Below are 115,343 nucleotides of genomic sequence, written 5' to 3'. Positions count from 1 at the left end.
CAGCTTGACGCCGACGTCGGCACAACGCTTTGCTGCATATTTCAGATTGTCGACCAGCACCGTTTCCAGCGTTTGAAGGTCTGCACCCTTCGGCACCAGCCCGGAGATGACATTCACCTGCCTGCAATCGAGCGCTGCGGCATAATCGAGCGCCTGCGCGATCCCGTTGCGGAACTCCTCTACGCGGTCCGGCAGGCAGGCGATGCCACGCTCGCCGCCGGCCCAGTCGCCTGATGGCACGTTGAAGAGCGCCTGTTTCAGGCCGCTCGCCTCCAGCGCCTCGGCGACCTTCTCCTTGGGTTCGGCATAGGGGCCGAGATATTCGAGGGCGCCGAAGCCGTCCTCTGCGGCTGCCGTGAAGCGGTCGAGAAAGGGCAGGTCCTGGTAGAGGAAGGAAAGGTTGGCGGAAAATTTCGGCACGGGATCGTCCTTAAATATTGGCAGGCGCGACGAAACGATGCCGGTGCAGCATGCGCTTGTCGCGAGGGTCGGGATTGGGAACGGCGGAGATGAGGCTCTTCGTATAGGCCTCTTTGGGAGCGGTGCAGATCTGTTCGGCCTCGCCAAGTTCGACGATTTTGCCGCGATGCATGACAGCGACGCGATCGCAGAAATAACGCACGACCGAAATGTCGTGGGAGATGAAGATGAAGCTCAGGTTTAGCCGCTGACGGATATCGAGGAGCAGATCGAGGATCTGGCTGCGGATCGAGACGTCGAGTGCCGACGTTGCCTCGTCGGCGATGATGATGCGCGGATCGAGCGCAAGGGCGCGGGCGATGCCGATGCGCTGGCGCTGGCCGCCGGAGAAGGCATGCGGATAACGCTCCATGCCCATCGGGTCGAGGCCGACCAGGCGCATCAGTTCGGCGACGCGGTCCTCCAGCGCCTTGCCCTTGGCCAGCCCGTTGACAACAAGCGGATCGCCGATCACCTCCTTGACGGTCATGCGCGGATTGAGCGAGGCGAAAGGATCCTGGAAGACCAGGCGGACTTCGCGGTGGAAGGTGCGGAGTTCGCGCTTGGTGAGTTTCGTGACGTCGATCTCGCTACCGTCCTTGCCGCGATAGCTGATGCTGCCCGATGTCGGCTCGACGGTGCGCAGGATGAGCCGGCCGAGCGTCGTCTTGCCGGAGCCGCTTTCGCCGACGATGCCGAGGTTTTCGCCGGGATAAAGATCGAAGCTGGCGTCGTCGACGGCGCGCAGCGTATTGGTCTTGCCGTGCCAACCGTAGATCTTGCCGAGATTGCGGACGGACAGGATCGGCTGCGGCGCCTCCGGCGACAGCGCCACGGCGGGCAGCCTGCCTTCGACATGGTGGGTGAGCTTGACCGTCGAGGCCAGCAATTGGCGGGTATAGGGATGCTCGGCGGCGTGGTAGATCGCATCGACCGATCCGCGCTCGACGATGCGGCCGAAGCGCATGACGGCAACATCATCGGCCACTTCGGCGACGATCCCCATGTCATGGGTGATGAGCAGCATGGCCATGCCGCGTTCGACCTGCAGCCGCTTGATCAGGTCGAGGATTTCGGCCTGGGTGGTGACGTCGAGCGCCGTCGTCGGCTCGTCGGCGATGAGAATATCGGGATTGCCGGCAAGCGCCATGGCGATCATGGCGCGCTGGCGCATGCCGCCGGAGAATTCGAAGGTGTAGCGGTCGGCCATCTTGTCCGGGTTCGGGATCTCGACCTGGCGCAGCAGTTCGACGGTCCTTTCGCGGGCGGCGCGATGATCGAGATTGCTGTGCAGGCGCACCGCCTCGATGATCTGCGAACCGATGGTGTGAACCGGCGACAGCGAGCTCATCGGCTCCTGGAAGATCAGGCCGATGCGGCGGCCGCGTATGGCGCGCATCGCCCGGTCGGACGGCTTCAGGGCGGCGATATCGATGACCCCGTTATCCCCGGTGACCTCGTCGCCATTGCTGACCAGGATGCGGCCGGAAACGATGCTGCCGGGGCTGTCGACGATCTGCAGCAGCGAGCGGGCGGTGACGCTCTTGCCGGAGCCGCTTTCGCCGACGAGGCAAAGCGTCTGGCCACGCTTCAGCTCGAAGCTGACATTTTCGACGGCGTGCAGGATGTGGGTGCGCAGCCTGAAATCGATCGAGAGGTTTTCGACGGAGAGAACGACGTCGTCTGAAAGATCGGTCATGGTTTCCTCCTCAATTGTCGTAAGGGTCGGCGGCATCGCGCAGGCCGTCGCCGAAGAAATTGAAGGACAGGACGGCGACGACGACTGCGAGCGACGGCCAGATCAGGAGCCACGGCGCGGTTGCGACGGTGCGGATGTTCTGGGCGTCCTGCAGCAGCACGCCCCAGCTAACGACCGGCGGCTTGAGACCGATGCCGAGGAAGGACAGCGAGGTCTCGGCGACAATCATCGTCGGCACGGCCAGCGTCACGACCGCAAGGATATGGCTCGTCAGCGACGGCAGGATGTGGCGGAAGATCAGCCGCGCTTCGCTCGATCCGTCGAGCCGGGCGGCGACGACGAAATCCTCGCTGCGCAGTGCGAGGAACCGGCCGCGCACCTCCCGCGCCAGGCTGGTCCAGCCGAGCAGCGAGACGATGATCGTTATGACGAAATAGACATTGACCGGCGACCACGTCAGCGGGATCGCCGCCGCCAGGCCGAGCCACAGCGGGATGGTCGGCATGGCGCTGACGACCTCGATGACACGCTGGATCAGCGTATCGACCCAGCCGCCGTAGAAGCCGGAGATCGAGCCGAGCACGACACCGAGGATCAGCGACATGGCGACACCGACGAGGCCGATCGACATGGATACGCGGGTTCCGTAGACGAGCCGCGAGAAGACGTCGCGACCGAGCCGGTCGGCGCCGAGCAGGTACATCGGATCGTTCTGGTTGAGGGGGCCGATCAGGTGGCGGTTCATCGGGATCAGGCCCCAGAGATCGTAGGCCGCGCCTTTGACGAAGAAGCCGATCGGGACGACCTTGGTGTCGTCGACGACGAAGGTGCGGCGCAGCGCCACCTTGTCGATCTCGACCTTGTAGCCCTTCACGTGGAAATTGAACTCCGAGCTGCCGTCCGGTTTCTCGACGAAGAAGCTGAAGCCCTGCGGCGGGGCATAGGTATATTGCGGCCGCGAGGTCATCGGCAAAGCCGGCGCCAGGAATTCGGCGAAGAGGCCGACCAGATAGAGGAAGAGGATGATGGCGCCGGCCACCATCGCCACCTTCTGGCGAACCAGTTTGCCGGCGACCAGCCGCCAGGGGCCGATCGCGGCGGTCGAGACGGTCTTGCCCTGTTTCAGCGGGCTGATCGAGGGACCATCGGCAACGGTGTGAAGCGGACCAGCATGGGCTCCGAAGGTTTCGTGCGTGCTCATCGCATTCCCCTCAATTGAATCGGATGCGCGGATCGAGCAGCGCCAGCAGCAGATCCGACAGCAGCATGCCGACAAGGGTCAGCGCGCTCAAAAGCAGGATGAAACTGCCGGCGAGATACATGTCCTGCGAGATCAGCGCGCGGAAAAGCAGCGGACCTGCGGTCGGAAGATTCAACACGATGGCGGTGATGGTCACGCCGGAGACGAGATGCGGCAGCACCCAGCCGATCGCCGAGACGAAGGGATTGAGCGCGATTCTGACCGGATATTTGAGGATCACCTTGTATTCCGGCAGTCCCTTGGCGCGGGCGGTGACGACATAGGGCTTGTGCAGCTCGTCGGTCAGGTTGGCGCGCAGGATGCGGATCATCGCTGCCGTTCCGGATGCGCCGATGATGATGATCGGGATCCAGAGATGGGCGAGGAAATCGCCGACCTTGGCGAGGCTCCAGGGCGCCTCGGCATACTCAGGCGAGATCAGCCCGCCGACGCTCTGGCCGAGATATTTATAGGCGACGTACATCAGCGTCAGCGCCAGGATGAAGTTCGGCACGGCAAGGCCGATGAAGCCGAGAAAGGTGAAAACGTGATCGCCGATGGAGTGGCGGCGGACGGCCGAATAGATGCCGATCGGCAAAGCCACGATCCAGACGAAGAGCAGGCTCAAGAGCGAGATCACCAGCGTCGAGCCCATGCGCGCCCAGATCAGCCCGGAGACGGGCTGGCCCCACTCGAAGGAGTAGCCGAAGTCGCCGCGGCTGACGATGCCCCAGATCCATTTCAGATATTGGACATAGAAGGGGTCGTCGAAGCCGTAGATTTCCTTCAGCCGCTCGATCTGCGCGGGATCGACGGTCTGGCCGCTGTCGCTCATGGTGGCGATCATCGAGGTCAGATAGTCACCCGGCGGCAGCTGGATGATCAGGAACGAGATCAGCGACATGCCAAACAAGGTCGGGATCATGTAGAGCACGCGCTTGAAGATATAGCCAAGCATCGAAACGTTTCTCCTCCCGTCGGGAACGCTGTGACGCGCTTCCCCCGGATCTTCACCCGCCTTCGGCCCTCCAGGCCGAAAGCGCTCCTCCGTCGCATGTCATCTCATTTCCAGGTGAGATGCAGGACCTCAAGCCGATCGATACCTGGCACCTCCACCTCGGCGCGGCCATTCCCGAGGCTGAAGCTTGCGGCGCGGTCGGCAACAACGAGCCACGCCTTCGCCACCGATCGGCCCTCCGGAATCTCCACCGAAACGGTCTGCGCTGCCAGAGGGTAATTGTCGCGGATCGGGCCTTTCATCATCATCGGATTGGTGAGATTGAAGAGGCTGAGCGCCAGACCCTCACCGTTTTCGCGCAGCGCCAGATCGACGACGCCCTTGCCTTTGACGGTGACGCGCGGCGTCTTGCCGAGCGCCCAATGGACGGTGTTGGCGATGAGCCGCGCATGATCGACGGCAAAGACCTCCCAGAAGATCTCGCCGATATTCCAGGGAATATAGACCGTGCGGCCACCCTTGCCGGTCTCGCGAGCGATGACGGCAGCGCCTTTCGGGGCCTCGCGCGGATAGACCTCTTCCATCGGCAGGTCGGGAAAATCGGGGATATAGAGGAAGGGCGTCTTCGCATCGGCCGACGGTTCGGCGTGGATCAGGCGGGTGCCGCCCATGATGCGTTCGGCGCCGTCGAAACCCCGATTGATCGGGTGATTGCCGGAAAGGGCGACATAGGTGTTTTTGACGATGCCGCGCGGGCCGGAAACGTATCTGGCGCCGAGCACGTCGGCCAGACCGAATTCGTCACGCTTCTTGCCAAATTCGTCACGCAGCGACGTCTCGTAAGAGGCAATCACGCTGCCGCCGCAATCGACATATGCGCGGATCGCCGCGTTCTGCGCATCCGAAAGGCAGGAGGCGTTGGCGAGAATGATCAGCTTGAAGCGGTCGAGGGTTTCCTCGGTCAGCACCTGGTCCGAGAGCAGCTCGAAGGGCAGTCGGGCTTCGACGAGGGCGTGATAGAGACCGAGATCGTGCTTCTCGGCGGAATGCCGCTCTTCCGGCGCCCAATGGCGCAGCGTCGTCGAGGGATCGACGACAGCGATTTCGGCGGTCGGCTTCATGCTTTCCAGCACGGGCTCGACGGCTGCCTGCAGGCCGAATGCGTCGGCCACCGGCTCGACCCAGCGTTTGTCGGGCACGACACCGTTGAATTTGGTGAACCAGGCGTAGAGGCCGTGGGCAGTGCCGTCGTTGATCCAAAGCTGCATCTCCTCACCCGAGGTGACGGCATCCTTCCAGCGATATTCCTCCTCCGGGCCGATCGAGGTGATCAGCACAACCGGGCGGTCGGGGAAGGTGGCGCGGATGCGCTTGCCGTTACGGCCAGCCGACCAGCCGAGCTCCAGGCCCTTGCGGCCCTGATGGTCGACGACGAGGAAGGGGCAGTGCCTGGCGATGACCGAGAGGTCGAATTCCATCAGCGACGCGCCGCCCATGTTCGGAATGAAGCTCGCATGCGGGCGGATCGCTTTGACGGCATCGTCCCATTGCGCGATCATGTCGGTGAGCACGCGGCGGCGCCATTGCACCCAAGCCTGCCAGGCCGGATCCTCGGCATCGGGTTTTACAGGCAGGGCGTGGCCGGACATATCCTTGAAGCGGCGGGCGCTGTCTTCGCTATAATCGACGCCGTGGCCCTGCCAGCGATTGGCGAAGACCGCATCGATATCGTATTTGCGGACGATCTCCTTGACCACCTCAGGCATGAAGACGCTGTTGTAGTCGCCATAGGCATTGGTGACCCAGACATCGGGATAGGCCCAGTGGCGGCGTGGCGTGCCGTCGGCATTGATCATCACCCATTCCGGATGGGCTTTGGCGGCATCGTCATGGATCGCATGCGGGTCGACGCGGGCCATGACATGCATGTCGAGCTTGCGGGCGGCGTCGACGAGCGCGCCGAAGATATCCTTGTCGCCGAGATATTTGCTCACATAGTGGTAGGGCACTTCGCTCGGATAATAGGCGATATAGCCGCCTGCGCTGAGGCAGACCGCGTTCGATTTCGTGCGTTTGAAGACATCGATCCAGAATGCCGGGTCGTATTTCTCCGGGTCGTCTTCCACGAAGGTCAGCTGGGTCCAGCGGGTCGCGGTCTTGAACCAGTCCGGCGTCCTCAGCGTGTGGGTGTTCTGTTTTCTGGCGTCGAGCATCGTCTTCATCCAATCATTGGCAAAAGAAGGCCCCCGGCGCCGACCGGCTCGTCGGGCGCCTGGTATGGCTCATGAAGTTGAAGGCCATCAGGCCTTGTAGAACTGCTCCGGCATGGTCGGAGCGGGCGTCGGCCAGCCGAAAGAGTTCGGCATGATCTTCGTGACGTTTTTCATGTTGTTCTTGACGACGCCGTATCCGTCCGGCGGCAGCGAGATGCCGAAGACATAGAAATTGTCGGCGGCGCCTTGCAGGATCTGCTTCATGACCTCGCGCTGGCCTGATGCGTCGGAGGTCGCCTTCAGCTTGTCGTAGAGCGCAAGCTGGTTCTTCGTGCTTTCCGGCGGTTCCTCAGCATTGGCATTGGCGCGGTCGCGATACCAGAGCTGCCAAGCGGGGGCATACATGGCGTTGGCATCGGTCGGCACGTAATAGCGCGGGTCGAGCATGGCGGCGACGCCGCCGTTTGCGCCGAACTGGTGGGCAGTCGCATCGAAATCACGGCCCTGACGGACGCGGGTTTCCCAGAGCGAACGGTCCATCGAGCGCATCTGTGCATCGATGCCGACCGCCTGGAACATCGGGATCACCAGCTGGAAGAGATCGAGGAAGACGGCGCGCGCCTGGTCGATCTCGAAGATGATCGTCAGGCGGCGGCCCTTTTCGTCGAGGCGGAAGTTCTGGTCGTCGCGCTTCGGCACGATCTGGTCGAGCATGGCATTCGCCTTGTCGACGTCATAGGCCGTGAACTGCGTGGCGAGCTGCTCGTTGTAAAGCGGATCCTCCTTCTTGATCGACGGCTGGGCGGGCGCCCCCTGACCAACGAGCACGGCATCGATCAGCGACTGCCGGTCGAGTGCTGTCGAGAGTGCCGCACGGAAATCCTTGTTCCGGAAGAGCTTCCGCTTGGTCTCGTCATTGTGGTTCAGGTTGAAGATGAAATTCATCACATTGGCTTCGGTCGAGGTCAGTGTGTAGAAATCATAGCCGCCCTGCTCACGCGCATCGTAGAGAACCGACTTGTTGTTCGGTGTGGCGATATACTGGTCCATCAGGTCGACTTCGCCCTGCATGGCCTTCAGCAATAGAACCTGCGGGTCGGCGACCATCTGGTAGACGATACGGTCCATATAGGGCAGCTGGTTGCCCTCGGTGTCGACCTTCCAGTAGTAGGGATTGCGCTCGGCAACGGCGCGTTCGGTGTTTTCGCCGGGCGCTATCGTGAACATCCAGGCATGCACGCAGGGCTTCTTCGAGGAGTTGAGGAAGAAGGCATTGTCGTCCTGGAAACCGGCGGCAGCTTGGAAGGAGGCGATCCAGCTTTCGAAGCCGCGTTGCTTGGCGAGTTCATCGGCCTTCGGATTGTGGTCGATGTGGAACTGCTCCAGATAATGCTTCGGCGTGCGCGTCGTCTGGTCGTTGTTCGCCCAGGCGACCTGCAGCGGGAACAGGCCGTTCGGCTTGTCGAAGATGACCTTGAAGGTCTGTTCGTCGACGATCTCCAGCTTGGCCGGCTTGCCGCCAGACTTCCAATGATCCTGACCGACGAAGGCGACGCGCTTGTCGGTGAAAACGGTGTCGTACCAGAACTTGATGTCGGCGGTGGTGTAGGGATGGCCGTCCGACCATTTCATGCCCTTGCGCAGGCGGATCGTATAGACCTTGGAGTCGGCATCGCCCTCGAAGGACTCGGCGACGTTCAACGTCACGCCAGACCAGTCGGGCGTATAGCGCAGCAGCGGCTCGTAGGCCTGGTAGCGGAACAGCATCGACAGCGACCCGCCGCCGACCAGCGCCATGTTCCAGTCGCCGCCGTATTTGCCGACGCTTTCGACTGGTTTGACGACGAGCGGATTTTCAGGAAGCCGGTCCTTCAGACCCGGCAGGGCGCCGCTCGACACCTTCGTTTTCAGAATATCCGCTTCCTTGAAGTCAGCGGCGAAAACCGGCAGGGCCGGCAATATCAGGGCGGCCGACGTCCCGGCCAGAAACGCACGTCGTTTCAGCTTGATCATAGGGGATCTCCTCCAAAAACCGTGCCCTTATTCATTATTTTGCTATTGGGCTTGGGATGAGGGAAAGATTACATTTGGATATTGTTAGGTAAAGCGTTATGTTTTCGTTAGTGCGAAAATTTGCTTTTGGGATGCGGTTGATATAGCCAGCGTCCCATCAACCGAATGTAGGGGTGCCAGGTGGGAAGCAGAGGCCGGGTTACATTGCAGACCATCGCAAGGGAGGTCGGCCTGTCGAAATATGCGGTGTCGCGCTCGCTTGCCGGCAAGAGCGGCGTCAGCGAGGAAACGCGCGCGCTGATCCGCGAGACAGCGCAACGCCTCGGCTATACCAGGCCGTCCGGGCAGGGTGCTGGAGGCGAGGTCGCGGTTGTCTTTCACGATCTCGATGCCGTTAACAGTGAGCTCTACATGCAGGTGCAGAACGGCGTGCAGCGCGAGGCTCATCGGCTTGGCATGACGCTGCGCGTACGCTGGACCCATGATTCCAGCCAGTTGGAGGAGCTGGCGCGCACTTGCGACGGGCTGATGCTCGTCGGTCCGCATGCCCGTGAGGCAGTGGCGGCGGCGAGTGCCACCGGCGTTCCGATCGTGCGTTTCGGCTGGGTGGATGCACTCGAACAGATCGACCATGTCGGCGGCACCGACCATGAGGCGGGGCAGGCGGTGGTGGAATATCTGGTCGGGCTCGGCCATCGGTCCATTGTTTACGTCTATGGCATGCCGGGCCTGCGGGGACGCCAAGAGCGGCACTACGGCGCCCGCGAAGTCGCCGAACGTTATCCTGACGTTGCGCTTCATGTTATGCAGTTCGACGAAGAGAATGGCTTCAGAGCGGCCTTCCGAGCGCTCGTGGAAAAAGGCATCCAGCCGACGGCTTTTTTCTGCGCCCATGACGGGCTGGCACTGACCGTGGTTTCCGAGTTGCTCGGTCAGGGATACCGCATTCCCGACGATATTTCGGTCGTCGGGTTCGGCGACTACTCGCCCGCAACGCAGATCTCGCCGGCGCTGACGACGGTGAGGATGGAGGGGCAGGAATGCGGGGCGGTCGGGCTGCGGCTCTTGCTCGAGCGCATCGAGAATCCACGCCTGCCCGGAATGCCGGCGCGGCGCATCATGATTGCCTCCCGCATTATCGAGCGCCGCTCGGCCGGACCCTGCAAGGCGGCGGCGAGCGTCGATGCCGCCGAGGTTTAACCGCCGAGCGAAGCAATCGCAGCCTTGACTGCGTCCGCGCCGGACTTGGTCGGCCGGTATTCCAGACCGACGGCGCCGTCGTAACCGTTGGCAAAGATCCAGCCGAGGCGTCGGGCAAGGTCGATATCACCGGAGCCCGGTTCGTTGCGGCCGGGGTGATCGGCGACATGGACGTGGATGATACGGTCGAGACGGCCGTTCAGTACCTCCTCGGTGCGCTCGTCCATCACGGCGGAATGGTAGATGTCGTAGACGATACCGATCTCGGGGCGAACGACGTCATCGATGATGTCGAGACCTTCGCGGGTCGAATCGAGGAAATAGCCGACATGGTCGATGCGGATGTTGAGCGGCTCGACGCCGAGGCGGACACCGCTGCCTTTGAGGATATCGGCGCCGGCTCTCAGCGTTTCGGTGAGTGCCCTGCGCTGTTCTTCGCGGGTCAAGCCTGGGAGATCGTCGCCCGCCTGGGCAATCAGCACTGGCGCGCCGAGACGCTTCGCGACACTGACGGATTCGGCAAGGCCTTTCAGCCAGGCCTGCCGATTGGCGGCGTCGGTCAGCGCGATCATCGGTTCGGCGACGAGGCTGGAGACGGCAAGGCCGGTTTCCTTCAGCGCCGCCTCGATCGCATCGAGATCCTTGTCGCTCCAGCGCCAGAATTCGATCGCCGTCAGGCCGGCCGCATGGGCGCGGCGGATGCGATCGGGAAAGCTGTCGCCCTCTTCGGCAAACAGCCACTCTATGCAGGCTGAATAACGTCGCATGAAAACTCCTCCCATCCTGTTGATGCAGGCATGCGACAGATTGGAGCCTGCCGCAAGAGGAGTTCAGGCGCTTGACGCCCGGGTTCATTGGCGGAACACTCGGCAATCAGGCCGGAATCTCCGGCCGTTTGCGGAGGAAGACATGGATCTCGGATTGAAGGGAAAGATTGCCGTCATAACAGGTGCGTCGGTCGGCATCGGGCTGGCAATCGCCGAGGGGCTGGCGGCTGAGGGCGCCGACCTCGTGCTGGCAGCGCGCGGCGGTGAGCGGCTCGAGGCGGAAGCCGCCCGTATCGCCGAGACGTACGGCGTCAGCGCCACCGCTGTCGCGGCCGATGTGGCGACGGTTGCGGGAACCGAGGCGATCATTACGGCGGCGGCCGAAAAAGGCGGCGCCGATATCCTCATCAACAATGCCGGCACCGGCTCGAACGAGACGGTGATGGAGGCGCCCGACGAGAAGTGGCAGGACTATTGGGACTTGCATGTGATGGCCGCCGTGCGGCTGGCGCGCGGCATCGCGCCGCAGATGAAGCAACGCGGCGGCGGTGTGATCCTGCACAATGCCTCGATCTGCGCCGTTCAGCCGCTCTGGTACGAGCCGATCTACAATGTCAGCAAGTCGGCGCTGATGATGTTTTCGAAGACGCTCTCGACCGAGCTCATCAAGGACAATATCCGCGTCAACTGCGTCAACGCCGGCTTGATCCTGACGCCCGACTGGATCAAGACCGCCAAACAATTGACGGCCGAGACCGGCGGCAACTGGGAAGGCTACCTGCAGAGCGTCGCCAACGAGCACGCCGCCTCCAAACGCTTCGGCACACCGGAAGAGCTGGCAAACGTCTTCGTCTTCCTGAGTTCGGAGCGCGCGAGCTATTGCATCGGCTCGACCTATTTCGTCGATGGCGGCATGCTGAAGACGATCTGACCGAGACTCCCGGCAGGGCGCGCGGCGGCCGGTCTTTCTCAAGGCTGCCGGGCGTTTCTGTGGACGTTGCCGATACAAGCTATAAATAATAGCTATTTTGTTGTATGTTCACGCTTTTGACGCTATTTGCCTGCTATTGGCAGGATAAATACTGCAATTTCTACAGGGCGACGACGATGCTGACGAAAAAGGGAAAATACGGGCTGAAGGCGCTGGTCGACCTGGCGCGACTGGCGCCGGGCGAGACTGCCTTCATCAATGACATCGCGGCCCGCAACAATATCCCGAAGAAGTTTCTCGATACGATCCTGCTGGAACTGCGCAATGTCGGCATCCTGCGTTCGAAGAAGGGACCGGGCGGCGGTTATTCTCTGTCGCGGCCGGCAACCGAAATTCGCATCGGCCATGTCATCCGCACGCTCGACGGACCCTTAGCGCCGATCCGCTGCGCCAGCCGTACGGCTTACGAGGCCTGCGACGACTGTGCCGATCCGGAAACCTGTCAGGTGCGGCGCTCGATGACCGATGTTCGGGACGCGATCGCCGCCATTCTCGACAATATGACCCTCGAGCAGTTCGTCGCCGATGGCGGCAGCATCGACGGCGCGAGGGAAGAATTCCCGATCTCCGCCGCCAGCTGATTAGGCGCCGCCGACCTTCGACATATATTCGCCTGCGGTATGCACCAGCTTTTCCCGCGGCAGCGATAGCGCGTGAATGCGGGCGTTGCGCCAATGGCGGTCGAGATTGAGGCCGATGCCGGCCGATGTTTCCCCTGCAAGTTCGAATAGCGCGTTTGCGGTGTCGAGTGCCGTTTCCCCGGCAAGGATCGCGGCCGCGGAGGCGGAAAAATGCGCGTCCACCATCGCGGCCTCCACAGGATTGACCTGGGCAATGTCGAGTTTGCGGCCAGCACGTTCCAAGGCTGCCGCCGCCATTTCGATACGGATGGCGCGTTCGCCGATCCCGGGGAGGACGCTGGTGCTGCGATCGCCAATTGCGATCATCAGGTCGCTCCATGCGGCCCGCGCGATGCCCAGGCTGACGCCGGCCTTGAGCAGCAGGCCGAGCGAGATGGCGGTCGAATGTCCGGACGAGGGGGCAGGGGCAATCGCATCGGCATTGACATGAAGCGTGCCGACGATCGCCGTCGCCGAGCCATTGGTGCGCTGGCCGAAGCCGTCCCAATCGTCGACCACCTGCACGCCTTCCTCAGCGCCTGCGAGGTAGAGCGTCACCGGGCGGCTGGGCGGAGCGGTGGCGGCAGCGGCGATCCAGTCAGCGAAGAGAATACCAGGTCCCTGCCGCGTGCGCCCGCTCAGTCGGTAGCCCGGACCTTCGGCGGTCAGTTCGGCCCCGTCGATGAAGGCGGCGCCCGCGAAGCGGTCACCGAGCAGCGCGCGGGCAAACAGCGATGCCTTCAAATCCTCGGCAGCCTGAGTGCGGAGCGTTTCCAGCGCAGAAAAATGACTTTCCAGCGCCTCGCCGATCGATGCATCGCCCTCGGCGATGATCGCAACGATTTCGGCGAGCAGGGCGTTCGACACGTCGAGCCCTTCATGGTCTGGCGGAACAGCGATTGCCGTCAGCCCCGATACCGACAGCGCGTCCAGTTCGGCAAAGGGCAGGATGCGGTTGATATCACGCTCGCTCGCCTGATGCCGGAATGCAGCGGCGAGGTCGCGGGCCGTGGATATCGCCTCCTCTTCGCTTTCGATGCGATGCGCGGGAGGCCTCAGGCTCTGATGAAACTGCGATACCGTTCCCATTGGCCACTCTTTTTCGACAGATACAGGAGTGAGGGATTGCCCCTCAAATGATAAGGCCGGTTTTTCTACAAAACCAGAATGGTTTGGATTTTCTTACCAGCTTGATTGCCTTGTCCTTTACTCTACTTACGGTGACGTGGGGCTTCCTTGATCGAGAAATATGATGAGCGACTCTCGTGCTCGCAGCAGCGAGGTTTCGAAAATGGCGCGCCAGCCGAGACCGCGCCTGACGCTGGATATTGCCGCTATCCCAACCTATGCGATCGGCGATATTCACGGTCGGTACGATCTGCTTGTGAAAGCCGAAGCGGCGATCCTGCGGGATGGCGCGCGGCTGCCCGGGCGAAAGCTGATCGTCACGCTCGGCGACTATATCGACCGTGGCCCTGAATCGGCACAGGTCATCACCCATCTGATGGAGCCTCCGCCTAATGGATTCGACCGCATCTGCCTTGCCGGCAATCACGAAGTTGCCATGCTCGACTATATCGATGGCTGGATCTCTTATGACGATTGGATGCAGATGGGGTCGGCGGAGTCGCTCAAATCCTATGGCCTCGATCCGGAGCATCTACCGCTGGTCTTTCCCTCCGGCGCGAAGCTTGATGCCTTCATCCGCCAATCGCTGCCGCGTACGCATATCGATTTCATGCGGGCGATGCCTGTCCTGCTGGAGACCCCGAGCGTGATTTTCGTTCATGCCGGCATCAATCCGAAGCTGCGGCTCAGTGAGCAGACGGACGAGGATCTGGTCATCATCCGCCAGCGGTTTCTCGAAAGCCGGGTGCCGTTGCCGAAACTCTGCGTTCACGGTCATACGCCGAACGATGAACCCGACATACGGCCGAGGCGGCTCAATCTCGATACGCGCGCCTATCGCAGCGGCAAACTCACCGTCGCCCGCTTGTGGCAGGGCAAGGTGCATCTGTTTTCGACCTGACTTCCGTTTCCCCGGCCGGTGGGGTCGTGTCAGACGACCCCTTGCTCAACCGGCTCCGTCTTCGCTGGCTCTACAGTAGCCGGCCGCTTGCGGCGCCAACCGCGCAGCACGACGTAAAAGACCGGCGTCAGAAACAGGCCAAAGATCGTCACGCCGAGCATGCCCGAGAAGACGGCGGTGCCGAGCGACTGGCGCATTTCGGCGCCGGGGCCGGTGGCGATGGCGAGCGGCAGAACACCGAAGATGAAGGCGAATGCCGTCATCAGGATCGGGCGCAGGCGAAGATGGCTGGCCTCGATGGCCGCCTCTACCGGCGATTTGCCCTCGTCTTCCGCCTGCCTGGCGAACTCGACAATCAGAATGGCGTTCTTGGCCGCAAGGCCGATCAGGACGATCAGGCCGATCTGCGTCAGGACATTGTTGTCCATCCCCCTCAGCGAGACCCCGATCAGCGCCGCGAGCACCGCAAGCGGGACGATGAGAATGATCGCGAGCGGCAGAACCCAGCTTTCATATTGCGCCGCCAGCGCCAGGAAGACGAAGACGACAGACAGGGCGAAGATGTAGATGGCGGTGTTGCCGGTGTGGGTCTCCTGATAGGCGAGCTCGGTCCATTCGAAGGTGGTGCCCTGCGGCAGGATCTTCGCTGCTAAGGCCTCCATCTTGGCGATGGCATCGCCCGTCGAGGTACCCGGCGACGGATTGCCCTGAAGCGGCACCGAGACGTACATGTTGTAGCGCTGGACAAGCGCCGGGCCGCTGGCATCCTGGATGTCCATCAAGGTTCCAAGCGGAACCAGCGCCCCGGTCGCCGACCGGACCTTCAGGGCGAGGATGTCTTCCCTGTCCATGCGGTACTGCCGGTCGGCCTGGGCGCGAACCTGGTAGACGCGGCCGAACGCATTGAAATCGTTCACATAGGCGACGCCGAGATTGATGGAAAGGGCGTTGAAGATATTGGGGATCGGCACATTCAGGAAACGCGCCTTGTCGCGGTCGATCGCCAGGAAGTATTGCGGGCTGGCATCCGAAAATGTCGTAAAGACGCCGGTCAGCCCCTCGGTCGTTGCCGCCGCACCCATCATCTGTCGGGCGAGGCCGAGCACGCGAGTCATATCGGCGTTTTCGAGATCGGAAATCTGCATCTTGAAGCCGCCGGAATTGCCGACGCCACGCACGGATGGCGGTGGAATGGCGATGATGAAGGCTTCCTGGATGCTTTGCAGCTTTCCGTAAAGCTCGCCGATGATCTTGTTGGCGTTCTCGCCGCCTTCTTCACGTTCGGCAAAGGATTTGAATGGGACGAAGACGACGCCGGCATTTGAGGCATTGGTGAACGTCGCCCCGCTGAAGCCGGCAAATTGCACGGCATTGCCGACGCCGGGCACGGTGCGGGCGATATCGCCCACCTGTTTGACGACGGCGTCGGTACGCGCGAGCGAGGCTCCATCAGGAAGCTGTATGACGATGATTGCGTAACCCTGGTCCATGGTCGGAATAAAGCCCGCGGGAACTTTCGTGCCCATATACCATGTCGCTCCGAGCAGGCAGACGAACGTGACCATCGCGGCAGTCAAGCCCACCCAACTGCTGACCAGATGCCGAACGGTCCATGAATAGCCGGAGCTTAGCCGATCGAATCCATGATTGAAGCCGTCCGCAAGCCCTCTCCCCAGACGGGATGCGACATTCATGCGTTTGGTTTCGTGGTCATGGGCTTTCAGCAATATGCCTGCGAGTGCGGGCGACAGTGTGAGCGAATTCAATGCGGAAATTGCAGTGGTGACGGAGATCGTCACCGCGAACTGCCTGTAGAACTGGCCAGAGATGCCTGGAATGAAGGCTGTCGGGACGAACACGGCGATCAGCACCAGCGAGATGGCGACGACGGCGGTTCCGACTTCGTCCATCGTGACATGGGACGCCTGCTTCGGCGTCATGCCGCGCGCCAGATTGCGCTCGACGTTTTCCACCACCACGATCGCGTCATCCACGACGATCCCGATCGCTAGGACAAGGCCGAACAAAGTGAGCATGTTGAGCGAGAAGCCGAAGGCGAGCAGAACGGCGAAGGTGCCGATCAGCGATACCGGGATGGCAATGATCGGTATGATTGCGGTTCGCCAGGATTGCAGGAAGACAAGAACGACGATCGCCACCAGGAGGGCCGCTTCTGCAATGGTTCTATAGACCTCGGTGATCGAATCCGAGATGAATTCGGTCGTGTCGTAGACGATACGATATTCCAGACCCGGCGGGAAATTCTGGGATATGTCCTTCATGAGCGTCTGGACTTGATGGGCCGTGTCCAGGGCGTTGGTTCCCGGCCGGGCGAAGATGCCGAGAGCAACGGCGGGATCGTTGTTGAGATAACTGTTGGTGACGTAATCCTGTGCGCCGAGTTCTATCCGGGCGACATCCTGCAGCTGCACGAGCCGGCCCGATGTCGTCGATTTCACAATGACATATCGGAACTCGCGCACGTCGGAGAAACGGCCGTCCGTTCGCACCGTATATTCGAATGCATTCTTGCCGGTGACGGGCGGGGCCCCGATCTTGCCGCCCGACACCTGGACGTTCTGATCTCTCAACGCGGAGACGACGTCATCGGATGTCATCCCGTAAGCGGAGAGCTTTTCCGGATCCAGCCAGATTCGCATCGAATACTGGCGTTCGCCAAAAATCTGCACGTCGCCGACGCCGTCAAGGCGCACGAGAACGTCGCGGATGCGGTTGCGGGCGTAATTCGAGACGTAAAGCTGGTCATAGCGGTGCGATGGCGAAAGCAGGTGCACCACCATCATCAGATCCGGCGAGCTTTTGTCGGTGGTCACGCCAAGCCGCTGGACTTCCTCGGGAAGACGGGGAAGGGCGATGGAAACGCGGTTCTGGACGAGCACCTGGACCTTGTCGAGATCGGTGCCGAGCTTGAAGGTGATCGTCAGCGACATGGCGCCGTCGGCGCTGGAGTAAGAAGACATATAAAGCATGTCCTCGACGCCGTTGATCTGTTGTTCGAGCGGCGTCGAAACGGTGTCGGCGATCGTCTGCGGGTCGGCACCCGGATAGGAGGTGCGCACGACGATGGTCGGCGGCGCTATCTCCGGATACTGCGATACCGGCAATTGCGTGTAGGCAATGCTACCGACGACGAGAAAAAGGATCGAGATGACGGCCGCAAAGATCGGCCGGTCCACGAAAAAATGAGCAAATCTCATTGTCCGCTCTCCGCGCCGGCAGTTTCCGGCGGAGCGTCCTGCCGCTCCTGCGGCAGTTCGGTCATCTGAGGCGTGATCTTTGCGCCCGGCCGGGCGCGCATCAGGCCGTTGACGATGATCGTCTCGGTGCCATCAAGACCCTCGCGTATGACGCGGTAGCCGTAGAGGCGCGGTCCGGGCCTTACCGGCTTGGTCGAAACCGTGCCGTCTTCGGCGACGACATAAACGACGCGCTCATTCTGGTCCGAGCCGATGGCCTCGTCGGGGACGAGAATGGCCTGGTAGGTGTTGGAGGCTTCGACCTGTATGCGACCGAACAGGCCGGGCTGAAGGACGAGATCAGGGTTGGGGAAGCGGGCACGCAGACGAATGGTGCCACTCTCATTGTCGACCCGGTTCTCGGCGAAATCGAGCTTTCCCTTGAACGGTTTGGCACTGGGATCCGAGATCGTGACGGACACATCCAGTCCGCCACCGCCCTGCTGGAGATCCTTGCCCAGTTTGCGCGCCGTGTCGGCGAAATTCAGCAGCCGGCGCTCGTCGACGTCGAAATAGAAATCGATCGGATCGAGCGAAACGATCGTCGTCAGCACAGTCTGGTCGGTCTGCACGAGGTTGCCGGCCGAGATCAGCCGGCGGTCGATGCGGCCGCTGAGGGGCGCCTTGATCTCGGTATATTCCATGTCGAGAGAGGCGCGGTCGGCTGCGGCCTGTGCGCCGCGGACATTGGCCTCGGCCGAATCGAATTCGCGGCGGCGATCATCCAGCGTCTGGGCTGACTGGCTGCCGCTCGAAGTTAGCGATTGCGTGCGCTTATATTGCGCGTCGGCAAAGACCAGGGCGGATTGCGCCGATTCGAGTGTGGCCTTTGCCTGATTGAGCGCGGTTACGAACGGCCGCTGATCGATGACGAAGAGCAGGTCGCCCTGCTTGACCAATGCGCCGTCCTGGAAATGAATTTCCTGCAGGTAACCACCGACGCGCGAGCGAACCGAGACCTCGTCGACCGGCTCGAAGCGGCCGATGAACTCGTCGCTGTCGACGACATCGCGAACGACCGGCTTGGCAACGGTGACGGGCGGGGGTGGTGGGGCGCTCTGGGCCAGTGCGGGGAGAGGCATGAATGCGGCAATACAGCCAAGCACCACCATCTGTCGAAGCGCGTAAGTCATACCGGTCCTCCAATCTCGACGGCCGATTCACTGCCGCCAACCTCAAGATGAAGTGATGCTGTTCATGTCTTGCTGCTTTGAACGAGGGCCTCTGCCCCCATGATTCCCCCGGCGTTCAATCCCTTGGAAAAGGAAGGCCGGCACGCAATGCACATCCGAAAAATCGTAACCCTATGGAATTGGACTATAAACGGCAGCGGCGAAAAATTGCAAATGCCAATTGGTAACGGTTCCGGAATCCATCAAAACTTCACAGAAGGCATCAGCTCTCGACGATCTCGTCTCTGCCGGGCGGCAGGGCGGCGAGTTCGGCCCAGTCGAGCTCCTGTTCCAGCATGTGAAAGACATCGTCGTCGATCTCGTCGGCGCGGCGCATCGCCGCCAGTCTGCGGCGTTTGGCGACGATGACGTTGCGGCGCTGCTTGTCGAGCCTGCTGACCTCGCGCGGGTGTTTCCCGTCAGCGGTGATTTCGCGTTCGGAAGTGTAGACGTCGCGCAGGATGCGAGTGGATTTGTCCTCGCCGCCGGCGAGTTCGGCAAGGGCCGCATCGATCAACGTGACGCGGGCCCTGGCGAGGTCGCGATCCAGGGAGGTGTCCGGATCGAATTTCAGGAAACGGATCAGCGGCCCGAGCGTCAGGCCCTGGACAATGAGCGTGCCGAGAACGACGGCGAGCGCGCAGAGCAGGATGATGTCGCGATCGGGGAAGTCGATCGGCAAAGCGAGCGCGGTCGCCAGCGTGACGAGGCCGCGCATGCCGCACCAGCCGGCAAGCAGGCTGGTCGCGAAGGTCGGAACGGCTTGTGTCGTGCGTCCGCGCGCGGCGAGAAAGTTGATGACGCGGTTATAGAAGAGCACCCAGGCCAGGCGGACGACGATGACGGTGACGAAGACCATGGCGGCGAAAGTGATCGCGAAATTCAGACGGCCGGGATCGAGGTCGAGGACGATCTGACGGGCCTGTAGTCCCATCAGCAGGAAAGCGAGCACGTTGAGCAGAAAGACTGCGGCTTCCCAGACCGAATAGGAATGAATGCGGTGGCGGGCCGTCTGCCGCTCGGGCATGTAGCGGGCAATCACCATCGCATAGACGACGATCGCCAGAATTGCCGAAAGGTGCAGCCGCTCGGCGATGATCCAGGTGCCGAAGGTGGCGACGAATTCGAGCAGGGTGCCGCCGAGCGTGCCGGCAAGCCTCAGGCCGACGACCATGTAGAGACGGCCCATGAGATAGCCGAGGATGAGGCCGCCAGGCACGGCGAGCGCCAGCTCCGCCAGGGCGCCGGCGAAGAAGGCGGGACTTGCGGCGGCTGCCACCGCAGCGCTGAAGATCAGTAGCGCCACGGCGTCGTTCAGGAGGCTTTCACCCTTCAGGATCACATAGGTTTGGTGCGGCAGGGTGAAGCGGTCGAGCATGGCGGTCGCGGCTGCCGCATCCGGCGGCGCGACGATGGCGCCGAGTGCCACGGCTGCGGCAAGCGGCAGGCCGGCCATCGTCACGCTGACGGTGGCGACGGCTGCAGCCGTCAGGATCACGGCAATGGCGGCGAGCGAGAATAACGGCAGCCAGTTGCGCCTCAACGTCCTCGGCGGCAGATCATAGGCGGCGTCGAAGAGAACGGGCGCGATCAGCAGCGCCAGCGCCAGCTCGGGATCGATCGCGACCTCCGGCGCCCAGGGCACGGCCGCGACGATGACGCCGGCGATCGCCAGCATTGTCGGATAAGGGATCCGGAACTTCCTGGAGAATTGCAGAAAGACGATCGCCACGAGCAGCAGCGTCAGCATGCTTTCGAAGAACGCCATAGAGCTCCCCAATGCGCACCTCCGGCGGAGGCTGTTCCTGCCGCAGAATTAGGGCGGAACTCGGCTGCGGCTACTGGCTGGTGCTTGTAAACGGCGGAAGGAGAAACGGTAGGATATGCTTGGCCCGGTCTGCGGCATTTTAGCCGACATTGCTGAATCTGCCGTGCAGGCCCTTGTGCAGTGCACATGCTCAATATATCTACCGATATTATAAGGATGCTTATAAATAACGGTCATAGGTTTTCATGAACGCCACTCCGACCCTCGGTTTCCTTCTCCACGACGTCGCACGGCTGCTGCGCAAGCGGTTCGAGCAGCGCGCGAAGTGCCTTGGGCTGACCCGGTCGCAATGGCAGACGCTTGCCTATCTCTCGAACAATGAAGGCATCCATCAGGGCGGCCTTGCCGAAATCCTGGAAGTCGAGCCGATCACGCTGGTGCGCATTCTCGACAAGCTCGCCGAGCGCGGGCTGATCGAGCGCCGCCAGCACCCGACCGACCGGCGCATCTGGCTGCTCTATATGCGCGACGAGGCGCACCCGTTGCTCGCCGAAATGCGCGAGCTCGGCGACACCACCCGCGCAGAAGCGTTGCAAGGCGTTTCGGCCGAGCAGCGCGAGCTGCTTTTCCACATCCTATCCGTAATGAAGACGAACCTGGTTCAGGCATGCCGGAGCCCGGTTGACGAAAATGAGACGAACGATGGCTGATCAATCCCCCCTCCGCGTCGTTGCCGACGCCAATACCAAGACCAAGACCAAGACTCCTGTCGAAGGAAACGAAGCGAAACAGCAGGAAACGGTAGCCGAAGCGCCTTCATCCAATTCAGCGCCGGCTGCCGCCGTGGCTGCGCCTGGCGGCAACAAGGTCCGCCGCCGGCGCAGTCTCACGCGGCCGATCCTGTTTGCCCTGCTGCCGGTGGCGCTCGTCGTCGGCGGTTATTATTACGTCAATGGCGGCCAGGTGATGTCGACCGACAACGCCTATATCCAGGCCGATATGGTCGGGCTTACCACCGATGTCTCGGGCATCGTCGACCAGATCAACGTGCATGAGAACGAGGCGGTCAAGACGGGGCAGGTGCTCTTCAGCCTGCGGTCGGATTCTTTCAAGATCGCGCTCGATGGCGCCAAGGCGCAGCTCGGCGCGCAGCGCAACCAGATCATGAATCTCAAGGCCAGCTATCAGCAGTCGCTTGCCGAGATCACGCAGGCGCAAGCCGATCTGCCTTATTATCAGGATCAGTTTGACCGGCAGCAAAACCTTGTCAACAACGGCAGCGCGACGCAGTCGGCCTATGACGAAGCCAAGCACAATCTGGAAGCCGCGCAGCAGAAGGTGACCGTCGCCAAGGCGGAAGCCGCAACGACGCTCGCCCAGCTCGGCGGCAATGCCGACCAGCCGGCCGAGGAAAACCCTCTCTACCTGCAGGCCAAGTCGAATGTCGACAATGCCCAGCGCGAACTCGACCACAGCGTCGTCAAGGCGCCGTTCGACGGCATCGTCACCAATGTCAACGCGCTGCAGGTCGGCTCTTATCTGCAGGCTTCGCAGCAAGCCTTCTCGCTTGTTGCCACCGACCATCTGTGGATCGCCGCCAGCCCGAAGGAAACCGAACTCACCTATGTCAAGCCCGGCCAGACGGCCGAGATCTATATCGACACCTATCCCGGCGTGACATGGAAGGGCAAGGTCGAGAGCATCAGCCCGGCCTCCGGCTCCAGCTTCTCGCTGCTGCCGGCGCAAAACACCACGGGCAACTGGGTGAAGGTCGTGCAGCGCATTCCGATGCGCGTCAGCATCGAGGACACCGAAGGCAAGCCGCCGCTACGTGTCGGCATGAGTACGGTGGTCGATGTCGAGACCGGCCATGCCCGCGGCCTGCCTGATTTCGTCAACAAGCTTCTGGGTCGGCCTCAGGGCAAGGATCATGAGTAACGCTTCCGCTTCTCCGGTGACGCCGATTGCCAATCGCGGTGCGATCACGGCCTGCGTCATTCTCGCCGTCATCATGCAGGCGCTGGACACGACGATCGCCAACGTGGCGCTGCCCTATATCCAGGGCAGCGTGTCGGCCTCTGCCGACCAGATCAACTGGGTGCTGACTTCCTATATCGTCGCGGCGGCAATCATGACGCCGCCGTCGGGCTTTCTCGCCGCCAAGTTCGGCCGCAAACGCGTGCTGCTCGTCGCCATTGCCGGCTTCGTGGCGGCCTCCGTTCTCTGCGGCCTGGCGCAATCGCTAAACCAGATCGTCGCCTTCCGCCTGCTGCAGGGCCTGTTTGGGGCATCGCTGGTGCCGCTTTCCCAGGGCATCCTCCTCGACATCTACACGGTCGAGGAGCGCGGCTCGGCGATGGCCCTTTTCGGCGTCTCGGTCATGGTCGGGCCGGTGCTTGGGCCTGTCATCGGCGGCTGGCTGACCGACAATATCAGCTGGCGCTGGGTGTTTTATATCAACGTGCCGATCGGCGCGCTGGCCTTCATGGGCATCGTCGTCTACGTCACTGAGACCAAGAGGGATCTGCTCGCCAAACTGGACTGGTTCGGCTTCGGGATGATGAGCCTCGGCATCGCCGCGCTGCAGCTCTTCCTCGACCGCGGCGAACAGCTCGACTGGTTCTCTTCCGGTGAGATCATGCTCGAGGCGTTGATCTGCGCCTCAGCCTTCTATCTGCTGATCGTGCATACGCTGACGGCGGAGAAATCCTTCGTGAACCCGAAGCTGTTCCTCGATCAAAACTTCTCGATCAGCATGATCTTCATCTTCGTGGTCGGCATTACCTATCTCGCCTCACTGGCGCTGATGACGCCCTATCTGCAGACGCTGATGGGCTATCCCGTTATCACAGCCGGCATCGTCATGGGGCCGCGCGGGCTCGGCACCATGCTCTGCATGTTCATCGTCGGGCGGCTGGTCGGCAAGGTCGATACGCGCGCGTTGCTGGCGCTCGGCCTGGGGCTCACCGCATGGGCGATGTATGACATGACCGGCTGGACACCCGACGTCTCGCAATGGACGATCGTCTCGGTCGGCTTCATCCAGGGCGCCGGCCTCGGCTTTCTGTTCGTGCCGCTGACGACGATCGCTTTTTCCACGCTGCCCGCCCATATGCGCGGCGACGGCACCGGTCTCTACAACCTGTCGCGAAACATCGGCTCGGCGGTCGGCATCTCGATCGTCTCGGCGCTGATCGTCGAGAACACGCAGAGCAATCATGAATCGATCGCGGCCTATGTGACGCCGTTTAACCACGCCTTCAATGCGGTGGCGGCGCAGGGGCTGAGCCCGGTGACGGCGGCCGGCCGTGCTTCGCTCAACGAGATCATCACGCTGCAAGCGACGATCATCGCCTACATGGACGATTTCAAGCTGCTGATGCTGATGTCGCTTGCGGTCATTCCGCTGGTGCTGCTGCTGCGCAAGCCGAAGGCAGCACCCGCCGTCGACCACAGCGCCGTCATGGAATGAACTCCAGATTCGCGCAATTCCGGACGAAAAACCGCTTCGCACTTTTCCTGGAATTTTGTTATAAATTAAATAGTTGGAGCATGATGTCGCCCGAAAACCGCTTACACTTTTCGGCATCATGCTCTAGCGAAACGGCTTGCTGAGATAACGCGATCCCTGAACGCCGAAGCGCCATGGTGCTTCGGCATTTTTCGTGATGCCGATGCGTTTTCCCGAGACGATCGGCACCGGGGCCGACGGCGCGATCGCATAGGGCGGGCGGTCGAGCAACTGGTCATTGATCCCGATATCGATGCCGAGCGCCTGGCAGAGCTTGCCGGGGCCGCTGCAGAGCGACGTCAGCATATCAGTGCCGCGCCGCTCCATCATCCGAGGGATTCCCGTTTCCGGCTCCAGGGCGCGGATGAGTGCAGCCGAGCCCGGATGGCAGACGAAATTCAGGCACCAGTACATGCCGTAAATGCGGTAGATGTAGACATTGCCCGGCTTGCCGTACATGGCGCCATTGCGCTTGGTCGGGCCGCGGAAGCTGTGCGAGGCCTCGTCATCCGGGAAATAGGCTTCGGTCTCGGTGATGCGCCCACCGACGCCGTCCACGGTCAGCTGGCAGCCGAGCAGGTCGCGAGAGACGGTGATCGCATCGCGCTCGAAAAATTTCCGGAGGCTTTCGCCCGTAAGGGGGCCGGCGCCGACCGCGCCTGATATCGTTCCACCGTCGGTCATATCAGACGCAGATAACATTCAGCGCGCTCGCCGTCATCCCGAAACCGTTTCATGCGTTTGCGCGATAGGGATCAGCGGCCGGCATTCGGATCGCGCATCGGGATCGAGGATGATGTGACCGAGACCGGGTCGCTCGCCGGGAAGGAATCTTCCAGGCCCTCTTCCAGCTCTTCTTCGAGCAAAGCAGGATCCTTGCTGCGCGCGCCGTCGCCATGGGCAGGTTCGATCGCTGCGGCAAGCAGGGCCTTGGCACGCAAGACGGCGTTTTCCGACGTCAGCTCAGGCGTGCTGCGCAGCGTCACGGCAATGCTGTCTTCGCCTTCGCCGCCGAATTCGACGACGAAGCCGTCTTCCGTCTGGTAGACGGTGATATCGTTGAGTGCCATGGCCGTTCTCCAAGGGCGCTCATATTAGCAAGGCGCGTTTTAGTGAAGCGCGTTTTCGGAATTTTGTCGAGCGAAGACCTTCACCAGCCAGTCGATGAAGACGCGCACGCGCGGCGAAAGCTGGCGGTTGCGGGGGTAGAGCAGGGAAACCGGTGTCGGAGTCAGCGGAAAATCCTGCAATACATGGATCAGCGTTCCCTCGGCCAGGTCTTTTTCAGCGTGATAGCGCGGGATCTGAATCATGCCGAGGCCCATCCTCGCCGCTGAAATATAGCTTTCGGCGGCGTTGACCGCGACGGTAGCGGGAATGGAAACGTCACGCACCGTGCCGTCGACGATGAATTCGAGCGGCAGCAGGCTGCCCGTGCTGCTTGAACGGAAGCCGATCATACGATGGCCGGCAAGCCGGTCGGGATGCTGGGGCAGGCCACGGGTGGTGATATAATCGGGAGAGGCGAGCGTGATCTCATCAAGCATGGCGACGCGCCGGGCGACCATGTCGCTGTCTTGCGGCGTGCCGACGCGCAGCACGCAATCGATGCCTTCGCGCACGAGATCGACTAGCCGGTCGCCCTCGCTCATGTAGAATTCAATCTCAGGATAGGTCTCCAGGAAGGACGGCAGGCTCGGCAGTACGAAATGGCGAGCGAGCGTGCCGTGTACGTCGACACGCAGCATGCCCTTCGGCTTGGCGCCGGCAAAGGCGCCTTCGGCATCCTCGATATCGGCAAGGATCGACAGGCAGCGTTGGTAATAGGCCTCGCCGTCAAGCGTCGGACTGACATGGCGTGTCGTCCGCTGGAGCAGGCGCACGCCGAGGCGGGCTTCGAGCTGCTTTATCGCGTCGGTGACGGTCGAGCGCGGCAGGCCTGTGTCTTCGGCGGCAAGCGTGAAGCTGCGGCGTTCCACAACACGGCAAAACACGCGCATGGCATCAAATCTGTCCATCTGTTTGTTCGTCAATCCCGGATAGTGATGCCGAATAATGCATGATTATCCGCAGAATGAACAGGTGTATCTTCTCCTCATCGAAAACGCGCTGCGGCGCAGGATGTAGGAGAAGGACAATGGCTTCCAACGAAAACGGCAAGGTGGCACTGGTCACCGGCGCTTCCCGCGGCATTGGAGCGGCAGTCGCCCGACGCCTCGCCAATGACGGTTTCACCGTCGTCATCAACTATTCCGGCAATGCCGCTCCGGCCGAGGAACTGGTAAAGGAGATCGAGCAGGCCGGCGGCAAGGCGCTGACGGCGAAAGCCGATGTCAGCGATGCCGAGGCCGTCCGCCGCATGTTCGATGCCGCGGAAACCGCCTTCGGCGGCGTCGACGTGCTGGTCAACAATGCCGGCATCATGATGCTCTCCCCGCTCGCCGAGGCCGATGACGCCAATTTCGATCGGCAGATCGGCGTCAATCTGAAGGGCACCTTCAATACGTTGCGCGAGGCAGCCAAGCGTCTGCGCGACGGCGGCCGGGTCGTCAACTTCTCGACCTCAGTCGTCGGCCTGAAGCTCGAAACCTACGGCGTCTATGCCGCGACCAAGGCTGCCGTGGAAACGCTGACGGCGATCATGGCCAAGGAGATGCGCGGCCGCGATATCACCGTCAACGCCGTCGCGCCTGGCCCAGTCGCCACCGAGCTTTTCCTCAACGGCAAGTCGGACGAACTCATCGCCCGCACGGCGAAAATGAACCCACTGGAACGCCTCGGCACACCGGAAGACATCGCTTCTGCGGTTGCCTTCCTCGCCGGCCCTGATGGTGGCTGGATCAACGGCCAGACGCTGCGCGCCAATGGTGGCGTGATCTGACGAGACCGGCGGCTTCCGGCCGCCGCTCATTCAAATTTTCATTCCTCAATCAGCCAATCGAATCCAGAAGGAATAGGACCATGAGCAAACAAGTCATCGTCATCACCGGCGCTTCCAGCGGTTTCGGCGCGCTCACCGCCCGCGCCCTCGCCAAGGCCGGCCATACCGTCTATGCCGGCATGCGCGCCACGGAAGGCCGCAACGCTCCGGCCATCGCCGATGCGGCTGAATTTGCCAGGAACAACAACGTCGATCTGCGCTCGGTCGAACTCGATGTCGCCTCCGACGCGTCGGTTGTATCAGGTATCGCCAGGATCATCGCCGATGCGGGCCGCCTCGATGTCATCATTCACAATGCCGGCCATATGTCCTTCGGCCCGGCCGAAGCCTTCACGCCGGAACAGTTCGCTGAGCTCTTCGACATCAACGTGCTCTCCACCCAGCGCGTCAACCGCGCGGCACTTCCGCATCTGCGCAGGCAAGGCAGGGGCCTGGTGGTCTGGGTATCGTCGTCGAGCAGCCGCGGCGGCACGCCTCCCTACCTCTCGCCCTATTTTGCCGCCAAGGCGGCGATGGATTCACTTGCCGTCTCCTATGCCGGCGAGCTGACCCGCTGGGGCATCGAGACCTCGATTATCGTGCCCGGCGCCTTCACCAAGGGCACCAACCATTTCGCCCATTCCGGTTCCCCTGATGATACCGCCCGCGCCGCCGAATACAATGAAGGACCCTACAAGGGCGTGCCGGAACAGGCGCTGCAGGGCCTGGCAGCGCTCGAACCTGCCGACGCCGATGCCGGCGCGGTTGCCGCGGCCATCGTCGATGTCGTCGGCAAGCCGTTTGGCACCCGGCCATTCCGCGTCCATATCGATCCGTCCGAGGACGGCGCCGAGATCGTCAACGGCGTCGCCGATCGTGTCCGGGCGGAATTGTTCCGCCGCATCGGCCTCGACGACCTGTTGAAGCCGGCCGTCGGGAATTAAACCTGGCCCAACCGCGGCGCGCGGGAACAACCGCGCGGGGAACCTGGGGCCAAGCCATCATCGCAATTATGTGAACGTGATTGCGGAATTTTTCCTTACAATCCTGCGGGGAGTGCGTATATCTGCCTTATCGCGAGAGAGTGGAATTCCCTGCCACTCTCTTTGCGAACCTCCAGAGCCTGCCGGGCCTTTGCTACGGTGCGACAGGCTTGATGTTCAGAGTTGTAGATTGCGGCCCGTCGAAGGTTTCCCCTGCCTTCCGGGCCGTATTTGTTTTAGCGCTCAGACGTCGTTCAGTCTCGCCTCGACTAGAAGCTTCACCAGCCAGTCGACGAAGACGCGCACCTTGTTGCTGAGATGGCGGTTCGGCGGGTAGACGACGTAAAGCGGCAGCGGATCGCGACGCCAATCCGGCAGCACGCGGACGAGTTCGCCCATTGCCATCGGCTCGCGCGCCATGAAGATCGGCACCTGCGCGATGCCGAGGCCCGTCAGCGCCGCCGTTAGATAGGTGCGGCTATCGTTGACCGAGGCGATGTAACGCGGGCTGGTCTCGATCACCTCGTTGTGCCTGCGGAATTCGAAGGGCAGCGTCCGGTTGTTCTGGGCGCGGAAATAGTTGACGGTGTAATGATCCGCCTCCAGATCCTCCGGCCGTTCGGGCATGCCGAATTTCTGGATGTAGCTCGGCGAAGCACAGGTGATCATCTCGACTTCGGAGACGCGCCGCGCAATCAGCGATTGGTCGGCCGGCGTGCCGGCCCGCAGCGCGCAATCGACATTTTCCGCAAGATAATCGACCGTGCGGTCGCCGACACCGAGGTCGATACGGATATCGGGATAACGCTGATAAAAATCGCAAAGTGCCGGAACGACGATCCAATCGGCGAAAGCGCCGGCCATCTCGACACGCAGCCGTCCGCTCGGCAGGCTCTGTGAATTAGAGAGGCTGCCATCGAGCTCCTCCAGTTCCGAAATGATCTGGGCGGCGCGTTCGTAATAAAGCGCGCCGTCCGTCGTCACCATGACCCGGCGCGTGGTCCGATTCAAAAGCTTGGTGCGCAAATGCGCTTCCAGGCCCTGGATGAGATTGGTCACCGTCGCCTTGGGCATGGCGAGCATGTCGGCGGCGCGGGTAAAATTGCCTGTCTCCACGACGCGGATGAAGACGCGCATTGCCGAAAGCTGATCCATCGGTTTCAATTCCGCAGTTTGCGTTGCACCATTGTTCGGGATCTGGAACAGTGTTATCGCGATATCGCTGCTTATTCCCTGAATGGAATAACAATATCTTTTTTGTACAAAATGCAAGCGGGCTCGCTCTGTCTGCTTGACACCGAAAGCGCAAAAGAGACCAGACCCATGACGGTGGAATTGAAAGATATGATGCTGGATAAGGTGGCCATCGGCCCCGTTTCCGCACGTATCTACATGGGCGCCGATTATGGCAAGGGTCCGCCGATCGTGCTTTACCTGCATGGCGGCGCGTTTCTGGATAGCGACACACACGTCGACCGGCCGGTGGCGATGAGCCTCGCCAAGGCCGGCGCTATCGTTGTTGCCGCCGATTACAGCAGCCTTTCCGGCAATCTATTTCCAAAGGCGCTGGAAGTTGCCTTCTCCGTTTTCACCTATCTCGCCAACAAACGCGCCGGTCTCGGTGACCGCAAGTCGCTGCTCTTCGTCGCCGGGGAAGAAGCGGGCGGCAATGTCGCCGCCGGCGTGGCGCTGAAGGCGCGCGACCAGATGCCGGATGCGCTCGACGGCCAGGTCCTGATTTCGCCGCTGCTCGATCCCTTCATGGGCACGTCCTCGATCCGCAAGGCCGAAGCCATCGGCATGCGCCAGCGCTGGACGGAGGGCTGGAGCCACTATCTAAGCGGCGGCGGTTGCCACCCTTACGCGGCGCCTTGCCTCTGTTCGCGTATTTCGGGCGTTGCGCCGGCGCTGATATTCACCGCGGAGGACGATCCTCTGCACGACGAGACAATTGGTTACGGTACCCGCCTGAAGCAGGCCGGTGTCGGTGTGCGCCAGCATGTCCTTCCCGCCGGGACGGGCTGGCCCTCGATTTATGGTGGGAAATCCGACGGAGCGCCCGACTGGCAGGAAAACGTCAGCCACCATTTCGGAAGCTTCCTTCGGGACGTAAGCGTTCAACCGCAATTGCATTGAAGAAGACCTGATATTTCGGCGGCCTTGAGCCGCAAGGAGAGTACCGATGACGTCCAGAAAGAAGCGCTGGGCCCTTGTGGGCGCCGGCATAGGCCTTATTGCGTCCGTTTCCGGCGCTGCATTGTTTTTCGAACTGCCGATGAGCACGACCGCTACGGCCGCTTCCGCCCCCGCACAGGCTCCCGCTGTGCCGGTGACGGTGGCCGTCGTTGCGGCGCACGACGTGACGGCTTGGGAAAGTTTCTCCGGCCGTCTGGAAGCCGTCGACCGGGTGCAGGTGCGTTCCCGTGTTGCCGGCGCCATCCTGTCGGTGGCTTTCCGCGAAGGGGCGCTGGTCAAGCAGGGCGACCTGCTCTTCACCATCGACCCGGCCCCCTACCAGGCGAGCGTGGCGCAGGCGCAAGGCCAGGTCGCTTCGGCCGAAGCCAAGGTCAGCTTGGCGCAGACCGAACTCGACCGCGGCCGCAGGCTTTCCGACAACCGCACCATCTCCCAGAGTGATCTCGATCAGCGCCAGAGTTCGCTGGCCGAGGCTCAGGCGGGGCTGCGTTCGGCGCAGGCTGCACTGCAGTCGGCCCAGCTCGATCTCGATTATACGCAGGTGCGAGCTCCGGTTTCCGGCCGCATCGGCAAGATCGAGGTGACCGCCGGTAATCTCGTCGCCGCCGGTTCGACCTCGCCGGCGCTGACGACGCTCGTTTCCGTCGATCCGATCTATGCGAGCTTCAATGCCAGCGAAGAGATGGTGACGCGCGCGCTTGCCCAGCTTCCGCAGACGGATAGCGCCCTGCCTGCCGTCGAGCAGATCCCGGTGGAGGTCGGCACGCTGACCGACAGCGGCACGCCGATCAAGGGCAAGCTGCAACTGATCGACAACGAGGTCGATGCATCAAGCGGAACGATCGGCGTGCGCGCCGTCTTCGACAATCCGGGCGGACGTCTCATCCCCGGTCAGTTCGTGCGGGTGCGCATGGGCCAGCCGAAGGCAGAGAACAAGATCGTCATCAGTGACCGCGCCGTCGGCACGGACCAGGACAAGAAGTTCGTCTTCGTCGTCGATGCTGAGAACAAGGTCGCCTATCGGCAGGTCCAGCTCGGCACACTGGCTGACGGTCAGCGGGTGGTCGAGGGCGGCCTGAACGTCGGCGAGAAGATCGTCGTCAACGGTCTGCAGCGCATCCGTCCAGGCGCAGTCGTCGCGCCTCAGATGGAAGAGAAGGTCGCGACCGCGCAGTAATGACTCTCGCCTTCCCCTGAGGGGGAGGGCCAATACTCGAAATGATACGACCCGCCGGCGGCTCCCAAACCGCCGGAGAGGGACTTTGCATCCATGTTCACCCCGGAGAGGGCTTTGATATGAACATCTCCAGATTCTTTGTCGACCGCCCGGTCTTTGCCGGCGTTCTTTCGGTCCTCATCCTGGTTGCCGGCCTGATCGGCCTGCGCGCGCTGCCGATTTCCGAATATCCGGAGGTCGTGCCGCCGTCGATCGTCGTGCGCGCTACCTATCCTGGCGCCAACCCGTCCGTCATCGCCGAAACGGTGGCAACGCCGCTCGAAGAGCAGATCAACGGTGTCGAAGGCATGCTCTATATGGCCAGCCAGGCGACATCGGACGGTGTGCTCAACGTCACCGTTACCTTCAAGCTCGGCACCGACCCCGACAAGGCGCAGCAGCTCGTGCAGAACCGCGTTTCACAGGCCGAACCGCGCCTGCCGGCGGAAGTCCGTTCGCTCGGCATCACGACGGTCAAGAGCTCACCCAACTTCATTATGGTCGTCAACCTCGTCTCCGACGGGAACAATCACGACATCACCTATCTTCGCAATTACGCGACCCTGAACGTCAAGGATCGGCTCGCCCGCATCGCAGGCGTCGGTCAGGTACAGGTCTTCGGCGCCGGCGACTATTCCATGCGTGTCTGGATCGACCCGCAGAAGGCCGCCGAGCACAATCTTGCCGCCAGCGACATCAGCAGCGCGATCAGCTCCCAGAACATCCAGGCCGCCGCCGGTATCATCGGCGCATCGCCGAGCCAGCCCGGTGTGGACCTGCAGCTCAACGTCAATGCCCAGGGCCGCCTGCGCACGCCCGAGGAGTTCGGCAACATCATCGTCAAGACGGGCGCCAATGGCGAGATCACCCGCCTTCGCGATGTCGCCCGCATCGAGCTCGGTGCTGCGGACTACACGCTGCGTTCGCTGCTCGACGGCAAGCCGGCCGTCGCCGTCGCCGTTCTTCAGGCGCCAGGTTCGAACGCGATCGAGATCGCGGACAATGTGAACGCGACCATGGATCAGCTGCAGCTCGCCATGCCTGAGGGCGTCAAATACGAGATCGTCTATGATACGACGAAATTCGTGCGGGCCTCGATCGAGAAGGTCATCGACACGCTGCTCGAAGCCATCGCGCTCGTCGTCCTCGTCGTCATCCTGTTCCTGCAGACGTGGCGCGCCTCGATCATCCCGCTGATCGCCGTTCCTGTCTCGATCATCGGCACCTTCGCGGTCATGTATGTCTTCGGCTTCTCGATTAACGCGCTCAGTCTGTTCGGACTGGTGCTTGCGATCGGTATCGTCGTCGACGACGCGATCGTGGTGGTCGAAAACGTCGAGCGCAATATCGAGGAAGGCCTGTCGCCGCGGGCTGCCACCTACAAGGCGATGAGGGAAGTCTCCGGTCCGATCGTCGCGATCGCGCTGGTCCTCGTCGCGGTCTTCGTGCCACTTGCCTTCATCTCCGGCCTGTCGGGTCAGTTCTACCGCCAGTTCGCGCTGACGATCGCGATTTCGACCGTCATCTCGGCCTTCAACTCGCTCACCCTGTCTCCGGCGCTGGCAGCCCTTCTCCTGAAGAGCCATGATCAGCCGAAGGACTGGCTGACGCGGTTCATGGACGCTATCTTCGGCTGGTTCTTCCGCGGCTTCAACCGTGTCTTCGGCGCGGGCTCGAATGCCTACGGCAAGGGCGTGGGCGGGCTGTTGTCGCGCAAGAGCATCGTCATGGTGATCTATCTGGCGCTGGTCGGTGCGACCTACAGTCTGTTCAGCACTGTTCCCGGCGGCTTCGTGCCGTCGCAGGACAAGCAGTATCTGATCGGCTTCGCTCAGCTGCCGGATGCCGCAAGCCTCGACCGCACGGAGGACGTCATCAAGCGCATGACCGACATCGCGCTGGCGCAGCCGGGCGTTGCCAATGCGATCGCCTTCCCAGGCCTGTCGATCAACGGCTTCACCAATTCCTCGAATGCCGGCATCGTCTTTGTGACGCTGAAGGACTTCGAAGAGCGCAAGACGCCTGATCTCTCGGGCGGCGCAATCGCCATGGCGCTGAACCAGAAGTTCGGCGTCATCCAGGATGCCTTCATCGCCATGTTCCCGCCGCCGCCGGTCAATGGTCTCGGCACGACGGGCGGCTTCAAGCTGCAGATCGAGGATCGTGCCGGCCTCGGCAACCAGGCACTCGACGAGGCGACCAAGGCAGTGCTTGCAAAGGCCTACCAGACGCCTGAACTCGCCGGGCTGTTCTCCAGCTTCCAGATCAACGTGCCGCAGCTCTATGCCGATCTCGACCGTGCCAAGGCCGAGCAGCTCGGGGTTTCCGTCACCGACGTCTTCCAGACGCTGCAGATCTATCTCGGTTCGCTCTATGTGAACGACTTCAACGCTTTCGGCCGCACCTACAGCGTCCGCGTTCAGGCCGATGCGAAATTCCGCGCCCAGCCGGAAGATATCGGCCAGTTGAAGGTCCGTTCGGCATCGGGTGAGATGATCCCGCTTTCGGCCCTCTTGAAGGTGGAGCCGAGCACCGGTCCGGAACGCGCGAACCGCTATAACGGCTTCCTTGCCGCCGATATCAACGGCGGTCCGGCACCGGGCTTCTCGTCCGGTCAGGCGCAGGCGGCAATCGAGAAGATCCTTCACGAGACCCTGCCTGCGGGCATCGACTTCGAATGGACGGATCTGACCTATCAGCAGATCCTGGCCGGCAATTCGAGCATCGTCGTCTTCCCGCTGGCGCTGCTGCTCGTCTTCCTCGTGTTGGCCGCCCAGTATGAAAGCCTGACGCTGCCGCTTGCGATCATCATGATCGTGCCGATGGGCGTGCTGGCCGCGCTGACCGGCGTCTGGCTCACCGGTGGAGACAACAACATCTTCACCCAGATCGGACTTGTGGTGCTTGTCGGTCTATCGGCGAAGAACGCGATCCTGATCGTGGAATTCGCCCGCGAACTGGAGTTCGAGGGAAGGACACCGCGGGAGGCCGCGATCGAGGCCAGCCGCCTTCGCCTTCGCCCGATCCTCATGACCTCGCTCGCCTTCATCATGGGCGTCGTGCCGCTCGTCATCTCCACAGGCGCCGGCGCGGAAATGCGCGCGGCCATGGGTGTCGCGGTCTTCTCCGGCATGATCGGCGTGACCTTCTTCGGCATCTTCATGACGCCGGTGTTCTACGTGCTGCTGCGGCGGTTGACGGGCAACCGTCCGCTCGTCCAGCACAAGCCGGACGAACACAAGGAAGAAGAGGCGGAGGTCATCCGGCTCGCGGCGGAATAAACGGAATTCAACCTTCCTTTGTCGGGTAAATCGGGCGGGAACTTCGGTTCTCGCCCGTATCGTTTTCAGGGCATGAGGCCGAAGTGCGCGCGGCCTTCGGACGACGCCCTCGAGGGCATGCGACAAATATGCGTTACGTCCGTCAAAACGGTTTGCAACGATGGGCGAGGGGACTATCAAAGACGGACAACAGTTGGGAGGACTGAATGACGAGTTCGAGAGAAGGTCATGACGGCAGGCGGATCGCCTTTCTCGGCACCGGCCTGATGGGCGCGCCGATGGCTCGCCGGTTGCTGGGCGCGGGCTTTGCCGTCACCGTCTGGAATCGGGATCTCAGCAAGGCCGAGGCGCTTGCGGAAGACGGCGCGGTCTGCGCGAAAACACCTGATGATGCCGTCTCGGGCGCCGACGTCGTCATCACCATGCTGACCAACGCCGAGGCGGTGGAGGACGTGTTGTTCGACCGCGGAGCGGTCGATGCGATGACGTCTGGCACAACGGTCATCGACATGAGTTCGATTGCCCCGCATTTCGCCCACGACCATTCTGCAAGGCTTGCCGAACGCGGCGTCGATCACGTCGATGCGCCGGTATCAGGCGGCGTCGTCGGGGCGGAAGCGGGTACGCTTGCGATCATGGCGGGCGGTGACAAGGACGTGATCGACCGGCTTGCGGATATCTTTGCGCCGATGGGGCGGGTGACCCGCGTCGGTCCGAGCGGGGCAGGCCAACTCGCCAAGCTTGCCAACCAGCAGATCGTCGCGGTGACGATCGGCGCCGTCGCCGAAGCGATGATGCTGATCGAAGCGGGCGGCGGCTCGCAGGCCGCATTCCGCGACGCCATTCGCGGCGGCTTTGCCGAGAGCCGTATCCTCGAACTGCACGGCAAGCGCATGCTCGAGCGGCAGTTTACCCCAGGCGGTTCGTCCAGCAACCAGCTGAAGGATCTGAACGCCGCCATGGAGACGGCCAAGACCCTGTCGCTGACGCTGCCGCTGACGGCGGCGGTGCATGCCGAATTCAGCGAATTCGTCGCCAATGGCAATGGCGAAAAGGATCACAGTGGCCTGCTCCTCCATCTCGAAGAGAAGAATGCCCGGCCGGGAGAAAAACAGTGACGGACAGCCATTCGGCGAAGCGGCGCCTGCGTTCGCAGGACTGGTTCGACAATCCCGATCATATCGACATGGCAGCGCTCTATCTGGAGCGCTTCATGAATTACGGCATCACGCCGGAAGAACTGCGCTCCGGCAAGCCGGTCATCGGGATTGCCCAGAGCGGCAGCGATCTCACGCCTTGCAACAGAGTGCATGTCGAGCTTGCCAAGCGGGTGCGCGACGGCATCCGCGATGCCGGCGGCATTCCGATCGAGTTTCCGACGCATCCGATCTTCGAGAATTGCAAGCGCCCGACGGCGGCACTCGACCGCAATCTCGCCTATCTCGGCCTCGTCGAAATCCTCTACGGCTATCCGCTCGACGGTGTCGTGCTGACCACCGGCTGCGACAAGACCACGCCTTCAGCGATCATGGCTGCTTCGACGGTCGATATTCCGGCGATCGTGCTCTCCGGAGGGCCGATGCTCGACGGTTGGCACGAGGGGGAGCTGGCGGGCTCCGGGACGGTGATCTGGCGGATGCGGCGGAAATATGCGGCAGGCGAGATCGATCGGGAGGAATTTCTGCAGGCGGCGCTCGATTCTGCGCCTTCCGTCGGCCACTGCAATACGATGGGCACCGCTTCGACGATGAATGCGCTGGCCGAGGCGCTCGGCCTTTCGCTGACCGGCTGTGGCGCCATTCCGGCCGCTTACCGCGAACGCGGCCAGATGGCCTACCGCACCGGGCGACGCGCCGTCGAAATCGTGTTCGAGGATCTGAAGCCGTCGGATATCCTGACGCGCGAGGCTTTCCTGAATGCGATCCGCACCAATTCGGCGATCGGCGGCTCGACCAACGCGCAGCCGCATCTGGCCGCGATGGCGAAGCACGCCGGCGTCGAACTCTATCCCGACGATTGGCAGGTACATGGTTTCGATATCCCGCTGCTGGCCAATGTCCAGCCGGCGGGCGCCTATCTCGGAGAGCGCTTTCATCGTGCCGGCGGTACGCCGGCGATCATGTGGGAGTTGCTGCAGGCCGGAAAGCTCGCCGGCAACTGTCGCACGGTGACGGGCAGGACGATGGCCGAGAACCTAGAGGGCAAGGAAGCGCGCGACCGCGAGGTTATCAAGCCGTTCGCTGAGCCGCTGAAGGAGCGGGCGGGCTTCCTCGTTCTCAAAGGCAATCTCTTCGATTTCGCGATCATGAAGATGAGCGTGGTCTCGGAGGATTTCCGCCGGCGCTACCTTGAGGAACCCGGGCACGAAGGCGTCTTCGAGGGCAGGGCGGTGGTTTTCGACGGTTCCGAGGACTATCACAAGCGCATCAACGATCCCGAACTCGGTATCGACGAAAATACCATCCTCGCCATCCGCGGCGCCGGGCCGATCGGCTGGCCGGGTTCGGCTGAGGTCGTCAACATGCAGCCGCCGGATCATCTCCTGAAGCGCGGCATCAGCAGCCTGCCGACGATCGGCGACGGCCGCCAGTCGGGCACGGCGGACAGTCCCTCGATCCTCAACGCCTCGCCGGAGAGTGCAGCGGGAGGCGGCCTCGCCTGGCTTCGTACCGGCGATATCATCCGCATCGACTTCAACCACGGGCGCTGCGACATGCTGGTCGAGGACGCCGAGATCGAACGGCGCAAGGGCGACGGCATCCCGCCAGTGCCGGCGGATGCGACGCCGTGGCAGCAGATCTACCGCCGCTCGGTGACGCAATTGTCGGACGGCGCGGTGCTGGAGGGAGCGGCGGAATTCCGCCAGATCGCAAAAAACCCGCCGCGGCACAACCACTGATCTTAAAGGTGCCGCAGACTGCAAGTCCTTTGATCCAAAAGGGGAAAGTCGTAACGAACAGTTCACCTAGTCATTAGTTCGGTCATCAGCACAAGGCTTCATTAATGCCGGCTTGAGACCATATTGCCGTTATGCAAGCTTCTAAGGCTGGGACCGCGTTGCCAGAGATCAAAGCCACACGATCCGAACGGGAGTTCCAGGATCTTCTGCGTCGGCTCGAACTCGCTCTCGATGCATCCCAGATCGGTGTCTGGGAGCACAGCATCGAGCAGGACGGGATCTTGTGGGATGCACAGATGCATCGTCTCTACGAGACCGGCGAGACGTGCCGGCTGGTGCCGGCATCGCTTTGGTCGGATGCCATCCATCCCGATGATCGCGAGCGGGCCGAACGCGACTTCGAGCAGGCGATAACGACGCGCGGCGCCTATAATTCGCAATTTCGGATCGTGCTGCCGAGCGGTGAAATCCGCCATTTGCGTTCGCGCGCGCATTTCTATGTCGATGCGGAGGGTCTGCCTTCCTTCATCGGCGCCGAATGGGATGTGACGGCCGACATACTGCTCAACGCGGAACTGGCGCGGCAAAAGGTGGTGGCCGAGGCGAGGGCGCTGGCGCTCGAGGAAAGCAATGCCCGCATCGAGCATGTCGCCGATCATGACTATCTCACCGGCCTGCCGAACCGGCGCCTTCTCGACAAGCGGCTGGCGGAGTTGCCAGCCGACAAAAGCATCACGACGCTTGCCGTGCTGCATCTTGACCTCGACCAGTTCAAGCAGATTAACGACAGCCACGGTCATGCCGCTGGCGACGCCGTTCTCAGGGCCGCAGCACTTAGAATCACCGCCGCCATTCCTGCAAATGGCGTGGTCGCCCGCGTTGGCGGCGATGAATTCGTCATCGTACTGGTCAATTTCGCCGATCTCACTGAGCTGAAGCTGATCACCGAGGACGTCCAGCGTCGGCTGCGGAAGAAGATCCGCTTCGGCCAGGAGATGCTGCAATCCGGCGCCTCGATCGGCGTTTCCTGGAGCGGCGATCGGCGTGCGCGCAACCTGCTGGCCGAATCCGACCTGGCGCTCTACCAGGCCAAGAAGCTCGGGCGCAACCGCGTCGAATTCTTCACGCGGCAATTGCAGGAGGATCTGCGCTCCAAACGTCGCCTCGCCGAAGAGCTGAAGCTTGGGCTGGAGCGCGGTGAGATCCTTCCCTATTATCAGGTGCAGCTCGACGCCCGGACGCGGGAGGTCATCGGCTTCGAGGCGCTGGCGCGCTGGAAACATCCGGAGAAGGGCGTGCTCGCTCCGGGGGTATTCCTGAAGATTGCCGATGAGCACGGACTTGCGGCGGAGATCGACGCGGCGATCCTCAAAAGCGTTCTCGAAGACCGGCTGTTCTGGCTGTTGCGCGGCCTTGCGGTTCCGCGCATCGCCGTCAATATCTCGGCGTCGCGGCTTGCCGATCCTGCACTGCTCGACAAGCTGAGGAAACTCGATATCCCGCCCGGCGTGATCGTCTTCGAACTGGTCGAGACGATTTTCCTCGACGACAGCGACCAAAAACTGCTCGATCATATCGGCGATATCAAACAGATGGGCATCGACATCGAGATCGACGACTTCGGATCGGGCCATGCCTCGCTGATCGGTCTCGTCAAGCTGCGGCCGAAACGGCTGAAGATCGACCGGCAACTCGTCACCGAGGTCGTCAGCTCGGCCGAGCAGCGGCGCGTGGTGGGTTCGATCGTGGAAATCGCGAAGGCACTCGATGTCGAGGTGATCGCCGAGGGCATCGAGACCGAGGCGCATGCCGTTGTGCTGGCGCAGCTCGGCTGCGACGGCCTGCAGGGTTATGCGTTCGGTTATCCCGCACCGGCGGCGGAGACAGACCGTCTGTTCTCATCGATGACGCGCCGAATCGAAAAGCAGAAGACCGTGATGGGCAGTTGAACGGCCGGTGATCCTTCTGCGGGCAACTGTCATCGCTCCCGGTTTTTTGCCGCGTCGCGGAGGTGATTTCGGACGAACGCTTCTCTCGTCTTTCAAATTCGCAGGCGGTCTCTTTTCGGCGCGGCTTTTTATTCGCATCGGCAGGAAGATAATTGGCGTGCAAGTAATTTTCTTGAGCTTGCAACGGCATTGTTTCATGGTAATGCGGAAACGAAGCTTTCTGTATTGCATCGAAAAATGATTATACGCGTCGTCAAGTCCATGAGCGCGGCTCTCCATCGTTCGCAGGTGCAATCGAGAGCTGGGGCCTGACAATTGCTTTGCCGTTGCCGGGATGGACTTGCGGGACATTTAATCTAGGAAAGTCGCATGAATTCGGAATTTGCCGTTCGTTCGATGCGGCCCGGCGAACTTGAACTCGTGCTCGAATGGGCGCGTCAGGAAGGCTGGAACCCTGGCCTCGACGATTCGCTTGCATTCCTCGAGGCCGATCCGTCAGGATTTTTCGTCGGCTCCATCGGCGAAGTCCCCGTCGGTTCGATCTCGGTCGTCAAATATGGTGAGAGTTTCGCCTTCCTGGGCCTTTACATCGTCCATCCTGATTTTCGCGGCAAGGGTTATGGCAAGGCGATCTGGGAGACGGGCATTGCCAGCGCGGGAGACCGCACGATCGGTCTCGACGGCGTCGCCGCACAGCAGGACAACTACCGCAAGGCCGGCTTCGAGCCAGCCTATTCCACCATTCGCTACGGCGGCGTCGCCACCTCCTTGCCGGTCTCGACGCTTGTCGCGCAGCCGGTGCTGGATTCACGCCTCGAAGGCCTGCAGCGCTATGATTCGGCGATCTTTCCGCAGCCGCGGGATGCCTTCCTCACCTCCTGGTGCACCGGCCGCAAGGGCCGCCGTTCGGCGGTGGTGCGCAAGAGCGGCAAGATCCGCGGTTACGCCACGATCCGCCGCTGCTACGAGGGCTACAAGATCGGCCCGCTCTTTGCCAATGATGCCGACAGCGCCGCGGCGTTGCTTGCCGAATTGATCCCCGAGGCGAAGGGGGCCGCGGTCTTCATCGATATTCCCGCAGAGAACCACGAGGCGGTCGCGCTTGCCGAAGGCATCGGTCTTCAACCGGTGTTCGAGACGACACGCATGTATCGCGGGTCGGCGCCGGCCATTCCGCTGAAGCACGTCTTCGGCGTGACGACGCTGGAGCTTGGTTAAAGCCTTTTCCCGACCGGGAAGGCTTTAATCCACGGGTGAGGCGGGCACGGTCGGCGACGAAGCTTTGGGACGGCCCTTTTCGGCGATGGCAATGCCGCCCAAGGTCAGTACCAGTGCGATTACATGGAAAGACTGCAGCTGCTCGCCGATCAGGGCGACGGAGAGCAGCGTTCCGAACACTGGCACGAGATTGATGAAGAGGCCAGCCCGGTTGGCGCCGATTGCGACGACGCCCTTGATATAGAGGATCTGCGCCACCAGCGATGGGAAGATCGCCGTGTAGAGAGTGATGACCCAGCCGGTGTGGTCCGGCCACTGCGCAGCACCTCGTCCAGCCTCCCAGAGGATTAGCGGCAGCGAGGTCAGCATGGCGCCGAGCGCCGGGACCGCCATCAGCGTGCGCCAGTCGAGCGGCGGCTTCCAGCGCAGGAAGATCGTGTAGACGGAATAGGCGGCAATGGCGATCAGCATCAGCCCATCGCCGCGGTTGAGGCTGAGTTGCAGGAGCGTTGCGAGGTCGCCATGCGCGGCGGTCAGGGCGACGCCGATCAGCGTCATGCCGAAGCCGAGACATTGCGCCAGCGAGATGCCGGTACGGAAGAACATGAAATTTAGCAGGAAGATCAGCATCGGGATGCCGGCCTGCTCAATGGCGACGTTGATCGCCGTCGTATATTGCACGGCCGAGTAAAGCATGGCGTTGAAAAGGGTGTAGCCGATGACGCCGTAGAAAAGGAGCAGCGGCAGGTTCTTCCTCACCACCGGCCAGTCCTTCCGCAGTTGCGGTAGCGAAATTGCGGCGATCATCGCGACGGCAAGGAACCAGCGCAGGAAGGTCAGCATCATCGGGCTGATATGCCCGAGCGCGAGCTTGCCGGCGACAGAGTTGCCACCCCAGCAGAGGGTAGCGATAACGAGGCAGATATAGGCCGTGGCTTGCAAGAGCGTTCTTCCCGTCTTTCCGCGATCGCCGAGCGCGGCGTTTTGTGACGGGAAATAGCCTGCCGGCTGCTGATTTGTCACGTAAAAAGCCCAATCTGCTGTGACAACAGGGTCGCTTTCCAAAAAACAAAGCTTTATAGATGCGCGGGTTTGAGCAGGTGCGCGGTTCCGCGCCGGTAACAGGAAGAGTTGGATGACGAACGTAGTCGTGGTCGGTTCGCAATGGGGTGACGAAGGCAAGGGCAAGATTGTCGACTGGCTTTCGGAGCGTGCAGATATCGTTGTGCGCTATCAGGGCGGACACAATGCCGGCCATACGCTCGTCATCGACGGCACGAGCTATAAGCTCTCGCTGCTTCCCTCCGGCGTCGTGCGTCCCGGCAAGATGGCGGTGATCGGCAACGGCGTCGTCGTCGATCCGCATGCGCTGATCGCCGAGATCGGCCGGCTGGAGGCGCAGGGCGTGACGGTTACGCCTGACAATCTGCGCATTGCAGACAATGCGACGCTCATCCTGTCGCTGCATCGCGAGCTCGACGCGATGCGCGAGGATGCGGCGTCGAACAGCGGCACCAAGATCGGCACGACGCGCCGCGGCATCGGCCCGGCCTATGAAGACAAGGTCGGCCGCCGCGCCATCCGCGTCATGGATCTTGCCGATCTCGAGAGTCTTTCCGGCAAGGTCGACCGTATTCTGACGCATCACAATGCGCTTCGCCGCGGCCTCGGCGTTGCCGAAGTCAGCCACCAGGCGATCATGGACGAACTGACCTCGATCGCCGATCGGGTGCTGCCTTTCCGTGATACGGTCTGGCTTTTCCTCGACAAGGAGCGCCGCAAGGGTGCTCGCATCCTCTTTGAAGGCGCGCAGGGCAGCCTGCTCGATATCGATCACGGCACTTATCCTTTCGTGACCTCCTCGAACACGGTCGCCGGCCAGGCCGCAGCCGGTTCCGGCATGGGACCCGGCTCGCTCGGTTATATCCTCGGCATCACCAAGGCCTATACGACGCGCGTCGGCGAAGGCCCGTTCCCGACTGAGCTCACCGACGAAATTGGCCAGTTCCTGGGCGAGAAGGGGCATGAGTTCGGTACTGTGACGGGGCGTAAGCGCCGCTGCGGCTGGTTCGACGCTGCACTCGTACGCCAGTCGGTTGCCACCAACGGCATCACGGGCATCGCGCTCACCAAGCTCGACGTGCTCGACGGTCTCGAGGAATTGAAGATCTGCGTCGGCTATATGCTCGACGGCGAACAGATTGATCATCTTCCCGCAAGCCAGGGAGCGCAAGCTAGGGTCGAACCTATCTACATCACGCTGGAAGGGTGGAAGGAATCGACCGTCGGCGCTCGCAGTTGGGCGGATCTGCCGGCACAGGCGATCAAATATGTTCGACAGGTCGAAGAACTGATCGGGGCGCCTGTCGCGCTCCTTTCCACCAGCCCGGAGCGGGATGACACGATACTTGTGACCGATCCGTTTGAGGATTAAGCTCACGGGTCACTGTGGAGGATGGTTCGGTAGAGTGCCGGACTTCTTGAGAAAGTACTGATGGCGGATTTTATTGCAGTCATTCGGCGGGCCGTCGACGGCCTGGCTGAAAATACCCCCGAGATGCGGGTGAAGGTCTACGAACGTGCCCGCGGCGCAGTGCAGCGGCAGCTCGAGAACATGAAGCCGCGTCCGCCGGAAGCCATGCTGCAACGCCAGCTCGAAAAGCTCGAGGCTGCCATCCGCGAAGTGGAAGGCGAACACTCCGAGGCGATGCCGCTCGATGAGCCGGTAGCGGCCGTCGCCGCGTTGGAATCCTTCGAAGAACAAGCGGTTTCCGACGAAAGTGAACCGGCGCCGGAGACGGCTGTCGAGGAACCGGCATACGAAGCCTATGCGGAACCGCAAGCGGCCGAGGCCGCCGACGAGCCCGATCGCGTGGAAGCCGCCGCGCCGGAGGAGGCTGAGGAAGAGGTCGCTGCCGAGGAGCCTCTTTCCCAGGAAACACTCGTTTCTCCTGAAACAGCCGTTCCCGCGGAAACCGCTGTTTCCGCCGAGACACCGGTTTCGCCGGAGACATCCGGTCCGGCTGAAACATACTGGCACCCCTCGCATGAGGAGGAAGCACCGGCCGAGGAATGGCATGCCAGCGAGGCGCGCGACGTCGCTGCTGAAGACGTGCCGGCCGAACATGACGGCTGGGAAGCGCCAGCCTCCGAGCATCGCGACGAGCAAGCCAACGAAGACCGGGCCGACGAGCAGCATCCCCCGGAAGCCGACGCGATCGCGGACGAACCTGCGGCGGTGGACAGCGAGGAGCCGGAGGCCGAGGAGGCTTACGAGCCCGTCGAGCCGTTGCAGCCGATCACCCGCGGCATAGACCACGCATCCAACCGGCTGGTGGAGCCGGTCGCCGACTTCGATCGTCCGCAGGAATTTGTCGAGCACAGCCGCGAGGAGCCGTTGCAGGCCGAAGCTGCGGCGCATTTCGACCCCGTCTGGACCGAGCCCGTTGCCGAAACGCCGGCTCCGGCGCCCAAGGATGCGGAGACCGAATGGGCGGAAGAGGAACTCCGGCAATATTCGGAGACCGCGCCGGCGCCGATTACCGCCGATGCCTCGGCGCGCGCCTTCGAGGAGGTGATATCGAGCCTCGAAAAAGTGGCACCCGCCGCCATCATGCCGGCCGCCAAGGAAAGTTTTTCCTGGGAGACGGCCGCCTTCGACGATCTGCCGCCGATCGAGGCCGACAGCGGTAAGAAGACACCGGTTGCCTCTCATTTCGACGATGTCGATATTTTCGCGGAAGTGCACAACGGCAAGCCGGCGCCCGCTAGCGGCGCGCCGAGCGAGGACTGGCGAGAAGCGAAAGCGCTGCGCGGCTACGACCGCCGCGGCTCGGTCGCCGCTGACGACGATGACGCCAATCCGTCGATGGATATCGATCAGATTGTCGCCTCCAAGCTGCAGGGCAAGAGCTTCCGTATGGAACCGAAGCGCCGCCGCTTCGGCATCGGCACCGTGATCACGCTCATCTTCGCACTCATCCTGATCGGTGGCGGCGCCTATGCAGGCTGGACGAACAGAGAGGCATTGGTGGCGATGGTCGACGGGCTCGTCAGCTCGGCACCATCGCAGGCGACCAGGAACGAGGCGGCAACGCCGCCGGACGGTTCGTCGACGCCTGCCCAGCCGGGCGCGGTGACGCCAGCCCAGCCGACCGCACCAGGAGCGCAGAATACTCCAGCGACGCCGGCACAGCCGAACCCGCAGGTAGCGTCAATGAACAATGACGGCGCTGCGGCCAATTCGAAATTCACCCAGCGGCTGCTGACTGATGGAACTGAGGTCGATAGCGGACCGGCGACCGTGCCGGGAACGCCGACCGCGGAAGGAAAATCGGTGGCCGAACAGAATGTCGCGGCAGCCGATACGCCGCCTGCCAGCGCGCAGGGTGATGCGGCACCCGCCGCCACGCCGACGCCGAACGGTGCGGCGGCATCGCCGCCGCAGGCCGCGCCCGTCGCTTCGTCGCAAAAGATGTTCCTCTATGAGGAGCGCATCGGCCAGAGCTCGCCGACGGCGATCGAGGGATCGGTCGTCTGGAGCGTGCAGCACGAGGCCGGCCAGGGCGGCCGGCAGGAGGCGACGGTGCAGGGCAATGTCACGGTTCCTGAGCGCAATCTCTCGGCTCTCGTCACCTTCAAACGCAATTCCGATCCGTCGCTGCCGGCAAGCCATCTCGTCGAGATCGTCTTCTCGGTGCCGCCGAATTTCGAAGGCGGCAGCATCGACAGTGTCCAGCGCATCTCGATGAAGCGCACGGAACAGGACCGCGGCGATGCGCTGATCGCGGTTCCGGCCAAGATCACCGACGATTTCCATATGATCGCGCTCAACGACTACCCTGATGCGCGCAAGGCCAATCTCGACCTGATGTCGACCCGCAACTGGATCGATATTCCGATCACCTACCGCAACGGCCGCCGCGCGCTGCTGACGATGGAAAAGGGCGGTACGGGAACGGACGCCTTCAATACTGCGATCAAGGAATGGACCGCGCTCGGAGATGTGTCGACGAGCCAATGAGGTGTTTACGCAATGCCAGCGCTCCCGGATCTTGATGGGGTGCTGAGGCTGCGGACAGAGATGAATGAAAAAGAAAAGGCGGGCCGCAAGGACCCGCCTTCTTCAATTGTATCACGCGGCAGGTTATGCCGTGGCTTCAACGACGCGGACGGCCTTGGCCCGTTCCAGGGCTTCCTTGCGAACCGCGTCCTGCACCTTTTCGAAGGCGCGGACCTCGATCTGGCGAACGCGTTCGCGGCTGATGTCGAATTCGGTCGAAAGGTCTTCCAGTGTCACTGGATCTTCAGCGAGGCGGCGAGCCTCGAAGATGCGGCGTTCGCGCTCGTTCAGCACGCTCATCGCTTTCGCCAGCATGCGCCGGCGGGTGTCGAGCTCATCCTGTTCGATCAGCACGTCTTCCTGGCTGTCATGGTCGTCCACCAGCCAATCCTGCCATTGACCGCCGTCACCTTCGGCCGCCTTGATCGGCGCGTTCAGCGAGGCGTCGCCGGAGAGGCGGCGGTTCATCGAAATGACCTCCTCCTCCGAGACCTTCAGCTTGGTGGCGATCTCCGAGACGTGCTCCGGCTTCAGGTCGCCGTCATCGATTGCCTGGATGCGGCCTTTCAGCCGGCGCAGGTTGAAGAACAGGCGCTTCTGGTTGGCGGTCGTGCCCATCTTCACCAGCGACCACGAACGCAGGATATATTCCTGGATCGAGGCCTTGATCCACCACATGGCATAGGTGGCGAGGCGGAAGCCGCGCTCGGCATCGAATTTCTTGACGGCCTGCATCAAGCCGACATTGCCTTCAGAGACGACTTCGCCGATCGGCAGGCCATAGCCGCGATAACCCATCGCGATCTTCGCGACGAGGCGAAGATGGCTGGTGACGAGCTTGTGGGCGGCATCGCGATCACCATGCTCGGCATAACGCTTGGCGAGCATGTATTCCTGCTGCGGCTCCAGCATCGGAAACTTGCGGATTTCGTCGAGGTAACGATTGAGACCGGCTTCACCGGCGGTAATGGACGGCAAGGTATTTCGGGCCATAGTGCACCCTCCTAAAGTGAATTCCGGTTCCCGATGAAAACGCATCCTCGCGTTAAAAAAGGCGAACCGGGACGTGCGGCTCTCTCCGAGCCCGCACTAAGTCAATATACAGATAAGTGTGGCGAAACGGCGGTTCAAGGTGCCGCTCACGCAGGTGTGAGTTGGGCAGGCGGCATTCGGAGCCCGGCTTTATCGCCGCAGCGCTTCGACCAGTTCGACCATATCATCCGGCAGCGGCACCTCAAAATGCATGATTTCGCCGGTGCGGGGATGCTCGAACTGCAGCATGAAGGCATGCAGCGCCTGGCGGCCGAAACCGTTGACGATCTTGCGTATCTCTTCGGGCAGGAGATTGGCCTTGGTCTTGAAGCCGGCGCCGTAAACCGTGTCGCCGAGCAGCGGATGGCCGATATGGGCCATATGGACACGGATCTGATGGGTGCGGCCGGTTTCGAGGCGGCACTCGACCAGCGAGGCGAACGCGGTCGCATCCGGCTTCTCATGGAAGCGCTCGACCACCTGGTAATGCGTGATCGCCTCGTCGGCGTCCTGACTGTCGGGGCGCTTGACGGCACGGCGCGTGCGGTCGCCGGTGGCGCGGCCAAGCGGGGCATCGACCATGCCCGACAGTGAGCGGGGCCGGCCCCAGACGACTGCCTGATAGGCCCGCTCCAGCGGCATGGTGCGGCCGTGGTCGGCAAATTGCAGCGACAGGTGGCGATGGGCAATGTCGTTCTTGGCGACGACCATGACGCCTGTCGTGTCCTTGTCGAGACGGTGGACGATGCCGGGGCGGCGCACGCCGCCGATACCGGAGAGCGTATTGCTGCAATGGTGGATCAGCGCGTTGACCAGCGTCCCTGTCCAGTTGCCGGCGCCGGGATGGACGACGAGACCGGAAGGCTTGGAGATGACGATGACGTCGTCATCCTCATGGAGGATATCGAGCGGGATGTCCTCGCCCTGCGGCGTCGGGTCTTCCGGCTCGGGCAGCGTGAGTTCGAAACTATCGCCGGTGCGCACCTTGCGCTGCGGGTCGGTGACGGGTTCGCCGCGCAGAAAAACCTGGCCGTCCTTGATCAGCGCCTTGATGCGGCTGCGCGAAAATTCCTCGCCCACCTGCGCCGTCAGCCAGGCGTCCAGCCGGCCTTCGGCGCTTTCATCGGCGGTCAGGACTTTTCTATTGCCGGCTGCTTGTTTAAAGGGGTCGCTCAAGACGCTTCTTCTCCGACGTATTTTTTTAGAACGGGACGCACAGATGACAGCAATCGAGCCAGACGACCAGGAAGAGAAGCCCCTTGATCCGGCGATGGAAAGTGTCCGGCGCAAGATGGTCCGCCTGCAGATCGTTTCCGGCGCCATCATGTTCGTGAGCCTTATGGCGGTCTTCGGCGCGGTTGTCTACAAGGTGATGCACAGCGAACCGAAGGAGACGGCGTCGGCTGTTGCCGCCTCCGGCGTGCCCTCGGATGCGCCGCTTGCGGCGACCGTTTCCTTGCCGCTCGGCTTCAAGGTGCAGTCCACCTCGCTTTCGGCCGGACAGCTCCTGTTCTACGGCGAAACGGCCGAGGGCAAGAACAAGGCGCTGGTTTACGATCTCAGGACCGGCCGCACCGTCGCCGACGTCACTGTTACGGGCAATTGAGGCCGGCATGGCCGCCGTCCCGATCGACATCGACAGCGCCGACGATCCGCGCGTCGCTGAATTCCGCGAGATCCGCGAGCGCGACCTGACAGGCCGAGAGAACCGCTTCATCGCCGAAGGCACCGTCGTGCTGCGCATGCTCGCCGAGGCGCATGCGGCAGGCCGCGGCTTTTTCGCCGAGAAGATCCTGCTGCTGCGCAACCGCGTCGAGGGCGTCCTGCCCATCCTGGAGCGGTTTCCGGCGGATGTGCCGGTCTATGTCGCCGGCGCGGATGTGCTCGACGGCGTCGTCGGTTTCCATCTGCATCGCGGTGTTCTCGCGCTCGGGAGTCGACAGGATCGCGGCGAGGCGGCACTTCTCGATGCGCTACCGGAACGGGCGTTGGTGCTCGTCGGCTGCGGCATTTCCAATCACGACAATGCCGGCTCGATGTTCCGCAATGCGGCCGCCTTCCGGGCGGATGCGGTGCTGCTCGACGAAACCTCCTGTGATCCGCTCTACCGCAAGGCGCTGCGTGTCTCGGTCGGTTCAGTGCTGAGCGTTCCGCACCGTCGCGGCGGCAAGGCGCTGGATGTGCTCCTGGCGCTTGCCGAGCGGGGCTTTGCCATCTGGACGCTTTCGCCGCACGGCAAGACCGATATCCGCGCCATTCCGGCCTCGACGCGCATGGCGCTCGTCGTCGGCACCGAGGGCGAGGGGTTGCCGGAGGCGCTGCTTGCGCGGTTCCAGAGCGCGCGCATTCCGCAGTCGGAGGAACTCGACAGCCTCAATGCCGCGACGGCGACGGGGATCGCGTTGTTTTCCATGGCCTCGGCGATGGGCCGGGTCTAACGCATATCCTTTCATCGGAATCGATTTTCAGGGTTCTGCGTCAATTCAAACATGTTGGCGCGCCGGGCGTCCTATGGCGCGCGCGGGGGATCGGCGATGATCGCGGCTGCCCTGTCGGCAAGGCTGACACGATCGTTCGCGTTCTTTTCCGCAGCTTCCACCAGCAGCGTGCGGATCGGCGAGGCAGGACCCTCGCTGAGTGCGGTCAGCGCCACCATATTGGCGGCAATCGAGGCGATCTCCTCGCGGATCGCACCATCGCGTCCGGTTACGGCCTTTGCCTTTTGCAGGCGCTCGGCAAGGGCGGCGCTGCGCTTGCGGACATCCTCGCCCATCTCAGCCGTCATCATGGCGGTGTCGAGCGTGGATGTGGTCGTGTCTTCGGCCGTCATTTCCGCCGGCAGCTCCGCGACCATCCCGGCAAGGCCGGCGTCGCGCAGCACCCGGTTGATCTTGCGGATCTCGGCGTTGGCGGCCTTCAACTGCTCCTTCAACTTGGCGATCTCCTGCTGGCGGCGAGCGACCAGGTTTTCCTTTTCGGTGGCGGAAGCGCTCTCGCGCGCGGCCTTATCCTCCAGGCGGATCACCATATGCTGCTGCTGCGTCAGTTTCTGTTCGGCATCCTTAGCGCGCTTCTGCAGCAGGCTGACGTCCTGGCGTAGCGTGTCGCGTTCGTCGCGCAGCGCGTTGACGCGGAATTTCAGGCTCTCTGCCTCGGTCTCGCGCGCGGCCAGATCTATCCTCAGCCCATCAGCCTGTTCACCGAGTTTGCCCAGCCGCGTCCTCATCGTCGTCAGTTCGCTCTCCTTATTGGCAGCGGACTGCTCGGCAATATGCAGATTGGTCTTCAACTGGCTGATATAGTTCTCGTCCTTGCGAAGATGCGAGCGCTGGTCGGCCGCCTCGACATGCATCTCGCCGATCTGGGCCTGCAATTCACCGATCTCGGCGGCAAACCTGCCGGCGTCGACTGCGAGGGCGTCGTGGCGAAGCTGGAGTGACAGGGATTTCTCGCGCTCACGCAGAAGGTCCTGGGCGGTGCGGGCGTTTTCGGCGGCATAGAGCGCGCGCACCATATCCTTCTGGGCGCGAACCTCCTGCGGGCTCAGCGGCATCGTCGCTTTCAGCCTGTTCTCCGTATACCAGACGATGCGGCGGTGAACGGCGGGCGAGACCAGAAAGACGAGAAAGGCCGCGGTCAGGAAGCCCAATCCGAACAAGAGAGCATATTCGATCACGGCACGGCCATCGGTAAGAAGGTTGATACGAGGTCAGCCGCGATGATTAAGCACGCGTGACGCGCATGGCAAGGCCGCCGGTGGGAACGGCGGCAGATTCCAGCGGCTTTGAGGCCTCAGAAGGGGTTCCAGGTCGGCGCCTGGGTGATTTTGAGATAGCCGACATTGACGCCGAGGCGGGCGCCGACGCCGGTGCGGATCGGCACGACCAGCACGTCGTTGTTCTTGAGCAGCGTCATGCCGAAGCCGGCGATCACATATGCCGAGCCGCTGACGCCGCCGAAGCGGGCATAGATGCCGTTGACGGAAGGCAGGTCGTAGACCAGCATCATCACGCGCGAGCCTTGGCCACCGTAATCGAGGCCGAGCGAGGGTCCCTGCCAGTAGAGATTATGTTCGCCGGCGTTCTTGGTGTTCAATTGGCCTTCACCATAGGTAAGGCCGGCGATGAAGGCGCCGCCGCCTTCCTGTCCGAGGATATAGCCGTTCGGCAGGCCATATTTCTGGAAAGCACTCTCGACCACTTTGGCAAGTCCGCCGCTGGCGGAGCCGAAGAAGGAGTGGCCGGCGTCGACGATTTCCTGCATCGTGTACTGGCCGTTGTCCTGGGCGGCAGCCGGCCCGACAACCATCAGCGAGGAGAAGATGAGGGCCGAAAGTAACCTGCAGAAGCCGATGAATCGGTGCGGAAATCGAGGGCGCATGGTGTCATCCGTTCGTCGTTTGGCTAGGAGCGGGCAACCGCTCGCGGCGATTGGTGCATTTTGCGCCGATGATCTTAACAATCGGTTTACCAAATATGGTGTCATTATGGCATCGAGTACGATCGCAAACTTCGCGCAATTTTGATGAAGCATATTCCGGGCGCAATGAAATTGCCGCCCATCAGGAGACAATGATGTCCAAGAACCCCAATCTCACCCTGTCCGGCCCAGATCTGGCCGCGCTTCTTTGCAGCCGAGTTTGCCACGATGTCATCTCGCCCGTCGGCGCGATCAATAACGGGCTGGAACTCCTGGATGAGGGCGGCGCCGATGCCGACGCGATGGACCTGATCCGCACCAGCGCGCTCAACGCTTCCGTCCGCCTGAAATTCGCACGTCTCGCTTTCGGCGCGTCGGGTTCCGTCGGCGCATCGATCGACACTGGCGAGGCCGAGCGTGCAGCCAAGGATTTCGCCGTCGCCGAGAAGAAGACCGAGGTGATCTGGAACGGACCGCGCGCGATCGTCGCCAAGAACCGTGTCAAGCTGCTGCTCAACCTCTTCCTCGTTGCCTATTCCGCCATTCCGCGCGGCGGCGTGCTCGAGGTAACGCTCGAAAATCCCGAGTTCGATGCCAAGTTCAAGCTCACGTCCAAAGGCAAGTTGATGCGCTTGCCGCCGAAATTCGTCGAGATATCGACCGGCACGATCGAGGAAGCGATCGATGCCCATTCGATCCAGCCCTATTACACCGTGCTACTGGCGCAGGAGTGCGGAATGACGCTTGATCACAGCGCCAGCGCCGACGAACTGGTGTTCACGGCAGTGGCTGCGGCAGCCTGATTTCGGAGCGCAGACGTGCGTCGGCGCTCCGTCCGGTAACGATTCGTTAGCCTGATGGACCTATTCTCCAGGGTTGTAAGAGGCCTCTTGCTGCGACGAATGCGGGGGCAAAGGAGCGGCCATGCAAAGGTTCATGATCACCGATAATTCGGACATCGTCCGTAAGGTCGGCAAGCGCATTCTCTCCGAACTCGACTTTCTCGTCAGCGAAGCCTCCAACGCCGGCGAAGCGCTGCAGCGCTGCCAGGCGGAGCTGCCGGAATATCTGATCGTCGATTCCGGCATGGAAGGCGCCCTCGACCTCATCGCCGCCATCCGTGCCATGGAAGGCGGCAAAGAGGTCAAGATTTATTACTGCGTCGTCGAGGCGGATCTGAAGAAACTGATGGCGGGCAAACGGGCCGGTGCTACCGACTTCCTGCTGAAGCCGTTCGACCGCAAGATCCTGACCGCCGTTTTCGGAAACCGCGCGATCGCCGCCTGACGGACAGATCTCTTCCGCTGATATCGGCACCACCGGAGCATGATGCCGCGTGCAAGCGGTTTCGGCCGCCCCACGCTATTTCCTTGATCGAAAGAACAGAAGATTTCCGGCCGATCCGGCCCCAGGTGAGGGCGGATTCTTATTGCGCAGGCAGAAACGAAAAATCCCGCCGAAAGGCGGGATCTTCGTTTGTCCGATAAGGGGGATCGGAAAAAAATATCAGGCGGTTTCGGCGTATTCGGCACCATCCGGCTCGCGAAGAACGTAACCACGGCCCCAGACGGTCTCGATGTAGTTGGCGCCGCCTGCAGCGTTGGCGAGCTTCTTGCGGAGCTTGCAGATGAAGACGTCGATGATCTTCAGTTCCGGTTCGTCCATGCCGCCGTAGAGGTGGTTCAGGAACATTTCCTTGGTGAGGGTAGTGCCCTTGCGGAGCGAAAGCAGCTCCAGCATCTGATATTCCTTACCCGTCAGGTGGACGCGCTGGCCGCCGACTTCGACCGTCTTGGCATCGAGGTTGACGATCAGTTCGCCGGTCATGATGACCGATTGGGCGTGGCCCTTGGAGCGACGGACGATGGCGTGGATGCGGGCGACGAGCTCGTCCTTGTGGAACGGCTTGGTCATGTAGTCGTCAGCGCCGAAACCGAGGCCGCGAACCTTGTCTTCGATGCCGGCCATGCCCGACAGGATGAGGATCGGTGTCTTGACCTTGGACAGACGAAGAGTGCGAAGCACTTCATATCCAGACATGTCGGGCAGGTTCAGATCGAGAAGGATGATGTCATAATCATACAGCTTGCCCAGATCGACGCCTTCTTCACCGAGATCGGTGGTATAAACATTAAAACTCTCTGATTTCAGCATCAACTCGATGCTCTGCGCCGTCGCGCTGTCATCCTCGATTAGAAGTACCCGCATAATTATCCCCTTTACCGCCGCCGAAAGGTGGTCTGGCCCCCTACACGATACCGAACACGCTACGTGATTTGAAAGCTGCCACGAAATGGTTAACAAATTCTAATTCACTCTGGCAAGGAGTATCGAATTTATTAAACAATTTTTCCATTTCTCTGTTTTCCAATAGGAATCTCAAAAAGGTGCTTCTCAACTTTAACATTAGGAAACAGCGCTAAGTGATTCATCCGACTCGCCAATGAAAAGGTTCGAACTTAATGCCGCGGCATTTACCGACCCTTAAATCATCGGGCCTATCATTAACGATGCCCGTAAACGAAAGGTTACCAGCGGTAGGTATTTGTTAATATCGCAGGAAATTTTTTAGCAAACCGTGTCAAAGCGGCGCGCAGGGCGGTTTCAAGTTGAGCCGGGGTCTCGCATCACGGGAGTAATGCGTATGAAGTCGCGAGAAAGTCTCGTTCGCCTGAAGGAATTTCAGGTGAACGAAAAACGACGTCAGTTGCAGCAGTTGCAGATGATGATGTCCGAATTCGAACGGATGACGAAGGATCTGGAGAGCCAGATCGTCGTCGAGGAAAAGAAGTCCGGTATTTCCGACCCGAATCACTTTGCTTATCCGACCTTCGCCAAGGCCGCGCGTCAGCGGGCCGACAACCTGCAGGTTTCGATCAAGGAACTGAAGATGCAGGAAGAGACGCTGGAAATGGCGCTCGAGGAGATGCAGGCGGAATATGCAAGGGCCACAGCGCTGGAAGAGCGTGACGGCGGCGCCAGAGCAAGGGCGTAACAGAAACGGCTGGGTGCCGGCTTCGGCGCCCTGGGATCGCCACTGAGAAGCCATGTATGATGGGCGCGCTGTCCGTTATACATGGCTTTTGGTGTTTGCCTTATGGCGTCGCTCCCACCGGAAACGAGATTCGTCCCCCGCAGGGACGATTTGTCTTATGCATGTCCTTGTCGCAAAACGCGCTGTGCGTTTTTGGGCGACATGCATTAATTCACGACATCCTTCCATTCCGTATGGCGTTGCGCCTGCGCCTTGAAGAAAGGGCAGAGCGGGATGATCTTCCAGCCGCCGGTTCGGGCTGCCTCCACGGCGTGGAGCGCCAGTGCCTGGCCGACACCTTTGCCGCGCAGCGCATCGGGAACGGCCGTGTGATCGATGATGACGAGCTTCGGCGATGTGCGCGAATAGGTCATCTCAGCCTCGTGCCCTTCGACCTCGGCCGCATAGCGGCCGCCGGAGACGCCTTCCTCACTTCGAATGTCCATTGTCTTTCCTCATAACCGATATTGTCGTAGCGGACCGTGACATGGCGGCGCGGTCGTGCCAAGCCGTGGAGGCAATACAGGCAGGAGACAGAGTGTTCATGCAAAATGTCGGATCGATGAGAGGTTCAATGCAATGAGTGCGCTTTCGATGGCTCGCCCCGTGCTTCTCATGGCCGCGCCGTTCTTCCTGGCGCTCGGCCTCGTCTTGCCGCTGGTCCGTTTCGAGACGCTGTATTTTTTCGACAAGACGCCGTCGCTGGTCGAAATCATCGTCTCGCTATGGCAAGGCGGGGACGGGCTGCTGGCGGCAATCGTCGCCCTGGTTTCGATCCTGCTCCCGTTTCTGAAGATGGTCGGCATCACCGTGGAGGCGATGGGGATCACCGCGGAAGCGACGGCCGCCGGCGGTGGGGCCGGCAGCCTGTTCTATCGTCGCGTCGTACCGCATCTGTCCAAGTGGTCGATGATGGATGTGCTGCTGGTCGCGATCGTCATTGCGGCGGCGAAGACGACGGGGCTGGCGGATGCATTCACGCAGCCGGGCCTTTGGTGCTACGCAGCCTCGTCAATGATTTCGGGCCTTCTTCATTCCCTAACGGGAGATGCGTCCGGCCCGAAATAAATGTCGTCAATGCTGGGGTGTGATCAGTGACGATATTGCTGGATGCGCGTGGTGCGCAGGCCGGCAAGACCGTGGCTGTTGATCGACGACTGCCAGGAGAGGAATTCTTCGACCGTGAGCGTGTAACGCTCGCAGGCCTCTTCCAAGCTCAACAAGCCACCGCGAACAGCCGCGACAACCTCTGCCTTCCGGCGAATCACCCAGCGCCGTGTATTGGGCGGCGGAAGATCCGCGATCGTCAGGGGGCTGCCATCGGGGCCGATGACATATTTTACTCGGGGACGTATCATTTCGGTCATTGGACTCTCTACACAACGCAAGACCACGAACCCCACTCTAGCCTGCCACATTTAAAAATTGCCTAAACCCATCGTAAGACTTTGATAACAAATTTAGACGCCCGCCCGGGTGGTGACGTCGGGCAGCGGCATGCTGCTACGTCAATTTGCAGCGCCTGCATGGGAGCCATGCGGAATAAATATTAGCTGATTTCCCGGGATGATCTGATACGTGCGGCAACATAAGAATGAGCGCAAGACGTCGTCTACGTTCGTCCCGCTGTATCGGTCCAGTTCGCGCTTTTGAGGCTTCGTGTCCTCGGGATGCGGCGAAGAAGCCGTCTTTGCTGATGCCCCGACGCGAACTTTTCGCCGCCGGCAGCAAGGCTGAGCCGAAGCTGGCTATACGAGGATACAAAGATGAAAAGACGTGGACGCGCAGTCGGCGACTGCGCTGAGGATGCTGCATTTTCGCCTTCGCAGGCCGATGGCGTCGGGGTTTCGTTTAACGACGGTAAGGCACGGCTCGGGGTGATGGCGAAGCTTGTGGGCTTCGATTTCTATCTGCTCTCGGCTTTCCCGCGGGGCGACCGCACGGATTTCACCGAAAACCGGTTGATCAGCAATTTGCTGCAAAGCCTTGTCGGCTTTTATGACGCTGCCGATCTCTTCTATTGCGGCAGACTGGTGACCGCGATGAAGCGGGCGATCATGCCGGTCTTCTGCGAGGAGGGGTCTTTTGCGGGCAGCGCCGCCAATCAGGAAAACCGCAAACTCGACAGGCTCTTTCAGATGCACGGGCTGAAGAATACCTTCGCCTTCGCGCAGCATGATGCTGACCTGAAACAATACACCTTCGCCTTTTCAGGCAGCTGTCCTATGCCCACGCGAGAGCAGGCGATGGCGCTGCTCTCCGGCTGCATGGAGCTTCTGGATAAGGTTTCGCGTAGCGGCAGCGTGGAGGATGGTCCGTTGGAGACGCTCACCCGGCGCGAAATCGAATGCCTGCCACGAATTGATTTAGGGAATCACGCAGCAATTCAAAGTGCTACAGCGTCCTTTGCGCGTCTAAAAAGACGAGCGGCGCTGTCGGCAAGAGCAGCGACGAGATCGCAATCATTCTCGATCTCTCGTCGCATACGGTGGCGGGTTATCTGAAGAGCGCGATGTGCAAGCTCGATTCGGTCAGCCGCATGCAGACGGTCGCCGGAGCATTCCGGTACCGGCTGCTCTGAGGCAGCCGGTCCTTTCTCACAAAGCTAAAGCTTGGCAGCATGTCGCGCAAAGTGTGCATCGGTTTGCGCGACATGCGTGAAAACAACGACCGAAAGCGCGAGGAGCCGATCTGAAAGATCGCGACGCGCTTTAAAAGCCTTTTCCGCGGGTCAGCTCCGACACGACGGTTCCGGCAACGATGCGCATATCCATCCAGATCGAGAAATTCCCGACATAGTAGAGATCGCTGGCGATGCGGGCACGCGCCTTGGCCGGACGATCGGTCGGGCCGCGCAGGCCGCGCATCTGGGCAAGACCCGTCATGCCGGGACGCATCGCATGTCGCTGATGATATTCCGGTACGAGTTCTTCGTAGAGCACGCCGCCGGCGCGCATGCCGATCGCATGGCAGCGCGGACCGACGACCGACATGTGGCCCAGCAGCACGTTCAGCAACTGCGGCAACTCATCGACATTCGTACGGCGCAGAATGGCGCCGATTTGCGTGACGCGCGGATCGTTCATTACCGTCTGGGCAACGCCGGAGACGTCGCAGAGGTCGGTGCGCATGGAACGGAACTTGTAGACCTTGATGGCCTTGCAGTTCTTGCCCCAGCGGGTCTGCTTGAAGAGCACCGGCCCCGGGCTGTCGATCTTGATCAGCAGGGCGACGAACAGAAGGAAAGGGGCGAGGACGAGGAGGGCGCTCAACGACGAAACAATGTCGAACGCCCGCTTCAGGACCAGATCCAGCAACGGCGCCTGCGGCGCATCGCTGTGGATAACAGGGGTCTGGATCTTCAGGCTCGGCTGCTGGCGGCGGCTCGGCCGGAAGGACTCTGTCGAAATGCTGTTGTTTAGTTCCGTGATGCTCAAGGATCGTACTCTGTTGTCTTCGAGGGGGCGCGGCGGCAAAAGGCGATCAATGGTTTACCCTGTCACCAGGGCTGCACTTAGGTCTTGGTAACCCTACTAAAACGGAAAAATGCGACAATTGTGTAATGGTGTCCAGAGAAATATCGCATCGCAGCAAATCTTTCGCATTTGCGTTAAGTTGAGGCAAGCTCATGATATTTCGTTAATAATTGGAATTTTGTCAAAGTTTTTAGGCCTTTGGAGGGGTTCGCCGCAGGCTGGCGACGTGCCGATTCGACACGTGGGCCGTGGCTCTTAAGCGTATTTCTTAACGAAAGACGATGCGAAATTTTTCTGATGACGATATCGATCATCGTCGAAGCCGTGCCGAAATGTGACAAAATCAAGGCAGGATTGATGGCGCGCGGCGTCTTGAAAAGATGCAGGGCAATGAATTCGCAGCCCGAATCGCTCAATCAGGCCCGATAACGCGAATCACTTCACAGCTAGAAATAGGATCGTGGCACGCTTTGAGGGGAGGCGGCTCGCTCAGTTGGGGTGCGCATGCATGAGGTCGACCGCGGATCGTAGCGGCGGGCCTGAACACGTGGCGGCGATGCAAAGGATTTGCCGCTTGCCGGTCTTCAGCGATTCCCGCGGGTGGTTACGCCGGTTCGAGGACGCGTTTCCTGCCGCCCCAGGAGATGAAGTTCGGGTTGGCGAAGTCGAAATCGGCGGCCGTTCCCGTTTTGCCGTAGGTCAGTGGCGTCCCGTCCAGCGTCACCGTCGAACCGCCGGCTGCGCGCAGCACCGCATCGCCGGCTGCGGTGTCCCATTCCATCGTGCGGGTGAAACGCGGATAGACGTCGGCCTTGCCTTCGGCCAGCAGGCAGAATTTCAGCGAGGAGCCGATATTGGTGCATTTGAAGATCGCTTGATCGGCGAGGAAGCTTCCAGTCTCCGGGCTGTTGTGGCGAAGGCTTGCAAGCGCCAGCCTGTCGTCCGGCTGTTCGCGCACCGTGATCGCGCTGCGTGCGCCAACCGTGAAATCGTCCATGACGACGAGCCTTTCGGCGTGGCCGCGTTCTCCCGAGAAGGCAAGCCCCAGCGCCGGCGCATAGACGATGCCGGCAATCGGGGCGCCGTTCTCGATATAGGCGATGTTGACGGTGAACTCCTGCCGTCCGTCGACGAATTCACGGGTGCCGTCGAGAGGGTCGACCAGGAAGAAGCCTCGGCCATCGATGTCGGGCACTTTGCCAGCGGCGACCGATTCTTCCGCCACGACGGGTATTTCGGGATAATCTCTGGCGAGATGCGCGAGGATGATGCGCTCGGCCTCCTCGTCGGCGACCGTGACCGGACTTGCATCCGCCTTCATGGCGACGGGGAAGCCTTCGCGCAGGACCGTGATGATGGCCCTGCCGGCTTCGAGCGCCGCCTTTTCAAATGTCCTCAGCATCGTCCTTTTGCCGTTCGCCACGCGGCGAGCACCCCGCTGTCGCTCGTCCGCAAACCATCCCTGTCACAACCAGATACTCAAGTTATATGGTGTTCCCCGTCATGCTCCGCATCCCTCAATACAAAGCCTGATGATGCTACCATAAATTTTCAGCCTTGTCAGACGAAGAAGCGGGCATCGCTCGTGAAATGGCATTCGTCAAAGAAGCTGCCTTGGGGTCTGAATTTGCTCCATTGTCCAATTCTGTGGAATAGCTTACGCAGCAAGCGGCGCAGGAAATCGACGGCGATATCTGCGGACGGTTAACCCAGTGGCGGTTTCTGGCTAAAAATAGGCCCTGCTCTGCCGTTTTTCTGTGGATTTTGGTTCAAAACGCGCCATTTAGGCCTGTTCAGACAAGAATCTGTCGAAGTAAATCCTTTTTGTCTTCACATTTCCAACGAAACCGCTATGCATTCGGCCTATGAGGTTCTCTGAAACGGAGAACTGAAGAACCAAAAAGAGATGCAGCATTTTCGGCTCGCATCCAGGGGAAAACGACATATGGAGTATTTCGTCCAGCAGCTCTTAAACGGGCTGACGCTCGGATCCATCTATGGCCTCGTGGCTATTGGCTATACGATGGTTTATGGCATTATCGGCATGATCAATTTCGCCCATGGCGACATCTTCATGCTTGGTGGTTTCGCCGCTCTTATCGTCTTCCTCGTCCTCACATCCATCTTCGCAGGTCTCCCGGTGGCCGTTCTGCTGCTGGCGATGCTTGTTGTCGCGATGCTGATGACGAGTTTGTGGAATTGGACGATCGAGCGCGTCGCATACCGTCCCCTGCGCGGTTCCTTCCGCCTGGCGCCGCTGATTACCGCGATCGGTATGTCGATCACGCTGTCCAACTTCATCCAGGTGACGCAGGGCCCGCGCAACAAGCCGATTCCACCGATGGTGAGCACGGTCTACCAGTTCGGCAACATCTCGGTGTCGCTGAAACAGATCATCATCATCGTGATCACCGCAGTGCTGCTGACAATCTTCTGGTACATCGTCAATCGCACCGCACTCGGCCGTGCCCAGCGCGCCACAGAGCAGGATCGCAAGATGGCGGCGCTGCTTGGCGTCAACGTCGACCAGACGATCTCGATCACTTTCGTTATGGGTGCGGCACTCGCGGCCGTGGCCGGCACGATGTACCTGATGTATTATGGCGTCGCCTCGTTTAACGACGGCTTCACGCCTGGTGTGAAGGCCTTCACGGCAGCCGTTCTCGGCGGTATCGGTTCGTTGCCCGGCGCCGTCTTCGGCGGCCTGCTTATCGGCCTTATCGAGTCGCTGTGGTCGGCATACTTCACCATCGCCTACAAAGACGTCGCGACCTTTGCGATCCTGGCTTTCGTGTTGATCTTCAAGCCGACCGGCATCCTCGGGCGGCCGGAAGTCGAGAAGGTATAACGTCATGGCAAACATTGAAAATTCTGCAGGCAAGCCCGATGCCGGACTTGTCCGCAAAGGCCTTACAGAAGCTCTTTTCGCCGCCGTCCTGTCGTTCGGCATGTTCGTTCTCTATGTCGGCCTCAAGACCGACCAGAACATCAGCAACGAGTTGATCATCGTCCAGCGCTGGGGCCTGCTTGCGATCTTCGTTGCGGTCGCCGCCATCGGCCGCTTCGCCACGGTGGTTTTCCTGCGGCCGCATCTCGACAGCCGCAAGCTGGCAAAGGCGAGACAGGGCGAACTCGACATCTCGACAGAGAAGAGCTTCTTCCACCGGCATTTCCTGAAGATCGCGCTGATCGCGCTGCTGCTTTATCCCCTGGTGGTGGTGGCGATTAAGGGCCCTCAGGGCTCGCTGACATATGTCGACAATTTCGGCATCCAGATCCTGATCTATGTGATGCTCGCCTGGGGGCTGAATATCGTCGTCGGCCTCGCCGGCCTGCTCGATCTCGGCTATGTCGCCTTCTATGCCGTCGGCGCTTATTCCTACGCGCTGCTTTCGAGCTATTTCGGCCTGTCCTTCTGGGTGCTGCTGCCGCTTTCGGGCATCTTCGCGGCACTCTGGGGCGTCATTCTCGGCTTCCCGGTGCTGCGCCTGCGCGGCGATTACCTCGCCATCGTGACGCTTGCCTTCGGTGAAATCATTCGTCTCGTCCTCATCAACTGGACTGACGTGACGAGGGGCACCTTCGGTATATCGAGCATCCCGAAGGCAACACTCTTCGGCATTCCTTTCGATGCGACGGCCGGCGGTTTTGCCAAGCTCTTTCACCTGCCGCCCTCCTCGGCCTACTACAAGATCTTCCTTTTCTATCTTATTCTGATGCTCTGCATGCTGACGGCCTATGTCACCATCCGGCTACGCCGCATGCCGATTGGACGCGCCTGGGAAGCTTTGCGCGAAGACGAGATTGCCTGCCGTTCGCTCGGTATCAACACGGTGACGACCAAGCTGACCGCCTTTGCGACGGGCGCGATGTTTGCCGGTTTCGCCGGCTCGTTCTTCGCCGCCCGGCAGGGCTTCGTCTCGCCGGAATCCTTTGTCTTCCTGGAATCGGCCGTCATTCTCGCCATCGTCGTTCTTGGCGGCATGGGTTCGTTGACCGGCATCGCGATTGCCGCGATCGTCATGGTCGGCGGCACCGAGTTGTTGCGCAGCATGGACTTCCTAAAACTCATCTTCGGACCCGACTTTACGCCGGAACTCTACCGCATGCTGATCTTCGGCCTCGCCATGGTCGTCGTCATGCTGTTCAAGCCGCGCGGCTTCGTCGGCTCGCGTGAGCCGACAGCCTTCCTCAGAGAGCGAAAGGCGATATCCGGAAGCTTCATCAAGGAGGGGCATGGTTGATGAGCCCCGTAACGAATACGATGTCTGACGACACTCTTCTCAAGGTCGAACACCTGTCGATGAAGTTCGGCGGCCTGATGGCCATCAACGACTTCTCCTTCGAAGCCAAGCGTGGCGATATCACCGCGCTGATCGGGCCGAACGGCGCCGGCAAGACCACCGTCTTCAACTGCATCACCGGCTTCTACAAGCCGACGATGGGCATGATCACGTTCAACCAGAAGAGCGGCAAGCAATACCTGCTGGAGCGCCTGCCGGACTTTCGCATCACCAGGGAAGCCAAGGTCGCACGCACCTTCCAGAACATCCGGCTGTTCTCCGGCCTGACCGTTCTCGAAAACCTGCTGGTTGCCCAGCACAATAAGCTGATGAAGGCATCGGGTTATACGATCCTCGGCCTTATCGGTGTCGGCCCCTACAGGCGGGAAGCGGCTGCTGCAATCGAGCTCGCCCGTTTCTGGCTCGAGAAGGCCGATCTGATCGACCGCGCCGACGACCCCGCCGGCGATTTGCCCTACGGCGCCCAGCGGCGTCTCGAAATTGCCCGCGCGATGTGCACCGGTCCGGAGCTGCTCTGCCTGGATGAACCGGCTGCCGGCCTCAACCCACGGGAATCGGCAACGCTCAACGCACTGCTGAAGAGCATTCGCGCCGAAACCGGAACGTCGATCCTGCTGATCGAGCACGACATGTCTGTGGTCATGGAAATCTCCGACCACGTCGTTGTCCTCGAATACGGTCAGAAGATTTCCGATGGCACACCGGATCACGTGAAGAACGATCCGCGGGTCATCGCGGCCTATCTCGGTGTCGAGGATGAAGAAGTGGAAGAGGTGATCGCAGCCGTCGAGCAGCTCGAAGGAGGCGCAAACTGATGGGCGATGAAGTAATGACGGGTCAACCGCTCCTTCAGGTGAATAGCGTCGAAACCTATTACGGCAATATCCGGGCGCTGGCCGGCGTCGATGTCCACGTCAACAAGGGCGAGATCGTCAGCCTGATCGGCGCTAACGGCGCCGGCAAGTCGACACTGATGATGACGATCTGCGGCAGCCCGCAGGCCCGCACCGGTTCGGTGGTCTTCGAGGGCCGCGACATCACCCACATGCCGACGCATGAAATCGCCCGGCTGCGCATTGCACAGTCACCGGAAGGCCGCCGCATCTTCCCGCGCATGACGGTTCTGGAAAACCTTCAGATGGGAGCTGGCCTCGACAATCTGAAACACTTCGCCGAAGACGTCGAGAAGATCTTCACGCTCTTCCCGCGTCTCAAGGAACGTCACGCCCAGCGGGGCGGAACACTTTCGGGCGGTGAACAGCAGATGCTGTCGATCGGCCGTGCGCTGATGGCGCGCCCGAAGCTGCTGCTTCTCGACGAACCCTCGCTCGGTCTAGCACCGCTGATCGTCAAGGGCATCTTCGAGGCGATCAAGAAGCTTAACGAGGCGGAGGGGCTGACCGTTTTCCTCGTCGAGCAGAACGCGTTCGCCGCCCTCAGGCTTTCTCACCGAGCCTACGTGATGGTGAACGGCAAGGTGACGATGAGCGGCTCCGGCAAGGAGCTTCTTGCCAATCCCGAGGTCCGCGCCGCCTATCTCGAAGGCGGAAGACACTAGGTGGAAAGGAGAGTTTGACATGCAGGGACTTTTCTTCGAAGCGGATGCCGGCCCCCTTGTGGCGATCCGTGTCATCGTCTTGCTCTTAGGCTTTTGGACGGCCTGGCGCGCCGGCAAAGCGGTTGCCGAAGGCTGGGCCGACTATCCGTTGGTCATCGTCTATACATTCCTGCTCGCCTGGGCGATGCAGTTCCTGCATCATGCCCTGTTCAATGGGCCGATGCTCAACGCCTTCTACTATATCCTCGACTTCGTGACGCTGCTGGTGTTCTCGACGGCCGGCTTCCGCTACCGCCGCACCAACCAGATGGTTAACAACTATTACTGGCTGTACGAAAAAACTTCCGCGTTTTCGTGGAAGGACAAACATTGACAGTCCGTTGAAACTAGGCATGAATTGCCTTCCGAGTGGAACAGCTTTCCTGGCGCAGTCAATGGTGGGTAGTGCGCTGGGCCTTGGACCGGAACCCGCCCAAAAATTGGGAGTAATAATATGAAGAAGTCTCTTCTGTCGGCAGTGGCTCTGACGGCGATGGTCGCCTTCGGCGGCAACGCGTGGGCCGACGTTCTCATCGCTGTCGCTGGTCCGCTGACTGGCCCGAACGCCGCGTTCGGCGCTCAGCTCCAGAAGGGTGCCGAACAGGCAGCCGCCGACATCAACGCGGCTGGCGGCATCAACGGCGAGCAGATCAAGATCGAGCTCGGCGACGACGTCTCCGACCCGAAGCAGGGCATTTCGGTCGCCAACAAGTTCGCTGCTGACGGCGTCAAGTTCGTCATCGGCCACTTCAACTCGGGCGTTTCGATCCCGGCTTCGGAAGTCTATGCCGAAAACGGCATCCTCGAAATCACCCCGGCCGCGACGAACCCGACCTTCACGGAACGGGGCCTCTGGAACACGTTCCGCACCTGCGGCCGTGACGACCAGCAGGGTGCCATCGCCGGCAAGTATCTTGCCGATCACTTCAAGGACGCCAAGATCGCTGTCGTTCACGACAAGACCCCTTACGGTCAGGGCCTTGCCGACGAAACCAAGAAGGCTATGAACGCCGCCGGCGTCACCGAAGTCATTTACGAAGGCATCAACGTCGGCGACAAGGACTTCTCGGCCCTCATCGCCAAGATGAAGGAAGCCGGCGTCTCGATCATCTATTGGGGTGGTCTGCACACCGAAGCCGGTCTCATCATCCGCCAGGCGGCCGACCAGGGCCTGAAGGCGACGCTGGTTTCGGGCGACGGTATCGTTTCGAACGAACTGGCCTCGATCGCTGGCGACGCCGTCGCCGGTACGCTGAACACCTTCGGCCCCGATCCGACGGCGAACCCTGCGAACAAGGAACTCGTCGAAAAGTTCAAGGCCGCTGGTTTCAATCCGGAAGCCTACACGCTCTATTCCTACGCTGCGATGCAGACGATCGCCGGAGCCGCCAAGGCTGCCGGTTCGCTGGATCCTGAGGCCGTTGCCAAGGCCATGAAGGAAAAGGGTCCGTTCCCGACCGTTCTCGGCGACATTTCGTTCGACGAAAAGGGCGACCCGAAGATTCCTGGCTACATCATGTACGAATGGAAGAAGGGTCCGGACGGCAAGTACAGCTACTTCCCGCAGGGCATGTAAACCTCGTTCCCCTTTATGGGATATGATTATCGAAGCCCGGTTCCGACCGGGCTTCTTTCTTTTTGCGGGCGTTTCAATTTTCGCCTGGCTGGTCTAACTCTTGGCATCGTTTTGAAGCATTGAGCGGAACCGTCCATGTCCAAACCCCGCATTCTCGTCACCCGGCGCTGGCCAGCCACGGTGGAAAGCGTCCTTGCCGCGCGTTTCGATGTGACGTTCAATCGTGACGATATCCCGCTCGGTGAAAACGAGCTGCGGCTGGCGCTCTCAACCTATGATGCAGTATTGCCGACGGTTTCCGATCGGTTGCCCGCCGCCGTCTTCGACGGCGTGCCTGGCGTCACCAAGATCCTTGGCAATTTCGGCGTCGGCTACAATCACATCGATATATCCGCTGCCAGGAAGAGAGGCATTGCGGTCACAAATACGCCGGGCGTGCTGACCGACTGCACGGCCGATATCGCCATGTTGCTGCTGCTCTCCGTTGCCCGGCGCGGCGGTGAGGGCGAGCGGCAGCTACGCGCTGGTGAATGGAAGGGCTGGTGTCCGACGCATATGGTCGGCACCAAGGTGACCGGGAAGACGGTCGGCATTATCGGTTTCGGCCGAATCGGCAAGGCCTTCGCGCAACGCTGCCATTTCGGCTTCGGCATGGATGTGGTGTTCTTCAACCGTTCACCGATCGATCCGGCCGAGGCGGCGCGTTATGGCGCGCGGCAGCTGCCGACGATCGAGGCTGTGCTGGCGGTGGCCGATTTCGTCTCGCTGCATTGCCCAGGTGGAGCAGAGAACCGGCACCTGATGAATGCGGCGCGGCTTGAGGCGATGAAGCCGGGCGCCTTTCTCATCAATACGGCGCGTGGCGACGTGGTGGATGAGGCGGCGCTAATTGCAGCGCTCAAGGCGGGCACGATCCGCGGCGCCGGGCTTGACGTCTACGAGGCGGAACCTGATGTGCCGGAGGCGCTGCGACGGATGGAGAACGTTATGGTGCTGCCGCATCTCGGCAGCGCCACGGAAGAGACGCGGACCGCCATGGGTATGAAGGTGGTTGACAACGTGACGGCGTTTTTCGAGGGCAGAGATGTGCCGGATCGGGTGGTTTAGCGCCTAGAGCATGATGCCGAAAAGTGTGAGCGGTTTTCGGACGACATCATGCTCTAACTATTTAATTTAGAACAGGATTCAGATTTTAGGCCGAACAGGCCTAAAATCATCCTGTTCTAGCCTCCAACACCATCTTACATCTCGTACAGCACATGCGTGGCTTTCACGGCGGCCGAGGCGCGGTTCTCGACGCCGAGCTTCACGTAAATCTGTTCGAGGTGTTTGTTCACCGTCCGCGCCGACAGTCCCAATATTTCACCGATGTCGCGGTTGGCCTTGCCCTTGGCGATCCAGAGCAGCACTTCGGATTCGCGCTGGGTGAGTGAGAAGCGCTGGCGCAGCACCTCGTCGTCGCTGCGCTGACTGGCGGCGGTGAGGCGGAAGAGATATTCGTCAGGGCCGATTGCGCCGAGGAAGGCGAGCTGCAGCGCCGCCTGGCCGGCATGGGCGATCGAGATGATGCCGTCGCGCACCGCGGCGACGCGGTCGCGCATCCAGCCGGCGATATGGCGGACGACGATTTCCATGCCGTCGTCGCTGCCCATGGCGGCATTGACCAGACGTGTTGCTTGCGGCGTTGACCAGTGGATGGCGCCGTCGCCCTTGACTGCCAGCAGATGGCGGCCGGCCGCGTCCAGGGCGATGCGGGCGCTTTGGGCCGAGCGAGCGTTGCGCAGATGGACGCGGATGCGGGCGCGCAGTTCATCGATGTTGATCGGTTTGCTGAGATAATCGACGCCGCCCGATTCCAGCGCGTGCACGACATGCTCGGTCTCGGTCAGGCCGGTCATGAAGACGACAGGCACCTGCGCTACCGCGGCATTCGCCTTCAGCCGGCGGCAGGTCTCGAAGCCATCCATGCTGGGCATGACCGCGTCGAGCAGGATGAGATCGGGCGTGATGCGCTCGACGATACCAAGTGCCGCCGTACCCGATGTGGCGATCAGCACGGAGAAGCCGGATTGTTCGAGCGCGTCAGTCATGAAGCCGAGAGCTTCGGCCGAGTCGTCGACGAGCAGAACGATGTCGCGGGGGAGGGCCGGCTCAGCCAATGGATTCCACCTTTTCGTCGAAGTCGTGCAGGAAGGTCATGAAGCCGGCGAGATCGAAGGCGGCGACATAGGCGCGAAGTTCCTCCGTGAATGGCTGATTTGCCTCCACCTTGGCAAGGTCCGAAAGCTTGGCTTCGATGCCTCTGATATAGCCGATCTCGCCGAGCCGCAGCAATTCTTGCACATGGGCAGCACCTGGGCTCAGCATCGGCGCTTCGATCTTGACAGGAACGGCTGGTGTGGCATCGGCATAGATCCATGCCAGGCCAAGATGCAGGGCGAGCTTGTCGCGCAGCTGGCGGATGTCGACCGGCTTGCCGATCGCATCGTTGTGGCTGTCGTCACTGTCGCTGAGAACTGCCGCATCACCGATATTGGCCGACAGCATCAGCACCGGCGCTGTCTGTCCGGCCTCGCGCAGACGCGAGACGAGCTGCCAGCCGTTCATGCCGGGCATCAGAATATCGACGAGGAAAAGATCCGGCATGATGCCCTCGATCAGCGTCAGGCATTCGCCGCCGCCTGCTGCCGTCAGCACGATGAAATCGAGCGGCGCCAGGATCTCGCGCATCATCTCGCGGTGGTCCTCGTTATCATCGACGACGACGATCGTGCGGCGCGGGCCGTCATAACCGACGATGCGCTTCTCCTGCGGCGCTGCGGCCACGGCGCGCATGACGGCGGACAGCATCAGCCGGACGCGGAAGGTCGAGCCTTCGTCCTTCACGCTTGAAACCGAGATCTCGCCACCGAGCGTGTTGGTCAGAAGCCGGGTGATGGTGAGGCCGAGGCCGAGCCCCGGCATTGGCCGCACGCTTTCGGCCTCGCCGCGCTGGAAGGGTTCGTAGATGCGGGGCAGGTCTTTCTCGGTGATGCCTCGGCCGGTATCGGCGACGGTAAAGGTCGCGACCTGGCTGCGATAGCCGACATCGAAGGTGACGCTGCCCTCGTCAGTGAACTTGATGGCATTGGAGAGCAGGTTGACGAGAATCTGGCGCAGGCGCTTTTCGTCGGTGCGGACGAATTGCGGCAAGGCCGGCGCGCGCTCATGGATGAAGGCGAGCCCCTTTGCCTGCGCCTGTGGCCGGAACATATCGACGATCTGGTCGAGGAAATCCTGAATATTGATCTCGTTGGAATAGACCTGCAGGCGGCCGGCCTCGATCTTGGAAATATCGAGCAGGCCGTCGATCAGCCCCGAGAGGTGTTCGGCGCTGCGGCGGATGACCTTGATCGAGGACTGGCGCGGCGCCGGGATGGTCTCGTCGCGTTCGAGGATCTGGGCGTAGCCGAGCACGGCGTTCAGCGGCGTGCGTAATTCATGGCTGAGCCCGACGACATAGCGGCTCTTGGCGCGGTTGGCGGCCTCGGCCGTCTCCTTGGCGTTCTGCAGGGCAGCGTCGGTCTTCTTATGGGCGGCGATTTCCTTGAGCAGCAGCGTGTTCTGGCGCGAGGATTCCTCCTCGGCAACGACGCGGCTGTCATGGGCGAGCACATAGAACCAGCAGACGACGCCTGCGATCACCGAGAAGACGAAGAAGACGATGAAGATGGTGCGGTTGACGACCTCGGCCGTCTCAGGGGAGGCGGAGGCGACCTGATGGGCGATCATCGCCAGGATCGCGCCGATGGCGGTCAACGCCAGCACGACGGCGATGCCGTAGCGGCCGAGGCGCGTCGTCAGCTTCTCGATGATGGTTTCAGGCAGCAGCACCTTGGCGACGGTGCCGACCTGCGCATTGAAACGGGCGGCCGGCTTGCACATGTCGTGGCAGCGGCTGTCGAGCGAGCAGCAGAGCGAGCAGATCGGCGCGGCATAGGCCGGGCACCAGGCCATATCCTCCGGCTCGAAGGGATGCTCGCAGACCGAGCAGGTGATGTTCGTCAGGTTCTTCCAGCTCTGGCGCGGCTTGCGGGCGAGATAGAACTTGCCTTTCGTTGCCCAGGCGATGAAAGGCGAGGCGACCAGCGCGACGACGAGGGTAATATAGGGAGCGAGCGAGGCGGCGATCTCGCCGAAGGCACCGAAATGGGCAATCAGCGACACCGTCGCCGATAGCGTCATGGCGCCGAGGCCGACCGGGTTGATGTCGTAGAGATGTGCGCGCTTGAACTCGATGCCGGGGGGAGCCAGCCCCAGCGGCTTGTTGATGAAGAGATCGGCGGAGATCGTGCAGAGCCAGGCCATGGCGATGATCGAGAAGATGCCGAGCGTCTCCTCCAGCAGCCGGTAGATGCCAAGTTCCATCAAAAGCAGGGCAATCGCGACGTTGAAGACCAGCCAGATGACGCGGCCGGGATGGCTGTGGGTCAGGCGCGAGAAGAAGTTCGACCAGGCGAGCGAACCTGCATAGGCGTTCATCACATTGATCTTCAGCTGTGAGACGACGACGAAGGCCGCCATCAACAGCAGCGCGGCATTGTGCCAGGGGACCATGTAGCCGAAGGCGGTCAGATACATCTGCGCCGGGTCGGCGGCGCGATCGAGGGGGACGCCCGAGGTGAAGGTCAGCACGACCAGAAATGAACCGGCAAGTAACTTCGGCGCGCCGATGATGACCCAGCCGGGGCCGGCGAGAAAGATCGCCAGGCGGTGGCGCCACTTGCGCTGCGGGTCCGGCGGCAGGAAGCGCAGGAAGTCGGCCTGTTCGCCGATCTGCGACATCAGCGCCAGGATGACGGCGGAGGCGGCGCCGAACTCCACGAGATCGAACTCGGCGACGGTGCCGGGCGGGCCGGAGGCATGACGGATGCCGGCAAAGGCGCGCCAGAGATCGAATTTTTCCCAGTCCAGCAGGGCGATGAAGATGAAGGGCAGGATATTCAGCACTATCCAGAAGGGCTGGGTCATCAGCTGGAACTTGCTGATGAGCCGCACACCGTGTGTCACCAGGGGGATCACCATGACGGCGCTGATGATGTAGCCGATCCAGAGCGGGATGCCGAGGGTGAGCTCCAGCGCCCCGGACATGATCGAAGCCTCGATCGCAAACAGCATGAAGGTGAAGCTCGCATAGATCAGCGAGGTGATGGTCGAGCCGATATAGCCGAAGCCCGCGCCGCGTGTCAGCAGATCGATGTCGACGCCGTGGCGGATGGCGTAGCGGCTGATCGGCAGGCCGATCGCCAGCATGGCGATCGAGGCGACGATAATGGCGTAAAAGGCGTTGGTGGTGCCGTAGGAAAGCGTGATCGCGCCGCCGATCGCCTCCAGCGCCAGGAAGGAGATTGCGCCGATCGCCGTCTGCGAGATGCGCTGTGAGGAGAAATGGCGGGCGCTCTTGGCAGTGAAGCGCAGCGCATAATCTTCCAGCGTCTGGTTGGCGACCCAGCGATTATATTCGCGTCTTACCGGAATGATGCGTTGGCGCGCTGCCATGTCTTCCTTTCCGGCATTCCGGTTGGGCTCATCGTCTCTTCGGCAGTTTTGGCGGGATGGATGGGAAAGGCAAGAGGCGGGCACCGACTGGTTCACAGAATGGCAATATTTTTGCAATTGATCTTTCACATAACAGCTCTAACTCTCCGGCGTTCGTTCAACCATTTCGGGTATCACCATGTCTGTTTTAAGCTTTTGCCGCCTGAGCACCGCCCTCGTCTGCCTCCTTTCCATCGTGCCCTCGCTTGCCGGCGCCGAGCAGACCACGGCGGCGAAATCGCCTTATGCGCTGGCCGGAAACACCAACAAACGCGGTGACGCCTGCTTCTCGACGGTGGACACCAACGCTGCCGTTCACCTCCTCTCCGGCTTCCTGGAAATCTGGACCCCGCGCACGCCTTTCGTCGATGCGGGTGTCGAAGCCCCGGCCAAGGATAATTGCCCGGCGGTCGCCAAGACGGATTGGGACGGCATTCCTTCCAGCAAGACCGACGGCCATATCCTCAACCAGGCCGTCCATGACGCCAACATCGCCTATGTCGTCAAAGCAACGCGGGCGCGGACGGCCGATCAGGCCGTCGCCGCCTATCTCGACGATCGGCGCGGCAAGAATGCCAGCATCGTCGATGGCCTCGGTCCGCTGACGGATGCCTGGAAGGCCGGCTCGAAGCAGACCACCACGATCACCGAGGTGGCGGCCGACGCGACGACGGCCAAATATGACGACAAGGGCAACAATCGCGGCGCCGGCCGCAAGCCGGACACGGAAAACAAGACCGATGCCAATCCCGACATGGGCCTTGCAATCGACTTCATCAACGCCGCAAGCGGTGACGGCTCGACGGAGCCCGCAAAACGCTATTTCAAATATGGCCGTCCCTACCGCTGGAGCCAGGACGTGTCGGTCGTCCCGACGCTGGAGCCCGCCAAGAGCGGCAAGCCGGTCGAGGATGGTGGTTTCCCGAGCGGGCATACCGCGGAAGCCTGGCGGGATGCGCTCGCCATGGCCTATCTCGTGCCGCAGCGCTTTCAGGAAATGATCACGCGCGCCAGCGAGCTGGGTGAAGACCGTATTCTCGCCGGCATGCATTCTCCGCTCGACGTGATGGGCGGCCGCATGCTCGGCACCGCCACGGTCGTCTACAATCTGAACAAGGCCGACAATGCGGCGCTGAAGAGCGATGCCTACGCCCAGGCGCAGTCATGGCTCGTCGCCAAATCAGGCGTTGCGGATGCGGGTGCGCTCGAGGTTGCCGCCCACGCGGCACCGCTCGCTGCAGACCGTTTCGCCGATCATGACGCCAATCGCGCCTACGTGCTGCAGCGCCTGAGCTACGGCCTGCCGACGATCCATGCGACCGATCAACCGGCGCGCGTGCCGCAGGGCGCCGAAGCGCTTCTCGAAACGCGTCTGCCCTATCTGGACGGCGAGCAGCGCCGCGATGTGCTGAAGACGACGGAGATCGCCTCCGGCTATCCGCTGCTCGACGATGCGGAAGGTTACGGCCGTCTCAACCTGTTTGCCGCCGCCGACGGTTACGGTGCGTTCGAAGAGGACGTGACCGTGACGATGGACGCGGCAAAGGGCGGGTTCAATTCGATCGACACCTGGCGGAACGACATCACCGGCAGGGGCAGGCTGGTGAAGCGTGGCAACGGCATCCTCGGGCTGTCGGGCGCCAACAGCTATTCCGGCGGCACCATGCTGGAAGAGGGCGCGCTGGTGGCCCTGTCGTCGTCGGCCTTCGGTCGTGGCGGGCTGACGGTCAACGGTGGCTCGCTCGTTCTGGCGGCCGACAAGCCGTTGACCGTGAGCGGCGACTATCAGCAGCTCGCCAATGCCACGACGAAGCCGGCGCTCGGCGCAAACGGCGCGGGGACGCTGGTCGTCGAGGGCAAGGCGGCGCTGGCCGGCGACCTCGCCGTGACGCTTGTCGACGGTTATGCCCCGACGCCCGGAACGAAGATCGAAATCCTCAAGGCGGGTGCCGTGACCGGCACCTTCGGCAAGGTCACCGTCTCCGGCCACAAGGCGAGCCTCTCCTATGGCCCGACATCCGTCACCTTGACGATCGACGGATAATTTCCGGTATCGAGATAGGGCATCCCTGCTGCGAGGATGCCCTTCCTTCTCTGGCCTGCCTGTTTGACCCCCGCGCCTACGTCATTTTGCGTATGTGTTTTTGCGCTGCAGCACCCGATAGTCCCTTAAGCAACAGTTAATCTCCGTTTCCGGCCTGTTGCGGAACAAGAAGAGGGGCTCAACCAGATGAATCTCAGAACTACTATTGCGGGCGCTGCACTCGGCGCCGTCATGGCGGCCTCGGCTGCCTTCAGCGGTGCGGTTGCCGCCGACGATACGATCAAGGTCGGCATTCTGCACTCGCTTTCCGGCACCATGGCCATCTCCGAGACCACGCTCAAGGACGCCATGCTGATGCTCATCGACGAGCAGAACAAGAAGGGCGGCCTTCTCGGCAAGAAGCTCGAGGCCGTCGTCGTCGACCCGGCTTCCGACTGGCCGCTATTTGCCGAAAAGGCACGTGAGCTGATCCAGAAGGACAAGGTTGCCGCCGTCTTCGGTTGCTGGACGTCCTCGTCGCGCAAGTCCGTTCTGCCGGTTTTCGAAGAGACCAACTCGATCCTCTTCTACCCGGTCCAGTATGAAGGCGAAGAGTCCTCGCGCAACATCTTCTACACCGGTGCTGCTCCGAACCAGCAGGCCATTCCTGCTGTCGACTACCTGATGGAAAAAGAAGGCGTCAAGCGCTTCGTTCTCGAAGGTACGGACTACGTTTATCCGCGCACGACCAACAAGATTCTCGAGGCATACCTGATTTCGAAGGGTATTCCGAAAGAAGACATCATGACCAACTACACGCCGTTCGGCTTCTCCGACTGGCAGACCGAAGTTTCCAAGATCAAGGAATTCGGTTCGACCGGCAAGAAGACCGCCGTCGTTTCCACGATCAACGGCGATGCCAACGTTCCGTTCTACAAGGAACTGGGCAACAAGGGCATCAAGGCAACCGACATCCCCGTCGTCGCCTTCTCGGTTGGCGAAGAAGAGCTTGCCGGCCTCGACACCAAGCCGCTCGTCGGCCATCTCGCTGCCTGGAACTACTTCGAGTCGGTCGAAAGCCCGGCGAACAAGAAGTTCATCAAGGACTGGCACGCTTTCACCAAGAACGACAAGCGCGTGACGAACGACCCGATGGAAGCTGCGTATATCGGCTTCAATGCATGGGTTAAGGCCGTCCAGGCTGCCGGCACGACCGATACCGACAAGGTTCTCGACACCATTATCGGCGTCAGCGTTCCGAACCTCTCCGGCGGTTATGCGACCGTCATGCCGAACCACCACATCACCAAGCCGGTGCTGATCGGTGAAATCCAGGCCGACGGCCAATTCGAAATCGTCCAGCAGACACCTGCCGTCGTCGGCGACGAATGGTCAGATTTCCTGCCTGACTCCAAGGATCTGATCTCCGATTGGCGCAAGCCGATGTCCTGCGGCAACTTCAACGTCGCTACGGGCAAGTGCGGTGGCAAGGGCTCCTGAGTACGACTCCGATCCGATGATTGCCTGAAGGATTCCGTCCGGGTTTGATCCCGGGCGGAAGCTCCGTCCCAGCGATTGCGCCGCGAGGCCAACACTATCAAGGGCGAGAAAGCCGATGTATCGCGCCATAAAGATTTTCCTCATCACGGTTTGCCTGACATTTTCGGGCCTGACATTTTCGGGCGTGATAATCTCGAGCGAAGTCCATGCCCAGGATGATATCCACGTGCTTATCGACGCGCTCGGCGTCGGCGACTTCCCGGAACGCGAAGCGGCCATCAAGGCGCTGGTCGCTTCCAAGGATCCGCATGTCAGCCAGATCCTGCAGCAGTTGAGCGACGGCCTTCTCTACGTCAATTCCGATGGCGGCCCGGTTCTTCTCCAGGGCGGTACCGATGACGAACCGACCTATTCCGATCCGATCACCGGCGAAGCCGCTGCCGATGTCGATCCGGATCTGATGACGAAGGTGAAGATCAACAACGCGCTTCGCGGCGTCATCGGCGCCGCCACCAGCCAGCTGACGCTGATGAGCCCGGACCGCTCCGCGCGGCTTGCCGCGGCGCAGGGCCTCCTGAAAGATGCCGATCCCGCCAATCTCGACCTGCTGAACTCGGCGCTTGCGGCCGAAAAGGACGCTAAGATCAAGAATACGATGGAAGCGGCGCGCGCAGTGCTGCTGCTCAAGACGGATGCTAGCGTCGAAGACAAGAAGGCTGCGATCGATACGATCGCGGCGCGCGGCAATCGCGATGCGCTGACCATCCTCACGACCACACTCGAAACCGCGCCTGACGACCTGAAGCCGGCGATCCAGGCGGATATCAGCTCCATCAATCGCAGCCTGGCGCTGTGGGATATCGTCCAGAACATCTGGTACGGATTGTCTCTCGGCTCGGTCCTGCTGCTTGCCGCGATCGGCCTTGCCATCACCTTCGGCGTCATGGGCGTCATCAACATGGCGCATGGCGAAATGGTGATGATCGGCGCCTACACCACCTATGTGGTGCAGGAATACATTACTTCCGCCTTTCCTGAACTTGCCGATTATTCGCTGGCCTTTGCCGTGCCTGCGGCCTTCGTCTTTACCGGCTTCGTCGGTCTGGTGATCGAGCGCGCCGTCATCCGCTATCTCTACGGCCGGCCGCTCGAAACGCTGCTCGCCACCTGGGGCGTGTCGCTGATCCTGCAGCAGGCGGTGCGCAGCAGCTTCGGCCCGACCAACCGCGAGGTCCGCAATCCGACCTGGATGTCCGGCGTCTTCGATCTCGGCGGGCTCTCCATCACGTGGAACCGACTGTGGATCATCGTCTTTTCGATGGTGGTCTTTGTGGCGCTGCTCCTGCTGCTCAAACGGTCCGCCTTCGGCCTGCAGATGCGCGCCGTTACGCAGAACCGGCGCATGGCGTCGTCGATGGGCATCCGCACCGGCTGGGTCGATGCCTTCACCTTCGCGCTCGGCTCGGGCATTGCCGGCATCGCGGGCGTGGCGCTCAGCCAGATCGACAATGTCTCGCCGAACCTCGGCCAGAGTTACATCATCGACAGCTTCATGGTCGTCGTCTTCGGCGGTGTCGGCAATCTCTGGGGGACGCTGGTCGGCGCACTGTCGCTCGGCGTCGTCAACAAGTTCCTCGAGCCCTTCGCCGGCGCCGTGCTCGGCAAGATCCTGGTGCTCGTCCTCATCATTCTCTTCATCCAGAAGCGTCCGCGCGGGCTCTTCGCACTCAAAGGAAGGGCGGTGGAAGCATGATTACGGCCTTCCTTCTCCGATCACTCGATCGCAAGATCGTCATTGCCATCGCCCTCCTGCTTCTGGTCGCGGTCCTCGTGCCGGTCCTGAACCTGATGACGGGGCCGACCAATCCGCTGCACGTTCCGACTTATATCATGTCGCTGTTCGGCAAGTATCTGACCTATGCGCTGCTGGCGCTGGCGCTCGACCTCGTCTGGGGCTTCTGCGGCATCCTTTCCCTCGGCCACGGTGCCTTCTTTGCGCTCGGCGGTTATGCGATGGGCATGTATCTGATGCGCCAGATCGGCACGCGCGGCAGCTACGGAGATCCTGTTCTGCCCGACTTCATGGTGTTCCTGAACTGGAAGGATCTGCCCTGGTTCTGGTACGGCTTCAACCACTTCTGGTTTGCGGCGCTGATGGTGCTCGTCGTACCCGGCCTGCTCGCCTTCGTCTTCGGCTGGTTTGCCTTCCGCTCACGCGTCAACGGCGTCTATCTCTCGATCATCACCCAGGCGATGACCTATGCGCTGCTGCTGGCCTTCTTCCGCAACGACATGGGCTTCGGAGGCAATAACGGCCTTACCGATTTCAAGGACATTATCGGTTTCAACGTCCAGGCCGACGGCACGCGTGCAGCCCTCTTTGCAGCAACCGCGATCTTCCTGGCTCTATCGCTGCTGATCGCCTCGGCGATCGTGCGCTCGAAGTTCGGCAAGGTGCTGGTCGGCGTGCGCGATGCCGAAAGCCGCACGCGCTTCCTCGGCTACCGCGTCGAGCATTTCAAGCTCTTCACCTTCGTCGTTTCGGCGATGATGGCGGGCATTGCGGGCGCGCTTTACGTGCCGCAGGTGGGCATCATCAACCCGGGCGAGTTCGCCCCTGCCAATTCGATCGAAGTCGTCATCTGGACGGCGGTCGGCGGGCGGGCGACGCTGATCGGGCCGATCATCGGCGCGATCCTCGTCAACGGCGGCAAGACGATCTTCACCGGCCTCTTCCCGGAGTTCTGGCTGTTCGCGCTCGGTGGCCTCTTCGTTGCCGTCACGCTGTTCCTGCCGAAGGGCGTCGTCGGTACGATTTCGCAATATCTCGGCAAGCGGAAGCCTGTCTCCAAGGCGGGAACACCGGCGGCTGAGGAAGACGGTATCGAGCCGAAAATCCAGGCAGCGGAGTGAGCGCCATGATCCCCGACGTCAAACCCACCAGCGTGCTTTATCTCAATGGCGTGTCGGTTTCCTTCGACGGCTTCAAGGCGCTGAACTCGCTGTCGATCGTCATCGAGCCCGGTGAACTCCGCGCCATCATCGGCCCGAACGGCGCCGGCAAGACGACGATGATGGATATCATCACCGGCAAGACCCGGCCCGATGAGGGTGAGGTGTTCTTCAACGGCACGATCGATCTCACCAAGAAGGACGAAGCCGATATCGCTCAGCTCGGCATCGGCCGCAAGTTTCAGAAGCCGACCGTCTTCGAAAGCCATACGGTGTGGGACAATCTGGAGCTGGCGCTGAACCGACGTCGTGGTGTGTTCTCGACGCTGCTCTACCGGCTTTCCGGCGAGGACAAGGCGCGCATCGAGGAGATCCTCGGAACGGTGCGGCTGACGCATCGCCGCGACGAATTCGCCGCCAATCTCTCGCACGGGCAGAAGCAGTGGCTGGAGATCGGCATGCTGCTGGCGCAGGAGCCGAAGCTTCTGCTCGTCGATGAACCGGTGGCCGGCATGACCGATGCGGAGACGGCGGAAACCGCGATCCTGCTCAAGGATATCGCCAAAACCCGGTCGGTCGTCGTCGTCGAGCACGACATGGGCTTCATCCGTGACCTCGGCGTCAAGGTGACCTGCCTTGCTGAAGGATCGGTGCTGGCGGAGGGATCGATCGATTTTGTGAGTTCGGATCCGAAGGTCATCGAGAACTATTTGGGGCGGTGAGCGTCGTGTTTGCCGGATGCCCCTCACCCTAACCCTCTCCCCGTAGACGGGGCGAGGGGACGTGCCATGCGAGAGGTGGACGAGGGACGGACAGGTCGCGGTATATTCCCTTTTCCCCGCAAGCGGGGAGAAGGTGGCGGCAGCCGGATGAGGGGCAGCGGCCTGCTCCGACAGCAGTTTGAATGTAAAGGGAAACCGATGCTGACAGTCGAAAACGCAAACCTCCACTACGGCGCCGCTCAGGCGCTGCGCGGCATCTCGATCAAAGCGGAGATGGGCAAGATCACCTGCGTGCTGGGGCGTAACGGCGTGGGGAAGAGTTCTCTTCTGCGCGCCGTTACCGGCCAGCATCCGCTGTCGGCCGGCACCGTCACCTTCAATGAAACCAAGCTCAACGGCATGCCGCCCTTTGCCCGCGCCAAGCAGGGCATCGGCTATGTGCCGCAGGGGCGTGAAATCTTCCCGCTGCTGACAGTCAAGGAAAATCTCGAAACCGGCTTTGCTCCGCTTGGCCGCCGCGACCGCAACATCCCCGATGACATCTTCAGTCTTTTCCCGGTGCTGAAGTCGATGTTGTCACGTCGCGGCGGCGATCTTTCCGGCGGGCAGCAGCAGCAGCTGGCGATCGGGCGCGCCATGGTGACGCGGCCTCGGATTCTCGTGCTCGACGAGCCGACCGAGGGCATTCAGCCATCGATCATCAAGGATATCGGCCGGGCGATCCGCTACCTGCGCGACTCCACAGGCATGGCGATCCTGCTCGTCGAGCAGTATCTCGATTTCTGCCGCGAGCTTGCCGACTATGTCTACATCATGGACCGCGGCGAAATCGTGCATGAAGGGCTTGCCGAGACGCTGGATACGCCGGAGGCCCGCCGCCATCTGACTGTCTGACTGGCAGGTGCCGCATTTTGCAGCAGAGGGTGCGGTGCGTGGAAAACCTTCCGCCGCCGCCAAGGGTCTGCTCGGGACGGCATAGGAATTGCTTGCTTTCCGCTATCCGCGCGCTTGAATGAAAACCAGGGGCGCGACCGAAAGGGACGATATGACGATTGCGGCGGCAGGCACGAGACCGCAAAGAGCGGAAGGGCGCGGACATCTGGCGGCAAAGCTGTTCGATGGCCGCACGCGCATCCGTGAACTCTATCAGGAGGGGGCAGCGAAGATCCGCCTGCCCGATACCTTCGACGCCTCGATGGAAGCCGTCATCATCAATACCGCTGGCGGTTTGACAGGCGGCGATCGAATGGATTGGAGCGTGGATGCCGGCGCCGGCACGCGCATCGATGTCACCACTCAAGCTTGCGAGAAGATCTACAAGGCATCGGCCGGCATCGCCGAGGTGGCGACCAGCATCAAGGTCGGAGCCCAAGCCCGCGTCGACTGGCTGCCGCAGGAAACGATCCTCTTCGACCGGGCCGCACTTTTCCGCCGGTTGGATGTCGATCTTGACGAGAGCGCCGAATTTCTGGCTGTGGAGGCCGTGCTGCTCGGCCGCAAGGCGATGGGTGAGGCGGTGGTATCAGGGCTGTTCCGCGACCGCTGGCGCATCCGGCGTTCGAGCCAACTGATCCACGCCGAAGAACTCAGACTTTCCGAAGGTGTGGCGGCGCTGACGGCGCGACAGGCGGTCCTCGGCGGACAGGTGGCCTTTGCGACCCTGCTTTATGCCGGGCAGCTTTCAGAAGCCTATCTTGGGAAAGTCCGGCCGCTCGTCGAAGGATCGATGGGCGGTGCCAGCGCTTGGAATGGCAAGCTCGTCGTTCGCCTTGCCGCAGCCGACGGCTTCTCACTCAGAAAAATCCTGATCCCGGTCATTTCCGCCTTGCGCAATGGTGCGCCTGTGCCGAAAGTCTGGAATCTATGAACTTCAGCATTCGATCAAGCAGATGGACAAGCGATGAACCTCACTCCGAGAGAAAAAGACAAGCTGTTGATTTCGATGGCGGCGATGGTGGCGCGGAGGCGGCTGGAGCGCGGCGTCAAACTGAACTATCCCGAAGCGATCGCGCTGATCAGCGACTTCGTCGTCGAAGGCGCCCGCGACGGCCGTCCGGTTGCCGAGCTGATGGAAGCCGGTGCCCATGTGATCGGCCGCGACCAGGTGATGGAGGGGATTGCAGAGATGATCCATGACGTGCAGGTGGAGGCAACGTTTCCCGATGGCACCAAGCTTGTCACCGTGCACGAACCGATCCGGTGAGGAGATAGGAATGTTGGAGCTCAGGCCCAATTGCGAATGCTGCGACAAGGATCTGTCGCCTGACAGCGCTGAGGCACGGATTTGCACCTACGAATGCACCTTTTGCGCCGATTGCGTGGACGGCGTGCTGAAGGGTGTCTGCCCGAACTGCGGCGGCAATCTCGTCGCGAGGCCTATTCGGCCGGCGGCCATGCTCGCCAAAAATCCGGCATCGACGAAGCGCGTACTGAAGGCCGAGGGCTGCGCGCCCAAGGCGGCTTAAGGAGGACGAGATGATTCCAGGCGAGATCATTGCCGCAAGCGGCGACATCGAACTGAATGCCGGCGCGCCGACGGTGACGCTGGAGGTTTCCAATACCGGCGATCGGCCGGTGCAGGTCGGCAGCCACTATCATTTCGCCGAGACCAATGCCGGGCTTTCCTTCGATCGCGCGGTAGCACACGGCAAGCGGCTCGATATCCCGGCGGGGACGGCGGTGCGCTTCGAGCCGGGGCAGACGCGCTCGGTGACGCTGATCCCGCTTTCCGGCAAGCGCGAGGTTTACGGCTTCCGCCAGCTGGTGATGGGCAAGCTTTAAGAACAATAGTCTGGAGAAACGCATGCGCTTGAATATCTGCCTCGTCGGGGCGGCGATGCTGCTGACGGCAGGTGCTGCCGCAGCTGAGGATATCGATTGCAACAGTCCCAAGACGCAATCGGACATGACTTCTTGCGAAGCGGGGCGCCATGAGGCCGCCGACAAGGCGTTAAATGCGCAATACAAGAAGACCCGCGCCGTCCTGGCAGCGATCGACAAGGACCTGGATGGCGACAGGAAGGGTGCAGAGCAGGCGCTGGTCAAGGCGCAGCGCGCCTGGATCGATTATCGCGACGCCGAATGCGACGCCTTCGGCTTTCAGGCCCGCGGCGGCACGATGGAGCCGATGCTGGTCGCCGGGTGTCTCGCCAACATCACGGACAAACGCACGAAAGAGCTGAAAGAGCTCGAAGATACGATGAGCAACTAGGGTGATCAGGAAAATCATGATCGTCGGCAATGGCGACGTTGAGGAGGGCGGGGCTGGCATCATCGATGCCGCCGATTTCGTCATCCGCTTCAATGATTGCCGCTCCTATGGCGCCGGCGGCAGCCGCACGGATGCCGTCGCGGTCTGCAATACCGGCAGACCGGCAAAGGCGATGCTCGGCTCGCGTGAGTGGCGCACCCATCCGGGCGTGGTGTCGGCGGGCGAAATCTGGAGCGTGCGCGACCCGGAAAAATTCGCCGCGATGCGGGCACCGCTTGCCGTCTCGCATCCGGAACTCGACGATTTCTGCGACGACTATACGGATGAATTCAGTGTCTTCTGCGCCGATACCGGCAAGAAGCACGTCGTCATCGGCAAGGCGGTTCACGAGTCCGTGGATGCCTCGCTTTCGGCGTTTTCTCCGTCGCCCTATGTCGTGCCGAGCAGCGGTATGATCGTCATTGCCGAGGTGCTGAACACATATGCCGAGGCCGAGGTGACGCTTGCCGGCTTCGGCCACGTCGGCTGGGAATGGCACCCATTTGCGGCCGAACGACAGCTTGTCGATAGTTATATTGCCGCTGGCCGCCTCAAGCGGCTCGGCGGAAAAACACTCGTCTCTTCCTCCCAAGGAGCCTGATAGATGCCCTACAAGATCTCGCGCGCCGCCTATGCCGGCATGTTCGGACCGACCACCGGCGACAAGGTGCGCCTTGCCGATACGGAGCTCTTCATCGAGATCGAGAAGGATTTCACCACCTATGGTGAGGAGGTGAAGTTCGGCGGCGGCAAGGTGATCCGCGACGGCATGGGCCAGAGCCAGGTGACGCGGGCGGATGGCGCGGTCGATACGGTCATCACCAATGCGGTGATCGTCGATCATTCGGGTATCTACAAGGCCGATATCGGGCTCAAGGATGGGCGCATCGTCGCGATCGGCAAGGCCGGTAATCCCGACATGCAGCCGGGTGTCAACATCATCGTCGGCCCCGGCACGGAGGCGATCGCCGCCGAAGGCAAGATCGTCACCGCTGGCGGCATGGACAGCCATATCCATTTCATCGCGCCGCAGCAGATCGAGGAAGCGCTGATGAGCGGCATGACCTGCATGCTCGGCGGCGGCACCGGACCGGCACACGGCACGCTTGCCACCACCTGCACGCCCGGTCCCTGGCATCTGGCGCGCATGATTGAAGCCGCGGACGCCTTTCCGATGAACCTTGCCTTTGCCGGCAAGGGCAATGCCTCGCTGCCGGGGGCGCTGACCGAAATGGTGCTGGCCGGCGCCACCTCGCTGAAGCTGCACGAGGATTGGGGTACGACGCCAGGCGCCATCGACTGCTGCCTGTCGGTTGCCGACGAATACGACGTGCAGGTGATGATCCATACCGACACGCTGAACGAAAGCGGCTTCGTCGAGGATACGATTGGCGCCATCAAGGGCCGCACCATCCATGCCTTCCATACGGAAGGGGCGGGCGGCGGGCACGCGCCTGACATCATCAAGATCTGCGGCCAGCCGAATGTCATTCCGTCGTCGACCAATCCGACGCGTCCCTATACGGTCAATACCATTGCCGAGCATCTCGACATGCTGATGGTCTGCCATCACCTGTCGTCGTCGATCCCCGAAGATATCGCCTTTGCCGAAAGCCGGATCCGCAAGGAGACGATCGCCGCCGAAGACATCCTGCACGATATCGGCGCCTTCTCGATCATCTCGTCCGACAGCCAGGCCATGGGCCGCGTCGGCGAGGTGGCGATCCGCACCTGGCAGACGGCTGACAAGATGAAGCGTCAGCGCGGCCGGCTGAAGGAGGAAAAGGGCGACAACGACAATTTCCGCGTCCGCCGCTATATCGCCAAATATACGATCAACCCGGCGATCGCCCATGGTCTCAGCCGTGAGATCGGCTCGGTTGAAGTCGGCAAACGTGCCGACCTCGTGCTTTGGAACCCGGCCTTCTTCGGGGTGAAGCCCGATATGGTGCTGCTCGGTGGCTCGATTGCGGCCGCCCCGATGGGCGATCCGAATGCCTCGATCCCGACGCCGCAGCCGGTACACTACCGGCCGATGTTTGCCTCTTATGGCAAGAGCCTCACCAATTCCTCCGTCACCTTCGTCAGCCAGGCCTCGCTCGATGCCGGCCTGAAGGGCCGGCTCGGCGTCGCCAAGGAGCTGGTCGCGGTGAAAAACACGCGCGGCGGCATCTCCAAGGCATCGATGATCCACAACGACCTGACACCCGAGATCGAGGTCGATCCGGAGACCTATGAGGTCAGGGCGAACGGCGAGCTGCTGACTTGCGAGCCGGCGACGGTGCTGCCGATGGCGCAGCGCTACTTCCTGTTCTAGGCCCAGGTCGGATGTGTGATGGACGGCTCCGATGAGGACAGGCATCCGCTGGTTGTTGCGGATCGTATTCCTGCTCGTGTTTTCGGCGGCCTGCGGAATCTTCATTCCCCGGCCGCTGATTGCGCCGGTCAAGGCGTCGTCTGCGGCGGTGACGCATCGGATTCTGCTGCTGTCGGGCCCGATCCATACCGATATTGCCATTCCGCTCGACGCGGAAACGCGGGCTGCCTTTTCCTTCCTTGACGATACCGGTTTTCCGCTCGGCCATCCGAATGCGGAGTGGCTCATTATCGGCTGGGGCGGTCGGGCCTTCTATCTGGAAACTCCCACATGGGCGGAACTGAAGCCGCTGCCGGTGTTGCGCGCGCTGACAATCGACCGTTCAGTGCTGCATGTGGATCTTGCCGGTCATATCACCGAGCCGCAGCCGACTGTTGCGGCATTCAATGTCAGTGACGATCAATTGGCGCAGCTGCGCAATTTTATCTCGGACAGCTTCGTGCGCGACGCGGGCGCGGTGGTGCCGATCCCGGATGCCGGTTACGGCGAGATCGACCGTTTCTTCGAGGCCAGGGGATACTTCAACGCTCTCTTCGGCTGCAACACCTGGAGCGCCGCCGCCCTGCGTTCGGCTGGGCTTCGAACCGGCTTATGGAGCCCGATTCCACAAGCATTGCGATTGTCTGTTTCTGTCTACAATTGAAGCAGCCGTAGAGCCAGTCCGCTCTTAAAGTGAATTGTGAACAGCGCTCTCCATATGGTTGTAAAAATCAGTGGAAGAACCGATGTTTTCCCCAGCTAAACCATTCTGGAACATCTGCCCCGCAGTGATCAATAAATCTCTTTTATATCAGTAATTTAAGTGTCTCTCTGCGCTGTTCGATTCAGAGATTGGAAAACTGCATCCCCTGCTAGAAAAGTTCTATCCACCGATTCGTCCGAAACCGTTCGAATCTTAACGAGTCGATTAAGACACCCGCAGCAATTGGGCTCTTATCAATGCCTGGAAACGCCGAGCAGGAAGGTTGATTCTCATGAGAAACTGGATTTCGCTGCAGGCCGATTTCGGCGATCTTCAATACCGCAAGAACGTCTACGTCTTCGCCCTGAAGATGGCTTTTCTCGCCGTTATTCTCTCGGGAGTCATTATCGCATTGACGATGCCGTCGCTCGATCTTCTCGGGTTGCTGCCGGTGACACTCGCTCATGCAATTGGCTTCAGCGCGATCTTTTCCTGGCTGATCGGCGGTACGGTTTCCGGCATGCTGTCACTGTTCGCCGGCTTTGCCATGCGCGATCTCGCGCTCTCGCGGGCGGAATTCGAAAAGCTCAGCCGCACCGATACACTTTCCGGACTGCTCAACCGGCGGGCTTTTACCGAGGCGCTTGAGAATACTGATGGCGACGCGTCCCTGGTCATTTTTGACGTCGACCGTTTCAAGACGATCAATGACCGCTTCGGCCATGGCTGCGGCGATGCCGTTATCATTGCCGTTTCGGCCATGCTCACCTCCGCCTTCGATGAGATGTCCGTCGTCGCACGGCTGGGTGGGGAGGAGTTTGGCGTCATCGTCTCCGGGGAACCGCTGGAGGCGCGGATGGAGCGCGTCGAAGGTGTCCGAGCCCGGATCGCCGGCGGCGCCATCAAAGCCGAGGGGCACGATATCCGCATCACCGTTTCCGGCGGCGTTGCCGATCTCGTCGCCGGGCGCAACAAGCAGGCGGTCTATGCCTCCGCCGACCGGGCGCTCTATCTCGCCAAGGCGCTCGGGCGCAATCGCGTCGTACACGAGCGGGAAGGTCTGCATCACGCCTGGCACGGGCTCGTCGATAAGGGCGTCGATGGCGAGGGCGGACCGGAGAGCGACAATGTGATGCAGGCTTACGGAATATAAAAACCGGACCCGAACGAAAGACCATTGGTGCTTGCATCGGGAAGAGCTATTTTGCATGGTCGTCCTCTCAGCAAAACGGACATATCATGCAGCGCGTCACCTCCTATCTTCCTGCCGGAACCCCTTCCTCCCATCCGATCGCCCAGGTCAAGCTGCCGCATGATCTACGCCATCTGCGCCGCAAGCTGCTGCATCTGGAAAATGGCGAGATGGTCATGCTCGATCTCAAGGATCCGGTGCTTTTTGCCAATGGCGATCTGCTGGTGCGCGACGACGGCGAACTGATCGAGATCCTCGCTGCCGACGAGAAGCTCTTCGAGGTTCGCGGCCGCGACCGCACGCATCTGGTCGAGCTCGCCTGGCATCTCGGCAACCGGCATCTTGCCGCGCAGATCGAGGAAGACCGCATCGTCATCCTCCGCGATCATGTCATCCGCACCATGCTGCAGGGCCTCGGCGCCGTCGTCCTCGAGATCGACGAACCATTCCAGCCGGCGCGCGGGGCCTATCATTCCCAAGGCGGGCATTCGCATGGGCATGATCACGATCACGATCACAATCATGACCACGGGCATGACCACGGGCATGATCACGGCCATGACCATGATCACGAACATGGCTACGAGCACGAGCATGAACACCGCCACGATCGCGGTCATGATCATGACCACAAGCACGACTGAGCCTTGATGACCGGGGATCGCGAGCTGCAGGCATTGCTGCGCCTGACCGCATGGCTGTCACCGGCCTTTCCGATCGGCAGCTTTGCCTATTCGGGCGGGCTGGAGCGGGCGGTTGCCGACGGGCTGGTCACGGATGCTGCCTCGCTTGCGGCCTGGACCGCCACGCTGATCGGCAATGGTTCGGTCTGGAACGATGCGGTGCTTCTGGCTGAAAGCCACAGGCACCAAGTGGAAGCCGTACGCCTTGCCGAGATCGCCGTGCTTGCCGAGGCGCTTGCGGGATCACGCGAGCGCCATCAGGAAACGATGTTGCTCGGCGAGGCTTTTCTCGCAGCGGCGCGGGCCTGGCCGGAGGGGGTGTTCGATCGGCTACCCGGCAAGGTCGCTTATCCCATTGCGGTCGGGGCGGTAACGGGCGCCCATGGCATAGAGCCCGAGAAGGCGCTTGCCGCCTTCCTGCATGCCTATGCCTCACAAGCGGTTTCATCAGGCATCCGCCTCGGTGTCGCGGGGCAAAGGGATGGTGTCGCCGTGCTTGCCGGTCTCGAAGACCATATCACGGAGGTCGCCCGGCGGGCGGCAGCCTCGACGCTTGACGATCTGGGTTCGGCGACGGTGCAGGCCGATATTGCCAGCCTGCGCCACGAGACGCAGGCGACGCGGCTGTTCCGTTCGTGATTGTCCGAAATTATCGCTGCGGTGAGAGCAATTCCAGCAAAAGTGCGCAGCGGTTTTGCGTCCGGAATTGCGTGAAAACCAAGAGATAGAGCGCTTCCGTGATTCGAAGAAAAACAGGCGCTCTAAGTCATTTGACGGTGGCGCGGGTGGGCGGCTTCGTTATCATCGGGGTTCGATTGGAGTAAGGCATATGAAATCAAGAAACGGACCTTTGCGTGTCGGCATCGGCGGGCCGGTCGGCTCGGGCAAGACGGCGCTGACCGAAAAGCTCTGCAAGGCGATGCGCGACGACTATTCCGTCGCCGTTGTCACCAACGATATCTACACGACAGAGGATGCCGAGGCGCTGGTGCGGATGCAAGCATTGACGTCGGACCGCATCGTCGGCGTCGAGACGGGCGGCTGCCCGCATACCGCCATCCGCGAGGATGCGACGATCAATTTGCAGGCGATCGCCGGCCTCAACCAGCGAATCCCCGATCTCGACGTTGTCTTCATCGAATCCGGTGGCGACAATCTGGCGGCGACCTTTTCGCCCGATCTTGCCGATATCACCATCTATGTCATCTCGGTTTGCCAGGGCGAGGAAATCCCGCGCAAGGGAGGCCCCGGCATCACCCGATCGGACCTGCTTGTCATCAACAAGAAGGATCTGGCGCCCTATGTCGGCGCCGATCTCGAGGTCATGGACCGGGATGCGACGCGCATGCGTGCGAGCCGCCCCTTCGTCTTCTCCGACATGAAGCGCGGCGACGGCGTCAGTTCGATCGTCAGCTTCCTCAGGGAGCAGGGCGGGCTCTAGAGCATTCCGTTTTTCTCCGAATCACGGAAATGCTCTATCTCTTTGTTTTCACGCAATTCCGGACGCAAAACCGCTACGCACTTTTGCTGGAATTGCTCTAAAGCGGGATGATTTTGGCGGTCAGACCTGCCGCAGCAGGTTGACGTCGCTGATGGCGATCGCCCGGCCGCGCACCGTGACACCTTTCGTCTTCAGCGTCGAGAAGGCGCGTGAGAGCGCCTCCGGTGCGAGGCCAAGCTTGCGGGCAAGCAGGTTTTTCGGAAAGGGCAACCGCAGCGAACCGGCCGCACCGTTCCCGGCACAGTGGGTCAGCAGATAATGCGCAACGCGCTGCGGCGCGGTCTGCATCCGGTCGCTTGCCAGGCATTCCATCGTCGAGATCAGATGCAGTGACAGGCTGCGCATGATCGCCTTGCCGATCCGCGGCCGCTCCTCCAGCAACAGCCGGACCTTGGGAATGCGGAAGCATGCCAGCACGGCATGATCCATCGCCTGCGCGCCGGTGCGATAGGTTTCGTCGGCGTGGATCAGGCATTCCGCGAAGCCGTCGCCGGGCTCGCAGATGCGGATATCGGCCTGCCTGCCGTCGCCGTTGTGGCGATAGAGCCTGACATAACCGCTGAGTACGCAATAGAAATAGGCCGCCTTGTCGCCCTCCTCGAAGAGAACGTCGTGCGGGTCGCAGAGGCGAACGGTGGCGCAGGCGCGCAGGGCTTCAGCCTCGTTGTGGTCGAGCCCGGCCATGAAGGCGGCCTTGGCGAGCACAGCGGCCTCATGGCCGTTGAATGTCAGCGTCCTGTTCATCTCCCGGTCTCCTGATATGGCCGGTCTTTCCAATTCCACGTGCATGCCAGGCAAAATACGGGAGGGAGATGGCGGTGGATTTGATTTCGGTCAATCGTCAGACATGACCAAAAAACGAAACGGGCCGGGAGATCGCTCCCGGCCCGTTCCTTTCCTGGGTCTTGCTTATTCCGCCGCGAAGGGCGGCAGGCGCAGCACGTTGGTGTCGTTGCCCTTGGCGCTCTTGCGTTTGCCTTCCGGCTTTTCGATTGCGGTCAGGCGCTCCTCCAGCGAGTCGATCTCGCTTCGGTTCTCCCGAGTGACACGGGTGAGATCCTCGCGCGACAGCGGCAGCTCCTCCTCGTCCTTCCTGCCGACCAGGCGGCCGAAAGCCCAGCCGAGCAGGCGGGACAGGTCGTCCATGATCAAGAAGAAGGAGGGCACGACGACGAGCGAGAGCACAGTCGAGACGATGATGCCGCCGATCACCGCGATCGCCATCGGCGCGCGGAACGAGCCGCCTTCGCCGACACCAAGCGCGGAAGGCAGCATGCCCGCCGACATGGCGATCGAGGTCATGATGATCGGCCGGGCGCGCTTGCGGCCGGCTTCGACCATGGCCTCGACGCGCGGCATGCCCTGATGGCGCATCTCGATTGCGAAATCGACGAGCAGGATCGCGTTCTTGGTGACGACACCCATCAGCATCAGGATGCCGATCATGACAGGCATCGACAGCGGATTGCTGGTGAGGATCAGGCCGGCTGCGACGCCGCCAATGGCGAGCGGCAGTGAGAACAGGATGGTGAAGGGCTGGATCACGTCCTTGAAGAGCAGGATCAGCACCGTCAGCACCAACAGCAGGCCCATCAACATGGCGTTGACGAAACTCTGCTGCATCTCGCTTTGCACCTTGGTGTCGCCGCTTTCGGCAAGGTGCACCGTGGCCGGGATATTGGCGTCGTTGACGATCTGACGGAAGCGGGCCGAAGCCGTGTCGAGTGCTACGCCCTGCGGCAGGTCGGAACCGATCGAGACGACGCGGTAGCGGTTGTTGCGCTTGATCGAGCTTACGCCTTCCGAATAGTCGATATTGGCGACGCTCGCGAGCGGAACGGTGCCGCCGCTGGCGGTCTGGATCTTCAATGTCCGGATGGCCGCGAGATCGCGACGCATGTCGAGTGCGGCCTGGACGCGGATCGGGATCTGGCGATCGTCGAGCGAGATCTTGGCAAGGGCGGCATCGACATCGCCGATGGTGGCGACGCGGATCGTCTCGGAGATCTGCTGCGGCGTAATGCCGAGGCGGGCCGCCTCATCCATGCGCGGGTGAACCTGCAGTTCCGGACGGGGAAGGGAGCCGTCGGCGCTGACATTGGCAAGCAGCGGATCGGCGCGCAGCTTGGATTCCAGAATACCGACGGCGTCGTTCAGGTCCTTGTCGTTCTTGGAAAGGAAGTTGAAGGAGAGGTCGCGTTCGCCGCGGTCATTGAGCTTCAGGATCCGGACGTCGGGAATATCACGCAGCTTGGCGAAGACTTCCTTTTCGATATCCCACTGCGGGCGTTCACGGCCGTGGACCTCCACCTTCGGCAGTTTCGGGCCAATGACGGGGATACGGCCGATCACGTCGTTGACCATCTTCTTGACCAGCGATTGGTCGAGCTTGTCGAGTGCCAGCGTGATGGTCGCACGGCGCAGTTCGAGATCGCCCTTCGGCGATGCGCCACCGAGGACGAAGACGCTATCGACGCCGTTGATGTCCTTGACCCTGTCATAGATCGCATCCGTCGTCTTCTCGGTGTCGTCAAGGCGTGCATTGGGCGGCAGCTCGACGGAGAGAACGATGCGTGAGGCATCTTCCGGCGGCAGGAAGCTGCCGGGAACCTGCATCAGCAACAAAACGGAGCCGACCAGGAAAGCGAACGCGACAATCAGCGTCGCATAACGCGTGTACCAGCGTCCGGTGGTGCCACGTATGAGACGGGTGTATCCCCGCATCAGCAGGCCATCATTGTCGTGATGGTCTTCCATGGCGTCTTCGGCGCGCATCAGATAAGCGGCCATCATCGGGGTGATCAGTCGCGCGACCATCAGCGAGAAGAAGACGGAGAAGGCGACGGTCAGACCGAACTGGATGAAGTACTGGCCCGGGATGCCCGGCATGAAGGAAACGGGCACGAAAACGGCGATGATGGTGAAAGTGGTGGCGATGACGGCAAGGCCGATTTCATCAGCCGCCTCGATCGCCGCTCGATAGGGCGTCTTGCCCATCTTGATGTGGCGGGCGATGTTTTCGATTTCGACGATCGCATCGTCGACAAGGATACCGGTGGCGAGCGTCAGAGCGAGGAAGCTGACGAGGTTCAGGGAGAAGCCCATCATGTCCATGATCCAGAAGGTCGGGATCGCGGACAAGGGTAAGGCGATTGCCGAAATCAGCGTCGCGCGCCAGTTCCTCAGGAACAGGAAGACGACGATGACGGCGAGCAGCGCGCCTTCGAGGAGCGTATGGATGGCGGCCTCGTAGTTGCCGTAGGTGAAATAGACCGAATCGTCGATCAGTTCGATCTTCACATTCGGATTTTCGGTCCGCACCTTGTCGAGGTTCTGCGCCACGGTTTCGGCGACGCTGACCTCGCTGGCGCCCTTGGAGCGGAAAACGCCGAAGGTAACGACTGGCGTATCGTTGAAGCGCGAGAAGGATTTCGGCTCCTCATAGGTGTCCTTGATGACGCCGAGATCGGATAGTTTGACGAAGCGGCCGTTCGGCAGGCCGATCGTCGTGTTGGCGAGGTCGGCGACGTTGCGGGCGTCGCCGAGAACACGGATGGCCTGTTCGCTTCCCGCCACCTGGCCGCGGCCTGAGCCGAGGTCGATGTTGGTGCCGCGCAGCTGCTGGTTCACGCTCGCGGCGGTGATGCCGTAGGCATTGAGCTTGTCAGGGGTAAGTTCGATGCGCACTTCGCGCTCGGCGCCGCCGTAACGGTCGACACGGCCGATGCCGGCCTGGCCCTGCAGCGAACGCTTGATCGTATCGTCGACGAACCACGAAAGTTCTTCCAGCGACATGGCAGGCGAGGAAACGGCGAAGGTCTGGATCGCCTGTCCCTCGACATCGACCTTGGAGACGATTGGTGCTTCGGCCGTAGTCGGCAGATCGCTGCGGATGCGGTCGATCGCATCCTTGGTGTCCTGCACGGCTTGTTCGGTCGGCACTTCCATCCGGAACATGACGACGGTCTGCGAGCTACCGTCGGTCACCGTCGACTGGATTTCGTCGATGCCGGTGATGGAGGCCACCGCGTCTTCGATCTCCTTCGTCACCTGCATTTCGAGCTCGGCCGGCGAAGCGCCGCTCTGCGTCACGTTGATCGAAACGAGCGGCACGTCGATGTTCGGAAAACGCGTGATCGGCAGCGCGTTGAAGGACTGCATGCCGATGAACACCAACAGGCAGAAGGCCAGCAGTGGTGCAATGGGATTTCGGATGGACCAGGCTGAAAAATTCATCGGATGGTCTCTTTAGTTGGAAGCCGGGGGCTGTTCACGCACCGGCGTGATGTGGTCGCCGTCGCGAACGTAAGCGCCCGCCTTGGCCACGACCTCGTCGCCGGTCTTCAATCCATCGATGACCTCGACATAGGCGCCGTCCTGGATGCCGGTCTCGATCTTGGCGAATTTCACCACGCCGTCCTCGACCTTGCGGGCGGAGGAGCCTTCGTTGCCGGTGAGTACAGCGGTCAGGGGAAGCGCTACGCCTTCAGTCTCGCGCACGGTGATCTCGGCGCTGCCATACATGCCTGAACGCGCCTTGCTGTCATCATCGATGGAGATATGGACGAGGCCAAGGCGGGTGACCGGATCGACGGTCGGCGAAACCAGGCGTACGGCGCCGGAAAGCTTCTCACGGCTGCCGGAAAGCGAAATCGTCGCCTTTTGGCCGGCCATGATCCTGACGACATCGCTTTCAGCGACCTCAGCGACAAGCTCGATATCACCGTCGCGGATGATGGTGAACAGCGGATCGCCGTTGCCGGCGGCAATGGCGCCGACCTTGGCGTTCTTCGCCGAGACCGTGCCGGCGACCGGCGTCTTCACGTCGGTGCGCGCCAGCTTCAAATCCGCATCGGCGATCTGGCTGTCGAAGACCTTGAGATCCGCTTCGGAGACCTCGATCGCCTGTTCGGCGGAGACGACGCGGGCATTGGCTGCTGCGGCGGTCGCATCGGCCTGTTCGACCTGGGCGGTGGAAACCGTGCCCTTCTTGACCATTTCCTGGGCGCGGGCCTGCTGCTGCCTTGCCTGTTCGGCATTGGCCTGCGCCTCGATGAGCTGGGCGCGCAGCTGGGCGAGGCTTGCCTCGCCCTTGGCCTTCGTCGCCATCATCTGGCTCTTTTCCAGGACCACTGCGTCATCGTTGAGCGTCGCCAACGTGCTTTCGGCCTGAACCTTGTCGCCGATATCGGCTTTCAGCGTGCGGATCGAGAGGCCTTCGACCTGCGGCTGGATATAGACTTCTTCGACGGGCTTGACCGTTCCGGTGCCGATGACACGGTCGACGAGGGTGCGGTTCACCGCAGTGGTGACGACGATCGCCGGCAGGTTCTGCTGCGGTTTTGCGACCGGCGCTTCCTGCGAAAATGCGGTGGATGCAGCAAGTGCCGCTGCAAAAAGAGTAGAGGCGCCTAGAATTCCAGTCGGCTTGCGTACCATGCGTGTTCGTCCAATCTTATGATAAGGTTGGCCGAACTCGAGCGTCTGCCACTCAGCGCGCGATCAGGCCACTGCCCTTCCTGCATTCTCAGAGGTATCCGCCGATCCTTTGCCGCCTTCATCCCTCGCCGGCAAATTCGGCTTGTAGGTGGTATCGATTTGCTCGATCTACAAGTCCGGCAGAAAACAATTCCCCATTAGGCAATAATAATTACCATTCCGACGTCAATCAATCACCGCAAGGTTATGTCAACATTACGAAGATTGATCGCGCCTCATCCCTAAGACGTTTGACGCCCGAAAAATGCGACAGTTGCAAGGCATTTTTTTCGGTTGCTGGATGCAGATGATGTAGGCCGACTGACCGGAAATCTGAATCAGCATCCAAATCAAATAGATAGAGAATGTCGTCCGAATACCGCGGACAGTTTTTGCCATCATGCTCCAGAAAATGACGAAACGCGCGGAAATCTCCCGCGCGTTTCGCTTCGCAATCCTGCCGAAACTACTTGGAAGCGGCGTCGGTGATATCGTGCGTCCAGGCGCCCGACGGCTCCTTGCTTATGATCTTCTGGTCGAGCAGCGCCTTTGCCGTGCGGGCATAGAGCGCCTCGTCCAGCTTGCCGGAGCTGTCGCCGACCAGCTTGGCGACTTCGCCCATCATGCGCTTCTGATGGTTGTCGTCCTGGCCGCCATTATCCATGACGATCTCGGCGGCTTCGTCGGGATTCTCGGTGGCATATTTCCAGCCCTTCATCGATGCGCGGACGAACTTGACCATCTTCTCCTTGAAGGCCGGATCTTTCAGCTTGTCTTCCATCGCATAGAGGCCGTCTTCAAGAAGGTCGTTGCCCATTTCCGTGTAGTTGAAGACCGTCAGTTCTTCCGGCTTGAAGCCGGCATCGATCGCCTGCCAATATTCGTTATAGGTCATGACAGAGATGCAGTCGGCCTGCTTCTGGACAAGCGGCTGCACATCGAAGCTCTGCTTCAACACGGTGACGCCGTTCGGACCGCCTTCTGTGGACAGGCCGAGCTTGTTCATCCAGGCGAAGAAGGGATACTCGTTGCCGAAGAACCAGACGCCGAGCGTGTGGCCCTTGAAGTCGGCTTCGGTCTTGATCGGGCCGTCCTTGCGGCAGACCATTTCCAGGCCCGCCTTCTGATAGGGCTGGGCGATGTTGACGAGCGGAACGCCCTTTTCGCGGGCAACCAGGGCACCACCCATCCAGTCTACGATGACATCGGCGCCGCCGCCGGCGATCACCTGCTCGGGGGCGATATCAGGGCCGCCCGGCTTGATGTCGACGTCGAGGCCTTCCTCCTTATAGAAGCCCTTTTCCTTGGCGACGTAATAACCGCCGAACTGGCTCTGCGTGACCCATTTCAGCTGCAGCACCACCTTGTCGGCGGCCATCGCATGGGCCGATGCAAGCGACATCGCGCTCGCCATCATTGCAACCATCAACTTTCTCATTTTCTTATCCTTACCCTCTGAAGTTATGCCCGGACCCGTTTCTGGAGCCCGTGCGCGCCTAGCCACCACGGATAGACGGATGCCAGAACGTCACCGCCCGTTCGGTCAGGGCGATGATGCCATAGAAGATCGAGCCGGCCAGCGCCGCGACGGCGATTTCCGCCCAGACCATGTCGACATTCATGCGGCCGATCTCGGTGGAGATACGGAAGCCCATGCCGACGATCGGCGTCCCGAAGAATTCCGCAACGATGGCACCAATCAGCGCCAGCGTCGAGTTGATCTTCAGTGCGTTGAATATGAAGGGCATTGCCGCCGGAAGCCTGAGCTTCAGCAGCGTCTGCCAATAGCCGGAGGCATAGGTGCGCATCAGGTCACGCTCCATGCTGCCGGAGGCGGCAAGGCCGGCTACGGTATTCACCAGCATCGGGAAGAAGGTCATGATGATGACGACGGCGGCCTTCGACGGCCAGTCGAAGCCGAACCACATGACCATGACAGGGGCGACGCCGATGATCGGCAGGGCCGAAACCATGTTGCCGATCGGCAGAAGGCCGCGGCGCAGGAAGGCGATGCGGTCGGCCAGCACCGCTACGACGAAGCCACTGAGGCAGCCGGCGATATAACCGATCAGCACTGCCTTGAAGATCGTCTGCCTGACGTCCGCGCCGAGGATCGGCAGCGATGCCATGAACCGCGCGCCGATGGCGCTCGGCGGCGGCAGCAGGATGAAGGGAACGCCGGCGCCACGCGTGACCGCCTCCCAGAGAATGAGGATCCAGGCGCCGAAAATCGCCGGAATCAGAAGCTGGAGCGCCGACTTGCCGGAAGTAGTGACGGGCTGCAGTTTCGACAGCTCGGTGACGCATCGCCAGGCAAGCAGCCAGCAGGCGAAGAGCAGCAAGAAGAAAGCCCGCGTCGCCGTGCCCTCGTTGCCGGAAAGAGCGGAAAGCAGCATCCAGGCGGCGCCATGCGCGCCGATAAACAGCACGGTGGCACGATAGGCCGGCGGCTGCGGCGCTAGAGACAGCAGGGCAGCCGCGATGACGATGATGAAAATGAGGCTTGCCGTGCCGTCAGTGAGGGCGCGCGCCGCGCCCTCGCCCAGAAGCGGCAAGGCCGTCAGTGCCCCGATGCAGAGGAGGAGGGCGACCATGGCTTGCCAGGAGAAGGTCAGATGTCTCATGCCGGCCTCCCGCCCATGGCGCGGTCGACGATCTTCGCCGCGACGCCGACAATCGCAACCAGGATGCCCGCCAGCAGCGATCCGGCGACGAGGGCGGCCCAGATATCGATGGTCTGGCTGTAATAGGAGCCGGCGAGCAGCTTCGAGCCGATACCGGCGACGGCACCCGTCGGCAGCTCGCCGACGATGGCGCCGACGAGGCTGGCGGCGATCGCGACCTTCATCGAGGTGAAGAGGAAAGGGATCGAGGCTGGAACACGCAGCTTCCAGAAAGTCTGCATCGGGCTGGCATAATAGGTGCGCATCAGGTCGAGATGCATGATCTCAGGTGAACGCAACCCTTTCACCATGCCGACGGCGACCGGAAAGAAGGAGAGGTAGGTGGAGATCAGCGCCTTCGACACGAGCCGGGAGGCGTCGGAATCGAGATTGAGGAGATGTGCAACGGCATTGTCGCCGGTCAGCACGTTATAGGAGATGATCACGATCATCGGCGCGATGGCGAGGATCGGTATGGTCTGGCTCGCCACCAGCCACGGCATCAGCGAGCGGTCCATGGCGCGGTTATGGACGATCAGCACGGCGAGAAGGATGCCGAGCAGCATGCCGAAGCCGAAGCCGAGCAGGGTGGAGGAGAGCGTTACCCAGCTGTGATAGACGAGGCTGCGATTGCTCGAAAGGCTGCGCAGGAAGGTGTTCTCGTAGACGTTCTGCGCCACCTGATGCGGCGCCGGCAGGATCGGCTTCGGCTGCGCCAGAGTCTTGCCGATGAATTCGAGGGTCGTAGGTGTAACGCCGGCGCGGCCGTCCATGTCGCGCTGGAACGGCGCGTTCATGAGGATGGCGGCGATATACCAGATGACGACGAGCGCCAGCAGGATTGTGGTGACGGGGACGATCTTGTCCTTGAAGGTGTCGGGTTTCACAGCGACTGCCCCCATTGGTTGGCGTCGAACGCGCAGCCACCCCCCTCTGCCCTGCCGGGCATCTCCCCCACAAGGGGGGAGATCGGCAGGAGGGTAGCGCCTCGCTCCGTGTTAGCTCTGCAGCGAACGGAACGGCGATCCTTGTTTGGGGAAGCCGGTGCAGCATATCGATCTCCCCCCTTGTGGGGGAGATGCCCGGTAGGGCAGAGGGGGGTGGCCCCAGGGCGCACGCTCCCGCTCCTCATGCGTGCCCCGTCCTCAACCCTTCGCGGACGCGGTGGGCAATCTCCAGGAACTCGGGGGTTTCGCGGATGTCGAGCGGGCGTTCGGCCGGCAGGGTCGAGTCGATCACATCGGTCACGCGGCCCGGGCGTGGAGACATGACCACGATCTTGGTCGAGAGGTAGACCGCCTCGGGGATGGAATGAGTGACGAAGCAGATCGTCTTGTTGGTGCGGGTCCAGAGTTTCAGCAGCTCTTCGTTCAGATGGTCGCGGACGATCTCGTCCAGGGCGCCGAAGGGCTCGTCCATCAGCAGCAGGTCGGCGTCGAAGGCGAGCGCTCGGGCGATCGAGGCGCGCTGCTGCATGCCGCCGGATAGCTGCCAGGGGAATTTCTTCTCGAAGCCCGAAAGACTGACGAGATCGAGCGCTTCGGCGATGCGCCGCGTCCGGTCAGCGCCGGAATACCCCATGATCTCCAAGGGCAGGGCGATGTTGTTTTCGATGGTGCGCCAGGGATAGAGCGCCGGCGCCTGGAAGACATAGCCGTAGGCGCGGGCCTTGCGCGCCTCCTCCGGTGTCATGCCGTTAATCGAGATCTCGCCCGAGGTGCTCTTCTCGAGATCGGCGATGACACGCAGGAAGGTGGTCTTGCCGCAGCCCGACGGGCCGATGAAAGAGACGAAATCGCCCTTGCGGACATCGAGATTGACATTGCTCAGTGCGCTCACCGGGCCATCGTTGGCCTGGTAGGTGAGACAGAGATCCTTGGCGGATACGACGGAGGGTGCTTGCATCAATGCGACCAGTCTTGTTTTCGCCGCGGGAACGCGGTTTGCGTGCTATTATTACCGCCGGTTTTATCGACGACACACTCCATGGAGGATGAGGATGGACGTGACATCAAAGCCCACCTGCCATATCGTTCGCCCCAATCATGCCTATGACGGCAAGCAGGGGCTGAGCTATTTCGCAGGCATCGCCGCCGAAACGGTCGGCGCCAAGGGCATCTGCATGCATCTGTTGACGATCCCGCCCGGCGTGCGCGCCAAGGCGCATCTGCACGAGGCGCACGAGACGGCGATCTACATGCTCTCCGGCGAGGCGCATACCTGGTACGGAGACGAACTGGAACATCACGTCATCGTCCATGCCGGCGAGTTGTTCTATATCCCAGCGGGTGTGCCACACCTGCCGGCGAACCTCAGCAGCACGCCGTGCACGGCGATCATCGCGCGCACCGATCCGAACGAGCAGGAAAGCGTCGTGCTTCTGCCGGAGTTGGACGCTTTGGTGCCGGCGTGAGGTCATTGGCATAGAGGCAGCGGTCCTCGGTTGATGGCCGTATCGTCATACGCCATCGTCATACGCCGCTTGCCGGAATGCCGCTACGCGTCACCTTGCGCGGTGCAGTGATATCCTTCCACTGGGAAAGCGCCTTGCTGACAGCCGTGACCGGCTCGCGCCTGACGAATTCGCCGTGACCCTCGCGGGTCTTGATCGCACCTTCCTCGATCGCGACGACGCCGCGCGTCAGCGTATAGCGCGGCAGGCCGGTCACTTCCTTGCCTTCGAAGACGTTGTAGTCGATCGCCGACTGCTGGGCCTTGGACGAAATGGTCTTGGAACGTTGCGGGTCCCAGACGACGATGTCAGCGTCGGCGCCGACAAGGATCGCGCCCTTCTTCGGATAGATGTTGAGGATCTTGGCGATGTTGGTTGAAGTGACGGCGACGAATTCGTTCATCGTCAGCCGGCCGGTGTTGACACCATGCGTCCAGAGCATCGGCATACGGTCTTCGAGGCCGCCGGTGCCGTTCGGGATCTTGGTGAAGTCGCCGACGCCAAAACGCTTCTGCGCCGTGGTGAAGGCGCAATGGTCGGTGGCGACGACCTGCAGCGAGCCGGAGGCAAGACCTGCCCAGAGCGAATCCTGATGCTGCTTGTTGCGGAAAGGCGGCGACATCACCCGGCGGGCCGCATGATCCCAGTCGGGATTGGAATATTCGCTCTCGTCGAGCGTCAGGTGCTGGATCAGCGGTTCGCCATAGACACGCATGCCCTTTGCGCGGGCGCGGCGGATCGCCTCGTGGGCCTGTTCGCAGGAGGTGTGGACGATATAAACAGGACAGCCGGCCATGTCGGCGATCATGATGGCGCGGTTGGTGGCCTCACCCTCGACTTCCGCCGGGCGGGAGTAGGCATGCGCCTCGGGGCCGTTATTGCCCTCGGCAAGCAGCTTTGCCGACATCGAGGCGACGACGTCGCCATTTTCGGCATGGACGAGCGGCAGGGCGCCGAGTTCGGCGCAGCGTTGGAACGACGCGAACATCTCGTCATCGTCCACCATCAGCGCGCCCTTGTAGGCCATGAAGTGTTTGAAGGTGTTGATGCCCTTGTCGCGGACGATGGTCTCCATCTCCTTGAAGACCTGCTCGCTCCACCAGGTGACCGCCATGTGGAAGGAATAGTCGCAATTGGCGCGGGTCGATTTGTTGTCCCACATGGTCAGCGCCTCGAGCAGCGACTGGCCGGGGGCGGGCAGGGCGAAATCGACCACCATCGTCGTACCGCCGGAAAGGGCGGCGCGTGTGCCGCTCTCGAAATCGTCGGAGGAATAGGTGCCCATGAAGGGCATTTCGAGGTGGGTGTGCGGATCGATGCCGCCGGGCATGACATAACAGCCGGTCGCATCCAGCGTCTCGTCGCCCGAGAGGTTCGGACCAATCTCGACGATCTTGCCGCCGTCGATTTTCACGTCAGCCTTATAGGTCAGGTCGGCGGTGACGATGGTGCCGTTCTTGATGACTGTGGTCATGATCATTCCCCGTTCTTGTCTGCAGATTGGGCTGGCGAATAGAAGCTGGGCAGTTCTAAGCTGACCTCGATCCGGCCCTGCAAGGCGGCCAGAATCGTTTCGAGAACTGAGCGGCGTTCGCGCGAGATTTCCCGATTCCAGAAGCGCAGCACGGAATAGCCATTCCCATTGAGCCATTCAGTTCGGCGCTGATCGGACGCGCTATCGGCATGCTGGAAGCCGTCGACTTCGACGATCAGTCGTTGTTCACGACAGAGGAAATCGACGATGAATGGGCCGAGGGGAACTTGCCTTGCAAACTTATAGCCGTTCAAGCGGCGGGCGCGCAGGTCGCTCCAGAGGTGGTATTCCTCTTCAGTTTCGTTGCGGCGAAGCGTTCTCGCCTGGTCGGTCTTGTTGTTGCGATGCTTCCGGATATCCTGCTTGATAATTTTCGTCGCGCCCGGAGCCCCCTCATCCGCCCTTCGGGCACCTTCTCCCCGAGGGGAGAAGGGGAAGACCGCGACGTCTACTGATACCTTCTCCCCAGCGGGGAGAAGGTGGCCCGAAGGGTCGGATGAGGGGGCTCGGGGCGCGACATAAGCCATCACACCACAATCTCCGCCGTCTCGACCACCGCATGAAACAGCACATCGGCTCCCGCCATCGCCCATTCCTTGGAGATCTCTTCCGCCTCATTGTGCGAGAGGCCGCCGACGCAGGGGCACATGACCATCGTTGCAGGCGCGACCTGGGCGGCCCAGCAGGCGTCGTGGCCGGCGCCGGAGATGATGTTCATGTGGCTGTAGCCGAGCCGCTCGGCGGCGTCGCGCACCGACGTGACCAGTTTCGGATCGAAGGTGATCGGCTCGAAATGGCCGATCGCCTCGATGGAACAACCGACACCGAGTGCATCGGTGATCTCAGGTGCCTTCGCCTCGATCTTTGCCCGCATGCGGTCGAGCTTCTCCTTGTCGGGCGAGCGGATGTCGACGGTGAAGACCACCTTGCCCGGCAGCACATTGCGGGAGTTTGGCGAGAAGAATACCTGGCCGACGCCGCCGACGGCGCCTGGCTGTTCGCCCATCGCCACGCCCTGGACCATCTCCAGGATGCGGGCCATGGCGAGGCCGGCATTGACACGCAGGTTCATCGGCGTCGATCCGGTGTGGGCTTCCTTGCCGGTCAGCGTGAATTCCAGCCACCAGAGGCCCTGGCAATGGGTGACGACGCCGATCTGCTTTTCCTCGGCTTCGAGGATCGGTCCCTGCTCGATGTGATATTCGAAATAGGCGTGCATCTTGCGCGCGCCGACCTCTTCGTCGCCGACCCAGCCGATGCGCTTCAGTTCGTCGCCGAACAGATTGCCCTCGGGGTCCCTGCGATTATAGGCAAAGTCCAGGCTGTGCACCCCGGCGAAGACGCCTGACGCCAGCATGGCGGGGGCAAAACGCGCGCCTTCCTCATTCGTCCAATTGGTCACGACGATCGGATGTTTGGTCTTGATGCCGAGATCGTTCATGGTGCGCACGACTTCGAGAGCCGCAAGCACGCCGAGCACACCGTCATATTTGCCGCCGGTCGGCTGGGTGTCGAGATGTGAGCCGACATAGACGGGCAAGGCATCGGGATCGGTGCCGGGGCGGGTGGCGAACATCGTGCCCATGCGGTCGACGCCCATGGTCAAACCGGCATCGTCGCACCATGTCTTGAAGAGGCTGCGCCCTTGCGCATCGGCATCCGTCAGCGTCTGGCGATTGTTGCCGCCGGCTATGCCGGGGCCGATCTTCGCCATGTCCATGAGACTGTCCCAGAGACGGTCGCCATTGACGCGCATGTTCTCGCCTGGTGCTGCCACCATTTTGTATGCCCTCACCTGTTTGCGGCAGTCATGCAAGGGGCATGCCTGCCTGTTCCCGTGGTCCGTTCCTGCGCCCCCTTATTGGTTTTGTCGAGCGCCGGAAAATCGCCAGTTGCCTTTGTTTTACATCTGACGGATAATTTGACCGATTGGTAAACATTACAACTTCCACCGCCGGGCTCAAGACGAAAATCACGAAAATCGCCGATAAAAATGAGGGTAGTTGCTCAAGGAAGCGGCGAGGGTCGTCCCCAACCAAAACTTGAGCGAAGAAGTTGAATTTCAAGGGGAAACGACAGCCTGTGACCATACCGAGAGCAGCGAAAACCCTGAGGCGGACGCGAATCCAGGAAGAGAAGGAAGAGCAGATCCTGGAAGCCGCGCTCGATGTGTTTTCGGCAAGCGGCTTTCGCGGTTCGACCATCGACCAGATTGCCGAAGTGGCCGGCATGTCGAAACCCAACCTGCTCTATTATTTCCGCACCAAGGAAGCGATGCACCGGGCGCTGATCGACCGGGTGCTCTACACCTGGCTGGAGCCGCTGCGGGCCTTTAACGCCGAGGGCAATCCGGAGGCGGAAATCCGCAGCTACATCCGCCGCAAGCTGGAGATGGCACGCGATTTTCCCCGCGAGAGCCGGCTTTTCGCCAACGAGGTGCTGCAGGGCGCGCCGCATATCGAGGACGAGCTGAAGGGACCGCTGAAGGAATTGGTCGACGAGAAGGCGGAGGTCATCCGCACCTGGGCGAAATCAGGCAAGATCGTCAAATGCGATCCCTATCACCTGATCTTCTCCATCTGGTCGACGACGCAGCATTACGCGGATTTCGACGTCCAGGTGCGCGCGGTGCTGGGGCAGGAACATTCGGGCGAAGGGCGTTTCGAGGATGCGGCGCGGTTTCTGGAACAGCTCTTCATCGGCGGGCTGCGACCGGATCCTCTCGGAGGGTGAGGGTTCTACCCGCTCCTGCGAAGCTGCACCCGGGCAAGAATATCCGTCACGCCTTCCATCGTATAAGGCTTCTGCAGCACGGGTGCATCCGAGTGGCTGTTTGCCTGGGCGATGCCTTCCCCATACCCCGTGGCAAAAACGAAGGGCACGCCATCAGCTGCCAGCCGGTCGGCAATCCCGAAACTCGTCTCATCGCCAAGATTGACATCGAGAAGCGCCAGATCGAAGGACTGGCCGGCCAGGATTTCCATCGCCTCAGTGACACTTGGCGCCGTTGCGACGTCGGCGCCCAGGCGGCGCAGGATATCCTCGCCATCCATGGCGATGATCAGATTGTTTTCCACCAGCAGCACGTTCAGGCCGGAAAGCGGCTGATCGTCGGGAATCGTGTTGCGTCCGGTTGCTCCGACCGGAGGCGGATTTGACCGTTCGCTCGTCGGGCCGACGACATGTCGCGCCGGAATGCAGAAATCGGCCTCGAGCCCATCCCTGAGGTAGCGGACCTCGGCCTTGCCGCCGAGGTCATAGGGGATCGAGCGGCGGATGATGGTCGAACCGAAGCCATGGCGTTTGGGTTCGACGACGGGCGGGCCATGCTTTTCGCGCCAGCCGATGCGTAGATTACCCTCGTCGTCGCGGTGCCAGCCAAGTTGGACCGTGCCGCTGCCGGTGCCGGAAAGGCTGCCATATTTGGCGCTGTTGGTCATCAGCTCGTGGAAGACAAGGGCGGCGGTGGAAAAGGCGTGCGGTTCCAGCAGTACATCCTCGCCGCCCATCTGGATGCGTTGCGCATTTTTCCCGAGATAGGCGGCGGTCTCTGCCAGCAGCAATTGCCGGAGCGAAGCAGGCGCCCAGTGATCGCGGGTGATCTGGTCATGGGCGCGGGCGAGTGACTGGATGCGGCCCTCGAGCTGGCGGATGTAGTCGCCAAGGCCGACCGACGTTGCCTGCGACTGGCGGATGATACCGGTGATAAGGCTCAATATGTTGCGGACGCGGTGGTTCAGCTCGGCAATCAGCAGTTCCTGGCGCTCGTTTGCCGTCTGGCGCGCCATACTGACCTCGTCGGTGAGGCGCAACACCACCTCGATCAATGTGACGCGGATCGTTTCGGCGACACGGCGCTCGGCCTCGGTGAAGGGAAGGGAGCGGCCGCGCACCAGTTCCGACCAGGCTTCGAAACTCTTGCGCGGCGTCAGCCGCGGGCCATTCGGACCGTATTCCACCGGCTTGTGCGGATCGCCGCCCCAGCGAACTGTGCGCACCAATTCCTGACGGAAAAGCACGACATAATCGCGCGGCGAACGCGAGATCGGAATGGCGAGCATGCCTGCTACAGCATCGTCGACCTCAAGATCCGGATAGGTTTCCGCGAGCCTGTCCACGGCATAGACGCGGCCGGCGGCGTTGCGGTTGAGGTGGCGGACGAGGGCTGCGAAGCCTCTCTCATTCGGCCCGTTGCCGGCAAGTGCCAGCCGGCCGTTGATCCAGACGCCGATCCCGTCGGCAGGAATGGCGTCGGCGAGCGCCTCGATCAGCCAGGCCGGATCGTCGAGCAGGCTCGCATTGTCTGCGACGGAGGTGAGAAGCCGGTCGGCAATGCGGCGCGCCTTGGTCTCGTAGTCGAGAGCCAGTCGCCGTTCGCGGCTTTCAAGGCGCGACGCAAACATCTGGCCGAAGAGTTCGGCAGTGGAGCGGCTTTGGGCCGAAGGCAGACGCGGGCCGTAATGATGGCAGGCAAACAGGCCCCAGAGCCTACCGTCGACAACGATCGATATGGAGAGCGAAGCGCCAACGCCCATGTTTTTCAAATATTCGATGTGGATCGGCGAGACCGAACGCAAGACCGACATGGAGAGGTCAAGCGGCCGGCCGTGCTCATCGAGCGGCGGCAGGATCGGGACCGGGACGGCGTCGACATCAGCAATGATACGGAACAGGTTGCGCTGATAAAGCGCCCGCGCCTGTACCGGAATGTCGGAAGCCGGATAGTGCAGCCCGAGGAACGATCCGATGCCGGCCCGGGCGGCTTCCGCCACGACTTCGCCGGAACCGCTTTCGTCGAAACGATAGACCATGACCCGATCGAAACCGGTAAGCGCCCGCGCTTGTCTTGCACCCTCACGGAAGAAAGCTTCCAGTGTTTCCGTGTGGTCGAGGCGGGACATCATGCTGCGCATCGAGAGCGACGCGGCGTCGTGCCTGTCTTCCTGGCAGCGCTCGCCTTCGATGATGACCTCACCGCCGTTCAGGTGCACGGCAAGGTCGAACCTGTTTTGATCGTGCATCCGGGCAATGCCGAAAATGCGCTCGACGACGTCGGAACCACGCAGCGTGGTAAGCTTGTTGCGGATTGTGTGGAGTGCTTCGGGTGTAATCACAGAGAGAACGGGACGGCCGATCGCGTTGGCCTCTGTCACTCCGAGAAACTCCGCTAGGTTTGCGGAGGCGCGCATGACAATCCAGTCTGAGGACACCGCCAACAGAAAGCCGAAGGGCTGGACCGAGCCGAGCTGGTGGATCGGCTCACGGTCGCAATTGGTAAGATCGACGGGTTCGTGCTTGCCGCTCATGGGACGGCTTCCAGTTCGGCTTGCCCGGCATTGAGGAAGAGCTTAAAGACATCGCGGGCGGCGGCGACAGCCGCATCGGGATCCTCCACCTTGCTCGCTTCAAGACGATCCATAAAAAGCCGCATGGCGCCCTTCGGGCCTTGCGGGCTCAGATAGCTGTTGGGCAAGTGGTCGGGCACGGCCTTGGCAAGCAGCGCGCCGCCGAGCTTGGAGCCTTCAAGAACATAGGCGGCACCCCAGACCGCTGCTTCGCAGCGCAATACCGGTTGCGGAAGCAGCACCGGCAATCGATCATCGAGTTCCCGGATGTCGGCAGCCAATAGATGCGCGCGCCTTCGGTCCGGCCAGTCCGGCAGCAGACGGCCGATTCCTCGATTCTCAAGCGCATGTTCGACTGATGGTACGACCCGGGCATGCGCGCGCAAGAAAGCCTTGTAATCCTGGATGCGTGAGAGGTCGAAACTGCCGAAGAGAGTGTCCACCGCGGTGTGGCAATCTGCAGTTTGTGCGCGGAGGGCGCTGCGAAGTGACATGCTGGCGTTTTTCCGAGTGATATGGCGGCCGCCCACAACGGACGGTGAATGAGCGGATATACTGCGGTATCGCGTTATTTCCAGAGAAAGCCGAAGAATAACATGGGTTTCTCGTCGCTCGCAGGCGCGGCGAGCGCTTCAGCCCATCATTGCCGGCAGTCTGGCGGCGAGCGTATCGATCGCGAGCCGCACCTTCGGCAGCATGACCGGGGAGCGCAGCCACACGGCATGGGCATCGAAGACATTGGCCGGTTCCTGCTTCAATACCTGAATGAGCCGGCCTGCCAGCACCTCCTCGCGGACCAGCCAGCATGGCAGCCAGGCAAGACCGCGCCCAGCGACGGCCGCATCGGAAATCGAAGCGAGGTCGTCGAGCCGCAGTCGCGCCTTTGGCGCCAGCCGCCGCCCGGGATCGGCCGCAGTCGGAAATATCCAACCCTTGTCGTCATCGCCCCGCCTGTAGACGATGCCTTCATGCCGCGGAATATCGAAGACTGTCTGCGGCGCGCCATGTTTTTCCAGATAGGCGGGCGATGCGCAGACGGTCATGCGCTGGCGGGCGATCGCCCGGGCCATCAGATCCGGATTGTCCTTCAACGGCCCGTTGCGAATGACAAGATCGAAGCCGTCTTCGAGCAGGTCGACGATACGGTCGTTGAAGGAAAGGTCGAGTTCGAGGTTCGGATGTTCATCGAGCAGGCGTGCGAGGGTCGGCGCGATGCAGTGGCGGCCGAAAAGCACGGGCATCGAGATGCGCAGCCGGCCGCGCACGTCACGCCGGCCGGATTCCAGCATGGCTTCCCCGAGGCGGATTTCCTCGACCGCCCGCAGGCAGCGCTCGTAGAAGAAGCGGCCTTCCTCGGTAAGGCTCTGCATGCGTGTCGTGCGGTTGAAGAGGCGCACGCCGAGACGCTGCTCCAGACGTGCGATCGTCTTGCCGACCGCCGAACGCGTGAGATGGAGCCGCTCGGCGGCAGCCGAAAAGCCACCTGCCTCGACGGCTTCGACAAAGATCGAGATACCCTTCAGCCGTTCCATTTGTTTCCTCTTTGGAACCATTCTGGAGAATTAATATCGCAACTGGTGCGAAATATTCAACGATATCCTTGTCCTCCCTGCAATGAACAAGGAGCAAGACAATGCAGACGACACGGCAATGGCAGATCGACGCGGTTGGACCGGAGCGCCAGCTGACGATCGGCGAGCGGAGGCTCGAACCGGTTTCGGGAAACAGGGTTCTGGTCCGGACGGAAGCCGTCTCGCTCAATTTCCGCGACCGGCTGGTGCTGGAGAGCGGCATGGGGTTGCCGCTGCAATTTCCCTTCGTGCCTGCTTCCGATATGGCGGGGGTCGTCGAGGCAGTCGGACCCGAGGTCAGCCGTTTCAAGCCGGGCGATCGTGTCATCTCGACGTTTTCGCCCGACTGGATCGACGGACGCGGCTTGGGCGATGCGCGCACGCCACCCTACAAGACACGCGGCGGCTTTTATCCCGGCGTCCTCTCCCAATATACCGTGCTGTCGGAGGAGTGGTATTCACGCGCGCCTGATACGCTCGATGCGGCGCAGGCGAGCACCTTACCCTGCGCCGGACTGACTGCCTGGTTCGCCCTGATCGAACGCGGCGGTCTGAAGGCCGGCGACAAGGTGCTGGTGCAAGGCACCGGCGGTGTGGCGCTCTTCGGTCTGCAGATCGCCAAGGCGCATGGTGCGGAGGTGTTCATCACATCAGGCAGCGCCGAGAAGCTCGAGCGCGCCGTTGCCCTTGGCGCCGATCACGCGATCAACCGCCATGAGGGCGACTGGGTTGAGCAACTCTATCAGTTGACCGGCGGCTATGGCGCCGATCACGTGCTCGAGATCGTCGGCGGCCCGCATCTCGGCCAGGCGCTGAAGGCGGTGGCGATCAATGGCCGCATTTCCGTGATCGGCGTGCTCGAGGGTTTCGAGGTTTCCGGCCCGGCCGGCCCGCTGCTGCTCAAGGCGCCGGTTGTGCAGGGCATATCCGTCGGCCATCGCCGTGCGCTGGAAGACCTCGTGCGGGCAATCGACCAGACCGGGCTGAAGCCTGTGATCGACAAGCGTTATGCCTTCAACGAATTCCCTGAGGCGCTCGATCATCTCTATCGCGGGCCCTTCGGCAAGGTGGTCGTCGAGTTCTGACGGCGGCGAATTCCCGTCTCCCCGCCGTATAATTGTAAGGGGGAGACGGGAGGCCGATCAGGCGGCAGCGGGGACGCCCTGTTCGAAGGCGAAGCCTTCATCGGCCCAGCCGGTCATGCCGCCGATCAACAGCTTGGCCTGGAGGCCAAGACTGGCGAGGCGGAAGGCAGCCTTGTCGGCGCCGTTGCAATGCGGGCCGGCGCAATAGACGACGAACAGCGTATCGCTTGCCCATGTCGACATGCGGTGTGCCGTCATCTTGCCGTGCGGCAGGTTGATCGCTCCTGGAATATGGGATTCTGCGAAGAGCTGCGGCGAGCGCACATCGAGGAGAACGAAATCGACTTTGCCGGCCGCAAAGGCGGCATGCACGTCGGAGCAATCGGTTTCGAAGGCAAGCTTGGCGGCAAAGTGAGCGACAGCGGCATCCGGAGCTGCAGCAGGTATTTGGGAAACGGGGCTTAGCATCGGTCTTCCTTTTTCTGAAGTTGCCGCCTGGTATCGCCGATGCTAGAGCTTTACGAAATTGGCCATCATGACCGACAGCGTAAAGATCATGCCAAACTCATCGCCGCAGCAGACAAAAGGACCGCTGGTCGCCGCGCTTGCCTATGACGGGCTCTGCACCTTCGAATTCGGCATCGCCTACGAGGTCTTCGGCCTGCCACGCCCTGAGATGGGCGAAGGTTGGTATCGCTTCTCGGTCTGCGGTATCGAACCGGGTCCGCTTCGCGCAGCGGGAGGGCTGACGGTCGCAGTCGACAACGGACTGGAAGTGCTTGATGAGGCGGACCTGATTGTCGTGCCCGGCTGGCGGGCAATCGATGCGCCGGTGCCGGAACCTCTCGCCGCAGCGCTCAGGGCAGCGCATCAGCGCGGCGCGCGCGTCATGTCGCTCTGCTCGGGTGTTGCGGTTCTTGCCGGATCGGGGCTGCTTGCCAACCGCAGGGCGACGACACATTGGCGTTATGTCGCCTCGATCGCCGCGCGCTATCCCGATATCGCAGTCGATGCCGACGTTCTCTACATGGACGAGGGCAGCCTGCTGACGGCGGCGGGCAGTGCTGCCGGCATCGATCTCTGCCTGCATGTGGTGCGCGGCGACTTCGGTTCGGAGGCCGCAAACAGCGTCGCCCGCCGCCTCGTCGTGCCGCCGCACCGCGAAGGCGGACAGGCGCAGTTCATTCACGCGCCGGTTCCCGAGGAACGCGAGGGCATCCGCCTCGGGCCGCTGATCGAATGGATGCGCGAAAGCTTTTCCGAGGACCAGCCGATCAGCCTGCTTGCGAAAAGAGCCGGCATGAGCATGCGCACCTTCCAGCGGCGCTTCGAAGCGACGACGGGCCTCAGCGTCGGCGAATGGCTGCTGAAGGAGAGGCTGCGCCATGCTCGCGATCTGCTGGAGAAGGAACTTGCTGTTTCGCTCGATGACATCGCCGCCGCCAGCGGCTTTGGAACACTGGCGACGATGCGGCATCATTTCCGCAGGCGGCTCGGGACGAGCCCGAGCGCCTATCGGAAGTCATTCGGTGATTAGGCTGACTTGGCGCTTCGAACGTTGCCGGCAGAATGCAACGCCGCGGATCGATCTTCTCCGCGGCGTTGCGAATTCTTACTCCGCCGCCTGCCGGGCCATCGGGTTGTTCGGGTGCGTGGTCCAGTTGGCATAGTTCGGATCGACCACGCGGCCGGTGCGCTTGTCGAGGGCGCCGGCGGGAAGCTGCTCCATGGTGATGCAGTTCTCGACCGGGCAGACGCTGACGCAGAGATTGCAGCCGACGCACTCCTCGTCCACCACCTCGAAATGGCGAGCGCCATCGACGAAGTTGGTGATCGCCTGGTGCGAGGTATCCTCGCAGGCGATGTAGCAGCGGCCGCATTTGATGCAGGCGTCCTGGTCGATCTTCGCCTTGGCGATGTAGTTGAGGTTGAGATATTGCCAGTCGGTGACGTTGGGCACGGCGCGGCCGGTAATGTCGTCGAGGCTGCGGTGGCCCTTTTCGTCCATCCAGTCGGAGAGGCCAGTGATCATCTCCTGGACGATCTTGAAGCCGTAGGTCATCGCCGCCGTGCAGACCTGGACGTTGCCGGAGCCGAGCACGAGGAATTCGGCCGCGTCGCGCCAGGTGGTGATGCCGCCGATGCCCGAGATCGGCAGGCCGTAGGTTTCCGGATCGCGGGCGATCTCGGCCACCATGTTGAGCGCGATCGGCTTTACCGCCGGGCCGCAATAACCGCCATGGCTGCCCTTGCCGCCGACCGTCGGGTTGGGGGCGAAGTTGTCGAGATCGACGGAGACGATCGAATTCATCGTGTTGATCAGCGAGACGGCATCGGTGCCGCCGGCCTTGGCGGCGCGGGCGGGGCGGCGGATATCGCTAATGTTGGGCGTCAGCTTGGTGATGACGGGCATGCGGGTGTACTGCTTGCACCAGCGCACGACCATCTCGATATACTCAGGCACCTGGCCGACCGCCGAGCCCATGCCGCGCTCCGACATGCCGTGCGGACAGCCGAAATTGAGCTCGATACCGTCGGCGCCGGTCTCTTCGACCAAGGGCAGGATCGCCTTCCAGGCCTCTTCCTCGCAGGGTACCATGATCGAGGCGATCAGCGCCCGGTCCGGCCAGTTCATCTTCACCTGCTTCATCTCTCGCAGGTTGGTGTAGAGGTCGCGGTCGGTGATGAGCTCGATGTTGTTCAGACCGAGCAGGCGGCGGTCGGCGCCCCAGATCGCACCGTAGCGCGGGCCGTTGACGTTGACGACGGGTGGGCCTTCCTCGCCGAGTGTCTTCCAGACCACGCCGCCCCAGCCGGCCTTGAAGGCGCGCTCGACATTGTAGGCCTTGTCGGTCGGCGGCGCAGACGCCAGCCAGAACGGGTTGGGGGACTTGATGCCGACGAAATTATTGCGGAGATCAGCCATTGTTCATTCTCCCCTTCAAGCGACCGCGACAGCCGGAGCGGCTGCTGCGGTGAGGGCACGATGGATGGATTCAGCCGCATCGCGGCCATGGGCGACGGCGGAAACCGTGAGATCGTCGCCGCCGAAGACGCAGTCGCCGCCGGCCCAGACGCCGTCGAGCGAGGTATGGCCTTCGCCATCGACAGCGATGCGGCCGGATTCCATGCGCAGCGAACCGAGACCAGAAGCGTCAAAGCTCTGACCGATCGCCTTGAAAATCTGGTCGGCGGCAATCACACCGGTTTCGCCGGTGCCGACCAGGCGGCCTTCGACAATCCTTGTATATTCCACCTCGATAGCGGCGACTTTGCCGTCCTGCGACAGGATCGATTTCGGCGCCAGCCAGTGGCGGATGATGACGCCCTTGGAGCTTGCCAGATCCTGCTCGAATTCCGACGCGTTCATGTGTTCCTTGCCACGGCGGTAACAGATCGTCACCTCCTCGGCGCCGAGCAGCTTTGCCTGCACGGCAGCGTCGATCGCCGTCATGCCGCCGCCAAGGACGACGACGCGGCGGCCGATGGCGATGTCGCTCTTGTCTTCGGCCTGGCGGAGGGCGGCGATGAAATCGACGGCGTCGTCGACGCCTGCAAGGTTCTCGCCCTCGATGCGTAGCGCGTTGACGCCGGCAAGGCCGATACCGAGGAAGACGCCGTCATATTGCGCCTGCAGATCGGAAAGCGAGAAGTCGCGGCCGAGACGCTCACCGTGCCGGACCTCGATGCCGCCGATCGCGAGGACGTAGTCGACTTCCTTCTGGGCGAAATCGTCGACCGTCTTGTAGGTGGCGATGCCGTATTCGTTGAGGCCACCGGACTTTTCCCTGGCATCATAGATGACGACGGAATAACCGTTTACGGCCAGTCGATGGGCAGCGGCAAGGCCGGCCGGGCCGGCGCCGACAACGGCGATCGTCTTTCCGGTCGGTTCGGCCCTGGCATAGAACTGCCGGCCGGCCTGCATGGCGGCATCGGTCGCATAACGCTGCAGGCGGCCGATCTCGACCGGCCGCTCTTCAGCCGTGTTGCGCACACAGGCCTGTTCGCAGAGTTCTTCGGTGGGACAGACGCGGGCGCACATGCCGCCGAGGATGTTCTGGTCGAAGATCGTCTTTGCCGAGCCGATCGGATTGCCGGTCGAAATCTGGCGGATGAACAGCGGAATGTCGATCGAGGTGGGACAGGCCGTCATGCATGGCGCGTCGTAACAGAAATAACAGCGGTCAGCGGCGACCAGCGCCTCATGATTGTCGAGGCGCGGATGAAGATCGGAAAAATTAGCCTCATACTCGGTGGGCGAAAGCCGGCCGGCATGAATCCCCGTTTCCAGTCGTTCCATTGAAGTTCCCTCATTATTGGTAAACGGCCTGTGAGAGAAAGCGTAACTCAGGTTTAAAAATTTATCAAACGGTAAAATTTTGACGATTTTGTCTTGCTGTCTCGCAAGTAATCCACTGTTTTTGCTGGAAGAAATTAATCGCTCTATATCAGTGAAACGGCTGAGCGCGCGATGCAGGAAGGGCATCCGAAAAAAGATTCAAAAAAGTCGAATTTTTTTCGGATGGCAGGGAACCAAAGTTTGATGTCGTCGTTATTGCGATATCCGGATGGTGATCGCATCGACCCAACATGCGCGCCCCCAACCCACTATCCGGACGTACTCACGGTCCCCTCCCGGTGAGTGAAGACAGCCGGTGCGCCGCCCTCGCACCGGCTGTTTTTCCGTTTTTGGCTGTCTCCAAGGCTTTCACACTCGCTTGAAGATCTCGAATTCAGTTTCCGGAATGGTCAGACGATATTCGATGCGGCCGGGAACGAGGTTCAACTCCGCCTTGCCGTTGACCGAAGAAGGCACGACACGCTCCAGCACGGTGCGGCCGAAGCTGTTGTCGCTGAATTCGTGGACTTCCGACTGATCATGCAGCACTTCCGCCCAGGCGACTTCGATCGCTTTCCTGTCGTTGATCATGGCTTCGCGGCAATTCAGCGTGATGGACGCGGCGCCGCCTGATATCGCGCCAAAGGAGGCGGAGTTGACGATGAGTTCGTGGAGGGCGAGCCCGAGATGCACGGCGGCATTCGGCGTCAGATGAGCGTTGATCCCGTAGATCGGCATGGAGCCGGCCGTCTCCGGCCAATAGGGGGCAAACTGCTTTTCGGCGAGTTCGAAGAGATAGGCGCCACGCCAGCTCGAATCCGTGATCAGGTCCTGCGAGTTGGAAAGCGATTGCAGCCGTCCGCGGAACTTGAGGAGGAAGCTGTCGAGAGAGAGCGTGTTGCGCGCCGTCTGCGTGGCAATGCCCTGGATGATGGCGAGGAGGTTCTTCGAGCGGTGTGAGAGTTCGCGCAGCAGCGACTTCAGAACTTTTTCGCGATGCCGGCTTTCGGTGACTTCAGCCATGACGGACAAAAGTCCATATGCGCCGCGTTCGCCGGTGCGCTGGATCTTCAGTTCATAAGTGCGCCTTTCGCCGTCAACGTCGATCTCGACTTCGGCATTGTTGGGGATGCCGGTTTCCAGCACCTTGTGTTTCAGCGCTGTCAGATATCGCCCATGGGCGTCGCCGAAAAGGGCGGCGTCGCTGCTGCCGGGCGTAAAGAGTGCTGCAAAATGCGGCGGCAGATTTTCGGCGTAGAAAATCGACAGTCGGGCGTCCTGGCAGAGGATCGAAATCCCGGCGCTGCCGAGCGCGCGTTCCATCATTGCGGCTTTGCCTTCGAAGGTAAAAGGCATGCCGGACAATGGTTCAGTCGTATTCACTCGGCCGCCTTTCCTTGTGACATCTTGAACGTCGCTGAAGGGAGCGCCCTTACAGACACCGCCTGCCAACTCTAGAACAAAGCGCTGCAAAAAACCGTTAAAGCCACCGGAGCGTCCCGGTAGCACCGGAACGCCTGCTTTGGCGATTTGGTTCCGAAGGCCGGAAAATTGCGTCTCAGGCGGCTACTCTGGTCGATTCATTGAAGAAAAGAGCCTGGCTGATCAGTGCCTTGACCATGTCGGGATTGAACGGCTTGGTGACCAGGAAAGTCGGTTCCGGGCGCTCGCCGGTCAGAAGCCGTTCCGGGAAAGCGGTGATGAAGATCACCGGCACGCTCGACGTCTTGAGGATGTCGTTGACTGCGTCGATACCGGAGCTGCCATCGGCAAGCTGGATGTCGGCCAGCACCATGCTCGGCTTGGTCTTGTTGTAAAGCGCCACGGCCTCGGCATGCGTACGGGCAATGCCGGTGACGCGATGGCCGAGGCTCTCGACCATCTGCTCGATATCCATGGCGATCAGCGGTTCGTCTTCGATGATCATGATATCGGTTGCGACCTGACGGGAAATCTCCTGCGACGCGACGTCGAGCAGATGCATGACATCCTGTTCCTCGGTCTCCAGAATTTCGGCGATTTCGGCGACGCGGAAATTTTCCACGGAGGCGAGCAGGAAGGCCTGACGGGCGCGCGGCGAAACCTTGGAAAGGTTCAGCGTGGCGCGTTGCTCCCAGGCATAGGGCGAGGTCGGCTCTGGAATCTGGACTGCGGTGGAACCAAACAGTTGCGTGAACAGTTTGTAGAGTGCGACCCGGTCATTCGCCGTATCCGGAAAAATCGACAGATCGGCGATGATGGCTTCGAGAACGGCGGCGACATAAGCGTCGCCCGAAGTCTGAGTGCCGGTAAGGGCGCGGGAATAGCGGCGCAGATAAGGAAGGTGCGGCGCAATCCGAGTAGAAAGTGTCATTAATGGGCTCCTGCATACAGGCCGGCATTGGCTTCAATGAGCGGTTAACGCCGCCTTGATAAAAAAGTTCCGGAAGGGGAGGAACTTTTTTCGTCGCGCCGCATTATTCCAGCCGACGAAGAAAGGGCGTAGCGTTTTGACCCATGCAACGGCAAATGCCAGCGACATCGACAATGGAACGTTCGATGTCGATGGTTGAAATCGTGTTTGATCCCATCCACGCCCCTCGAACAGACAACCGGCGAGAAGACGAATTGATGACTACACGCAAGAAAGAAGCAGCCGATCAGCGAAAGCTGGAGCTGCGGGCAAGCGACATCCTGGACCCGAACAACCAGATCGGCGTCAGGCTGCGGTCGCTCTATTCGGCCGCACAGGATGAGGCGATTCCCGATCGTTTTCTCGACCTTCTCGAAAAGCTCGACCATGCTGAAATGATGGCTTCTGCCAAGATGGCCGAATAGGATCGCCGCATGGAAGACAAATCGCAACCCAGCTTCAAGCGGGAACTGCTGGCGGCACTCCCAAGCCTTCGCGCCTTCGCGATCTCGCTCATCGGGCGGCACGACCGTGCCGACGATCTCGTCCAGGACACCATCATGAAAGCCTGGGCCAAGCAGGATCATTTCGAGATGGGCACCAATATGAAGGCCTGGCTCTTTACGATCCTGCGCAACGAACTCTACAGCCAGATGCGCAAGAGCGGCCGCGAAGTGCAGGACAGCGACGGGCTGTTTACCGAATCGATGGCGATGCACCCCTCGCAATATGGTGCGCTCGATCTGCAGGACTTCAAGAAGGCGCTCGACCAGCTGCCGCCGGATCAACGCGAGGCAATCATCCTCGTCGGCGCCTCGGGTTTTTCCTACGAGGAGGCGGCCGAAATCTGCGGCTGCGCCGTGGGCACCATCAAGAGCCGCGTCAACCGGGCCCGCCAGCGGCTGCAGGAGTTGCTGCAGATCTCAGGCGAGGCTGATTTTGGCCCCGACGCCACCTCGGCGC

Annotated in this window: 101 protein-coding genes and 1 pseudogene (2 of these 102 running past the window's edge); 56 read left to right on the top strand and 46 right to left on the bottom strand. The window is 61.6% G+C overall.

Going from position 1 to position 115,343, the window contains the following annotated elements:
- From otnI to AC244Q_RS17625, 6 genes are all read right to left on the bottom strand, one after another.
- On the bottom strand, positions 1-420 hold the 5' portion of the coding sequence (gene otnI / locus AC244Q_RS17650) for a 2-oxo-tetronate isomerase (protein ID WP_113546051.1). Its footprint begins 375 nt before the window's first position; 420 of the gene's 795 nt are visible here — the first part of the coding sequence; the start codon lies at positions 418-420; the stop codon falls past the left edge of the window.
- Positions 421-430: 10 nt separating this feature from the next.
- Positions 431-2,158, bottom strand: coding sequence for an ABC transporter ATP-binding protein (locus tag AC244Q_RS17645; protein WP_113546050.1), 1,728 nt, complete (start codon positions 2,156-2,158; stop codon positions 431-433).
- Between the two features lie 10 nt (positions 2,159-2,168).
- Complete coding sequence (locus tag AC244Q_RS17640; protein ID WP_012758738.1) at positions 2,169-3,359, bottom strand: ABC transporter permease; 1,191 nt, start codon at positions 3,357-3,359, stop codon at positions 2,169-2,171.
- Between the two features lie 10 nt (positions 3,360-3,369).
- Complete coding sequence (locus AC244Q_RS17635; RefSeq protein WP_011653237.1) at positions 3,370-4,356, bottom strand: ABC transporter permease; 987 nt, start codon at positions 4,354-4,356, stop codon at positions 3,370-3,372.
- 104 nt (positions 4,357-4,460) lie between these two features.
- Positions 4,461-6,569 carry a family 10 glycosylhydrolase gene (locus AC244Q_RS17630; RefSeq protein WP_113546049.1) on the bottom strand — a complete coding sequence of 703 codons (2,109 nt, stop codon included), beginning with the start codon at positions 6,567-6,569 and terminating at the stop codon, positions 4,461-4,463.
- Positions 6,570-6,656: 87 nt separating this feature from the next.
- Entirely contained in the window at positions 6,657-8,582 is a 1,926-nt protein-coding gene (locus tag AC244Q_RS17625) for an ABC transporter substrate-binding protein (protein WP_017995003.1), read from the bottom strand.
- A 180-nt stretch (positions 8,583-8,762) separates the two neighbouring features.
- On the opposite strand from AC244Q_RS17625, the gene AC244Q_RS17620 reads away from it, so the two are divergent.
- A complete protein-coding gene (locus tag AC244Q_RS17620; RefSeq protein ID WP_113546048.1) occupies positions 8,763-9,782 on the top strand; it encodes a LacI family DNA-binding transcriptional regulator in 1,020 nt (339 codons plus the stop codon).
- Here the strand turns inward: AC244Q_RS17620 and AC244Q_RS17615 are convergent.
- Positions 9,779-10,549, bottom strand: a complete 771-nt coding sequence (locus AC244Q_RS17615) for a TIM barrel protein (RefSeq protein WP_113546047.1) — start codon at positions 10,547-10,549, stop codon at positions 9,779-9,781. The genes AC244Q_RS17620 and AC244Q_RS17615 overlap by 4 nt on opposite strands.
- 142 nt (positions 10,550-10,691) lie before the next feature.
- On the opposite strand from AC244Q_RS17615, the gene AC244Q_RS17610 reads away from it, so the two are divergent.
- Both AC244Q_RS17610 and AC244Q_RS17605 read left to right on the top strand, forming a co-directional pair.
- Positions 10,692-11,480, top strand: coding sequence for an SDR family NAD(P)-dependent oxidoreductase (locus AC244Q_RS17610; protein ID WP_017995001.1), 789 nt, complete (start codon positions 10,692-10,694; stop codon positions 11,478-11,480).
- 176 nt (positions 11,481-11,656) lie between these two features.
- The gene (locus tag AC244Q_RS17605; protein WP_012758732.1) at positions 11,657-12,121 is read left to right on the top strand and encodes an RrF2 family transcriptional regulator; all 465 of its coding nucleotides are present in this window, start codon (positions 11,657-11,659) and stop codon (positions 12,119-12,121) included.
- Here the strand turns inward: AC244Q_RS17605 and AC244Q_RS17600 are convergent, their stop codons facing one another.
- On the bottom strand, positions 12,122-13,249 hold the full coding sequence (locus AC244Q_RS17600) for an acyl-CoA dehydrogenase (protein WP_113546046.1): 1,128 nt from the start codon (positions 13,247-13,249) through the stop codon (positions 12,122-12,124). It lies immediately after the preceding gene.
- Between the two features lie 163 nt (positions 13,250-13,412).
- Between AC244Q_RS17600 and AC244Q_RS17595 the strand changes: the two genes are divergently transcribed.
- Positions 13,413-14,189 carry a metallophosphoesterase family protein gene (locus AC244Q_RS17595; RefSeq protein ID WP_206641088.1) on the top strand — a complete coding sequence of 259 codons (777 nt, stop codon included), beginning with the start codon at positions 13,413-13,415 and terminating at the stop codon, positions 14,187-14,189.
- Positions 14,190-14,218: 29 nt separating this feature from the next.
- Here AC244Q_RS17595 and AC244Q_RS17590 read toward each other — a convergent pair whose 3' ends face one another.
- The 3 genes from AC244Q_RS17590 to AC244Q_RS17580 all read right to left on the bottom strand — a co-directional run bounded on the left by AC244Q_RS17590 (position 14,219) and on the right by AC244Q_RS17580 (position 20,386).
- Positions 14,219-17,407 carry an efflux RND transporter permease subunit gene (locus tag AC244Q_RS17590; RefSeq protein ID WP_113546045.1) on the bottom strand — a complete coding sequence of 1,063 codons (3,189 nt, stop codon included), beginning with the start codon at positions 17,405-17,407 and terminating at the stop codon, positions 14,219-14,221.
- The gene (locus tag AC244Q_RS17585; RefSeq protein ID WP_012758728.1) at positions 17,404-18,579 is read right to left on the bottom strand and encodes an efflux RND transporter periplasmic adaptor subunit; all 1,176 of its coding nucleotides are present in this window, start codon (positions 18,577-18,579) and stop codon (positions 17,404-17,406) included. The genes AC244Q_RS17590 and AC244Q_RS17585 overlap by 4 nt, the downstream gene beginning before the upstream one ends.
- 262 nt (positions 18,580-18,841) lie before the next feature.
- Entirely contained in the window at positions 18,842-20,386 is a 1,545-nt protein-coding gene (locus AC244Q_RS17580) for a cation:proton antiporter (protein ID WP_113546044.1), read from the bottom strand.
- A 245-nt stretch (positions 20,387-20,631) separates the two neighbouring features.
- On the opposite strand from AC244Q_RS17580, the gene AC244Q_RS17575 reads away from it, so the two are divergent.
- From AC244Q_RS17575 to AC244Q_RS17565, 3 genes are read left to right on the top strand one after another with little or no spacing between them, the layout of a single operon-like run.
- The gene (locus AC244Q_RS17575; RefSeq protein WP_012758726.1) at positions 20,632-21,096 is read left to right on the top strand and encodes a MarR family winged helix-turn-helix transcriptional regulator; all 465 of its coding nucleotides are present in this window, start codon (positions 20,632-20,634) and stop codon (positions 21,094-21,096) included.
- Positions 21,089-22,324 (top strand): HlyD family secretion protein, encoded by a 1,236-nt coding sequence (locus AC244Q_RS17570; protein WP_113546043.1) that lies wholly within the window; start codon positions 21,089-21,091, stop codon positions 22,322-22,324. Before AC244Q_RS17575 ends, AC244Q_RS17570 begins: the two co-directional genes overlap by 8 nt.
- The gene (locus AC244Q_RS17565) at positions 22,317-23,858 is read left to right on the top strand and encodes a DHA2 family efflux MFS transporter permease subunit (RefSeq protein WP_012758724.1); all 1,542 of its coding nucleotides are present in this window, start codon (positions 22,317-22,319) and stop codon (positions 23,856-23,858) included. The genes AC244Q_RS17570 and AC244Q_RS17565 overlap by 8 nt, the downstream gene beginning before the upstream one ends.
- A gap of 123 nt (positions 23,859-23,981) precedes the next feature.
- Here AC244Q_RS17565 and AC244Q_RS17560 read toward each other — a convergent pair whose 3' ends face one another.
- The 3 genes from AC244Q_RS17560 to AC244Q_RS17550 are packed head-to-tail and all read right to left on the bottom strand — an operon-like array spanning position 23,982 to position 25,915.
- Positions 23,982-24,599, bottom strand: a complete 618-nt coding sequence (locus AC244Q_RS17560) for a DNA-3-methyladenine glycosylase (RefSeq protein WP_113546042.1) — start codon at positions 24,597-24,599, stop codon at positions 23,982-23,984.
- 53 nt (positions 24,600-24,652) lie between these two features.
- Positions 24,653-24,967: a hypothetical protein gene (locus AC244Q_RS17555; RefSeq protein ID WP_012758722.1), complete on the bottom strand. Its 315-nt coding sequence runs from the start codon at positions 24,965-24,967 to the stop codon at positions 24,653-24,655.
- 39 nt (positions 24,968-25,006) lie between these two features.
- Positions 25,007-25,915, bottom strand: coding sequence for a LysR family transcriptional regulator (locus AC244Q_RS17550; RefSeq protein ID WP_113546041.1), 909 nt, complete (start codon positions 25,913-25,915; stop codon positions 25,007-25,009).
- 119 nt (positions 25,916-26,034) lie between these two features.
- On the opposite strand from AC244Q_RS17550, the gene AC244Q_RS17545 reads away from it, so the two are divergent.
- Both AC244Q_RS17545 and AC244Q_RS17540 read left to right on the top strand, forming a co-directional pair.
- The gene (locus AC244Q_RS17545) at positions 26,035-26,778 is read left to right on the top strand and encodes an SDR family oxidoreductase (protein WP_113546040.1); all 744 of its coding nucleotides are present in this window, start codon (positions 26,035-26,037) and stop codon (positions 26,776-26,778) included.
- Positions 26,779-26,858: 80 nt separating this feature from the next.
- Positions 26,859-27,761, top strand: coding sequence for an SDR family oxidoreductase (locus AC244Q_RS17540; protein ID WP_113546039.1), 903 nt, complete (start codon positions 26,859-26,861; stop codon positions 27,759-27,761).
- A gap of 282 nt (positions 27,762-28,043) precedes the next feature.
- Here AC244Q_RS17540 and AC244Q_RS17535 read toward each other — a convergent pair whose 3' ends face one another.
- Positions 28,044-28,955: a LysR family transcriptional regulator gene (locus AC244Q_RS17535; RefSeq protein ID WP_017994991.1), complete on the bottom strand. Its 912-nt coding sequence runs from the start codon at positions 28,953-28,955 to the stop codon at positions 28,044-28,046.
- A gap of 168 nt (positions 28,956-29,123) precedes the next feature.
- Here AC244Q_RS17535 and AC244Q_RS17530 point away from each other — a divergent pair, with 168 nt between their 5' ends.
- The 7 genes from AC244Q_RS17530 to AC244Q_RS17500 all read left to right on the top strand — a co-directional run bounded on the left by AC244Q_RS17530 (position 29,124) and on the right by AC244Q_RS17500 (position 40,559).
- Entirely contained in the window at positions 29,124-29,936 is an 813-nt protein-coding gene (locus AC244Q_RS17530; protein WP_113546061.1) for an alpha/beta hydrolase fold domain-containing protein, read from the top strand.
- Between the two features lie 46 nt (positions 29,937-29,982).
- Positions 29,983-31,173 (top strand): efflux RND transporter periplasmic adaptor subunit, encoded by a 1,191-nt coding sequence (locus AC244Q_RS17525; RefSeq protein ID WP_017994989.1) that lies wholly within the window; start codon positions 29,983-29,985, stop codon positions 31,171-31,173.
- Between the two features lie 119 nt (positions 31,174-31,292).
- Positions 31,293-34,493, top strand: a complete 3,201-nt coding sequence (locus AC244Q_RS17520; protein WP_113546038.1) for an efflux RND transporter permease subunit — start codon at positions 31,293-31,295, stop codon at positions 34,491-34,493.
- A gap of 206 nt (positions 34,494-34,699) precedes the next feature.
- Positions 34,700-35,611, top strand: a complete 912-nt coding sequence (locus AC244Q_RS17515) for an NAD(P)-dependent oxidoreductase (protein WP_128408120.1) — start codon at positions 34,700-34,702, stop codon at positions 35,609-35,611.
- Positions 35,608-37,392, top strand: coding sequence for an IlvD/Edd family dehydratase (locus AC244Q_RS17510; RefSeq protein WP_113546036.1), 1,785 nt, complete (start codon positions 35,608-35,610; stop codon positions 37,390-37,392). Before AC244Q_RS17515 ends, AC244Q_RS17510 begins: the two co-directional genes overlap by 4 nt.
- A 131-nt stretch (positions 37,393-37,523) precedes the next feature.
- On the top strand, positions 37,524-39,341 hold the full coding sequence (locus AC244Q_RS17505; RefSeq protein ID WP_113546035.1) for a putative bifunctional diguanylate cyclase/phosphodiesterase: 1,818 nt from the start codon (positions 37,524-37,526) through the stop codon (positions 39,339-39,341).
- 369 nt (positions 39,342-39,710) lie between these two features.
- The gene (locus AC244Q_RS17500; protein WP_128408121.1) at positions 39,711-40,559 is read left to right on the top strand and encodes a GNAT family N-acetyltransferase; all 849 of its coding nucleotides are present in this window, start codon (positions 39,711-39,713) and stop codon (positions 40,557-40,559) included.
- A gap of 24 nt (positions 40,560-40,583) precedes the next feature.
- On the opposite strand, the gene AC244Q_RS17495 is transcribed toward AC244Q_RS17500, so the two are convergent.
- Positions 40,584-41,501, bottom strand: coding sequence for a DMT family transporter (locus AC244Q_RS17495; protein ID WP_128408130.1), 918 nt, complete (start codon positions 41,499-41,501; stop codon positions 40,584-40,586).
- A gap of 193 nt (positions 41,502-41,694) precedes the next feature.
- Here AC244Q_RS17495 and AC244Q_RS17490 point away from each other — a divergent pair, with 193 nt between their 5' ends.
- Complete coding sequence (locus tag AC244Q_RS17490) at positions 41,695-42,993, top strand: adenylosuccinate synthase (RefSeq protein WP_128408122.1); 1,299 nt, start codon at positions 41,695-41,697, stop codon at positions 42,991-42,993.
- Between the two features lie 60 nt (positions 42,994-43,053).
- Positions 43,054-45,582 (top strand): RodZ family helix-turn-helix domain-containing protein, encoded by a 2,529-nt coding sequence (locus tag AC244Q_RS17485; RefSeq protein WP_128408123.1) that lies wholly within the window; start codon positions 43,054-43,056, stop codon positions 45,580-45,582.
- A 123-nt stretch (positions 45,583-45,705) separates the two neighbouring features.
- Here the strand turns inward: AC244Q_RS17485 and rpoH are convergent, their stop codons facing one another.
- The gene (gene rpoH, locus AC244Q_RS17480) at positions 45,706-46,614 is read right to left on the bottom strand and encodes an RNA polymerase sigma factor RpoH (protein WP_003561986.1); all 909 of its coding nucleotides are present in this window, start codon (positions 46,612-46,614) and stop codon (positions 45,706-45,708) included.
- Between the two features lie 189 nt (positions 46,615-46,803).
- Positions 46,804-47,829 carry an RluA family pseudouridine synthase gene (locus tag AC244Q_RS17475; protein WP_012758708.1) on the bottom strand — a complete coding sequence of 342 codons (1,026 nt, stop codon included), beginning with the start codon at positions 47,827-47,829 and terminating at the stop codon, positions 46,804-46,806.
- A 43-nt stretch (positions 47,830-47,872) separates the two neighbouring features.
- Between AC244Q_RS17475 and AC244Q_RS17470 the strand changes: the two genes are divergently transcribed.
- Together AC244Q_RS17470 and AC244Q_RS17465 are read left to right on the top strand one after the other, a co-directional pair.
- Positions 47,873-48,259: a hypothetical protein gene (locus AC244Q_RS17470; RefSeq protein WP_097620379.1), complete on the top strand. Its 387-nt coding sequence runs from the start codon at positions 47,873-47,875 to the stop codon at positions 48,257-48,259.
- Positions 48,260-48,266: 7 nt separating this feature from the next.
- Positions 48,267-49,091 carry a TrmH family RNA methyltransferase gene (locus tag AC244Q_RS17465; RefSeq protein WP_128408124.1) on the top strand — a complete coding sequence of 275 codons (825 nt, stop codon included), beginning with the start codon at positions 48,267-48,269 and terminating at the stop codon, positions 49,089-49,091.
- A 71-nt stretch (positions 49,092-49,162) separates the two neighbouring features.
- Here the strand turns inward: AC244Q_RS17465 and AC244Q_RS17460 are convergent, their stop codons facing one another.
- On the bottom strand, positions 49,163-50,329 hold the full coding sequence (locus AC244Q_RS17460; protein WP_128408125.1) for a coiled-coil domain-containing protein: 1,167 nt from the start codon (positions 50,327-50,329) through the stop codon (positions 49,163-49,165).
- 116 nt (positions 50,330-50,445) lie between these two features.
- Entirely contained in the window at positions 50,446-51,033 is a 588-nt protein-coding gene (locus tag AC244Q_RS17455; RefSeq protein ID WP_128408126.1) for a DUF1134 domain-containing protein, read from the bottom strand.
- Between the two features lie 194 nt (positions 51,034-51,227).
- On the opposite strand from AC244Q_RS17455, the gene chpT reads away from it, so the two are divergent.
- Complete coding sequence (chpT, locus tag AC244Q_RS17450; RefSeq protein WP_003542366.1) at positions 51,228-51,875, top strand: histidine phosphotransferase ChpT; 648 nt, start codon at positions 51,228-51,230, stop codon at positions 51,873-51,875.
- A gap of 121 nt (positions 51,876-51,996) precedes the next feature.
- Complete coding sequence (locus AC244Q_RS17445; protein WP_003542364.1) at positions 51,997-52,359, top strand: response regulator; 363 nt, start codon at positions 51,997-51,999, stop codon at positions 52,357-52,359.
- Positions 52,360-52,578: 219 nt separating this feature from the next.
- On the opposite strand, the gene ctrA is transcribed toward AC244Q_RS17445, so the two are convergent.
- Positions 52,579-53,280 (bottom strand): response regulator transcription factor CtrA, encoded by a 702-nt coding sequence (ctrA, locus tag AC244Q_RS17440; protein WP_003542362.1) that lies wholly within the window; start codon positions 53,278-53,280, stop codon positions 52,579-52,581.
- 436 nt (positions 53,281-53,716) lie between these two features.
- Here ctrA and AC244Q_RS17435 point away from each other — a divergent pair, with 436 nt between their 5' ends.
- Complete coding sequence (locus tag AC244Q_RS17435; RefSeq protein ID WP_003542353.1) at positions 53,717-54,067, top strand: hypothetical protein; 351 nt, start codon at positions 53,717-53,719, stop codon at positions 54,065-54,067.
- A gap of 206 nt (positions 54,068-54,273) precedes the next feature.
- On the opposite strand, the gene AC244Q_RS17430 is transcribed toward AC244Q_RS17435, so the two are convergent.
- Positions 54,274-54,552 (bottom strand): GNAT family N-acetyltransferase, encoded by a 279-nt coding sequence (locus tag AC244Q_RS17430; RefSeq protein WP_128408127.1) that lies wholly within the window; start codon positions 54,550-54,552, stop codon positions 54,274-54,276.
- 55 nt (positions 54,553-54,607) lie between these two features.
- Between AC244Q_RS17430 and AC244Q_RS17425 the strand changes: the two genes are divergently transcribed.
- Positions 54,608-55,174, top strand: a complete 567-nt coding sequence (locus tag AC244Q_RS17425; RefSeq protein ID WP_206641140.1) for a paraquat-inducible protein A — start codon at positions 54,608-54,610, stop codon at positions 55,172-55,174.
- Between the two features lie 23 nt (positions 55,175-55,197).
- Here AC244Q_RS17425 and sciP read toward each other — a convergent pair whose 3' ends face one another.
- A complete protein-coding gene (gene sciP, locus AC244Q_RS17420) occupies positions 55,198-55,473 on the bottom strand; it encodes a CtrA inhibitor SciP (RefSeq protein ID WP_007533628.1) in 276 nt (91 codons plus the stop codon).
- Positions 55,474-55,872: 399 nt separating this feature from the next.
- Between sciP and AC244Q_RS17415 the strand changes: the two are divergent.
- Positions 55,873-56,687 (top strand): annotated as a pseudogene (locus AC244Q_RS17415) (LuxR C-terminal-related transcriptional regulator).
- A 130-nt stretch (positions 56,688-56,817) separates the two neighbouring features.
- On the opposite strand, the gene AC244Q_RS17410 reads toward AC244Q_RS17415, so the two are convergent.
- From AC244Q_RS17410 to cysQ, 3 genes are all read right to left on the bottom strand, one after another.
- Complete coding sequence (locus tag AC244Q_RS17410) at positions 56,818-57,543, bottom strand: sugar transferase (protein ID WP_128408129.1); 726 nt, start codon at positions 57,541-57,543, stop codon at positions 56,818-56,820.
- Between the two features lie 173 nt (positions 57,544-57,716).
- Entirely contained in the window at positions 57,717-57,998 is a 282-nt protein-coding gene (locus tag AC244Q_RS17405) for a hypothetical protein (protein ID WP_164902420.1), read from the bottom strand.
- 188 nt (positions 57,999-58,186) lie between these two features.
- Entirely contained in the window at positions 58,187-58,984 is a 798-nt protein-coding gene (gene cysQ, locus AC244Q_RS17400) for a 3'(2'),5'-bisphosphate nucleotidase CysQ (protein ID WP_012758699.1), read from the bottom strand.
- Positions 58,985-59,527: 543 nt separating this feature from the next.
- Between cysQ and AC244Q_RS17395 the strand changes: the two genes are divergently transcribed.
- From AC244Q_RS17395 to AC244Q_RS17365, 7 genes are all read left to right on the top strand, one after another.
- Positions 59,528-60,430 carry a branched-chain amino acid ABC transporter permease gene (locus AC244Q_RS17395; protein WP_003561974.1) on the top strand — a complete coding sequence of 301 codons (903 nt, stop codon included), beginning with the start codon at positions 59,528-59,530 and terminating at the stop codon, positions 60,428-60,430.
- A 4-nt stretch (positions 60,431-60,434) separates the two neighbouring features.
- Complete coding sequence (livM, locus tag AC244Q_RS17390; protein ID WP_012758698.1) at positions 60,435-61,826, top strand: high-affinity branched-chain amino acid ABC transporter permease LivM; 1,392 nt, start codon at positions 60,435-60,437, stop codon at positions 61,824-61,826.
- Positions 61,826-62,701 carry an ABC transporter ATP-binding protein gene (locus tag AC244Q_RS17385; protein ID WP_012758697.1) on the top strand — a complete coding sequence of 292 codons (876 nt, stop codon included), beginning with the start codon at positions 61,826-61,828 and terminating at the stop codon, positions 62,699-62,701. Before livM ends, AC244Q_RS17385 begins: the two co-directional genes overlap by 1 nt.
- Positions 62,701-63,444, top strand: coding sequence for an ABC transporter ATP-binding protein (locus AC244Q_RS17380; RefSeq protein ID WP_012758696.1), 744 nt, complete (start codon positions 62,701-62,703; stop codon positions 63,442-63,444). Before AC244Q_RS17385 ends, AC244Q_RS17380 begins: the two co-directional genes overlap by 1 nt.
- A gap of 19 nt (positions 63,445-63,463) precedes the next feature.
- Positions 63,464-63,817 carry a DUF6867 family protein gene (locus AC244Q_RS17375; protein WP_003561969.1) on the top strand — a complete coding sequence of 118 codons (354 nt, stop codon included), beginning with the start codon at positions 63,464-63,466 and terminating at the stop codon, positions 63,815-63,817.
- Positions 63,818-63,937: 120 nt separating this feature from the next.
- Complete coding sequence (locus AC244Q_RS17370; protein WP_221990216.1) at positions 63,938-65,059, top strand: branched-chain amino acid ABC transporter substrate-binding protein; 1,122 nt, start codon at positions 63,938-63,940, stop codon at positions 65,057-65,059.
- Between the two features lie 135 nt (positions 65,060-65,194).
- Positions 65,195-66,166 carry a 2-hydroxyacid dehydrogenase gene (locus AC244Q_RS17365; RefSeq protein WP_128406860.1) on the top strand — a complete coding sequence of 324 codons (972 nt, stop codon included), beginning with the start codon at positions 65,195-65,197 and terminating at the stop codon, positions 66,164-66,166.
- A gap of 134 nt (positions 66,167-66,300) precedes the next feature.
- Here the strand turns inward: AC244Q_RS17365 and AC244Q_RS17360 are convergent, their stop codons facing one another.
- Positions 66,301-67,218, bottom strand: coding sequence for a response regulator transcription factor (locus tag AC244Q_RS17360; protein WP_113546110.1), 918 nt, complete (start codon positions 67,216-67,218; stop codon positions 66,301-66,303).
- The gene (locus AC244Q_RS17355; protein ID WP_113546109.1) at positions 67,211-70,597 is read right to left on the bottom strand and encodes a hybrid sensor histidine kinase/response regulator; all 3,387 of its coding nucleotides are present in this window, start codon (positions 70,595-70,597) and stop codon (positions 67,211-67,213) included. The genes AC244Q_RS17360 and AC244Q_RS17355 overlap by 8 nt, the downstream gene beginning before the upstream one ends.
- Positions 70,598-70,775: 178 nt before the next feature.
- Between AC244Q_RS17355 and AC244Q_RS17350 the strand changes: the two genes are divergently transcribed.
- The 18 genes from AC244Q_RS17350 to ureG all read left to right on the top strand — a co-directional run bounded on the left by AC244Q_RS17350 (position 70,776) and on the right by ureG (position 87,458).
- Entirely contained in the window at positions 70,776-72,680 is a 1,905-nt protein-coding gene (locus AC244Q_RS17350; protein ID WP_128406859.1) for an acid phosphatase, read from the top strand.
- 186 nt (positions 72,681-72,866) lie between these two features.
- Positions 72,867-74,159: an urea ABC transporter substrate-binding protein gene (gene urtA / locus AC244Q_RS17345; protein WP_012758691.1), complete on the top strand. Its 1,293-nt coding sequence runs from the start codon at positions 72,867-72,869 to the stop codon at positions 74,157-74,159.
- A 115-nt stretch (positions 74,160-74,274) separates the two neighbouring features.
- Positions 74,275-75,912 (top strand): urea ABC transporter permease subunit UrtB, encoded by a 1,638-nt coding sequence (gene urtB, locus AC244Q_RS17340; protein WP_128406858.1) that lies wholly within the window; start codon positions 74,275-74,277, stop codon positions 75,910-75,912.
- Positions 75,909-77,072 (top strand): urea ABC transporter permease subunit UrtC, encoded by a 1,164-nt coding sequence (urtC, locus tag AC244Q_RS17335; protein WP_128406857.1) that lies wholly within the window; start codon positions 75,909-75,911, stop codon positions 77,070-77,072. The genes urtB and urtC overlap by 4 nt, the downstream gene beginning before the upstream one ends.
- A 5-nt stretch (positions 77,073-77,077) precedes the next feature.
- Entirely contained in the window at positions 77,078-77,833 is a 756-nt protein-coding gene (gene urtD, locus AC244Q_RS17330) for an urea ABC transporter ATP-binding protein UrtD (protein ID WP_003561960.1), read from the top strand.
- Positions 77,834-78,031: 198 nt separating this feature from the next.
- On the top strand, positions 78,032-78,727 hold the full coding sequence (gene urtE, locus AC244Q_RS17325; protein WP_128406856.1) for an urea ABC transporter ATP-binding subunit UrtE: 696 nt from the start codon (positions 78,032-78,034) through the stop codon (positions 78,725-78,727).
- Positions 78,728-78,878: 151 nt separating this feature from the next.
- The gene (locus tag AC244Q_RS17320; RefSeq protein ID WP_128406864.1) at positions 78,879-79,700 is read left to right on the top strand and encodes an urease accessory protein UreD; all 822 of its coding nucleotides are present in this window, start codon (positions 78,879-78,881) and stop codon (positions 79,698-79,700) included.
- A gap of 33 nt (positions 79,701-79,733) precedes the next feature.
- Entirely contained in the window at positions 79,734-80,036 is a 303-nt protein-coding gene (locus AC244Q_RS17315) for an urease subunit gamma (RefSeq protein ID WP_003561955.1), read from the top strand.
- A gap of 10 nt (positions 80,037-80,046) precedes the next feature.
- Complete coding sequence (locus AC244Q_RS17310; RefSeq protein ID WP_033179987.1) at positions 80,047-80,298, top strand: DUF1272 domain-containing protein; 252 nt, start codon at positions 80,047-80,049, stop codon at positions 80,296-80,298.
- A 10-nt stretch (positions 80,299-80,308) separates the two neighbouring features.
- A complete protein-coding gene (locus AC244Q_RS17305; RefSeq protein ID WP_003561953.1) occupies positions 80,309-80,614 on the top strand; it encodes an urease subunit beta in 306 nt (101 codons plus the stop codon).
- 22 nt (positions 80,615-80,636) lie between these two features.
- Positions 80,637-81,044: a lysozyme inhibitor LprI family protein gene (locus tag AC244Q_RS17300; RefSeq protein ID WP_128406855.1), complete on the top strand. Its 408-nt coding sequence runs from the start codon at positions 80,637-80,639 to the stop codon at positions 81,042-81,044.
- Between the two features lie 16 nt (positions 81,045-81,060).
- Entirely contained in the window at positions 81,061-81,684 is a 624-nt protein-coding gene (locus tag AC244Q_RS17295) for a Urease operon accessory protein (RefSeq protein WP_128406863.1), read from the top strand.
- Between the two features lie 3 nt (positions 81,685-81,687).
- Positions 81,688-83,400 carry an urease subunit alpha gene (ureC, locus tag AC244Q_RS17290; protein WP_012758683.1) on the top strand — a complete coding sequence of 571 codons (1,713 nt, stop codon included), beginning with the start codon at positions 81,688-81,690 and terminating at the stop codon, positions 83,398-83,400.
- 31 nt (positions 83,401-83,431) lie between these two features.
- Positions 83,432-84,103, top strand: a complete 672-nt coding sequence (locus AC244Q_RS17285; protein ID WP_012758682.1) for a TIGR02117 family protein — start codon at positions 83,432-83,434, stop codon at positions 84,101-84,103.
- Between the two features lie 331 nt (positions 84,104-84,434).
- On the top strand, positions 84,435-85,295 hold the full coding sequence (locus AC244Q_RS17280; protein WP_012758681.1) for a GGDEF domain-containing protein: 861 nt from the start codon (positions 84,435-84,437) through the stop codon (positions 85,293-85,295).
- Positions 85,296-85,381: 86 nt separating this feature from the next.
- Positions 85,382-85,978 carry an urease accessory protein UreE gene (gene ureE, locus AC244Q_RS17275; protein ID WP_113546108.1) on the top strand — a complete coding sequence of 199 codons (597 nt, stop codon included), beginning with the start codon at positions 85,382-85,384 and terminating at the stop codon, positions 85,976-85,978.
- A 6-nt stretch (positions 85,979-85,984) separates the two neighbouring features.
- Complete coding sequence (locus AC244Q_RS17270) at positions 85,985-86,656, top strand: urease accessory protein UreF (protein ID WP_128406854.1); 672 nt, start codon at positions 85,985-85,987, stop codon at positions 86,654-86,656.
- Positions 86,657-86,846: 190 nt separating this feature from the next.
- Positions 86,847-87,458, top strand: coding sequence for an urease accessory protein UreG (ureG, locus tag AC244Q_RS17265; protein ID WP_003542294.1), 612 nt, complete (start codon positions 86,847-86,849; stop codon positions 87,456-87,458).
- Positions 87,459-87,578: 120 nt separating this feature from the next.
- Here the strand turns inward: ureG and AC244Q_RS17260 are convergent, their stop codons facing one another.
- The 7 genes from AC244Q_RS17260 to AC244Q_RS17230 all read right to left on the bottom strand — a co-directional run bounded on the left by AC244Q_RS17260 (position 87,579) and on the right by AC244Q_RS17230 (position 97,564).
- Positions 87,579-88,262 carry a Crp/Fnr family transcriptional regulator gene (locus tag AC244Q_RS17260; protein WP_012758678.1) on the bottom strand — a complete coding sequence of 228 codons (684 nt, stop codon included), beginning with the start codon at positions 88,260-88,262 and terminating at the stop codon, positions 87,579-87,581.
- 165 nt (positions 88,263-88,427) lie between these two features.
- The gene (locus AC244Q_RS17255; protein WP_012758677.1) at positions 88,428-91,754 is read right to left on the bottom strand and encodes an efflux RND transporter permease subunit; all 3,327 of its coding nucleotides are present in this window, start codon (positions 91,752-91,754) and stop codon (positions 88,428-88,430) included.
- 12 nt (positions 91,755-91,766) lie between these two features.
- Positions 91,767-92,957, bottom strand: coding sequence for an efflux RND transporter periplasmic adaptor subunit (locus AC244Q_RS17250; RefSeq protein WP_012758676.1), 1,191 nt, complete (start codon positions 92,955-92,957; stop codon positions 91,767-91,769).
- A gap of 505 nt (positions 92,958-93,462) precedes the next feature.
- The gene (locus tag AC244Q_RS17245; protein WP_003561937.1) at positions 93,463-94,434 is read right to left on the bottom strand and encodes an ABC transporter substrate-binding protein; all 972 of its coding nucleotides are present in this window, start codon (positions 94,432-94,434) and stop codon (positions 93,463-93,465) included.
- A 58-nt stretch (positions 94,435-94,492) separates the two neighbouring features.
- Positions 94,493-95,620: an ABC transporter permease gene (locus AC244Q_RS17240; RefSeq protein WP_128406852.1), complete on the bottom strand. Its 1,128-nt coding sequence runs from the start codon at positions 95,618-95,620 to the stop codon at positions 94,493-94,495.
- Entirely contained in the window at positions 95,617-96,546 is a 930-nt protein-coding gene (locus tag AC244Q_RS17235) for an ABC transporter permease (RefSeq protein WP_012758674.1), read from the bottom strand. Before AC244Q_RS17235 ends, AC244Q_RS17240 begins: the two co-directional genes overlap by 4 nt.
- Positions 96,547-96,787: 241 nt before the next feature.
- On the bottom strand, positions 96,788-97,564 hold the full coding sequence (locus tag AC244Q_RS17230; RefSeq protein ID WP_020397631.1) for an ABC transporter ATP-binding protein: 777 nt from the start codon (positions 97,562-97,564) through the stop codon (positions 96,788-96,790).
- A 94-nt stretch (positions 97,565-97,658) separates the two neighbouring features.
- Here AC244Q_RS17230 and AC244Q_RS17225 point away from each other — a divergent pair, with 94 nt between their 5' ends.
- Positions 97,659-98,072 carry a cupin domain-containing protein gene (locus AC244Q_RS17225; RefSeq protein WP_012758672.1) on the top strand — a complete coding sequence of 138 codons (414 nt, stop codon included), beginning with the start codon at positions 97,659-97,661 and terminating at the stop codon, positions 98,070-98,072.
- Between the two features lie 58 nt (positions 98,073-98,130).
- Here AC244Q_RS17225 and hydA read toward each other — a convergent pair whose 3' ends face one another.
- Genes hydA through AC244Q_RS17210 form a run of 3 tightly spaced genes read right to left on the bottom strand, consistent with a single transcriptional unit; the run spans position 98,131 to position 101,425 of the window.
- Positions 98,131-99,585 carry a dihydropyrimidinase gene (hydA, locus tag AC244Q_RS17220; protein ID WP_128406851.1) on the bottom strand — a complete coding sequence of 485 codons (1,455 nt, stop codon included), beginning with the start codon at positions 99,583-99,585 and terminating at the stop codon, positions 98,131-98,133.
- A 2-nt stretch (positions 99,586-99,587) separates the two neighbouring features.
- Positions 99,588-100,172, bottom strand: coding sequence for an endonuclease domain-containing protein (locus tag AC244Q_RS17215; protein WP_128406850.1), 585 nt, complete (start codon positions 100,170-100,172; stop codon positions 99,588-99,590).
- A complete protein-coding gene (locus tag AC244Q_RS17210; RefSeq protein WP_128406849.1) occupies positions 100,172-101,425 on the bottom strand; it encodes a Zn-dependent hydrolase in 1,254 nt (417 codons plus the stop codon). Before AC244Q_RS17210 ends, AC244Q_RS17215 begins: the two co-directional genes overlap by 1 nt.
- 275 nt (positions 101,426-101,700) lie before the next feature.
- Between AC244Q_RS17210 and AC244Q_RS17205 the strand changes: the two genes are divergently transcribed.
- Positions 101,701-102,378 (top strand): TetR family transcriptional regulator C-terminal domain-containing protein, encoded by a 678-nt coding sequence (locus AC244Q_RS17205; protein WP_128406848.1) that lies wholly within the window; start codon positions 101,701-101,703, stop codon positions 102,376-102,378.
- A gap of 5 nt (positions 102,379-102,383) precedes the next feature.
- Here AC244Q_RS17205 and AC244Q_RS17200 read toward each other — a convergent pair whose 3' ends face one another.
- From AC244Q_RS17200 to AC244Q_RS17190, 3 genes are all read right to left on the bottom strand, one after another.
- Positions 102,384-104,951, bottom strand: a complete 2,568-nt coding sequence (locus AC244Q_RS17200) for an HWE histidine kinase domain-containing protein (protein ID WP_128406847.1) — start codon at positions 104,949-104,951, stop codon at positions 102,384-102,386.
- The gene (locus tag AC244Q_RS17195) at positions 104,948-105,484 is read right to left on the bottom strand and encodes a biliverdin-producing heme oxygenase (protein ID WP_113546100.1); all 537 of its coding nucleotides are present in this window, start codon (positions 105,482-105,484) and stop codon (positions 104,948-104,950) included. The genes AC244Q_RS17200 and AC244Q_RS17195 overlap by 4 nt, the downstream gene beginning before the upstream one ends.
- Before the next feature lie 138 nt (positions 105,485-105,622).
- Entirely contained in the window at positions 105,623-106,522 is a 900-nt protein-coding gene (locus AC244Q_RS17190) for a LysR family transcriptional regulator (protein WP_113546099.1), read from the bottom strand.
- A 101-nt stretch (positions 106,523-106,623) separates the two neighbouring features.
- Between AC244Q_RS17190 and AC244Q_RS17185 the strand changes: the two genes are divergently transcribed.
- Positions 106,624-107,646 carry a zinc-dependent alcohol dehydrogenase family protein gene (locus AC244Q_RS17185; RefSeq protein ID WP_128406846.1) on the top strand — a complete coding sequence of 341 codons (1,023 nt, stop codon included), beginning with the start codon at positions 106,624-106,626 and terminating at the stop codon, positions 107,644-107,646.
- Positions 107,647-107,703: 57 nt separating this feature from the next.
- On the opposite strand, the gene AC244Q_RS17180 is transcribed toward AC244Q_RS17185, so the two are convergent.
- Complete coding sequence (locus tag AC244Q_RS17180) at positions 107,704-108,114, bottom strand: rhodanese-like domain-containing protein (RefSeq protein WP_012758663.1); 411 nt, start codon at positions 108,112-108,114, stop codon at positions 107,704-107,706.
- Positions 108,115-108,181: 67 nt separating this feature from the next.
- Between AC244Q_RS17180 and ftrA the strand changes: the two genes are divergently transcribed.
- A complete protein-coding gene (ftrA, locus tag AC244Q_RS17175) occupies positions 108,182-109,183 on the top strand; it encodes a transcriptional regulator FtrA (RefSeq protein WP_128406845.1) in 1,002 nt (333 codons plus the stop codon).
- Between the two features lie 75 nt (positions 109,184-109,258).
- Here ftrA and preA read toward each other — a convergent pair whose 3' ends face one another.
- From preA to AC244Q_RS17155, 4 genes are all read right to left on the bottom strand, one after another.
- A complete protein-coding gene (gene preA / locus AC244Q_RS17170) occupies positions 109,259-110,572 on the bottom strand; it encodes an NAD-dependent dihydropyrimidine dehydrogenase subunit PreA (RefSeq protein WP_128406844.1) in 1,314 nt (437 codons plus the stop codon).
- Positions 110,573-110,587: 15 nt separating this feature from the next.
- A complete protein-coding gene (locus AC244Q_RS17165; protein ID WP_017994950.1) occupies positions 110,588-111,949 on the bottom strand; it encodes an NAD(P)-dependent oxidoreductase in 1,362 nt (453 codons plus the stop codon).
- 408 nt (positions 111,950-112,357) lie between these two features.
- Positions 112,358-113,353, bottom strand: a complete 996-nt coding sequence (locus tag AC244Q_RS17160; RefSeq protein WP_017994949.1) for a sensor histidine kinase — start codon at positions 113,351-113,353, stop codon at positions 112,358-112,360.
- Positions 113,354-113,546: 193 nt separating this feature from the next.
- Positions 113,547-114,341 carry a response regulator gene (locus tag AC244Q_RS17155; RefSeq protein ID WP_003542253.1) on the bottom strand — a complete coding sequence of 265 codons (795 nt, stop codon included), beginning with the start codon at positions 114,339-114,341 and terminating at the stop codon, positions 113,547-113,549.
- A 257-nt stretch (positions 114,342-114,598) separates the two neighbouring features.
- Here AC244Q_RS17155 and AC244Q_RS17150 point away from each other — a divergent pair, with 257 nt between their 5' ends.
- Together AC244Q_RS17150 and AC244Q_RS17145 are read left to right on the top strand one after the other, a co-directional pair.
- Positions 114,599-114,805 (top strand): NepR family anti-sigma factor, encoded by a 207-nt coding sequence (locus AC244Q_RS17150; protein WP_003542250.1) that lies wholly within the window; start codon positions 114,599-114,601, stop codon positions 114,803-114,805.
- 9 nt (positions 114,806-114,814) lie between these two features.
- Positions 114,815-115,343 carry the 5' portion of an RNA polymerase sigma factor gene (locus AC244Q_RS17145; protein ID WP_003542247.1) on the top strand. The gene runs 29 nt beyond the window's last position, so 529 of the gene's 558 nt are visible here — the first part of the coding sequence; its start codon is at positions 114,815-114,817; its stop codon lies off the right edge, out of view.

The organism is Rhizobium sp. CB2179, assembly GCF_057653455.1.
The sequence above is the reverse complement of the archived record's forward strand: the minus strand, read 5'-3'. Positions and strand labels throughout refer to the sequence as shown.

Excerpts from the sequence above, each read along its gene's own strand:
- urtB (WP_128406858.1), top strand. The coding sequence starts at position 74,275 with ATGTATCGCGCCATAAAGATTTTCCTCATCACGGTTTGCCTGACATTT.
- AC244Q_RS17225 (WP_012758672.1), top strand. The coding sequence starts at position 97,659 with ATGGACGTGACATCAAAGCCCACCTGCCATATCGTTCGCCCCAATCAT.
- AC244Q_RS17560 (WP_113546042.1), bottom strand. The coding sequence starts at position 24,599 with ATGTTATCTGCGTCTGATATGACCGACGGTGGAACGATATCAGGCGCG.
- AC244Q_RS17535 (WP_017994991.1), bottom strand. The coding sequence starts at position 28,955 with ATGGATCAGCTTTCGGCAATGCGCGTCTTCATCCGCGTCGTGGAGACA.
- AC244Q_RS17485 (WP_128408123.1), top strand. The coding sequence starts at position 43,054 with ATGGCGGATTTTATTGCAGTCATTCGGCGGGCCGTCGACGGCCTGGCT.
- AC244Q_RS17255 (WP_012758677.1), bottom strand. The coding sequence starts at position 91,754 with ATGAATTTTTCAGCCTGGTCCATCCGAAATCCCATTGCACCACTGCTG.
- AC244Q_RS17315 (WP_003561955.1), top strand. The coding sequence starts at position 79,734 with ATGAACCTCACTCCGAGAGAAAAAGACAAGCTGTTGATTTCGATGGCG.
- AC244Q_RS17555 (WP_012758722.1), bottom strand. The coding sequence starts at position 24,967 with ATGGCACTCAACGATATCACCGTCTACCAGACGGAAGACGGCTTCGTC.
- AC244Q_RS17200 (WP_128406847.1), bottom strand. The coding sequence starts at position 104,951 with ATGAGCGGCAAGCACGAACCCGTCGATCTTACCAATTGCGACCGTGAG.
- AC244Q_RS17350 (WP_128406859.1), top strand. The coding sequence starts at position 70,776 with ATGTCTGTTTTAAGCTTTTGCCGCCTGAGCACCGCCCTCGTCTGCCTC.
- AC244Q_RS17465 (WP_128408124.1), top strand. The coding sequence starts at position 48,267 with ATGGCCGCCGTCCCGATCGACATCGACAGCGCCGACGATCCGCGCGTC.
- AC244Q_RS17250 (WP_012758676.1), bottom strand. The coding sequence starts at position 92,957 with ATGGTACGCAAGCCGACTGGAATTCTAGGCGCCTCTACTCTTTTTGCA.
- AC244Q_RS17640 (WP_012758738.1), bottom strand. The coding sequence starts at position 3,359 with ATGAGCACGCACGAAACCTTCGGAGCCCATGCTGGTCCGCTTCACACC.
- urtA (WP_012758691.1), top strand. The coding sequence starts at position 72,867 with ATGAATCTCAGAACTACTATTGCGGGCGCTGCACTCGGCGCCGTCATG.
- AC244Q_RS17545 (WP_113546040.1), top strand. The coding sequence starts at position 26,035 with ATGGCTTCCAACGAAAACGGCAAGGTGGCACTGGTCACCGGCGCTTCC.
- ureC (WP_012758683.1), top strand. The coding sequence starts at position 81,688 with ATGCCCTACAAGATCTCGCGCGCCGCCTATGCCGGCATGTTCGGACCG.
- chpT (WP_003542366.1), top strand. The coding sequence starts at position 51,228 with ATGTCCAAGAACCCCAATCTCACCCTGTCCGGCCCAGATCTGGCCGCG.
- AC244Q_RS17630 (WP_113546049.1), bottom strand. The coding sequence starts at position 6,569 with ATGCTCGACGCCAGAAAACAGAACACCCACACGCTGAGGACGCCGGAC.
- AC244Q_RS17455 (WP_128408126.1), bottom strand. The coding sequence starts at position 51,033 with ATGCGCCCTCGATTTCCGCACCGATTCATCGGCTTCTGCAGGTTACTT.
- AC244Q_RS17590 (WP_113546045.1), bottom strand. The coding sequence starts at position 17,407 with ATGAGATTTGCTCATTTTTTCGTGGACCGGCCGATCTTTGCGGCCGTC.
- AC244Q_RS17625 (WP_017995003.1), bottom strand. The coding sequence starts at position 8,582 with ATGATCAAGCTGAAACGACGTGCGTTTCTGGCCGGGACGTCGGCCGCC.
- AC244Q_RS17180 (WP_012758663.1), bottom strand. The coding sequence starts at position 108,114 with ATGCTAAGCCCCGTTTCCCAAATACCTGCTGCAGCTCCGGATGCCGCT.
- AC244Q_RS17190 (WP_113546099.1), bottom strand. The coding sequence starts at position 106,522 with ATGGAACGGCTGAAGGGTATCTCGATCTTTGTCGAAGCCGTCGAGGCA.
- AC244Q_RS17285 (WP_012758682.1), top strand. The coding sequence starts at position 83,432 with ATGAGGACAGGCATCCGCTGGTTGTTGCGGATCGTATTCCTGCTCGTG.
- AC244Q_RS17505 (WP_113546035.1), top strand. The coding sequence starts at position 37,524 with ATGCAAGCTTCTAAGGCTGGGACCGCGTTGCCAGAGATCAAAGCCACA.
- AC244Q_RS17320 (WP_128406864.1), top strand. The coding sequence starts at position 78,879 with ATGACGATTGCGGCGGCAGGCACGAGACCGCAAAGAGCGGAAGGGCGC.
- sciP (WP_007533628.1), bottom strand. The coding sequence starts at position 55,473 with ATGACCGAAATGATACGTCCCCGAGTAAAATATGTCATCGGCCCCGAT.
- AC244Q_RS17500 (WP_128408121.1), top strand. The coding sequence starts at position 39,711 with ATGAATTCGGAATTTGCCGTTCGTTCGATGCGGCCCGGCGAACTTGAA.
- AC244Q_RS17575 (WP_012758726.1), top strand. The coding sequence starts at position 20,632 with ATGAACGCCACTCCGACCCTCGGTTTCCTTCTCCACGACGTCGCACGG.
- urtD (WP_003561960.1), top strand. The coding sequence starts at position 77,078 with ATGATCCCCGACGTCAAACCCACCAGCGTGCTTTATCTCAATGGCGTG.
- urtE (WP_128406856.1), top strand. The coding sequence starts at position 78,032 with ATGCTGACAGTCGAAAACGCAAACCTCCACTACGGCGCCGCTCAGGCG.
- AC244Q_RS17540 (WP_113546039.1), top strand. The coding sequence starts at position 26,859 with ATGAGCAAACAAGTCATCGTCATCACCGGCGCTTCCAGCGGTTTCGGC.
- cysQ (WP_012758699.1), bottom strand. The coding sequence starts at position 58,984 with ATGCTGAGGACATTTGAAAAGGCGGCGCTCGAAGCCGGCAGGGCCATC.
- AC244Q_RS17355 (WP_113546109.1), bottom strand. The coding sequence starts at position 70,597 with ATGGCAGCGCGCCAACGCATCATTCCGGTAAGACGCGAATATAATCGC.
- AC244Q_RS17305 (WP_003561953.1), top strand. The coding sequence starts at position 80,309 with ATGATTCCAGGCGAGATCATTGCCGCAAGCGGCGACATCGAACTGAAT.
- ureE (WP_113546108.1), top strand. The coding sequence starts at position 85,382 with ATGCAGCGCGTCACCTCCTATCTTCCTGCCGGAACCCCTTCCTCCCAT.
- AC244Q_RS17280 (WP_012758681.1), top strand. The coding sequence starts at position 84,435 with ATGAGAAACTGGATTTCGCTGCAGGCCGATTTCGGCGATCTTCAATAC.
- AC244Q_RS17185 (WP_128406846.1), top strand. The coding sequence starts at position 106,624 with ATGCAGACGACACGGCAATGGCAGATCGACGCGGTTGGACCGGAGCGC.
- AC244Q_RS17295 (WP_128406863.1), top strand. The coding sequence starts at position 81,061 with ATGATCGTCGGCAATGGCGACGTTGAGGAGGGCGGGGCTGGCATCATC.
- AC244Q_RS17215 (WP_128406850.1), bottom strand. The coding sequence starts at position 100,172 with ATGGCTTATGTCGCGCCCCGAGCCCCCTCATCCGACCCTTCGGGCCAC.
- ftrA (WP_128406845.1), top strand. The coding sequence starts at position 108,182 with ATGACCGACAGCGTAAAGATCATGCCAAACTCATCGCCGCAGCAGACA.
- AC244Q_RS17380 (WP_012758696.1), top strand. The coding sequence starts at position 62,701 with ATGGGCGATGAAGTAATGACGGGTCAACCGCTCCTTCAGGTGAATAGC.
- AC244Q_RS17430 (WP_128408127.1), bottom strand. The coding sequence starts at position 54,552 with ATGGACATTCGAAGTGAGGAAGGCGTCTCCGGCGGCCGCTATGCGGCC.
- hydA (WP_128406851.1), bottom strand. The coding sequence starts at position 99,585 with ATGACCACAGTCATCAAGAACGGCACCATCGTCACCGCCGACCTGACC.
- AC244Q_RS17525 (WP_017994989.1), top strand. The coding sequence starts at position 29,983 with ATGACGTCCAGAAAGAAGCGCTGGGCCCTTGTGGGCGCCGGCATAGGC.
- rpoH (WP_003561986.1), bottom strand. The coding sequence starts at position 46,614 with ATGGCCCGAAATACCTTGCCGTCCATTACCGCCGGTGAAGCCGGTCTC.
- AC244Q_RS17165 (WP_017994950.1), bottom strand. The coding sequence starts at position 111,949 with ATGGAACGACTGGAAACGGGGATTCATGCCGGCCGGCTTTCGCCCACC.
- preA (WP_128406844.1), bottom strand. The coding sequence starts at position 110,572 with ATGGCTGATCTCCGCAATAATTTCGTCGGCATCAAGTCCCCCAACCCG.
- AC244Q_RS17260 (WP_012758678.1), bottom strand. The coding sequence starts at position 88,262 with ATGAACAGGACGCTGACATTCAACGGCCATGAGGCCGCTGTGCTCGCC.
- ctrA (WP_003542362.1), bottom strand. The coding sequence starts at position 53,280 with ATGCGGGTACTTCTAATCGAGGATGACAGCGCGACGGCGCAGAGCATC.
- AC244Q_RS17550 (WP_113546041.1), bottom strand. The coding sequence starts at position 25,915 with ATGGACAGATTTGATGCCATGCGCGTGTTTTGCCGTGTTGTGGAACGC.
- AC244Q_RS17155 (WP_003542253.1), bottom strand. The coding sequence starts at position 114,341 with ATGACACTTTCTACTCGGATTGCGCCGCACCTTCCTTATCTGCGCCGC.
- AC244Q_RS17435 (WP_003542353.1), top strand. The coding sequence starts at position 53,717 with ATGAAGTCGCGAGAAAGTCTCGTTCGCCTGAAGGAATTTCAGGTGAAC.
- AC244Q_RS17615 (WP_113546047.1), bottom strand. The coding sequence starts at position 10,549 with ATGCGACGTTATTCAGCCTGCATAGAGTGGCTGTTTGCCGAAGAGGGC.
- AC244Q_RS17645 (WP_113546050.1), bottom strand. The coding sequence starts at position 2,158 with ATGACCGATCTTTCAGACGACGTCGTTCTCTCCGTCGAAAACCTCTCG.
- AC244Q_RS17245 (WP_003561937.1), bottom strand. The coding sequence starts at position 94,434 with ATGAGAAAGTTGATGGTTGCAATGATGGCGAGCGCGATGTCGCTTGCA.
- AC244Q_RS17520 (WP_113546038.1), top strand. The coding sequence starts at position 31,293 with ATGAACATCTCCAGATTCTTTGTCGACCGCCCGGTCTTTGCCGGCGTT.
- AC244Q_RS17385 (WP_012758697.1), top strand. The coding sequence starts at position 61,826 with ATGAGCCCCGTAACGAATACGATGTCTGACGACACTCTTCTCAAGGTC.
- AC244Q_RS17240 (WP_128406852.1), bottom strand. The coding sequence starts at position 95,620 with ATGAGACATCTGACCTTCTCCTGGCAAGCCATGGTCGCCCTCCTCCTC.
- AC244Q_RS17300 (WP_128406855.1), top strand. The coding sequence starts at position 80,637 with ATGCGCTTGAATATCTGCCTCGTCGGGGCGGCGATGCTGCTGACGGCA.
- AC244Q_RS17195 (WP_113546100.1), bottom strand. The coding sequence starts at position 105,484 with ATGTCACTTCGCAGCGCCCTCCGCGCACAAACTGCAGATTGCCACACC.
- AC244Q_RS17585 (WP_012758728.1), bottom strand. The coding sequence starts at position 18,579 with ATGACTTACGCGCTTCGACAGATGGTGGTGCTTGGCTGTATTGCCGCA.
- AC244Q_RS17150 (WP_003542250.1), top strand. The coding sequence starts at position 114,599 with ATGACTACACGCAAGAAAGAAGCAGCCGATCAGCGAAAGCTGGAGCTG.
- ureG (WP_003542294.1), top strand. The coding sequence starts at position 86,847 with ATGAAATCAAGAAACGGACCTTTGCGTGTCGGCATCGGCGGGCCGGTC.
- AC244Q_RS17365 (WP_128406860.1), top strand. The coding sequence starts at position 65,195 with ATGTCCAAACCCCGCATTCTCGTCACCCGGCGCTGGCCAGCCACGGTG.
- AC244Q_RS17600 (WP_113546046.1), bottom strand. The coding sequence starts at position 13,249 with ATGGGAACGGTATCGCAGTTTCATCAGAGCCTGAGGCCTCCCGCGCAT.
- AC244Q_RS17395 (WP_003561974.1), top strand. The coding sequence starts at position 59,528 with ATGGAGTATTTCGTCCAGCAGCTCTTAAACGGGCTGACGCTCGGATCC.
- AC244Q_RS17230 (WP_020397631.1), bottom strand. The coding sequence starts at position 97,564 with ATGCAAGCACCCTCCGTCGTATCCGCCAAGGATCTCTGTCTCACCTAC.
- AC244Q_RS17605 (WP_012758732.1), top strand. The coding sequence starts at position 11,657 with ATGCTGACGAAAAAGGGAAAATACGGGCTGAAGGCGCTGGTCGACCTG.
- AC244Q_RS17635 (WP_011653237.1), bottom strand. The coding sequence starts at position 4,356 with ATGCTTGGCTATATCTTCAAGCGCGTGCTCTACATGATCCCGACCTTG.
- AC244Q_RS17210 (WP_128406849.1), bottom strand. The coding sequence starts at position 101,425 with ATGGTGGCAGCACCAGGCGAGAACATGCGCGTCAATGGCGACCGTCTC.
- AC244Q_RS17375 (WP_003561969.1), top strand. The coding sequence starts at position 63,464 with ATGCAGGGACTTTTCTTCGAAGCGGATGCCGGCCCCCTTGTGGCGATC.
- AC244Q_RS17310 (WP_033179987.1), top strand. The coding sequence starts at position 80,047 with ATGTTGGAGCTCAGGCCCAATTGCGAATGCTGCGACAAGGATCTGTCG.
- AC244Q_RS17580 (WP_113546044.1), bottom strand. The coding sequence starts at position 20,386 with ATGGCGTTCTTCGAAAGCATGCTGACGCTGCTGCTCGTGGCGATCGTC.
- AC244Q_RS17515 (WP_128408120.1), top strand. The coding sequence starts at position 34,700 with ATGACGAGTTCGAGAGAAGGTCATGACGGCAGGCGGATCGCCTTTCTC.
- AC244Q_RS17370 (WP_221990216.1), top strand. The coding sequence starts at position 63,938 with ATGAAGAAGTCTCTTCTGTCGGCAGTGGCTCTGACGGCGATGGTCGCC.
- AC244Q_RS17610 (WP_017995001.1), top strand. The coding sequence starts at position 10,692 with ATGGATCTCGGATTGAAGGGAAAGATTGCCGTCATAACAGGTGCGTCG.
- AC244Q_RS17445 (WP_003542364.1), top strand. The coding sequence starts at position 51,997 with ATGCAAAGGTTCATGATCACCGATAATTCGGACATCGTCCGTAAGGTC.
- AC244Q_RS17530 (WP_113546061.1), top strand. The coding sequence starts at position 29,124 with ATGACGGTGGAATTGAAAGATATGATGCTGGATAAGGTGGCCATCGGC.
- AC244Q_RS17470 (WP_097620379.1), top strand. The coding sequence starts at position 47,873 with ATGACAGCAATCGAGCCAGACGACCAGGAAGAGAAGCCCCTTGATCCG.
- AC244Q_RS17595 (WP_206641088.1), top strand. The coding sequence starts at position 13,413 with ATGAGCGACTCTCGTGCTCGCAGCAGCGAGGTTTCGAAAATGGCGCGC.
- urtC (WP_128406857.1), top strand. The coding sequence starts at position 75,909 with ATGATTACGGCCTTCCTTCTCCGATCACTCGATCGCAAGATCGTCATT.
- AC244Q_RS17270 (WP_128406854.1), top strand. The coding sequence starts at position 85,985 with ATGACCGGGGATCGCGAGCTGCAGGCATTGCTGCGCCTGACCGCATGG.
- AC244Q_RS17570 (WP_113546043.1), top strand. The coding sequence starts at position 21,089 with ATGGCTGATCAATCCCCCCTCCGCGTCGTTGCCGACGCCAATACCAAG.
- livM (WP_012758698.1), top strand. The coding sequence starts at position 60,435 with ATGGCAAACATTGAAAATTCTGCAGGCAAGCCCGATGCCGGACTTGTC.
- AC244Q_RS17565 (WP_012758724.1), top strand. The coding sequence starts at position 22,317 with ATGAGTAACGCTTCCGCTTCTCCGGTGACGCCGATTGCCAATCGCGGT.
- AC244Q_RS17490 (WP_128408122.1), top strand. The coding sequence starts at position 41,695 with ATGACGAACGTAGTCGTGGTCGGTTCGCAATGGGGTGACGAAGGCAAG.